Origin of the sequence: Providencia rustigianii DSM 4541, assembly GCF_000156395.1 — a bacterium.
GTDB classification, from domain to species: Bacteria; Pseudomonadota; Gammaproteobacteria; order Enterobacterales; family Enterobacteriaceae; genus Providencia; species Providencia rustigianii.
Map to the genome: position 1 here is coordinate 1,018 of NZ_GG703822.1, position 115,343 is coordinate 116,360.

At 42.2% G+C, this 115,343-nt stretch carries 109 protein-coding genes and 1 pseudogene (1 of these 110 running past the window's edge); 66 read left to right on the forward strand and 44 right to left on the reverse strand.

Annotation, left to right across the window (positions count from 1 at the left end; genetic code table 11):
* Positions 1-414: 414 nt before the first annotated feature.
* Together PROVRUST_RS16785 and mdtD are read left to right on the forward strand one after the other, a co-directional pair.
* On the forward strand, positions 415-1,116 hold the full coding sequence (locus PROVRUST_RS16785) for a FadR/GntR family transcriptional regulator (RefSeq protein ID WP_006816094.1): 702 nt from the start codon (positions 415-417) through the stop codon (positions 1,114-1,116).
* 45 nt (positions 1,117-1,161) lie between these two features.
* Positions 1,162-2,550 carry a multidrug transporter subunit MdtD gene (gene mdtD / locus PROVRUST_RS16790; protein WP_006816095.1) on the forward strand — a complete coding sequence of 463 codons (1,389 nt, stop codon included), beginning with the start codon at positions 1,162-1,164 and terminating at the stop codon, positions 2,548-2,550.
* A 3-nt stretch (positions 2,551-2,553) separates the two neighbouring features.
* Here mdtD and rbsR read toward each other — a convergent pair whose 3' ends face one another.
* The 6 genes from rbsR to rbsD all read right to left on the reverse strand — a co-directional run bounded on the left by rbsR (position 2,554) and on the right by rbsD (position 8,421).
* Positions 2,554-3,555 carry a ribose operon transcriptional repressor RbsR gene (rbsR, locus tag PROVRUST_RS16795; protein WP_169305268.1) on the reverse strand — a complete coding sequence of 334 codons (1,002 nt, stop codon included), beginning with the start codon at positions 3,553-3,555 and terminating at the stop codon, positions 2,554-2,556.
* 8 nt (positions 3,556-3,563) lie between these two features.
* Positions 3,564-4,487 carry a ribokinase gene (gene rbsK / locus PROVRUST_RS16800; RefSeq protein WP_006816097.1) on the reverse strand — a complete coding sequence of 308 codons (924 nt, stop codon included), beginning with the start codon at positions 4,485-4,487 and terminating at the stop codon, positions 3,564-3,566.
* Positions 4,488-4,590: 103 nt separating this feature from the next.
* Positions 4,591-5,481, reverse strand: a complete 891-nt coding sequence (gene rbsB, locus PROVRUST_RS16805; RefSeq protein ID WP_006816098.1) for a ribose ABC transporter substrate-binding protein RbsB — start codon at positions 5,479-5,481, stop codon at positions 4,591-4,593.
* Between the two features lie 39 nt (positions 5,482-5,520).
* Complete coding sequence (gene rbsC / locus PROVRUST_RS16810) at positions 5,521-6,483, reverse strand: ribose ABC transporter permease (protein WP_006816099.1); 963 nt, start codon at positions 6,481-6,483, stop codon at positions 5,521-5,523.
* Positions 6,480-7,994 carry a ribose ABC transporter ATP-binding protein RbsA gene (rbsA, locus tag PROVRUST_RS16815; RefSeq protein ID WP_006816100.1) on the reverse strand — a complete coding sequence of 505 codons (1,515 nt, stop codon included), beginning with the start codon at positions 7,992-7,994 and terminating at the stop codon, positions 6,480-6,482. The genes rbsC and rbsA overlap by 4 nt, the downstream gene beginning before the upstream one ends.
* 7 nt (positions 7,995-8,001) lie before the next feature.
* Positions 8,002-8,421 carry a D-ribose pyranase gene (gene rbsD, locus PROVRUST_RS16820; protein WP_006816101.1) on the reverse strand — a complete coding sequence of 140 codons (420 nt, stop codon included), beginning with the start codon at positions 8,419-8,421 and terminating at the stop codon, positions 8,002-8,004.
* Positions 8,422-8,801: 380 nt separating this feature from the next.
* On the opposite strand from rbsD, the gene ravA reads away from it, so the two are divergent.
* Together ravA and viaA are read left to right on the forward strand one after the other, a co-directional pair.
* Complete coding sequence (gene ravA / locus PROVRUST_RS16825) at positions 8,802-10,316, forward strand: ATPase RavA (protein ID WP_006816102.1); 1,515 nt, start codon at positions 8,802-8,804, stop codon at positions 10,314-10,316.
* 2 nt (positions 10,317-10,318) lie between these two features.
* Positions 10,319-11,776: an ATPase RavA stimulator ViaA gene (viaA, locus tag PROVRUST_RS16830; RefSeq protein WP_006816103.1), complete on the forward strand. Its 1,458-nt coding sequence runs from the start codon at positions 10,319-10,321 to the stop codon at positions 11,774-11,776.
* Here the strand turns inward: viaA and asnA are convergent, their stop codons facing one another.
* The gene (gene asnA / locus PROVRUST_RS16835; RefSeq protein WP_039855812.1) at positions 11,777-12,769 is read right to left on the reverse strand and encodes an aspartate--ammonia ligase; all 993 of its coding nucleotides are present in this window, start codon (positions 12,767-12,769) and stop codon (positions 11,777-11,779) included.
* 160 nt (positions 12,770-12,929) lie between these two features.
* Between asnA and asnC the strand changes: the two genes are divergently transcribed.
* From asnC to PROVRUST_RS16915, 16 genes are all read left to right on the forward strand, one after another.
* On the forward strand, positions 12,930-13,391 hold the full coding sequence (gene asnC, locus PROVRUST_RS16840) for a transcriptional regulator AsnC (protein ID WP_006816106.1): 462 nt from the start codon (positions 12,930-12,932) through the stop codon (positions 13,389-13,391).
* A 92-nt stretch (positions 13,392-13,483) separates the two neighbouring features.
* Positions 13,484-13,924 (forward strand): FMN-binding protein MioC, encoded by a 441-nt coding sequence (gene mioC, locus PROVRUST_RS16845; RefSeq protein ID WP_039855815.1) that lies wholly within the window; start codon positions 13,484-13,486, stop codon positions 13,922-13,924.
* A 375-nt stretch (positions 13,925-14,299) separates the two neighbouring features.
* A complete protein-coding gene (mnmG, locus tag PROVRUST_RS16850) occupies positions 14,300-16,189 on the forward strand; it encodes a tRNA uridine-5-carboxymethylaminomethyl(34) synthesis enzyme MnmG (protein WP_006816108.1) in 1,890 nt (629 codons plus the stop codon).
* A gap of 1 nt (position 16,190) precedes the next feature.
* Positions 16,191-16,814 (forward strand): 16S rRNA (guanine(527)-N(7))-methyltransferase RsmG, encoded by a 624-nt coding sequence (gene rsmG, locus PROVRUST_RS16855; protein WP_006816110.1) that lies wholly within the window; start codon positions 16,191-16,193, stop codon positions 16,812-16,814.
* A 590-nt stretch (positions 16,815-17,404) separates the two neighbouring features.
* Entirely contained in the window at positions 17,405-17,779 is a 375-nt protein-coding gene (gene atpI, locus PROVRUST_RS16860) for a F0F1 ATP synthase subunit I (RefSeq protein WP_006816111.1), read from the forward strand.
* Positions 17,780-17,812: 33 nt separating this feature from the next.
* Positions 17,813-18,631 (forward strand): F0F1 ATP synthase subunit A, encoded by an 819-nt coding sequence (gene atpB, locus PROVRUST_RS16865; RefSeq protein ID WP_006816112.1) that lies wholly within the window; start codon positions 17,813-17,815, stop codon positions 18,629-18,631.
* A 46-nt stretch (positions 18,632-18,677) separates the two neighbouring features.
* Positions 18,678-18,917, forward strand: coding sequence for a F0F1 ATP synthase subunit C (gene atpE / locus PROVRUST_RS16870; RefSeq protein WP_004393045.1), 240 nt, complete (start codon positions 18,678-18,680; stop codon positions 18,915-18,917).
* Between the two features lie 58 nt (positions 18,918-18,975).
* Entirely contained in the window at positions 18,976-19,446 is a 471-nt protein-coding gene (gene atpF, locus PROVRUST_RS16875; RefSeq protein ID WP_006660651.1) for a F0F1 ATP synthase subunit B, read from the forward strand.
* A gap of 12 nt (positions 19,447-19,458) precedes the next feature.
* Complete coding sequence (gene atpH / locus PROVRUST_RS16880) at positions 19,459-19,992, forward strand: F0F1 ATP synthase subunit delta (RefSeq protein WP_006816113.1); 534 nt, start codon at positions 19,459-19,461, stop codon at positions 19,990-19,992.
* A gap of 14 nt (positions 19,993-20,006) precedes the next feature.
* Positions 20,007-21,548: a F0F1 ATP synthase subunit alpha gene (gene atpA, locus PROVRUST_RS16885; protein WP_006816114.1), complete on the forward strand. Its 1,542-nt coding sequence runs from the start codon at positions 20,007-20,009 to the stop codon at positions 21,546-21,548.
* 55 nt (positions 21,549-21,603) lie between these two features.
* On the forward strand, positions 21,604-22,467 hold the full coding sequence (gene atpG / locus PROVRUST_RS16890) for a F0F1 ATP synthase subunit gamma (RefSeq protein ID WP_006816115.1): 864 nt from the start codon (positions 21,604-21,606) through the stop codon (positions 22,465-22,467).
* A 34-nt stretch (positions 22,468-22,501) separates the two neighbouring features.
* Complete coding sequence (gene atpD, locus PROVRUST_RS16895) at positions 22,502-23,884, forward strand: F0F1 ATP synthase subunit beta (RefSeq protein ID WP_006816116.1); 1,383 nt, start codon at positions 22,502-22,504, stop codon at positions 23,882-23,884.
* Positions 23,885-23,905: 21 nt separating this feature from the next.
* Positions 23,906-24,331: a F0F1 ATP synthase subunit epsilon gene (locus PROVRUST_RS16900; RefSeq protein ID WP_006816117.1), complete on the forward strand. Its 426-nt coding sequence runs from the start codon at positions 23,906-23,908 to the stop codon at positions 24,329-24,331.
* 123 nt (positions 24,332-24,454) lie between these two features.
* Entirely contained in the window at positions 24,455-25,825 is a 1,371-nt protein-coding gene (gene glmU / locus PROVRUST_RS16905; RefSeq protein ID WP_006816118.1) for a bifunctional UDP-N-acetylglucosamine diphosphorylase/glucosamine-1-phosphate N-acetyltransferase GlmU, read from the forward strand.
* Positions 25,826-26,069: 244 nt separating this feature from the next.
* Positions 26,070-27,902: a glutamine--fructose-6-phosphate transaminase (isomerizing) gene (glmS, locus tag PROVRUST_RS16910; RefSeq protein ID WP_006816119.1), complete on the forward strand. Its 1,833-nt coding sequence runs from the start codon at positions 26,070-26,072 to the stop codon at positions 27,900-27,902.
* Between the two features lie 253 nt (positions 27,903-28,155).
* Entirely contained in the window at positions 28,156-29,451 is a 1,296-nt protein-coding gene (locus PROVRUST_RS16915; RefSeq protein WP_006816120.1) for an SLC13 family permease, read from the forward strand.
* Positions 29,452-29,508: 57 nt separating this feature from the next.
* Here PROVRUST_RS16915 and PROVRUST_RS16920 read toward each other — a convergent pair whose 3' ends face one another.
* The 5 genes from PROVRUST_RS16920 to ulaR all read right to left on the reverse strand — a co-directional run bounded on the left by PROVRUST_RS16920 (position 29,509) and on the right by ulaR (position 33,537).
* Complete coding sequence (locus PROVRUST_RS16920; protein ID WP_039855839.1) at positions 29,509-30,231, reverse strand: hypothetical protein; 723 nt, start codon at positions 30,229-30,231, stop codon at positions 29,509-29,511.
* Entirely contained in the window at positions 30,216-30,740 is a 525-nt protein-coding gene (locus PROVRUST_RS16925; protein ID WP_039855840.1) for a sigma-70 family RNA polymerase sigma factor, read from the reverse strand. The genes PROVRUST_RS16920 and PROVRUST_RS16925 overlap by 16 nt, the downstream gene beginning before the upstream one ends.
* 15 nt (positions 30,741-30,755) lie before the next feature.
* Complete coding sequence (locus PROVRUST_RS16930) at positions 30,756-31,442, reverse strand: lipoprotein (RefSeq protein WP_006816123.1); 687 nt, start codon at positions 31,440-31,442, stop codon at positions 30,756-30,758.
* 161 nt (positions 31,443-31,603) lie between these two features.
* Positions 31,604-32,671 carry an L-ascorbate 6-phosphate lactonase gene (gene ulaG / locus PROVRUST_RS16935; RefSeq protein WP_006816124.1) on the reverse strand — a complete coding sequence of 356 codons (1,068 nt, stop codon included), beginning with the start codon at positions 32,669-32,671 and terminating at the stop codon, positions 31,604-31,606.
* Between the two features lie 116 nt (positions 32,672-32,787).
* On the reverse strand, positions 32,788-33,537 hold the full coding sequence (ulaR, locus tag PROVRUST_RS16940) for an HTH-type transcriptional regulator UlaR (protein ID WP_006816125.1): 750 nt from the start codon (positions 33,535-33,537) through the stop codon (positions 32,788-32,790).
* Positions 33,538-33,940: 403 nt separating this feature from the next.
* Here ulaR and PROVRUST_RS16945 point away from each other — a divergent pair, with 403 nt between their 5' ends.
* The 3 genes from PROVRUST_RS16945 to PROVRUST_RS16955 all read left to right on the forward strand — a co-directional run bounded on the left by PROVRUST_RS16945 (position 33,941) and on the right by PROVRUST_RS16955 (position 36,948).
* Positions 33,941-35,716: a PTS ascorbate-specific subunit IIBC gene (locus PROVRUST_RS16945; RefSeq protein WP_006816126.1), complete on the forward strand. Its 1,776-nt coding sequence runs from the start codon at positions 33,941-33,943 to the stop codon at positions 35,714-35,716.
* Positions 35,717-35,783: 67 nt separating this feature from the next.
* Positions 35,784-36,251, forward strand: coding sequence for a PTS sugar transporter subunit IIA (locus PROVRUST_RS16950; protein ID WP_006816127.1), 468 nt, complete (start codon positions 35,784-35,786; stop codon positions 36,249-36,251).
* Positions 36,252-36,300: 49 nt separating this feature from the next.
* Positions 36,301-36,948: a 3-keto-L-gulonate-6-phosphate decarboxylase UlaD gene (locus PROVRUST_RS16955; protein ID WP_006816128.1), complete on the forward strand. Its 648-nt coding sequence runs from the start codon at positions 36,301-36,303 to the stop codon at positions 36,946-36,948.
* A 52-nt stretch (positions 36,949-37,000) separates the two neighbouring features.
* Here PROVRUST_RS16955 and PROVRUST_RS16960 read toward each other — a convergent pair whose 3' ends face one another.
* Entirely contained in the window at positions 37,001-38,293 is a 1,293-nt protein-coding gene (locus PROVRUST_RS16960; protein WP_039855842.1) for an MFS transporter, read from the reverse strand.
* Between the two features lie 566 nt (positions 38,294-38,859).
* On the opposite strand from PROVRUST_RS16960, the gene PROVRUST_RS16965 reads away from it, so the two are divergent.
* A complete protein-coding gene (locus PROVRUST_RS16965; RefSeq protein WP_006816130.1) occupies positions 38,860-39,936 on the forward strand; it encodes a nitrilase-related carbon-nitrogen hydrolase in 1,077 nt (358 codons plus the stop codon).
* A gap of 83 nt (positions 39,937-40,019) precedes the next feature.
* On the opposite strand, the gene PROVRUST_RS16970 is transcribed toward PROVRUST_RS16965, so the two are convergent.
* The 3 genes from PROVRUST_RS16970 to PROVRUST_RS16980 are packed head-to-tail and all read right to left on the reverse strand — an operon-like array spanning position 40,020 to position 42,664.
* A complete protein-coding gene (locus PROVRUST_RS16970) occupies positions 40,020-40,994 on the reverse strand; it encodes a sugar phosphate isomerase/epimerase family protein (protein ID WP_006816131.1) in 975 nt (324 codons plus the stop codon).
* 23 nt (positions 40,995-41,017) lie between these two features.
* A complete protein-coding gene (locus PROVRUST_RS16975) occupies positions 41,018-42,271 on the reverse strand; it encodes an MFS transporter (RefSeq protein WP_006816132.1) in 1,254 nt (417 codons plus the stop codon).
* A 15-nt stretch (positions 42,272-42,286) separates the two neighbouring features.
* Positions 42,287-42,664: a RidA family protein gene (locus tag PROVRUST_RS16980; RefSeq protein ID WP_006816133.1), complete on the reverse strand. Its 378-nt coding sequence runs from the start codon at positions 42,662-42,664 to the stop codon at positions 42,287-42,289.
* A gap of 193 nt (positions 42,665-42,857) precedes the next feature.
* On the opposite strand from PROVRUST_RS16980, the gene PROVRUST_RS16985 reads away from it, so the two are divergent.
* Positions 42,858-43,511 carry a helix-turn-helix transcriptional regulator gene (locus tag PROVRUST_RS16985; protein ID WP_006816134.1) on the forward strand — a complete coding sequence of 218 codons (654 nt, stop codon included), beginning with the start codon at positions 42,858-42,860 and terminating at the stop codon, positions 43,509-43,511.
* A 52-nt stretch (positions 43,512-43,563) separates the two neighbouring features.
* Here PROVRUST_RS16985 and PROVRUST_RS16990 read toward each other — a convergent pair whose 3' ends face one another.
* Positions 43,564-44,103 (reverse strand): TetR/AcrR family transcriptional regulator, encoded by a 540-nt coding sequence (locus PROVRUST_RS16990; protein ID WP_006816135.1) that lies wholly within the window; start codon positions 44,101-44,103, stop codon positions 43,564-43,566.
* A 93-nt stretch (positions 44,104-44,196) separates the two neighbouring features.
* Here PROVRUST_RS16990 and PROVRUST_RS16995 point away from each other — a divergent pair, with 93 nt between their 5' ends.
* The gene (locus PROVRUST_RS16995; RefSeq protein WP_006816136.1) at positions 44,197-45,693 is read left to right on the forward strand and encodes an MFS transporter; all 1,497 of its coding nucleotides are present in this window, start codon (positions 44,197-44,199) and stop codon (positions 45,691-45,693) included.
* Positions 45,694-45,728: 35 nt separating this feature from the next.
* Here PROVRUST_RS16995 and PROVRUST_RS17000 read toward each other — a convergent pair whose 3' ends face one another.
* A complete protein-coding gene (locus PROVRUST_RS17000) occupies positions 45,729-47,138 on the reverse strand; it encodes an MFS transporter (RefSeq protein WP_006816137.1) in 1,410 nt (469 codons plus the stop codon).
* Positions 47,139-47,211: 73 nt separating this feature from the next.
* On the opposite strand from PROVRUST_RS17000, the gene PROVRUST_RS17005 reads away from it, so the two are divergent.
* Positions 47,212-47,883, forward strand: a complete 672-nt coding sequence (locus PROVRUST_RS17005; RefSeq protein ID WP_006816138.1) for a helix-turn-helix transcriptional regulator — start codon at positions 47,212-47,214, stop codon at positions 47,881-47,883.
* On the opposite strand, the gene PROVRUST_RS17010 is transcribed toward PROVRUST_RS17005, so the two are convergent.
* On the reverse strand, positions 47,870-48,433 hold the full coding sequence (locus PROVRUST_RS17010) for a rhomboid family intramembrane serine protease (RefSeq protein WP_006816139.1): 564 nt from the start codon (positions 48,431-48,433) through the stop codon (positions 47,870-47,872). The genes PROVRUST_RS17005 and PROVRUST_RS17010 overlap by 14 nt on opposite strands.
* Positions 48,434-48,448: 15 nt before the next feature.
* Positions 48,449-49,360: an N-acetylglucosamine kinase gene (gene nagK / locus PROVRUST_RS17015; RefSeq protein WP_006816140.1), complete on the reverse strand. Its 912-nt coding sequence runs from the start codon at positions 49,358-49,360 to the stop codon at positions 48,449-48,451.
* 172 nt (positions 49,361-49,532) lie between these two features.
* Between nagK and ykgO the strand changes: the two genes are divergently transcribed.
* On the forward strand, positions 49,533-49,658 hold the full coding sequence (ykgO, locus tag PROVRUST_RS17020; protein ID WP_006660624.1) for a type B 50S ribosomal protein L36: 126 nt from the start codon (positions 49,533-49,535) through the stop codon (positions 49,656-49,658).
* Positions 49,659-49,731: 73 nt separating this feature from the next.
* Here ykgO and yidZ read toward each other — a convergent pair whose 3' ends face one another.
* Together yidZ and PROVRUST_RS17030 are read right to left on the reverse strand one after the other, a co-directional pair.
* A complete protein-coding gene (gene yidZ / locus PROVRUST_RS17025; protein WP_006816141.1) occupies positions 49,732-50,697 on the reverse strand; it encodes an HTH-type transcriptional regulator YidZ in 966 nt (321 codons plus the stop codon).
* Entirely contained in the window at positions 50,690-51,874 is a 1,185-nt protein-coding gene (locus PROVRUST_RS17030) for an MdtL family multidrug efflux MFS transporter (RefSeq protein WP_006816142.1), read from the reverse strand. The genes yidZ and PROVRUST_RS17030 overlap by 8 nt, the downstream gene beginning before the upstream one ends.
* 324 nt (positions 51,875-52,198) lie before the next feature.
* Between PROVRUST_RS17030 and asd the strand changes: the two genes are divergently transcribed.
* The 3 genes from asd to PROVRUST_RS17045 all read left to right on the forward strand — a co-directional run bounded on the left by asd (position 52,199) and on the right by PROVRUST_RS17045 (position 54,032).
* The gene (gene asd, locus PROVRUST_RS17035; RefSeq protein WP_006816143.1) at positions 52,199-53,305 is read left to right on the forward strand and encodes an aspartate-semialdehyde dehydrogenase; all 1,107 of its coding nucleotides are present in this window, start codon (positions 52,199-52,201) and stop codon (positions 53,303-53,305) included.
* 195 nt (positions 53,306-53,500) lie between these two features.
* Positions 53,501-53,731, forward strand: a complete 231-nt coding sequence (locus tag PROVRUST_RS17040; protein ID WP_006816144.1) for a ParD-like family protein — start codon at positions 53,501-53,503, stop codon at positions 53,729-53,731.
* Positions 53,706-54,032, forward strand: a complete 327-nt coding sequence (locus PROVRUST_RS17045) for a type II toxin-antitoxin system RelE/ParE family toxin (RefSeq protein WP_006816145.1) — start codon at positions 53,706-53,708, stop codon at positions 54,030-54,032. Before PROVRUST_RS17040 ends, PROVRUST_RS17045 begins: the two co-directional genes overlap by 26 nt.
* 70 nt (positions 54,033-54,102) lie before the next feature.
* Here PROVRUST_RS17045 and PROVRUST_RS17050 read toward each other — a convergent pair whose 3' ends face one another.
* The 5 genes from PROVRUST_RS17050 to dnaA all read right to left on the reverse strand — a co-directional run bounded on the left by PROVRUST_RS17050 (position 54,103) and on the right by dnaA (position 63,383).
* Complete coding sequence (locus PROVRUST_RS17050; RefSeq protein WP_006816146.1) at positions 54,103-57,090, reverse strand: autotransporter domain-containing protein; 2,988 nt, start codon at positions 57,088-57,090, stop codon at positions 54,103-54,105.
* A 252-nt stretch (positions 57,091-57,342) separates the two neighbouring features.
* Complete coding sequence (gene gyrB / locus PROVRUST_RS17055) at positions 57,343-59,757, reverse strand: DNA topoisomerase (ATP-hydrolyzing) subunit B (RefSeq protein ID WP_006816147.1); 2,415 nt, start codon at positions 59,755-59,757, stop codon at positions 57,343-57,345.
* Between the two features lie 18 nt (positions 59,758-59,775).
* Entirely contained in the window at positions 59,776-60,870 is a 1,095-nt protein-coding gene (recF, locus tag PROVRUST_RS17060) for a DNA replication/repair protein RecF (RefSeq protein ID WP_006816148.1), read from the reverse strand.
* A gap of 9 nt (positions 60,871-60,879) precedes the next feature.
* Complete coding sequence (dnaN, locus tag PROVRUST_RS17065) at positions 60,880-61,980, reverse strand: DNA polymerase III subunit beta (protein WP_006816149.1); 1,101 nt, start codon at positions 61,978-61,980, stop codon at positions 60,880-60,882.
* Between the two features lie 5 nt (positions 61,981-61,985).
* Positions 61,986-63,383 (reverse strand): chromosomal replication initiator protein DnaA, encoded by a 1,398-nt coding sequence (gene dnaA, locus PROVRUST_RS17070; protein ID WP_006816150.1) that lies wholly within the window; start codon positions 63,381-63,383, stop codon positions 61,986-61,988.
* Positions 63,384-64,183: 800 nt separating this feature from the next.
* Here dnaA and rpmH point away from each other — a divergent pair.
* From rpmH to PROVRUST_RS17100, 7 genes are all read left to right on the forward strand, one after another.
* Complete coding sequence (gene rpmH / locus PROVRUST_RS17075) at positions 64,184-64,327, forward strand: 50S ribosomal protein L34 (protein ID WP_004906236.1); 144 nt, start codon at positions 64,184-64,186, stop codon at positions 64,325-64,327.
* A gap of 17 nt (positions 64,328-64,344) precedes the next feature.
* Complete coding sequence (rnpA, locus tag PROVRUST_RS19410; protein WP_006816151.1) at positions 64,345-64,704, forward strand: ribonuclease P protein component; 360 nt, start codon at positions 64,345-64,347, stop codon at positions 64,702-64,704.
* Positions 64,668-64,928, forward strand: coding sequence for a membrane protein insertion efficiency factor YidD (yidD, locus tag PROVRUST_RS17080; protein WP_036959180.1), 261 nt, complete (start codon positions 64,668-64,670; stop codon positions 64,926-64,928). The genes rnpA and yidD overlap by 37 nt, the downstream gene beginning before the upstream one ends.
* 2 nt (positions 64,929-64,930) lie before the next feature.
* Positions 64,931-66,583 (forward strand): membrane protein insertase YidC, encoded by a 1,653-nt coding sequence (yidC, locus tag PROVRUST_RS17085; RefSeq protein WP_006816153.1) that lies wholly within the window; start codon positions 64,931-64,933, stop codon positions 66,581-66,583.
* Between the two features lie 111 nt (positions 66,584-66,694).
* A complete protein-coding gene (gene mnmE, locus PROVRUST_RS17090) occupies positions 66,695-68,059 on the forward strand; it encodes a tRNA uridine-5-carboxymethylaminomethyl(34) synthesis GTPase MnmE (protein ID WP_006816154.1) in 1,365 nt (454 codons plus the stop codon).
* A gap of 160 nt (positions 68,060-68,219) precedes the next feature.
* Entirely contained in the window at positions 68,220-68,477 is a 258-nt protein-coding gene (locus PROVRUST_RS17095; protein ID WP_039855850.1) for a helix-turn-helix domain-containing protein, read from the forward strand.
* Entirely contained in the window at positions 68,477-69,796 is a 1,320-nt protein-coding gene (locus tag PROVRUST_RS17100) for a type II toxin-antitoxin system HipA family toxin (protein WP_039855851.1), read from the forward strand. The genes PROVRUST_RS17095 and PROVRUST_RS17100 overlap by 1 nt, the downstream gene beginning before the upstream one ends.
* Before the next feature lie 8 nt (positions 69,797-69,804).
* Here PROVRUST_RS17100 and fdhD read toward each other — a convergent pair whose 3' ends face one another.
* Positions 69,805-70,635 (reverse strand): formate dehydrogenase accessory sulfurtransferase FdhD, encoded by an 831-nt coding sequence (gene fdhD, locus PROVRUST_RS17105; RefSeq protein WP_006816157.1) that lies wholly within the window; start codon positions 70,633-70,635, stop codon positions 69,805-69,807.
* Positions 70,636-70,810: 175 nt separating this feature from the next.
* On the opposite strand from fdhD, the gene fdnG reads away from it, so the two are divergent.
* The 9 genes from fdnG (at position 70,811) to PROVRUST_RS17155 (ending at position 84,097) form a co-directional block, all read left to right on the forward strand.
* The gene (fdnG, locus tag PROVRUST_RS17115; RefSeq protein ID WP_112837516.1) at positions 70,811-73,858 is read left to right on the forward strand and encodes a formate dehydrogenase-N subunit alpha; all 3,048 of its coding nucleotides are present in this window, start codon (positions 70,811-70,813) and stop codon (positions 73,856-73,858) included.
* An 11-nt stretch (positions 73,859-73,869) separates the two neighbouring features.
* Positions 73,870-74,814, forward strand: coding sequence for a formate dehydrogenase subunit beta (fdxH, locus tag PROVRUST_RS17120; RefSeq protein ID WP_039855853.1), 945 nt, complete (start codon positions 73,870-73,872; stop codon positions 74,812-74,814).
* Positions 74,811-75,467, forward strand: coding sequence for a formate dehydrogenase cytochrome b556 subunit (fdoI, locus tag PROVRUST_RS17125; protein ID WP_006816161.1), 657 nt, complete (start codon positions 74,811-74,813; stop codon positions 75,465-75,467). Before fdxH ends, fdoI begins: the two co-directional genes overlap by 4 nt.
* Before the next feature lie 396 nt (positions 75,468-75,863).
* Entirely contained in the window at positions 75,864-76,799 is a 936-nt protein-coding gene (fdhE, locus tag PROVRUST_RS17130; RefSeq protein ID WP_039855856.1) for a formate dehydrogenase accessory protein FdhE, read from the forward strand.
* A 37-nt stretch (positions 76,800-76,836) separates the two neighbouring features.
* Complete coding sequence (gene selA, locus PROVRUST_RS17135; RefSeq protein WP_006816163.1) at positions 76,837-78,222, forward strand: L-seryl-tRNA(Sec) selenium transferase; 1,386 nt, start codon at positions 76,837-76,839, stop codon at positions 78,220-78,222.
* On the forward strand, positions 78,219-80,087 hold the full coding sequence (selB, locus tag PROVRUST_RS17140; protein ID WP_006816164.1) for a selenocysteine-specific translation elongation factor: 1,869 nt from the start codon (positions 78,219-78,221) through the stop codon (positions 80,085-80,087). Before selA ends, selB begins: the two co-directional genes overlap by 4 nt.
* Positions 80,088-80,180: 93 nt before the next feature.
* The gene (locus PROVRUST_RS17145; protein ID WP_006816165.1) at positions 80,181-81,839 is read left to right on the forward strand and encodes an LTA synthase family protein; all 1,659 of its coding nucleotides are present in this window, start codon (positions 80,181-80,183) and stop codon (positions 81,837-81,839) included.
* A gap of 65 nt (positions 81,840-81,904) precedes the next feature.
* Entirely contained in the window at positions 81,905-82,906 is a 1,002-nt protein-coding gene (locus PROVRUST_RS17150; protein WP_006816166.1) for an NAD-dependent epimerase, read from the forward strand.
* A gap of 24 nt (positions 82,907-82,930) precedes the next feature.
* Positions 82,931-84,097 carry a nucleotide sugar dehydrogenase gene (locus PROVRUST_RS17155; RefSeq protein ID WP_006816167.1) on the forward strand — a complete coding sequence of 389 codons (1,167 nt, stop codon included), beginning with the start codon at positions 82,931-82,933 and terminating at the stop codon, positions 84,095-84,097.
* A 50-nt stretch (positions 84,098-84,147) separates the two neighbouring features.
* On the opposite strand, the gene thiM is transcribed toward PROVRUST_RS17155, so the two are convergent.
* From thiM to PROVRUST_RS17170, 3 genes and pseudogenes are all read right to left on the reverse strand, one after another.
* Positions 84,148-84,921 (reverse strand): hydroxyethylthiazole kinase, encoded by a 774-nt coding sequence (gene thiM, locus PROVRUST_RS17160; protein WP_006816168.1) that lies wholly within the window; start codon positions 84,919-84,921, stop codon positions 84,148-84,150.
* Positions 84,922-84,978: 57 nt separating this feature from the next.
* A pseudogene (gene dinD, locus PROVRUST_RS17165) lies at positions 84,979-85,744 on the reverse strand (DNA damage-inducible protein D).
* Between the two features lie 256 nt (positions 85,745-86,000).
* Positions 86,001-86,864, reverse strand: a complete 864-nt coding sequence (locus PROVRUST_RS17170) for a YicC/YloC family endoribonuclease (protein ID WP_039855860.1) — start codon at positions 86,862-86,864, stop codon at positions 86,001-86,003.
* Positions 86,865-86,991: 127 nt separating this feature from the next.
* Here PROVRUST_RS17170 and rph point away from each other — a divergent pair, with 127 nt between their 5' ends.
* Both rph and pyrE read left to right on the forward strand, forming a co-directional pair.
* Positions 86,992-87,705 carry a ribonuclease PH gene (gene rph, locus PROVRUST_RS17175; protein ID WP_006816172.1) on the forward strand — a complete coding sequence of 238 codons (714 nt, stop codon included), beginning with the start codon at positions 86,992-86,994 and terminating at the stop codon, positions 87,703-87,705.
* A 125-nt stretch (positions 87,706-87,830) separates the two neighbouring features.
* Positions 87,831-88,472 carry an orotate phosphoribosyltransferase gene (gene pyrE, locus PROVRUST_RS17180; RefSeq protein ID WP_006816173.1) on the forward strand — a complete coding sequence of 214 codons (642 nt, stop codon included), beginning with the start codon at positions 87,831-87,833 and terminating at the stop codon, positions 88,470-88,472.
* 57 nt (positions 88,473-88,529) lie between these two features.
* Here the strand turns inward: pyrE and slmA are convergent, their stop codons facing one another.
* The 3 genes from slmA to coaBC form a co-directional block, all read right to left on the reverse strand.
* Positions 88,530-89,129, reverse strand: a complete 600-nt coding sequence (slmA, locus tag PROVRUST_RS17185; RefSeq protein ID WP_039855863.1) for a nucleoid occlusion factor SlmA — start codon at positions 89,127-89,129, stop codon at positions 88,530-88,532.
* 217 nt (positions 89,130-89,346) lie between these two features.
* On the reverse strand, positions 89,347-89,802 hold the full coding sequence (gene dut, locus PROVRUST_RS17190) for a dUTP diphosphatase (protein ID WP_006816175.1): 456 nt from the start codon (positions 89,800-89,802) through the stop codon (positions 89,347-89,349).
* Positions 89,774-91,012, reverse strand: coding sequence for a bifunctional phosphopantothenoylcysteine decarboxylase/phosphopantothenate--cysteine ligase CoaBC (gene coaBC, locus PROVRUST_RS17195; protein WP_039855889.1), 1,239 nt, complete (start codon positions 91,010-91,012; stop codon positions 89,774-89,776). Before coaBC ends, dut begins: the two co-directional genes overlap by 29 nt.
* A 179-nt stretch (positions 91,013-91,191) precedes the next feature.
* Here coaBC and radC point away from each other — a divergent pair, with 179 nt between their 5' ends.
* The 7 genes from radC to PROVRUST_RS17230 all read left to right on the forward strand — a co-directional run bounded on the left by radC (position 91,192) and on the right by PROVRUST_RS17230 (position 96,771).
* Positions 91,192-91,857, forward strand: coding sequence for a RadC family protein (radC, locus tag PROVRUST_RS17200; RefSeq protein WP_039855865.1), 666 nt, complete (start codon positions 91,192-91,194; stop codon positions 91,855-91,857).
* A 253-nt stretch (positions 91,858-92,110) separates the two neighbouring features.
* Positions 92,111-92,347: a 50S ribosomal protein L28 gene (rpmB, locus tag PROVRUST_RS17205; RefSeq protein WP_004265123.1), complete on the forward strand. Its 237-nt coding sequence runs from the start codon at positions 92,111-92,113 to the stop codon at positions 92,345-92,347.
* Positions 92,348-92,358: 11 nt separating this feature from the next.
* The gene (gene rpmG, locus PROVRUST_RS17210) at positions 92,359-92,526 is read left to right on the forward strand and encodes a 50S ribosomal protein L33 (protein WP_004265124.1); all 168 of its coding nucleotides are present in this window, start codon (positions 92,359-92,361) and stop codon (positions 92,524-92,526) included.
* A 218-nt stretch (positions 92,527-92,744) separates the two neighbouring features.
* Positions 92,745-93,809 (forward strand): lipopolysaccharide core heptosyltransferase RfaQ, encoded by a 1,065-nt coding sequence (rfaQ, locus tag PROVRUST_RS17215; RefSeq protein ID WP_006816178.1) that lies wholly within the window; start codon positions 92,745-92,747, stop codon positions 93,807-93,809.
* 2 nt (positions 93,810-93,811) lie between these two features.
* Positions 93,812-94,936 carry a glycosyltransferase family 4 protein gene (locus tag PROVRUST_RS17220; RefSeq protein ID WP_006816179.1) on the forward strand — a complete coding sequence of 375 codons (1,125 nt, stop codon included), beginning with the start codon at positions 93,812-93,814 and terminating at the stop codon, positions 94,934-94,936.
* On the forward strand, positions 94,929-95,726 hold the full coding sequence (gene rfaP, locus PROVRUST_RS17225; RefSeq protein ID WP_006816180.1) for a lipopolysaccharide core heptose(I) kinase RfaP: 798 nt from the start codon (positions 94,929-94,931) through the stop codon (positions 95,724-95,726). The genes PROVRUST_RS17220 and rfaP overlap by 8 nt, the downstream gene beginning before the upstream one ends.
* 70 nt (positions 95,727-95,796) lie before the next feature.
* Entirely contained in the window at positions 95,797-96,771 is a 975-nt protein-coding gene (locus PROVRUST_RS17230; protein WP_006816181.1) for a glycosyltransferase, read from the forward strand.
* 50 nt (positions 96,772-96,821) lie between these two features.
* Here the strand turns inward: PROVRUST_RS17230 and PROVRUST_RS17235 are convergent, their stop codons facing one another.
* From PROVRUST_RS17235 to PROVRUST_RS17245, 3 genes are all read right to left on the reverse strand, one after another.
* Positions 96,822-97,367 (reverse strand): O-antigen ligase family protein, encoded by a 546-nt coding sequence (locus PROVRUST_RS17235; protein WP_006816183.1) that lies wholly within the window; start codon positions 97,365-97,367, stop codon positions 96,822-96,824.
* Positions 97,346-98,056 carry a hypothetical protein gene (locus PROVRUST_RS17240; protein ID WP_006816184.1) on the reverse strand — a complete coding sequence of 237 codons (711 nt, stop codon included), beginning with the start codon at positions 98,054-98,056 and terminating at the stop codon, positions 97,346-97,348. Before PROVRUST_RS17240 ends, PROVRUST_RS17235 begins: the two co-directional genes overlap by 22 nt.
* A 61-nt stretch (positions 98,057-98,117) precedes the next feature.
* On the reverse strand, positions 98,118-99,071 hold the full coding sequence (locus PROVRUST_RS17245) for a glycosyltransferase family 2 protein (RefSeq protein WP_006816185.1): 954 nt from the start codon (positions 99,069-99,071) through the stop codon (positions 98,118-98,120).
* Positions 99,072-99,273: 202 nt separating this feature from the next.
* Between PROVRUST_RS17245 and mutM the strand changes: the two genes are divergently transcribed.
* A complete protein-coding gene (gene mutM / locus PROVRUST_RS17250) occupies positions 99,274-100,083 on the forward strand; it encodes a bifunctional DNA-formamidopyrimidine glycosylase/DNA-(apurinic or apyrimidinic site) lyase (protein ID WP_006816186.1) in 810 nt (269 codons plus the stop codon).
* A gap of 3 nt (positions 100,084-100,086) precedes the next feature.
* On the opposite strand, the gene coaD is transcribed toward mutM, so the two are convergent.
* Positions 100,087-100,572, reverse strand: a complete 486-nt coding sequence (gene coaD / locus PROVRUST_RS17255) for a pantetheine-phosphate adenylyltransferase (protein WP_006816187.1) — start codon at positions 100,570-100,572, stop codon at positions 100,087-100,089.
* A 214-nt stretch (positions 100,573-100,786) separates the two neighbouring features.
* On the opposite strand from coaD, the gene waaA reads away from it, so the two are divergent.
* Together waaA and PROVRUST_RS17265 are read left to right on the forward strand one after the other, a co-directional pair.
* On the forward strand, positions 100,787-102,064 hold the full coding sequence (waaA, locus tag PROVRUST_RS17260; RefSeq protein ID WP_039855892.1) for a lipid IV(A) 3-deoxy-D-manno-octulosonic acid transferase: 1,278 nt from the start codon (positions 100,787-100,789) through the stop codon (positions 102,062-102,064).
* A gap of 215 nt (positions 102,065-102,279) precedes the next feature.
* A complete protein-coding gene (locus PROVRUST_RS17265; protein ID WP_006816189.1) occupies positions 102,280-103,743 on the forward strand; it encodes an ArnT family glycosyltransferase in 1,464 nt (487 codons plus the stop codon).
* A gap of 67 nt (positions 103,744-103,810) precedes the next feature.
* On the opposite strand, the gene rfaC is transcribed toward PROVRUST_RS17265, so the two are convergent.
* The 3 genes from rfaC to rfaD are packed head-to-tail and all read right to left on the reverse strand — an operon-like array spanning position 103,811 to position 106,782.
* Positions 103,811-104,773 carry a lipopolysaccharide heptosyltransferase RfaC gene (gene rfaC / locus PROVRUST_RS17270; RefSeq protein WP_006816190.1) on the reverse strand — a complete coding sequence of 321 codons (963 nt, stop codon included), beginning with the start codon at positions 104,771-104,773 and terminating at the stop codon, positions 103,811-103,813.
* Entirely contained in the window at positions 104,773-105,819 is a 1,047-nt protein-coding gene (gene rfaF, locus PROVRUST_RS17275) for an ADP-heptose--LPS heptosyltransferase RfaF (protein ID WP_006816191.1), read from the reverse strand. The genes rfaC and rfaF overlap by 1 nt, the downstream gene beginning before the upstream one ends.
* A gap of 24 nt (positions 105,820-105,843) precedes the next feature.
* Positions 105,844-106,782, reverse strand: a complete 939-nt coding sequence (gene rfaD, locus PROVRUST_RS17280; protein WP_006816192.1) for an ADP-glyceromanno-heptose 6-epimerase — start codon at positions 106,780-106,782, stop codon at positions 105,844-105,846.
* 233 nt (positions 106,783-107,015) lie between these two features.
* On the opposite strand from rfaD, the gene PROVRUST_RS17285 reads away from it, so the two are divergent.
* Together PROVRUST_RS17285 and tdh are read left to right on the forward strand one after the other, a co-directional pair.
* Positions 107,016-108,209, forward strand: a complete 1,194-nt coding sequence (locus tag PROVRUST_RS17285) for a glycine C-acetyltransferase (RefSeq protein WP_006816193.1) — start codon at positions 107,016-107,018, stop codon at positions 108,207-108,209.
* Positions 108,210-108,230: 21 nt separating this feature from the next.
* The gene (gene tdh / locus PROVRUST_RS17290) at positions 108,231-109,256 is read left to right on the forward strand and encodes an L-threonine 3-dehydrogenase (RefSeq protein WP_006816194.1); all 1,026 of its coding nucleotides are present in this window, start codon (positions 108,231-108,233) and stop codon (positions 109,254-109,256) included.
* Positions 109,257-109,333: 77 nt separating this feature from the next.
* Here tdh and PROVRUST_RS17295 read toward each other — a convergent pair whose 3' ends face one another.
* Complete coding sequence (locus tag PROVRUST_RS17295; protein WP_039855873.1) at positions 109,334-110,377, reverse strand: divergent polysaccharide deacetylase family protein; 1,044 nt, start codon at positions 110,375-110,377, stop codon at positions 109,334-109,336.
* 35 nt (positions 110,378-110,412) lie between these two features.
* Entirely contained in the window at positions 110,413-111,705 is a 1,293-nt protein-coding gene (gene envC, locus PROVRUST_RS17300; RefSeq protein WP_006816196.1) for a murein hydrolase activator EnvC, read from the reverse strand.
* Between the two features lie 433 nt (positions 111,706-112,138).
* On the opposite strand from envC, the gene PROVRUST_RS17305 reads away from it, so the two are divergent.
* From PROVRUST_RS17305 to PROVRUST_RS17325, 5 genes are all read left to right on the forward strand, one after another.
* Positions 112,139-112,576 carry a rhodanese-like domain-containing protein gene (locus PROVRUST_RS17305; RefSeq protein WP_006816197.1) on the forward strand — a complete coding sequence of 146 codons (438 nt, stop codon included), beginning with the start codon at positions 112,139-112,141 and terminating at the stop codon, positions 112,574-112,576.
* 84 nt (positions 112,577-112,660) lie between these two features.
* Positions 112,661-113,128 carry a protein-export chaperone SecB gene (secB, locus tag PROVRUST_RS17310; RefSeq protein ID WP_006816198.1) on the forward strand — a complete coding sequence of 156 codons (468 nt, stop codon included), beginning with the start codon at positions 112,661-112,663 and terminating at the stop codon, positions 113,126-113,128.
* A gap of 9 nt (positions 113,129-113,137) precedes the next feature.
* Complete coding sequence (gene gpsA / locus PROVRUST_RS17315) at positions 113,138-114,166, forward strand: NAD(P)H-dependent glycerol-3-phosphate dehydrogenase (protein ID WP_006816199.1); 1,029 nt, start codon at positions 113,138-113,140, stop codon at positions 114,164-114,166.
* Positions 114,167-114,189: 23 nt separating this feature from the next.
* Positions 114,190-115,011: a serine O-acetyltransferase gene (gene cysE / locus PROVRUST_RS17320; RefSeq protein WP_006816200.1), complete on the forward strand. Its 822-nt coding sequence runs from the start codon at positions 114,190-114,192 to the stop codon at positions 115,009-115,011.
* Between the two features lie 13 nt (positions 115,012-115,024).
* Positions 115,025-115,219, forward strand: a complete 195-nt coding sequence (locus tag PROVRUST_RS17325) for a hypothetical protein (protein ID WP_006816201.1) — start codon at positions 115,025-115,027, stop codon at positions 115,217-115,219.
* A gap of 15 nt (positions 115,220-115,234) precedes the next feature.
* Here PROVRUST_RS17325 and trmL read toward each other — a convergent pair whose 3' ends face one another.
* Positions 115,235-115,343 carry the final stretch of a tRNA (uridine(34)/cytosine(34)/5-carboxymethylaminomethyluridine(34)-2'-O)-methyltransferase TrmL gene (trmL, locus tag PROVRUST_RS17330; RefSeq protein ID WP_039855894.1) on the reverse strand. The gene runs 395 nt beyond the window's last position, so only the last 109 of its 504 coding nucleotides appear in the window; the start codon falls outside the window, past its right edge — the gene reads right to left on this strand; it ends in the stop codon at positions 115,235-115,237.

Here is a 115,343-nt window from a genome sequence, read left to right on the forward strand (position 1 = left end):
TATTTTTTGTATAGTGTCTTGTGAGTGCCCACACAGATTGTCTGATAAATTGTTAAAGAGCGGTGCGACTTAATCTTTCGATTTTCGACGTCTAGGTCGTTGTCGCGAGGTGTTGTATACTACGTTTTTTATTTAGAAAGTCAAGTGATTATTTTCAACTATTTTCTTTCTCACCTCTGTTATCACGCGGGCTTCGAGGTTTTCTTCGAACCGGTTTATCGTGACAACGGATGCGCATTATAGGGAGCTGCCGAAATCTCGCAAGTGTTTTTTTGCATTTTTATTTTGTTCGCGTTTTTTTTAGCCAAATATGACTTATATCCCCAAATTACGACTGTTATTTGACTATTTCAGCAGCAATAATCCATTTACTCACGTAACATATTAACCATTAATATCGGTATGAGATGAATTATGGAATTGAGTAAACAGCAAAATGCATCACAAAAGAACCTTTCTTTTATCATTGCACAGAATCTTGGACAGCTAATATTAAAAGAAACCTATTTATCTGACTCAATTCTACCTAGTGAATTAGAACTATCTCAACAATTCAATGCTAGCCGTACAGCCATTAGGGAAGCCATTAAAATTTTAGCTGCAAAAGGAATGGTTCTAGCGCGCCCTAGAATTGGAACTCGCGTTATGCCTTCATCAAATTGGAATTTTCTCGATCAGGATTTACTACGTTGGTGGATTAATAGTGAAGAGCAGTCAGTAGTAATAAAACACTTTCAAGTCGTACGCCTTGCCATTGAGCCTCATGCTTGTTACCTAGCAGCACTAAACGCAACAAAAGAACAAAAACAATCGTTACAGTTATTGGCGAATGAAATGCTAGCGTTGTCCCAAGCATTTGATAAACAACAATGGGTAAAAGTCGATTATCGTTTTCATCTAACTATTTACCACGCTTGCTGTAATCCGTTTTTAGTTTCTTTTGCTAATTTGTTTAGGTCTGTGTATCAACTTTATTTTGATACGATCGCAGAGAATGGTGCAATAGAAGTTAATATTCATCAGCAACTCGCGGATGCTATTATCAACGGAGATAGTACCCAAGCACTCGATCTCTGCTATAAGTTATTAACAACGGTCAATAAAACACATCTATAGGACAGTCCTGCTCAATATACTTTTATCGATTAATATAGGTAACAGATGTTTAAAACAGCGAAAAACATGTCAGGCTTACCGTGGATTGCCGCAATGGCTTTTTTCATGCAAGCTCTCGATGCCACTATTTTAAATACGGCGCTGCCTGATATTGCCAAAAGCCTAAATCACTCTCCTTTAGCAATGCAGTCCGCCGTTGTTAGCTATACCTTAACCGTTGCTCTATTAATTCCCGTTAGCGGGTGGTTTGCAGACCGATTTGGTACTCGGCGCATTTTTATTATTGCTGTAACCTTATTTTCTCTCGGTTCTTTTTTGTGCGCGCTTTCACCATCATTAACTGTTTTGGTTATTTCACGCGTTATTCAAGGGATTGGCGGAGCCATGATGATGCCAGTTGCTCGTCTAGCATTAATACGAGCTTATCCACGCAGTGAACTATTGCCAATTTTAAATTTTGTCACTATTCCGGGATTGGTGGGTCCAATCTTAGGACCTTTACTCGGCGGGATTCTTGTTACCTATGCCACATGGCATTGGATATTTATTATTAATATTCCTATTGGTATTTTAGGTGTTTTTTATGCGTTGAAGCATATGCCTGATTTTAAAATGCCAAAACGTAAGTTTGATACCCTCGGGTTTATCCTATTTGGTTTAGGGCTAGTTATGTTATCGGTAAGCTTAGATTTATTTAGTGATAAATCGTTATCTAGCTATATACCTACCGCGATTGTCTTGGGCGGTTTTCTTTGTCTTCTTATATATATACTCCATGCAAGAAGAATTAAGCATGCCATTATTCCATTAAATCTATTTCGGACAAGAACCTTCTCGATAGGAATTACTGGTAATGTTGCTACTCGGCTAGGGACAGGAAGTATTCCATTTTTAATGCCATTAATGCTACAAGTTGGTTTTGGTTATGAAGCAGTGGTTGCAGGAATGATGATGGCACCTCTGGCAATTGGCTCTATTACTGCAAAATCAGCAGTCACAAAAATACTCTCTCGATTTGGGTATAGAAAAACGCTATTTACCGTCACTCTGATTATTGGATTAATGGTATCGCAGTTTTCTTTGCAATCACCAGATATGTCCATCTATCTGTTAGTAATTCCACTGTTTATCTTGGGTATGGTTATGTCGACCCAATTTACAGCGATGAATACCATTTGCTTAGCTGACTTAACAGATAACAACGCCAGTGCAGGAAATAGTATGTTGGCAGTAACTCAGCAGCTATCAATCAGCTTTGGGATTGCCGTGAGCGCAACCATTTTAAGTTTCTTTGATAACCAACCGGGAAGCAATGTCGTCGATAACTTCCATTACACATTTATCGCGATTGGTGCCATTACTCTAATTTCTGCATTTGTCTTTTTACTGCTCAGCAAAACTGATGGTGATAACTTAATTAAAGACAAAAAATAGTTATTAGCGTTTTTTTACGGATTGGCGCTCAATGAGTTTTGGTGTCAGGACTAAAACTGAAGGCTCTGCATCAGGGTTATCCATGCGGTGGATTAATTTATTCACCGCTTGTTGCCCCAATTCATCTTTAGGCTGATGCACGGTCGTTAATGGTGGGATCATATAAGAAGAGAGATCGATATCGTCATAGCCAATAATTGAGATATCTTCAGGGACTTTCATTCCTTTTTGGAAAATAGCTTGATAAGCGCCAACCGCCATCGCATCGTTACCAGCAAAAATAGCTTCCGGTGGATTCGGCAATTCCAGCAATTTATTCATGGATTCAAAGCCACCAGCAAACTCAAAATCACTAAAAATCACATATTCATCATGAACGTCTAGAGATGCGTGTTGCATAGCTTGAATGAAACCTTGATAACGTGCTCGTGCGGGGGATTTATCTTGAGGTCCCGCTATACAGGCAATACGAGAAAAACCTGCATCAATCAGATAACGGGTTGCAATTTCACCACCAAGGAATGAGTTATCTTGAATAACGTCCCCATCCAATTCAAAAGGTGACCAGTCCATCATCACCGTTGGCACAGAAGGATAACGGGAGAACACATTCTTTGATGGACCCTGCACTTCAGTACACATGATGAGTAACCCATCGACTCGTTTTTGCAATAAAGTTTCTAAGCTGTGATCCATACGCTGAAGATCACCTTCTGTATTACACAAAATCAAACTGTAACCCAATTCATAGCAACTACGTTCCACCCCACGCACAACTTCTGCAAAAAATGGGTTATTACTGGTTGTCAGTAACATGCCAATGGTATTGGTGCGATTCATTTTTAAACTTCGCGCTAATGCTGATGGCGCATAGTTGAGTTGCTCAATCGCACTTTTGACCCGTGAAGTTATACTCTCGCTAACATAGCGATTTTGATTGATAACGTGAGAAACGGTGGAGGTTGACACACCTGCAAGGCGTGCAACATCTTTCATTGTTGCCACAAATAATCCTATTGTTTTAGAAACTGTTCAATTTCATCACGCCATGGAACCGAAGGTTGCGCACCTGGACGAGTGACAGCAATCGCCGCAGCCGCATGAGCAAATACAATGGCATCTTCATCGGCCTTACCTTCAAGCAACGCGGTAACATAGGCGCCATTGAATGTATCACCTGCGGCAATCGTGTCCACCGCTTTCACTTTAAAGCAGGGAATTATTTTGCCTTGCTCGCCTTTTTGACTAAACCAAACCCCTCTAGCCCCCAATGTGATCATGACTTTGTGAATGCCTTTTTGATGTAACACCTGAGCAGCTTTCTGTGCGCCTTGCTCATCATTAACAGCAATCCCGGTTAAATACTCCGCTTCGGTTTCATTCGGGGTGATCACATCGACCAACGCGAGTAATGAATCAGGCAATGCTTGAGCGGGTGCAGGATTAAGGATCACTTGAGTCTGGTTTTTGCGTGCAATTTCTGCTGCCATCTGTACCGTTTCAATCGGTGATTCTAGCTGCATCAATAGTGCATCCGCATCGGTAATCTGTTGTTGATATGCAAATAATCTTTCCGTTGTGAGCTGACCATTTGCACCAGCATTGATGCCAATAATGTTTTCGCCTTGCTGATTAACATAAATCAGCGCTACACCGGTAGTTTCATTTTCGACAACATCGATACATTCAATATTGATCGCATCTTTTTGCAATTGTTTTTTGATGCTTGAACCAATGTCGTCATCACCCACACAGGCAATAAATGTTATGTCAGCGCCACTGCGTCCAGCCGCAACGGCTTGGTTTGCACCTTTACCGCCAAAAGCGACTTGATAATGGTCGCCCCTAACTGTTTCACCCGGTTGAGGAAACTGCTGCACATTCAAGATGTGGTCAACGTTGATACTACCTAGAACAACCAGTTTAGCTGCTGCCATCTCATTTATTTCCTTTTATATCCCAATAGAGAAAACCGCCGCTATCATTCACGGCGGTTTATCAATCTTCTTGTTTTATTACGGATTATTTTTTTATCACGGATTATTGTTTTACTACGAGTTCTAATTCAACAGGAACCGTTGCTTCCACTTTTTCGCCTTTTAATACTTTATCGGCGATCTGTACACCAACGATACCAATTTGGTCTGGACGTTGAGCAATTGTGGCGCCTAGTTTGCCACCTTGAACCGCTTTGATACCATCTGTAGTACCATCAAAACCGACAACCAGTACATCATCACGCCCTGAGGTTTGCAGCGCTCTTAACGCACCTAATGCCATTTCGTCATTTTGAGCAAATACCGCTTGAACTGCAGGATGTGCAGTTAATAGGTTTTGCATGACGTTTAAGCCTTTTGTTCTATCAAAATCTGCTGGCTGGCTCGCCAATATATTGAATTTATGTTCTTTTGCGCCAGTATTGAAACCTTCACCACGTTCACGTGCCGCTGAGGTTCCTGAAATCCCTTCAAGTTGAATTACTTTGGCATCATTGCCTGTTTTCTTAGCAATAAAGTCTGCTGCCATTTTTCCGCCCATACGGTTATCAGAAGCAACATGGCTAACAACATTACCTTTGTTAGCGGCACGGTCTAAAGTGATCACTGGGATATTGGCTTTATTTGCCATAATAATGGCATTCCCCACAGCATCAGAATCTGTTGGGTTGATTAACATGAGTTTAGTGCCACGCACAGTTAAATCTTGCACGTTTGCTAATTCTTTGGCCGGGTTATCTTGGGAATCTAAAACGATGAGTTCATAACCCAGTTTATCAGCTTCTTTCTGAGCGCTGTCCTTCATGGTCACAAAGAATGGGTTGTTCAGGGTAGAAATAACCAGAGCAATATTATCTTTCGCCATCGCATTAACACTAACGGTTGCACTCAGTGCAAATGCCGTAAACAGAGTCGCTAGTTTATTCAGTTTCATAAAATTATTCCTGTAATCATAGAGTCGGGGTAAGAGTTACTATTTTTTATTATCTACGAGCACTGCTAATAAAATCACCACTGCTTTCACAATCATTTGGTAGTTCGAAGAGATACCTAATAAGTTCAAACCATTATTTAAGAAACCCAAAATCAATGCACCAATCAAGGTTCCAACAATTCGCCCTTTACCACCAGCCAAGCTGGTACCACCAAGAACAACGGCAGCAATCGCGTCCAATTCATAACCATTACCTGCCATTGGTTGGGCAGATGATAGGCGAGCAACTTCAATCACACTGGCTAATGCCGCGAGTAATCCACACAGGGCATAAACCGCAATTTTAATACGGTCAACATTGATGCCGGATAAGCGAGTCGCTGATTCATTGCCACCTAGTGCATAAATATAACGACCTAAACGTGTGTGATGCAGTACATACCACGCTGCTGCAAACACAATAATCATTAACCAAACAGGGGTTGGGATACCAAATGGGCGACCAATACCAAACCAGCCAAATAGATCAGCGTTATCACTAAAGCCGGTATTGATTGGGCTTCCATCGGTATAAACACGAGTCACACCACGTAATAACAGCATCATCACTAATGTAGCGATAAACGCTTGCACCTTACCTTTTGCCACAATCACACCAGTACAAGCACCGATTGCTGCTCCCAGTGCTAATGCCCCAGCCACAGCAACCAAAGCATTCACATCAGCACTGACCATTGAGGCAGCAACAGCCCCCGTTAATGCCAGTAATGATCCCACTGATAAATCTATTCCTGAAGTCAGGATAACCAACGTCATCCCCACGGCCATAATGGCGTTAACCGAAGTTTGTTGAAGAATATTGAATAGGTTATTTACTGTGAAAAAATTGGGACTTAAGGTAGAAACAATCGCAATTAAGACTAATAGAGCGATAAGTGATTTTTGCTCCATTAACCATGCTTTGCTGAACCAGCGTTTTGATGATGCGGTTGTTGAACTCATGCTGTTAACTCCTGAACTGAGCCGTAATTTTTACCGACTGCGGCAGCCATTAAGGCTTCCTGCGTAGCTTCTTTGGCAGAGAATTCGCCGCTAATATGGCCTTCATGCATAACCAAAATGCGATCACTCATTCCAATAACTTCAGGCATTTCTGAAGAAACTAAAATGATACTCAGCCCTTCTTTTTTGAATTGATTGATTAATTGGTAGATTTCTTTTTTTGCCCCAACATCGACACCACGAGTGGGTTCATCGAGGATCAATACTTTTGGTCTAGTCATCAAACCACGTGCAATCGCTACTTTTTGTTGATTACCACCGGATAAGTGGCCAATGATTTGATCCATTGATGGGGTTTTAATATTAAATAGGCGGATAAAATCTCCAACGGTCATTTGCTCTTCGGCATGTTTTAAGCTTCCACCAAAACGACTAAAATAACGTAGTGCCGTTAATGACATATTCTCTTTGACTGACATTCCAAGCACTAATCCGTCCCGTTTACGGTCTTCAGAAATATAAACAATGCCATTATTCAAACCATCTTGTGGTGTTTTTAAGGTAATGGCTTTGCCTTCTAACAGAATGCTTCCCGATTTTTTTGGTGCTGCGCCGTAGATAATCTTCATTAGCTCAGTGCGCCCAGCGCCCATTAACCCAGAAATTCCTAATATTTCGCCACTTCGAAGCGCAAAGCTGGCATTACTCACACCGGGACCTGTAATATTTTCAATCTGTAAACGAACTTCACCGACAGGGACTTGAACGCGAGGATATTGATCTTCCAATTTACGCCCAACCATCATCTCAATCAGTTTTTCTTCTTCCAATTCATTAACCGGTTTTTCCCCAATGAATTGCCCATCTCGAAATACCGTCACATCATCACAAATCTCAAAGATCTCTTTTAAACGATGAGAGATATAAACGATCCCACAACCCTCGGATTTTAAATCTTCAATGACACGAAAGAGAGATGCAGTTTCGGTATCGGTTAATGCATCCGTTGGTTCATCCATGATGATAACTTGAGATTGGAAGCTGAGGACTTTTGCTATTTCCACCATTTGCTGCTCGCCAATAGACAATTCAGCAATAGTTTGGTGGCTGTCATAATCGAGATTCAGGCGTTTGAGCAATTTTTCCGACTCACTGAACATTTTTTTCCAGTCAATTTTGCCGAATTTATTCACAAACTCGCGCCCCAGAAAAATATTTTCAGCGATGGTTAATTCTGGAATCAGGTTGAGTTCCTGATGAATAATTCCAATACCAGCTTCTTGTGAGCTTTTAGGACCATTGAATGCCACCTCTTTACCGAGGTAGCGAATAGCGCCCGCATCTTTGCTGTAAATACCGGTTAGCACTTTCATCATGGTGGATTTACCTGCACCATTTTCGCCTACCAACGCCATCACTCTACCCGGGTAAACTTTTAATGCGGCACCAGAAAGCGCCTTTACACCAGGGAATGCTTTATCTATGCCGATAAGTTCTAATAAAGGTTGCATACTCACCTCAGAAGGTCACACCAGAACAAAGAATTACATTAGCGTATGGTGAACATTCCCCTGTTCTGATCACTGCTTTACTGCCATGCGTTATCTGTTTAAAATTTTCATGGCTGCAATAGACAACTTCGATGTGATTTCCTTGTACTACTTCTAATTCCTGAAGGTGAGCTAAAATTTCACGTTCCATTTGTGGGTTAATCTTACTAATTTCCTCAGCCAGAATGGCTTTTTCTACCTGCATCTCTTGGGTAGTGACTCGCAAAACAGACATAAAATCAGGTAAGCCATGTGTCACAGCGAGGTCAATACGCTCAGCACTAGCAGGAATAGGTAATCCGGCATCAGCAAGGGTGATGTGATCGGTATGCCCTAATTTAGCAATCACAGAGGCTATATTTGAGTTGAGCAGTATCCCTTTTTTCATTCATCACCACCGTTTTTTAATTCTGATGTTGTTTCGTTCCCTACGAGCGAAACGTTTCGCTCATAGAATAATAGTAAAGAATAGTCACAACTCAATATTCTTATCTCGGTTTTGTGATCATTATCGAAACGTTTCGTTGGCTTTATTTAAGTAAGAAAAAAGTAACTTATTGAATAAGTTATAGCTGAATCGTTTTTATTACTTTTCCGAGTAACTTATCAATGAGTAAAGATTTATTGTCTTTTATGCCAAATAACATCAAAGAAAAATAATAAAACTGATTGCACAATCAATAAAAGGACAGATAACCTAGCAATAGATTGGTTATTAACCATCACCCTCTAACCCCTTGATGCGTAATTTAGAGAAAAGGACTCCATATGCAATTAGCCGAACGAATAGCCCAATTAAGCAACTACCTTGAAGGTGGCTTATATGAACGACAGCAAGCTATTCGTTTATGTTTGCTCGCAACGCTCAGTGGAGAGAGTGTTTTTCTCTTGGGCCCCCCAGGTATTGCAAAAAGTTTAATTGCTAGACGAATGAAATTTGCCTTTCGCCGAGCAAATGCCTTTGAATACCTAATGACAAGATTTTCGACGCCAGAAGAGATTTTTGGCCCACTCTCCATTCAAGCCTTAAAAGATGAAGGCCGTTATGAGCGTTTGACCAAAGGTTATTTGCCCGATGCCGAAGTCGTCTTTCTTGATGAAATCTGGAAAGCGGGTCCAGCAATTTTAAATACACTATTGACCGCAATTAATGAGCGCAAATTTCGTAATGGAGATGAGGAAAAATCAATTCCCATGCGCCTATTGGTCACCGCATCCAATGAACTTCCAGATGCAGATAATAGCCTTGAAGCATTATTTGATAGAATGCTGCTGCGAATTTGGTTAGATAAAGTTCAAGAAAAGCAAAATTTTCGCGCATTACTCACAGGAAAATCACAGCAAGAAGATAATTTGGTACCCGATCACTTAAAAATCAGCGATGAAGAATACCAAGAGTGGCAAAAAGAAATCCCAAAAATATCGCTGCCCGATCACTGTTTTGAGCTAATTTACCAATTACGCCAGCAGATTGATGCGACCGAAAAAAATCTCTATGTCTCTGATCGGCGTTGGAAAAAAGCAGTATCCCTACTGCAAGCGAGCGCATTTTTTAACGGTCGCAGTGCTGTATCACCACTGGATATCGTGCTACTTAAAGATTGTTTATGGCATGACATGCAATCAATGAATTTGTTACCGCAATTAATTAAATCGTTGATACAAGAAGATGGTTGGCAGCAACGTAAATTTGCGAGAGAAATTGAGCAAGTTTACCAGCAATGGATGTCATCCACCCAAGATCAAAATAACCAAGATGCCTTTAAAGTAAATAAAAATAATGCAATGTTTGCTCGAAAAGCTTCTTATGTCCTACCTGAAAATATCAGCGAAGGACGCGTCACCTTATTTTTGCATCGTCCATTACAACTGCACAATATGAAAGTGACCTTTATTACTACCGATAAAAAATCACTGGTTAATTTCTTAAGTAAAGGTACAACATTGTCTGCACATCTCAACGGGATTGGTTTTGCTCAAGAACTAGCCGCTGAGGTGAATAATTTAAACCAAATCCAATTATTAGATGTCAGTCACCAAGTATCAACCCTTTATCTTCAAGATAAAAACACCCTGAGCCCCACGGTAAATAATAAAGAGTGGCTCGATAAATTAGACACTATCCATAGTGCTATCCAAGAAGCTAAATACCAATTTGAGAAACAGCAACCTAACTTATTTATCGAACCCCATTGGCTGGCGGACGTCGAACAGAGCTTTATCAAACTATCCGATAAATTAACTCAGTTACGTAATCAAATTATCGGAAAAACGGCGAATTAATTATGATGAGTTTAGCGACCCTAGAATTGTTGCTTTCCGTTAATGAAAGCCAATTAATAGAAGAAATTATCATTTCTCTTCTCGCGACTCCTCAGTTGGCCGTATTTTTTGAAAAACACCCTCGCTTAAAAAAAGCACTGTTAAAAGATTTATCGGGTTGGAAAAAAGATCTTAAACAGAAACTGCAAGATGCATTAGTTCCTCAACAACTCTCTGAAGAATTTGGTCTGTATCAAAAATCATTAGGGATATCTACTGACGCATTTTTTACCCAACTACCTTCGATTATAGAAAAGCTGGAACAATTAGATTCCCCTTTTTATCGAGAAGCAAACCAGCTGCAACAAGGCAAAATTGAAAACCGCAGTGCACGGCAATCTTTAATTGTACAGCGCTGGCGAGTTAGTCTAATTTTACAAGTGACCACCTTACATAAAGAGTTACTAGAACAAGAAAAAGAGCAATTACTTGCTGAACTACAAAGGCGCTTAGCTCTCAGTGGTAATTTGGAAGATATCCTAGGGGAAAATGAACGCTCATCGGGACGCTTATGGGACTTAAGCAAAGGATTGAATAATCCAGCCTCTTATAATGAGCCACTGATTTCTCGTTATAGTGAATTTTTACGTCAGCAACCTGAATTAGAAAAAATTGCCCAGTTGCTAGGACGTAGTCAATCCGCAAAATCTATTCTGGATGACAATGTAATTCTCGAGCCCATGACTATCATGGAAAAAGTCCCAGAAACAGTGCCAGAGCAAGTCGATGGCTTAAATCAAAGCGATGATATTCTGAGGCTTTTGCCCGCCGAATTGGCTATGTTGGGTATTGAGGATATTGAGTTTGAGTTTTATCGTAAACTTCTTGAAAAACAGTTACTCACTTATCGCCTGCAAGGTGAAAGCTGGCAAGAGAGAAAAGTTTTACGTCCAGTCACTCATCATCAACATGAAGAGCAACCTAGAGGACCATTCGTGGTCTGTATTGATACATCCGGTTCGATGGGTGGACTAAATGAACGCTGTGCAAAAGCATTTTGCCTCGCGTTAATGAAAATTGCACTTGCAGATAACCGCTCTTGCCATGTGATGCTGTTTTCTACCGAAATTGTCCACTACGATTTATTATCTGCGGATGGTCTTGAACAATGTATGCGTTTTTTACATCAAACTTTTCGCGGGGGAACAGATTTAGCGTCTTGTTTACGGGAAACAACTGTAAAGTTAGAATCAAAACAATGGAGTGACGCCGATGCGGTGGTGATTTCAGATTTTGTCGCCCAGCGTTTGCCAGATGAATTAGTTCAGAAGATAAAATCCCTTCAGAAAGTTGGTAAATACCGCTTCCATGCGGTATCTGTATCAAACTATGGGAAACCCGGGATCATGAAGATATTCGACCATATCTGGCGTTTTGATACCGGGTTAAAGAGCCGACTATTACGGCGCTTCAGTCGCTAATTACAGCATATCTTCGACAGATTCAGCCATTTCAGGTGACCATACGCCACACTGTACTTGACCAATATGCTGACGTTGTAGCAGCAACATCACTAAACGAGACTGACCAATACCACCACCGATGGATTGTGGCATTTCGCCTGCTACGAGGGCTTTGTGCCATTCAAGCTCCATACGTTTCTCATCACCCGTTAACCCAAGCTGGCGAGTTAAACACTCAGGGCTAACTCGGATACCCATTGAAGAGATTTCAAATGCATCTTGTAAAATAGGGTTCCAAACAATGATGTCACCGTTTAAGCCTTTGAGGCCATCTTCGTTGACAGTAGTCCAGTCATCATAATCTGGAGCACGTACATCATGAGATTCACCGCTAGATAATTTGCCACCGATACCAATTAAGAATACTGCACCAAATTCTTTAGCAATTGCGCGCTCGCGACCTTTTGCATCGAGACCAGGGTAACGCTGAAGTAACTCTTCACTGTGGATAAAGTGAATTTGATCTGGCAGGAACGGTGCCAGACCAAATTCTTTACTTACGGCAGCTTCTGTTTCTTTTATTGCCTTGTAGATTTTACCCACTGTCTGTTTCAGATAAGGAAGGTTACGCTCCTCATCTGCCATCACTTTTTCCCAATCCCACTGATCAACATAAACAGAATGGATTGGGGTTAAGCGATCCTCGTCCGGACGTAACGCTTTCATATGAGTGTACAAACCTTGACCTTTACTAAAACCAAAACGACCTAACGTTTTACGTTTCCATTTAGCCAAAGAGTGAACGACTTCAAACGTTGCATCTGGGATTGATTTCACTTTTACCTGAACAGCTTTTTCGCAGCCTGATAAGTTATCTTGAGTACCGTCACCTAAGCGACTTAGGATCGGACCTTGAACTTCAATTAAGCCAAGCTCTTTTTCAAGTAAACGTGAGAAATAAGATTTAACAAAACTAATTTGTTGCTGATGTTCGATGAATGACTTGTCCATAAATATACCCATAGTTTGTTTGCTGTATTAGCCGATGTATAGATTAAGCAACAAAACGAGGTATAAATTCAATATGCACTACAAAAAAAAGCCTTTATTGTTTATTTTAATTAAAAATAGGGTTATAAAAATGAATATTCATCAAAATGGAGACTAATTTATGCCTGAAAATTATCAAATCGATAATCTCGATCGTGACATACTTCACGAATTAATGGCCAATGCGCGTATTCCTTACGCTGAACTTGCTAAAAAATTCTCCGTTAGTCCCGGCACAATTCATGTACGGGTTGAAAAAATGAAGCAGGCGGGGATCATTAATGGTACCCGAATTGATATCAGTGCTAAGCGTTTAGGTTTTGATGTGTGCTGCTTTATTGGCATCATTTTAAAAAGTGCGAAAGATTATCATACCGCACTAAAAAAATTAGATGCTTTAGAGGAAGTCGTTGAAGTCTATTATACAACGGGGCAATACAGCATCTTTATTAAGGTCATGTGTCGATCGATTGATTCACTACAAGATGTACTTATCAACAAAATACAGACCATCGATGAAATACAATCCACAGAAACGCTGATCTCCTTGCAAAACCCGATCATGCGAACGATTAAGCCTTAGAAAAAAAAGTTATATAACCACATTATCCACAGGTAGATCCCAGCTCATTCACAGCGTACAATAGCGCCCAATGTATGCGAAAGAGAATCACCATGACAAAAATAACCTTAATTAGTGGCAGTACAATGGGCAGTGCCGAATATGTTGCAGAGCATATGGCAGAGATTTTAGAAGAACTCGGCTATGAAACAGATGTACAACACGGCCCTGAACTTGATGATCTACCTCTTGAAGGGTTATGGCTGGTGGTCAGCTCAACGCATGGAGCTGGTGATCTCCCTGAAAATATCCAACCTCTCGCTGAAGCTATCCAAGCGAAATCACCTGATCTTAGTAAGATCAAATATGGTGCAGTAGGAATTGGCAGCTCTGAATATGATACTTTCTGTGGCGCGATCCACACTCTAGATACTTTATTGCAAGATAAAGGCGCTAAAAGGATCGGCAATTGTTTTGAAATTGATGTTCAGCAACACGAAATTCCTGAAGATCCCGCTGGTGTTTGGGTTAAAATTTGGGCAAACGAACTCTGATTTGTGCAAAATACAAGCAGTCAGCTGTGGATAACTACGGTAAGATCATGGTATTAACCGGTAGTTATCCAGAATATAAGTTTTAGGGCGATCTTGCCCTGTGCATAAGTACCCATTTTGATCCCAGCTTATACGCAATAGGATCACGGATCATTCACAGTATATGATCCTTTACACTTTAATGATCTTTAACGTGAAAAATCACTTATCCACAGAAACAGTCGATCCTAATAGTAGATCTAATAAAGAGATCTTTAAAAAAAAAGATCTTTATATTATAAGGGTGGGAAGCCAAGGGTTGGTCTCTCCTGCAAACTTGAGTAGAATTCATTTCCCAAATGCACAGTTAGCATTTTCTAACGTTAAGGTTCACACATGTTTTATCCAGAGCAATTTGACGTCATCGTAATTGGTGGTGGTCATGCCGGTACTGAGGCAGCAATGGCAGCTGCACGTATGGGGCGTCAAACCCTATTACTGACTCACAATATTGATACATTGGGCCAGATGTCTTGCAACCCAGCCATCGGTGGGATCGGTAAGGGACATCTGGTAAGAGAAATTGATGCCCTCGGTGGCTTAATGGCTACTGCAACAGACAAAGCCGGTATCCAATTTAGAACACTCAATGCAAGCAAAGGGCCTGCAGTTCGTGCAACTCGCGCACAAGCAGACCGAGTGCTATACCGACAAGCCGTTAGAACAGCATTAGAAAATCAACCTAACCTCATGATCTTCCAACAACCTGTTGAAGATCTGATAGTTGAAAATAATCGAGTAACCGGTGCTGTTACTCGCATGGGATTGAAATTTAAAGCTAAATCTGTGGTATTAACCGTAGGTACTTTCCTTGATGGAAAAATTCATATCGGTTTAGAAAACTACAGCGGCGGTCGTGCTGGTGATCCACCCGCTATTTCTCTTTCTCAGCGTTTAAGAGAATTACCATTACGTGTAAATCGTTTAAAAACAGGGACGCCACCGAGAATCGATGCAAGAACTATCGATTTTAGCCAACTAGCTCAACAGCTAGGTGATGACCCAATGCCTGTGTTTTCATTTTTAGGTTCACAAGAGCAGCATCCACAACAAGTGCCTTGCTATATCACCTATACCAATGAACAAACACATGAAGTGATCCGCAACAATTTAGATCGTAGCCCAATGTATGCAGGGATCATCGAAGGGATCGGTCCTCGTTACTGCCCTTCAATTGAAGACAAAGTTATGCGGTTTGCAGATAAAAACGCTCACCAGATCTTCTTAGAACCTGAAGGCCTAACAAGCAATGAGATCTATCCAAACGGGATCTCCACCAGCTTACCATTTGATGTTCAAATGAAAATTGTTCATTCCATGAAGGGAATGGAAAATGCGAGGATCGTCCGTCCTGGTTATGCCATAGAATATGATTTCTTTGACCCAAGGGATCTGAAACAAACACTCGAAAGTAAATTTATTGAAGGCCTGTTCTTTGCGGGACAAATTAACGGGACTACTGGTTATGAGGAAGCTGCTGCTCAAGGCTTACTTGCTGGTCTGAATGCGGCACAACATGCATTTGATTTAGAAGGTTGGTTCCCACGTCGTGACCAAGCCTATGTTGGTGTTCTTGTAGATGACCTTTGTACATTAGGTACCAAAGAACCGTACCGCATGTTTACCTCTCGTGCTGAATATCGCCTGATGCTACGTGAAGATAACGCTGATTTACGTCTGACTGAAAAAGGCCGTGAACTTGGATTAGTGGATGATGTTCGTTGGGAGCACTTCAATCGTAAAGTTGAAATGATTGAAAAAGAGCGTCAACGCTTAAAAGATATTTGGGTTCACCCAAAATCAGACAACCACGAAGAAATTGACCAAATACTCAGCGTGCCGTTATCCAAAGAAGCGAACGGTGAAGATTTACTGCGTCGCCCAGAAATGACGTATCAAATGCTGACCTCACTCAACTTATTTGCACCTGGTGTCGAAGATCCACAAGCGGCTGATCAAGTAGAGATCCAAGTCAAATACGAAGGTTATATTGCCCGTCAGCAAGAAGAGATCGAACGCCAGCTGCGTAATGAAAATACGCTACTACCTGTAGATTTGGATTACAAACAAGTAAAAGGATTATCTAACGAGGTGATGGCTAAATTAAATGACCATAAACCGACCTCAATTGGCCAAGCATCTCGTATATCAGGTATTACACCAGCGGCAATCTCCATCTTGTTAGTCTGGTTGAAAAAACAAGGCATGTTACGTCGGAGCGCATAATATGGATTTAATTGCAAAACTGACCAAGCTATTAGCTAAAACAGATATCATACTGACTGAAAAGCAAAAACAGCAGTTAGTAGATTATGTTGGTTTACTGAATAAGTGGAACAAAGCGTACAATTTAACGTCGGTACGTGACCCAGAATTAATGCTCGTTCGTCACATCATGGATAGCATCGTCGTGAACGATCATCTTAAGGGTTATAAATTTATCGACGTAGGAACCGGTCCAGGGCTCCCTGGCGTTCCGTTAGCCATTGTGCGACCAGATTCCCACTTTGTGTTGTTGGACAGCTTAGGGAAGCGTATACGCTTCTTAAAACAGGTTCAGCATGAACTCGGTTTAAATAATATTGAACCTGTTCAGGCTCGAGTTGAGGAATATCCCGTTAAAGACGGATTTGATGGTGTCATTAGTCGAGCCTTTGCTTCATTAAATGACATGTTGAGTTGGTGTCACCATCTCCCGGCAGAAGAAGGGCGTTTTTATGCTTTGAAAGGGGTTGTTCGTGATGAAGAACTGGCTGGTTTACCTGATGGCTTTGAAATTGAATCGATCATTGAACTAAAAGTTCCTGAACTAAATGAGCAGCGTCACTTAGTTAAGTTATTAAAAAAATAACGTATTCTCGACAAAGTTATTTTATCTTTTAGAGCGATAGCCGTACATTTACAATGTTACGGCTATTTTTATATTAGCGTTAATATTAATTGATTTAAATTTACTTAATATTTACATCTTGATAACTAATAACGATCAAATATAAAAATAAAAGACTCTTAAACTAATATTATAACTAAATCGTTTTAGCTAATTTAAATAGTTAATAATGAAATGTTTGATTTATTGCACGATTTCTTAGTTTAAAAAATAACTAATTTAATTATTTGATTTACTGCTGAAAAATAGAATTCTAACCTGATAAACAGTGAGGTTATTAATCAATAGATTAATATTTGTTGTGATCTTAATCACATAAAGTTATTTTTAAGCAACCAATCGTTAATAAATTATTAGTTTCATCTGTGTTAATTCTGCGCTATCTCGAAAAAATTAAATATTTATTCACCTTTTCGCTACTTACTGATTGAATTCATTTCGCCTGCCCGTATAATTTGCTCGTTTTTGTCTCTTGACACATTTAAGCAAAGGCAGTTTTATACAACACTTAGCGTTTCTTAGGCTGAGAAGAGCTGGGAGTACACAAAGTTATGTCTGTTTCTCTTTATGGCGGTAATGCGATTAAGCAACTGTCTATTCAGTTAATAACTTTTGTAATCCTCAGTGGGGCTTTCTGTGCAAATAGTATAGAATGGGGAGCCTCTGCTCTTGCTGGCGGGTTAGCATGCTGGTTACCCAATGTCGTATTTATGCTACTAACACGCTTTCAAAAAGCAAAAGAAGAGGATGAACCTGTCCGCATTGCCTGGTTCTTTGCATTAGGAGCAGGGTTAAAGGTTGTTACAACTATAACTGTCTTAGTTGTTGCTTTTGGTGTGTTTAAAGCGTCACTAACACCACTGGGTTTGACCTATTTAGCGGTGCTGATTGTTCAGATTGTTGCACCAGCCGTTGTAAAACGGTAAGCATTTTTAAACTACAAAAGGGTAAGAGGCATCATGTCTGCATCAGGAGAAGTGATGACTACAAATGAGTATATAAGTCACCATCTGAGGAATCTTCAGTTGGACTTACGTACCTTTGAGTTGGTCGATCCCCACGCTAGTCCAACGTTTTGGACGTTAAACATTGACTCGCTTTTTTTCTCTGTAGTTCTCGGGGCTCTGTTCCTGTGGCTATTTAGAAGAGTTGCGGCCAATGCGACTAGTGGCGTACCCGGTAAGTTACAGACTGCAATAGAACTGATCATTGGTTTCGTTGATAACTCAGTCCGTGATATGTATCACGGGAAGAGCAAAGTTATTGCCCCTCTGGCATTAACGGTGTTCGTCTGGGTATTTTTAATGAACCTGATGGATTTACTCCCAATCGATTTCCTTCCTTACATAAGTGAACATTATTTAGGGTTACCTGCTCTGCGTGCAGTACCGACAGCAGACGTGAGTGTGACTTTATCTATGGCGGTTGGTGTGTTTATCCTAATAATCTTTTACAGCATCAAGATGAAAGGAATTGGCGGATTCACGAAAGAGCTCACAATGCAGCCTTTCAATCATCCGATCTTTATCCCTGTAAACTTGATTCTTGAAGGGGTTAGCCTGCTGTCAAAACCTGTATCACTCGGTCTGCGACTGTTTGGTAACATGTATGCAGGTGAATTGATCTTTATTCTTATCGCGGCTCTGCTTCCGTGGTGGTCACAGTGGTTGTTAAGCCTGCCTTGGGCTATCTTCCACATACTGATTATTACGCTACAAGCCTTTATTTTTATGGTTCTGACTGTTGTCTATCTGTCGATGGCTTCTGAAGAGCACTAATTTAACTATCAATAATTGTATTAACTGAAACAAACTGGAGACTGTCATGGAAAACCTGAATATGGATCTGCTGTACATGGCTGCCGCTATTATGATGGGTTTAGCGGCGATCGGTGCTGCGATCGGTATCGGCATCCTAGGTGGTAAATTTTTAGAAGGCGCTGCTCGTCAGCCAGATTTAATCCCTCTGCTGCGTACACAGTTCTTTATCGTAATGGGTCTGGTAGATGCTATTCCGATGATTGCTGTAGGTCTGGGCTTGTATGTAATGTTCGCTGTTGCCTAATTAGCGTTACGGAACACATTAAGAACATTAACTCACTAATAAATAAGAGGTATTGTCTGTGAATCTGAATGCAACAATCCTCGGCCAGGCTATCGCGTTTGTCCTGTTTGTTTTGTTCTGTATGAAGTATGTATGGCCACCAATTATGGCGGCCATTGAAAAACGTCAGAAAGAAATTGCTGACGGTTTATCTTCCGCAGAACGTGCTAAAAAGAACCTGGAACTGGCGCAAACCGACGCAACCGACCGACTGAAAAAAGCGAAAGCTGAAGCACAAGTCATCATCGAGCAAGCGAATAAACAACGCACTCAAATGATTGATGAAGCTAAAGCAGAAGCTGAAGCAGAACGTGCAAAAATCGTAGCACAAGCGCAAGCTGAAATTGATGCTGAGCGTAAACGTGCACGTGAAGAGTTACGTAAACAGGTTGCGATGCTTGCTATCGCAGGTGCCGAGAAGATCATCGAACGTTCCGTGGATGAAGCTGCTAACAGCGACATCGTTGATAAACTAGTCGCTGAACTGTAAGGAGGGAGGGGCATGTCTGAAATTGCTACTGTAGCTCGCCCCTACGCCAAAGCAGCTTTTGACTTTGCTGTGGAAAACCAAGCTGTTGCGAGCTGGCAGAATATGCTGGCCTTCACCGCTGAGGTGACGCGCAATGAACAGGTTGGTGAGCTGCTTTCTGGTTCTATTGCACCAGAAACATTAGCTAAAACGTTTATCTCTGTTTGTGGGGATGAAATTGACGAGCATGTTCAAAATCTGATTCGTGTCATGGCTGAAAATGGTCGTTTGACGACTTTACCAGAAGTATTAGCTCAATTTATTCAATTGCGCGATGCACTGGAATCAACTGTTGAAGTTGATGTTCTTTCTGCTAACGAACTGAGTGAACAGCAGTCAGCTAAAATTTCTGCCGCGATGGAAAAACGTCTGTCACGCAAAGTTAAGCTGAATTGCAAAATTGACAAGTCTGTTATTGCTGGAGTGATCATTCGTGCTGGAGACCTCGTCATTGATGGGAGTATCCGCGGTCGCTTAGAGCGTTTAACTGACGTCTTGCAGTCTTAAGGGGACTGGAGCATATGCAACTGAATTCCACCGAAATCAGCGAACTGATCAAACAGCGTATTGCTCAGTTCGATGTTGTGAGTGAAGCTCACAATGAAGGTACGATTGTATCCGTTAACGACGGTATCATTCGTATTCACGGTTTAGCCGAAGTCATGCAGGGTGAGATGATCGCACTGCCTGGCAACCGTTACGCAATTGCACTGAACTTAGAGCGTGACTCTGTTGGTGCGGTTGTAATGGGTCCTTATGCTGACTTAGCAGAAGGCATGAAAGTTAAATGTACAGGTCGTATTCTTGAAGTTCCAGTAGGCCGTGGTCTGCTAGGACGTGTAGTGAATACTCTGGGTCAACCAATTGATGGTAAAGGTCCTGTTGAGCACGATGGCTTCTCTCCTGTAGAAGTTATTGCTCCGGGCGTTATCGAACGTCAATCAGTTGATCAACCAGTACAGACTGGTTATAAATCAGTCGATGCGATGATTCCAATCGGCCGTGGTCAGCGTGAGCTTATCATCGGTGACCGTCAAACTGGTAAAACAGCTCTGGCGATCGATGCAATCATCAACCAGCGTGATTCTGGCATCAAATGTGTTTACGTTGCTATCGGTCAGAAAGCATCTACGATTTCTAACGTAGTACGTAAACTCGAAGAACACGGCGCTCTGGAAAATACCATTGTTGTTGTTGCTACTGCATCTGAATCAGCTGCATTGCAATACTTAGCACCATACTCTGGTTGTGCGATGGGTGAATATTTCCGTGACCGTGGTGAAGATGCTCTGATTGTTTATGATGACCTGTCTAAACAGGCTGTTGCATACCGTCAGATTTCACTGTTGCTGCGTCGTCCACCAGGACGTGAAGCATACCCAGGTGATGTTTTCTATCTGCATTCACGTTTACTTGAGCGTGCTGCTCGTGTTAACGCTGACTACGTAGAAGCATTCACTAAAGGTGAAGTGAAAGGTCAAACCGGTTCATTGACTGCTCTGCCAATCATTGAAACCCAAGCGGGTGACGTTTCTGCATTCGTACCAACAAACGTAATTTCGATTACTGATGGTCAGATCTTCCTGGAATCTAACCTGTTTAACTCTGGTATTCGTCCAGCGGTTAACCCGGGTATTTCAGTATCTCGTGTTGGTGGTGCTGCTCAGACTAAAATCATTAAGAAACTGTCTGGTGGTATCCGTACCGCACTGGCTCAATACCGTGAACTGGCAGCTTTTGCTCAGTTTGCTTCCGACCTCGATGACGCAACTCGTAAACAGTTGAGCCATGGTCAGAAAGTAACTGAATTGCTGAAACAGAAACAGTATGCACCAATGTCAGTAGCAGAGCAGGCACTGTCTCTGTTTGCTGCAGAACGTGGATATCTGGACGATGTTGAGTTGGCTAAAATTTGTGCATTTGAAGAAGCGTTAGTTTCATTTGCACAGCGCGAGCATGCTGACCTTATGAACGAAATTGGCCTGGCTGGTAAATACAATGATGATATCGAAGCTAAGTTGAATAAACTGCTCGAATCATTCAAAGCCACCCAGTCCTGGTAATACTATTCGGCCCGTGAATTTTTATGGGCCGTCTGGTTAATAAGGAGAAGCAGAAATGGCCGGCGCAAAAGAGATACGTTCTAAGATTGGAAGTGTGCAAAACACACAGAAAATCACTAAAGCGATGGAAATGGTCGCGGCGTCCAAAATGCGTAAAACGCAGGAACGCATGGCGTCCAGCCGTCCTTATGCAGAAACCATGCGCAGTGTGATTGGTCACCTTGCGTTAGGTAATCTGGAATATAAACACCCATATCTCGAAGAGCGTGAAGTGAAACGCGTCGGGTATTTGGTTGTTTCAACAGACCGTGGTTTGTGTGGTGGTTTGAACATTAACTTGTTCAAAAAACTGCTTGCAGACATGAAAGTATGGTCTGAAAAAAACGTTCAGGTTGATTTGGCTTTAATCGGCTCTAAAGCGGTAGCATTCTTCGGAACTGTGGGCGGCAATGTCGTTTCACAAGTAACCGGAATGGGGGATAACCCAACCCTTTCAGACTTGATTGGTCCAGTTAACTCTATGCTACAAGCCTATGATGAAGGGCGTTTAGATAAACTGTATGCGGTGAACAATAAGTTCGTCAATACAATGTCTCAAGAGCCAACTATTCTTCAGTTACTGCCATTGCCAGCGAGCGATGACGAAACACTGAAGAAGAAATCTTGGGATTATTTATATGAACCCGATCCTAAGGCGTTGCTGGATACCCTACTGCGTCGTTATATCGAGTCGCAGGTTTATCAGGGCGTCGTTGAAAACCTAGCTAGTGAGCAGGCCGCTCGAATGGTAGCGATGAAAGCCGCTACAGATAACGGCGGAGAACTGATCAAAGAGTTGCAGTTGGTTTACAACAAAGCTCGTCAGGCCAGCATTACTCAGGAACTGACTGAAATTGTTTCTGGTGCAGCCGCGGTTTAACAGCTAGGTTTACGAATTACGTAGAGGATTCAAGATGGCTACTGGAAAGATTATCCAGGTAATCGGCGCCGTTGTGGACGTCGAGTTCCCTCAAGATAGCGTACCAAAAGTGTACGATGCTCTTGAGGTTATTAACGGTAAAGAAAAACTGGTGTTGGAAGTTCAGCAGCAGTTAGGCGGTGGTGTTGTCCGTTGTATCGCAATGGGTACATCAGATGGTCTGAGCCGTGGTTTAGAAGTTGTAAACTTAGAACACCCAATTGAAGTACCAGTAGGTAAAGCAACTCTGGGACGTATCATGAACGTTCTGGGTGACCCTATTGATATGAAAGGTGATATCGGCGAAGAAGAGCGCTGGTCTATTCACCGTTCAGCGCCAAGCTATGAAGAATTAGCTAACTCAACAGAACTGCTAGAAACCGGTATCAAAGTAATGGACTTAATCTGTCCATTCGCGAAAGGTGGTAAAGTTGGTCTGTTCGGTGGTGCGGGTGTTGGTAAAACAGTAAACATGATGGAACTGATCCGTAACATCGCGATTGAGCACTCAGGTTACTCAGTATTCGCTGGTGTTGGTGAGCGTACCCGTGAAGGTAACGACTTCTATCATGAAATGACTGATTCTAACGTTCTGGATAAAGTATCACTGGTTTATGGCCAGATGAACGAGCCACCAGGAAACCGTCTGCGTGTTGCGCTGACTGGTCTGACTATGGCTGAAAAATTCCGTGACGAAGGTCGTGACGTACTGCTGTTCGTTGACAACATTTATCGTTATACACTGGCAGGTACTGAAGTATCAGCACTGTTAGGTCGTATGCCTTCAGCGGTAGGTTATCAGCCAACATTGGCAGAAGAGATGGGTGTTCTACAAGAACGTATCACTTCTACCAAAACCGGTTCTATCACGTCTGTTCAAGCGGTTTACGTTCCTGCGGATGACTTAACTGACCCATCACCAGCAACAACATTTGCTCACTTAGACGCAACCGTAGTTCTGAGCCGTCAAATCGCATCTCTGGGTATCTACCCTGCGGTTGACCCTCTGGATTCCACCAGCCGTCAATTAGACCCACTCGTCGTTGGTCAAGAGCACTATGATGTCGCTCGTGGCGTTCAGTCAATTCTGCAACGTTACCAAGAACTGAAAGATATCATTGCAATCCTGGGTATGGATGAATTGTCTGAAGAAGACAAACTGGTTGTTGCTCGTGCTCGTAAGATCCAGCGCTTCCTGTCTCAACCATTCTTCGTTGCTGAAGTCTTTACTGGTTCACCAGGTAAGTTCGTTTCTCTGAAAGACACCATTCGTGGCTTCAGCGGTATCCTGAACGGTGACTACGACCACCTGCCAGAACAAGCGTTCTATATGGTTGGTACCATTGACGAAGCTGTGGAAAAAGCGAAAACGCTTTAATCCATCTGACGAGGGGTTGATATGGTATCTGCAATGACATTCCACCTGACCGTTGTCAGTGCTGAAAAACAGATGTTTGACGGCCGAGTACAGAAAGTTCAGGTGACAGGTAGTGAAGGTGAGCTGGGGATTTATCCACAGCATACCCCTCTGCTGACTGCCATAAAACCAGGCATGGTACGCATTACCAAGCAGTTTGGTGAAGAAGAACTAATTTACCTCTCAGGCGGTATCTTAGAAGTTCAACCAACTGGTGTTATCGTACTTGCTGATACAGCGATCCGTGGTAAAGATTTAGACGAAGCTCGTGCAGTGGAAGCTAAACGCAAAGCGGAAGAACATATCCGCAAAGCACACGGCGATGTTGATTATGCTCAGGCATCAGCAGAACTTGCAAAAGCAATAGCGAAACTTCGAGTTATCGAGTTAACTAAAAAGCTAATGTAATGATAGCAATATAAGAAAAGCCAGTTAGTTTGACTAACTGGCTTTTTTATTTGTGCGAAATATGTAGTAATTTATGCAGGAAATAGGTTTACTTTCACCCCAAAGTTGGAGTTTCAGGAAAATATGACTGTGCAAAGAAAAAGTGTCGTGATTTTAGCTGCCGGTAAAGGCACTAGGATGTATTCAGACTTACCGAAAGTTCTGCATTTACTGGCAGGTAAACCAATGGTTCAGCATGTGATTGATACTGCGAAATCAATCGGTGCATCGGATATTCATCTGGTATACGGACATGGCGGTGATTTACTGAAAGAAAAACTGGGCGAACAAAACTTAAACTGGGTTCTGCAAGCTGAGCAATTAGGTACTGGCCATGCAATGCAGCAAGCTGCACCTCACTTCCAAGATGATGAAGACATCATCATGCTGTATGGCGACGTTCCTTTAATATCCAAAGATACTTTGCAGCGTCTTATTGCAGTCAAACCTGAAGGCGGTATTGGATTACTGACGGTTATTTTAGATAACCCAACGGGTTATGGTCGTATTATCCGCGAAAATGGTGAAGTTGTTGGGATCATCGAACAAAAGGATGCGTCTGAAGAACAACGTAAAATCCAAGAAATCAATACTGGTATTATGGTCGCGAGCGGAAAAGATTTTAACCGCTGGTTAGCCCAATTGAACAATAACAATGCGCAAGGCGAATACTATATTACCGATATTATTGCTCTTGCACATAAAGAAGGTAACAAGATTGCCACTGTTCACCCAAGCCATCTCAGTGAAATGGAAGGTGTTAATAACCGCCTGCAACTTGCTGCGTTAGAGCGTATCTATCAAAAAGAACAGGCTGAGAAGTTACTGCTGGCGGGAGTGATGCTCATTGATCCTGCACGTTTTGATATTCGTGGAACCTTAACTCATGGTCGTGATGTGGTGATTGACACTAACGTTATCATCGAAGGTAACGTGACATTGGGTAACAATGTCCACATCCAAACAGGCTGCGTGTTGAAAGACTGTGTGATTGGCGATAACTCAGTTATCAGCCCATATACCGTCATTGAAAATTCTGAATTATCGACAGAATGTACGGTTGGTCCTTTCACTCGTTTACGTCCAGGTGCTAAATTGGCGGCAAAATCCCACGTAGGTAACTTTGTGGAAATGAAAAATGCCTCATTAGGTTTAGGATCGAAAGCCGGTCATTTAAGTTATTTGGGTGATGCTCAAATCGGTGACAATGTAAATATTGGCGCTGGAACCATTACATGTAACTACGATGGCGCGAATAAGTTTAAAACCGTTATTGGTAATGATGTGTTTGTAGGATCCGATACGCAGTTAGTCGCTCCAGTATGTGTGGCGAATGGTGCGACCATCGGGGCTGGTACCACGGTAACTCGAGATGTTCACGAGGGCGAGTTGGTAGTAAGCCGCGTAAAACAAACACACATTAAAAACTGGCAGCGTCCGGTAAAGAAAAAATAAGTAAAGATTGAGGAGAGATATGATTATCTCTCCTATGATAAGCAGTATAAGTATTTAGCAATGTGAGTCTGTCGTTTTTAATATAAAAAGAAAGATATTGATATAAAGTAGCAACAAAGCTACATATCAAAATAGAACAATAAAATATCCCCGTTTCTACAAGGCTGGGGAACAGTGAAAGCTGTATAACAATCAGGTTGCGACACAAAGAGGGGAAATCCCCTTTATTTAGGAATAACTTAATATGTGTGGAATTGTTGGTGCAGTCGCACAACGTGATATCGCGGAAATTCTATTAGAAGGTCTTCGCCGTTTAGAATACCGTGGTTATGACTCTGCGGGTATGGCGGTTGTTGACCATGAAGGTCATCTTCAACGCTTACGTGAAGTCGGTAAAGTACAAATGCTGGCGGAAGAAGCTGAAAAAAACCCAGTATCTGGCGGAACAGGGATTGCACATACTCGTTGGGCGACTCACGGTGTTCCGAGTGAGCGTAATGCTCACCCTCATACCTCTGGCTATATTGCCGTTGTCCATAACGGGATTATCGAAAACTATTTAGAGCTGAAAGAAGAGCTAAAACAGCTTGGCTATATTTTCAGTTCAGACACTGACACTGAAGTGATTGCTCACCTTGTTCATCATGAACAACAAAAAGGTGGTGAATTACTGGATGTTGTTCAACGTGTTATTCCTCAATTACGCGGCGCCTACGGCACCGTTATTATGGATAGCCGTAATCCTGAATTATTAGTCGCAGCACGTTCTGGTAGCCCATTAGTTATCGGGTTAGGTGTTGGTGAAAATTTCTTAGCTTCCGACCAACTGGCTCTATTGCCAGTGACTCGCCGCTTTATCTACCTTGAAGAAGGGGATATTGCTGAAGTCACTCGTCGCACTGTGCGTATTTTTGATAAGCAGGGTAATGCGGTTGAGCGCGAGCAAATTGAATCGAGTGTTCAGTACGATGCGGGTGATAAAGGCGCTTACCGCCATTACATGCAAAAAGAGATCTATGAACAACCGATGGCAATTAAAAACACGCTTGAAGGGCGTTTTAGCCAAGATAACGGTATCGACCTCAGTGAGTTAGGTCCTAAAGCCAGTGAAATTTTGTCTCAAGTTGACCATATCCAAATTGTCGCTTGTGGGACATCCTTTAACGCGGGCATGGTTGCGCGTTACTGGTTTGAATCTTTAGCAGGTATCCCTTGCGACGTGGAAATTGCGTCTGAATATCGCTATCGTAAACCGGCTCACCGTAAAGGTAGTTTGATGATCACCATTTCCCAATCAGGGGAAACGGCAGATACTTTAGCGGCTTTACGCCTGTCTAAAGAGTTAGGTTACTTAACATCGTTGGCAATTTGTAACGTGGGCGGCTCTTCATTAGTTCGCGAATCTGAATTTGCACTGATGACCAAAGCGGGTGCTGAAATTGGCGTTGCTTCGACGAAAGCGTTTACCACTCAATTAACCGTTCTATTAATGCTGGTGGCATACATGGGACGTTTAAAAGGCGCTAAACCTGAACTGGAAGAAAGTATTGCTCATGCCCTGCATGCTCTACCTGCTCGCATTGAAAGCATGCTGTCACAGGATAAAGTGATCGAAGCTTTAGCAGAGGATTTCTCTGATAAAAACCACGCACTATTCTTAGGTCGCGGGGAACAATTCCCGATCGCGGTCGAAGGTGCGTTAAAACTGAAAGAGATCTCTTATATCCATGCGGAAGCTTATGCGGCAGGTGAGTTAAAACACGGCCCATTAGCACTGATTGATGCGGATATGCCAGTAATTATCATCGCACCGAACAACGAACTGTTAGAAAAATTAAAATCTAACATTGAAGAAGTTCGTGCTCGTGGCGGTTTGCTGTATGTGTTCGCTGACCAAGATGCTGGCTTTGTAGCAAGTGAAAATATGAAGATTATTTCTCTGCCACATGTGGAAGAGTTAATCGCGCCAATTTTCTATACGGTGCCACTGCAATTACTGTCTTACCATGTTGCTTTAATCAAAGGTACAGACGTCGATCAGCCACGTAACTTGGCAAAATCGGTGACGGTAGAGTAATCGCACGCTGATATAAAAAGTTAAATATATAGCCGATATAACCTAATCAGTTATATCGGTTTTTTATTGCTTTTCCCACCTAAAATAGGGCTAATAAGCCACAAAAAATATCAGGTTAATTGATAAAAATCTGACGATATTTAATTAATTACGTATTTATATATTCCCTACCAATTTTTAGTGCTCCTTAAATTGTTTGGTGTAGTATTAAGCAATAAATTTGACCGCTAAAAATTATAATAGGGCGAAGTAGATGGCAGAATTTGAATGGCTCAGTGCAGTTGTCATCGCAATCACAATAGGGTTTTGGGCGACAGGCAAATTGCCTGAGTATTTAGTCGCATTGCTGTTTTTTGCAGCTGCTGCATGTTTACATCTGGCACCTACCAACATTCTGTTTTCGGGATTCACCTCAGAAGCCTTTTGGCTTGTTCTTAGTGGGTTTATTCTGGGATTTGCCATCAATAAAGTGGGGTTGGCAGAGCGTATTGCCCAACATATCTCAGGGCGTTTCACCAGTTCATGGTTAAAATTGATTATTGGCGTGGTCATTCTGGCGTATGGATTAGCCTTTATTATGCCGTCAAATATGGGGCGAATTGCGCTACTAATGCCGATCGTGATGGCGATTGCGGACAAAGTGGGGTTAGTCAGTGGTAGCCGAGGGCGAATTGGTTTAGCGTTGGCGGTGGGGTTTGGCACTTTCCAACTTTCTGCCACGGTTTTACCAGCAAACGTTCCCAATTTAGTGATGGCTGGCGCCATAGAAACCACTTACGGCATCAAATTATCCTATCTAAATTACTTATTTCTCCATATGCCGATTTTGGGGCTGCTAAAAGGGGCGCTGGTGGTTTTGTGCATCTACTTCCTTTTTCCAGCAAAATTACAGCCTATTGGTGAGCAGAAAAGCTTACCGCCAATGACCCGTAATGAGAAAAAACTCGGTATTGTATTGGCGATAACCTTACTTTTTTGGATTACAGATACCACGCATGGAATATCGCCCGCTTGGGTTGGGCTGGTGGCTGCGTGTTTCTGTTTATTGCCGAAAGTGGGCTTCGTCACAAACGATGAATTTGTAAAAGCGGTCAATATCCGCACCTGTATTTATGTGGCGGGGATCTTAAGCCTTGCTACGTTGGTTAGTTACTCAAATGTAGGCATGGTGGTAGGCACTTACTTGCAGAAAATGTTGCCATTAGACCCGAATAGCCCATTTATGGATTTCGGTAGCCTAGTTGGGTTAACCAGCGGATTAAACTTTGTGGTCACAGCTAACGGCGTTCCTGCATTGTATACACCATTAGCCGAATCGCTTTCTACGGCGACGGGCTTACCGTTAATTGCCGTTTTAATGATCCAAGTGATTGGCTACTCAACACCGCTGCTGCCTTATCAAGCTTCACCGATTATCGTCGCGATGGGAATGGGAAGAGTGCCGCTAATGGATGGGATCCGCCTATGCCTCATTCTGTTTATTTTGACCTTTGTTTTACTTGTTCCCCTCGATTATTTTTGGTTTAAATTACTGGGTGTGATCCCTTAGTGAAAAAAGGTCGGCATTGTAAAAAATGCTGACCTTTTTCAATGAAGCATGGCGGTATTAAGTGGAACTTAGTAACTCAATACATGCTCCTTTAAATAAGAGCGTGCTGTTTGGTTCACTATTTTCGGTGATCAAAAGCTCGCTACTATTTTTGATCATTTTCCATTCAGTTGGGGTGAGTAAGCGAGTGGACTGCAATTCATCAAAACGTCCCAGTAGTGAAATTTCTCCTGTTACCTTATTCTTAGCCCAAATCATCGCATTTCCCATATGACCTTCCGGTAACGGATATTGGCTGTTCCATTCCAACTGAAGGCGTGATTTTCCGGGTTTATCCCCTTTGTATGCCATCAGTACAAAATGGTCATTTCTCTCTTGAGATGACATGGTGGCGATATAGCTCGGCGTAGCAACTTGAGGGGTTGGTTGCAGTAACATCACGCTGGAAAAAACGAACAAAAAGAGAGAACACACCCATGGGATGAGTGACCATTTGTATCGCCAAACACGGTGATAAAACGGTATTTTTTCTTTTTTACTGATCACCGATTTGATATCTTTCCATACCCATGCTGGTGGCTTATCTACTGCCATTGGTTCTAGCCTATAAAGGTATGCATGCCACTGTGTGACTAATTCAGTCCAAGAGGTATCGCTAGCCATCAAGGATTCTAAGCGCTTTCTGGCGTTGGTTGATAATGTGCCGAGCACATACTGGCTCACCAAATGTTCGCGTATGGCTGGGTTGCTATAACGAAGCGGTGTTAGGCGCTTATGCATTGTTTTAGCTCCTTTAAGCCTCGTCGTATCCATGATTTGATAGTGCCAAGAGGATGAGCAAGGCGCTTCACGATTTCTTCATGAGAATAACCATGAATATAAGCAAGCTTTATGGCTTGCTGTTTTTCGGTTGTGAGCGCGAGAAAACAGCGGTCAAGCTGCTGTGAAGCTTCAGTAACAGGATCATCAATAGCAATTTCTAAAGAGAGATCTATATCTTCAAACTTCGGCATTCGCCCCTGTTTTCTAACATGATCTATCGCTAAATTACGCATTAACTGACAGCACCATGCCCAAGGCGATATCACATAATGGCTCGATGCAGAGAACCAGATCTTGAGATATCCTTCATGCAGGAGATCCGCCGCGATGTCTCGATCGGCGACGATATTGACCAACAGCCCATATAACTTACGATTTGTTAGGCTATAAAATCGCTCAAAAGCGTGCTGATCTCCCAGTTTTATCTGCGAAAATAATGTTTCTAGCTCATTGCTTTCTGCGCTCACGTTCACCTCATAACGTTATGGCAAAACAACCAAGTTCCAAGCATTTGCCACTTTATCGCCTGTGATATCGCCCGGTTTCTTATCGTTTATCCATGTATACAATGGCTTGCCTTGGTAAGCCCATTGATAGGTACCATCTTGGCGAGAGACAACGCTAAATGGAGCACTGGCTACATCACCTTGTTGTGCCGCTAATGGTGGCCACTTAATCGCGCAATCACCATTACATGATGATAGTCCATCACTGTCTTTAGTGAAGGTGTAGAGAGACATCTTCGCTTTATTGGTTAAAACCTTACCGTTATTGGTGCTATATACATTGACGGGTATGCTGTCTGCTCGAGAAATTGACCAAATATTTTTAACGCCTGCACCGGTAATATCACCGGGTTTTTTATCTTTACTCCACAAATAGAGAGGTTGGTGGTTCATTGCCCACTGCATTTTTCCATCTTTACGTTGGATTTTATTTAAACCGGGCAGGGATGACGTTTCATCGTTTACTAATAATGGTGGCCAGAGTTTGGCGCAATCATCATAGCAAACGGATTGATCAGGTTTATCATTATCAAAGTAATAGAGCGTCATACCTTGGTTATTGGTATAAACCTGACCTAGTGTGGTTTGCTGAGTTGAAATATCGGAGGCTGTTGCTGAAAAGGCAAACAGGCTTAACAGAGTGGCTGCGATGCGAATGTTCATTATTATTTCCTTGTTGTATGGGTATCAATAAGAGAGACGACAAGGAAATGAATTTGGATGCAGGGAATTGAAAATATTTTTTAGGGCATTTTTTGATAGAAAAAGACCTGATAATGTTGATTATCAGGTCGAAAAAGCGCAATGAAACGATGCAAAAAATCTTACAAGAAGGCTTTATACGGTAGTTCTGGTTCATTTTTAAAGATATCTTGGAAGCCTCTGAAATGCTGATAATGCATGCGTCCTTTATCGGTTGGGTAAGTATATTTGCCGCCAACTTGCCAGAAGAATGGGGCAAATTTATATTGTAAGCGCTCTTTTTTCATGTTCCACAAGACTTCAATTTCACGAGGATCATTTTGGAAGTTAGCCCAAATGTCATGATGGAATGGAATGACGGTGGTGCAGTCTAAAGATTCTGCGGCGCGTAAGATATCGGAAGAGGTCATTTTATCGGTGACTCCGCGAGGATTTTCACCGAATGACAATAATGCCACATCGATATTATAGCGATTGCCATGTGCGGCATAATAGTTTGAATAGTGGGAATCTCCAGAGTGATAAACTGAACCGCCTGTGGTTTCAATCAAGTAGTTCACCGCGCGCTCATCCATACCATCTAAAATCTCTTTATCATAAGACGAAACGCCTTTTGGTAGCGTCACGAGTGCAGTTCGGTCAAAAGAATCCAGAACACGGATTTTCATATCGCCCACTTCAATGACATCACCCACTTTGGCCACAATGCAGCGATCTTCCGGCACGCCCCAACCAGTCCATAGGTTTACACAGGCTTGTGGACCAATAAATTTCACATGGTCACCACAGTTTTGTAGAACAGCAGCTGCCACGTTAACATCAATGTGATCAGCATGGTCATGGGAGGCTAAAATCGCATCGACATTCTTGATAGCAAAGGGATCCAATGGGAAAATTGAGGTGCGCAAATTAGGCTGTAATGCTTCAACTCCCCCCATTCTCATCATTTGGTGTTGCTGATTCATTAATGGATTTTTCTGGGTTTTTTTACCTGTACCACACCAAAAATCGATAGAAATATTAGTGTTACCTTCGCTTTTCAACCAAATACCAGTACATCCGAGCCACCACATTGAGAATGTGTTTGGTTCTACAACGGTTTTTTCGATCTCTTCATTGAGCCAAGTTCCCCATTCTGGAAACGTGCTTAAAATCCAAGATTCACGGGTAATTTCATTTACTTTACTCATAGCAACACCTTTCCTATCCAGAATTTCAAATGTAAGGGATTAGCGCCTTATTTATAGAAATAAGGCGAAATACAGAATAAATTTGTTAATTCATTGAATTAGATAATTAAATCTAATTATACGAGAATGACGTGAGTGCCTTGTGCTTCGATGGCTTGGATAATTTTAGGGTCGGCGTTTTTACCTGTGATCAGATAGTCAATTTTATTGGTGGGGCAAAATAACATACCTGTTCGGTTTCCCACTTTAGAGCTATCCACGACGACAACTAATTTATCTATGCGATCTAACATTTGTTGTTCAGCGACCGCAGTCAGCATATCTGTTTTGTATAGCCCAGTTTCCGTGAGCCCTTTTCCTGACGTAAACATCCAGTTTCCGGCATACCCCATTAATGTACTAAGCGCTGGGTTCAAGAAAATACCTTGTGTGCGATTATATTGCCCACCAATGAGCACCACATCTTCATGTTCTTCTTCAATTAAATAACTGGCTAGCGGGAAATAGTTCGTCACTATTTGTACACCTTTGCCACACAGTTGTTGCCCAAGAAGAAAGGCGGTTGAACCACAGTTGACGACAACGCTATCTCCCGGCTGACAAAGCTCAGCTGCTTTGACGGCAATCTGTGATTTTTCTTCATAATGGTCAGTGCTATTCAATGGTGACCATTTATTTCTTTTTTCTTCAATGCGCTCTGCGCCATTACGTATTTTTTTTAGTTTTCCTTGCTCATCGAGTTTTGCGATATCTCGACGTGCTGTTGCTGGGGAAATATTAAAATGGTCAGTAATAAAAGATACGTTAATGATTTGATTTTTTTTCAGTAAAGACAAAATTTCATAATGTCTTTGTGTCTCATTCATGTCTAGCGCCTTATTTCTGTATAATCATTTTCAGTATTTAGCGATGACAAGTTATGATTCAAAATGATTGAATTTGATTCTATATGATCATTGTGAAAATTGTCAACTAGCTAAATTTAAAAATTACCATGCTAAATAAAATAAATAACTTATTGTAAAATATCATTTTTACTATATTTGTTGTGATCAGCACAACAAAAGTATGGTTTTTTACTGGTCAAAAAGTAGCAATTAAAATAATCATAAGTGAGCATTTGGTGATTGCTTGTGATTCCTGTGTGCATTTTAGTGATTAAATTGATGAGCAGTTTGATTATAGCGTGAGAATGCTTGTATGGGATCAGGGTAATGTATTTTTAAATTAGATAATAATTCAAACTAAATTTGGTTTAGGGGTAAAAATATGGATTTTCTGTACAACTCATTCTATATTTTTTACAGCCAAGTGATGACGAAAGCCCCTTTATTACTGGGATTGGTGACATTAATTGGCTACTGGCTTCTAAAAAGAGATGGAACAACCATCCTGAAAGGAACGATCAAAACAATTGTCGGCTTTATGTTAGTGCAGGTTGGAGCCGATACTCTCGTTTCCAGCTTTAAACCAGTCATTGCAAAAATGTCTGAATATCATCATCTTACCGGTTCAGTTATTGACCCCTATACCTCAATGATGGCCACCATGGAAACCATGGGGGATAATTATTCGTGGGTGGGTTACACCGTTCTTATCGCCCTGGCGATCAATATATTATTGGTTCTCTTTCGACGTATTACGGGGATCCGAACCATCATGTTGACTGGGCATATTATGTTCCAGCAAGCGGGGTTAATCGCCGTATTCTATTTCGTGCTGGGTACCAGCATGTGGGAAACCATTATCTATTCCGCGGTATTGATGGCGTTATATTGGGGAATTTCATCCAATATTATGTTTAAACCTACAGAGGCGGTTACTGGTGGAGCTGGATTTTCTATCGGTCACCAGCAGCAATTTGCTTCATGGGTTGCTACCAAAGTAGCGCATAAACTCGGTGATAAAAATGACAGTGTTGATAACTTAAAATTACCGAAGTGGCTACACATTTTTCATGACAGTATAGCTGCCACTGCCATCGTAATGACCGTATTTTTCGGTATTATTTTGCTCTCTTTTGGTCTGACTAATTTGCAAGAAATGGCAGGTAAGACGCATTGGAGTATCTACATTCTGGAAACAGGTTTGAAATTCGCCGTGGCAATTCAAATCATTGTGACGGGGGTGCGGATGTTTGTGGCTGAGTTATCTGAAGCATTTAAAGGGATTTCTGAACGGGTTATTCCTAATGCTGTTTTAGCCATTGACTGTGCCGCTATCTACGCCTTTTCGCCAAACGCCATGGTATTCGGCTTTATGTGGGGGGCATTAGGGCAATTTGCTGCGGTGCTAACCATGTTGGCATTTAGCTCCCCGATCATGATTATTCCTGGCTTTATTCCTATGTTCTTCTCCAACGCCACTATTGGCGTGTTTGCCAACCATTTTGGTGGTTGGAAAGCGGTCATGAAAATCTGTTTTGTCATGGGAATTATTGAGGTGTTTGGGTCTGCATGGGCAATTTCATTGTTTAGTCGACAAGGAACGGATTTTAGTGGTTGGATGGGAATGGCTGATTGGGCATTAGTTTTCCCGCCTGTGATGCAAGGACTCTCATTCTCCAAATACTTCTTCTTTGTCATAATTGGTTTATCTTTTGTCTATATGTATTTCGCATCAAAAAGATTACGTGCCGAAGAAGATGCGCAAGCTGCCATGGAAGTTATATCTTCAACGCAATCTGACGCTACCGTCGACACCGCCTCTGTTACTCAAGATACTCCACAAGTAAACACTATCAGACCCGTCAGTATTCTTGCCGTATGTGGCAATGGGCAAGGCTCATCGATGATGATGAAGATGAAAATTGCTAAATATCTTGAAGGTAAAGGGATCCCGCATGTTATGGATTCATGTGCTGTTTCTGATTACAAATCAAAACTCGCTAATACAGACATTATAGTGTCATCAAAACACCTTTCTTCTGAAATGGATGCGGGAGAAGGTAAATTCGTACTGGGTGTACAGAACATGCTAAATCCCCATTCATTCGGTGATGAGTTACTGGCAATTATTCATAATAACTTTAGCGGTTCTAAATAAAATTAATAACTAAATTAGTCATAGATATCATTCAGTTTGATATCTATGAACCAAGGAGAACAATGCCATGGGTTTTAAACAATCACTGATAGATAATAATTCTATACAGCTACAAGCTTCAGCGGATAACTGGCAGGATGCGATTAAAATTGGTACGGATATGTTGATTGCGTCTGGAGCGATTTTATCAGATTACCATGATGAAATTATTCGTAGTGTGAAAGAGTTGGGTCCTTATATTTGTATTGCCCCTAATTTAGCGTTACCTCATGCTCGCCCTGAAAATGGGGTATTAAAAACGGCATTTGCCCTTGTCACACTGAAAAATCCTATTTTCTTTGATGGGGAGGATGAGCCCGTCGATGTGTTGATTACGTTAGCGGGAAGCTCGTCAGATGAACATATGGAAGGGCTAATGGAAGTCACTCAAGTTCTTGATGATGAAGAGAGTGAAACCGGTATCGATCTCGATAAAATTCGTCGCTGCATGAGTGCTGAAGATGTTTATCAGGTTATTGATGCTGCATTAGCGTAAGTGCCCATTCGGTATCGCCATTTTATAAATAAAAAATTAGGATAATCAGATGACTCAGCCTCTTATTCAAATCGCGTTAGACCAAACTAATCTTAGTGATGCAATTCATGTTGCTAATAATGTGGAATCTTTTGTCGATATCATCGAAATTGGTACTATTTTAGCGTTTGCAGAAGGAATGAAAGCCGTCTCAACACTGCGTAAGAATCATCCATCGCATATCATTGTCTGCGATATGAAAACCACGGATGGCGGCGCAATTTTATCGCGTATGGCATTTGAGGCTGGAGCTGATTGGATTACAGTTTCTGCCGCTGCACACATTGCGACCATTGAAGCATGCAAAAAAATTGCCGACGAATTTGATAGAGAAATTCAAATTGAACTGTATGGTAATTGGACGCTAGATGATGCTAAAAAATGGGTAGATTTAGGGATAAAACAAGCTATTTATCACCGCTCTAGAGATGCAGAACTGGCTGGTATTGGCTGGGCTTCTGATGATTTGACTAAAATGCGCCAGCTTTCAGATTTAGGACTCGAACTGTCTATCACCGGGGGCATCGTTCCAGAAGATATTCATTTATTTGAAGGCATTAAAGCGAAGGCATTTATCGCGGGACGGGCATTGGTTGGTGAGAAAGGTAAATCAACGGCGGAGGCATTGCGTACTCAAATAGCACGTTTCTGGAAATAAGAATCATCGAGAAATCCCCTCTGTTATCGAGAGGGGATCATCGGTTTACTCTCTAAAGCCGTTTACTTGGTAATAGCATCACGGCAATGCCGCCAATAATCGTAACCGCAGAAAATGCCGCAAAGTTCCAGCTGCTGGCAACACCTAAACTCGCAATATAAGCACCAAACATCGGCCCTGACATAGCACCAATACGAGAAATACTCATCGTCCAACCCGTCGCTGATGCCCTAACACTTGATGGATAGAAATGAGCGACATAGCCCGTCAAAATTAGCGGCGCGGAGATACATCCGATGCCAGCAATGCCCACCAGCAGATAGTTCATATAGATACTTTGCTTGAAGACCATCAAACCGATGCCAAGTGCACCGAGCATGAAGAAAAAGGCAACCGTACCTCTGGCTCCACATCTATCAGCAACTTTTCCGAGGAATAATCCGCCTAATGCCGACGATAAACTAAATACCACTAAGAAGGTTAAACTCGAGCCGAGATCGTAGCCTTCTTTGCGCATGATTGACGGCAACCACGTATTTAAACCATAAACAATGAATCCACCACAAAATAGTGCAACCCAAAAGCAGCAGGTTGCACGGAGATAGTCTTTTGAAAAAATGATGGCGACGACTTCTTTTAAACTCCGTGATGATTGCTTTTCATTTTTTATGGGTTCGTGATAAGCCACTTCGAGTTTTTCAGCGAGCTTTTTCGCTTTATCGTGTTGTCCTCGGTTATTGAGATATTCAATGGATTCAGGAAGTAATCGAGCCATTGGCCAGATAAGTAATAAAGGCAATGACCCCACAATCATCACGCCCCGCCAACCAAATTGGCTTAGTATGGCAATGGCGACTAATGCTGCACATAGAATACCGAGTGAGTAACCTGAGTACATAATGGCATAGTTAAATGAACGTTTTTCAGTTGGTGAATATTCGATGGTTAGTGCGGCGGCAACGGGAATGACACCGCCTAGCCCAATCCCTCCAATAAAACGCATCAGACCAAAAAACCAAGGTGTTGGCGCTAAAGCGGTTGCTAGCATGGTGGTCGAAAATAGCGTGACACAAATTAACAACATGCGTCGTCGACCGTATAACTCACTTAATGTACCGATAATAAATGCGCCAAAAAACATACCGACTAAGGTATAGCTACTGAGTGCGCCTAATTCTATTGGTGTTAAATTCCACTCTTTATATTCAGATAGCGTTGGTAAAACTGCCCCCATGACACCGACGTCATAACCTTCAAATAGGATGCTTAACCAGCAAACTAACATCACTTTAAAGGTAGTACGCTTGGAGGATACAGATGTAATTTCAGATGTTTGTATTGTCATAAATCACTCTCTAATCGTAATTCGACTGATATTTTTAATGGCAAGTACTTATATTTTTTTAAATCTGAAAATCTATTTTTTAAAATCTGGGAAGCCGCAAATACACTTTACTTTTTTAGGTTAAATCACAATAGAAATGTTAATGAAATGTACAATAAATGCATTTAATGGATATTCTTTGCAGCTTTTGTTTCGGGTTATTTCATTAATTAAATTTAAGAGTTGATGTCTTATTAATTTAATTTATAAAATAGAAATAATTTCCTTAATTAATTTAGATTAGTAATTAAAATATGGATAAAATAATCAATGCATTGATAATATTGATTTATTTTTAACTGTAACGTAAGGTGATATTTATTAAAAATAAAGCAGTTGGTATTTTGTTAATATATCAATAATTATTTTAATAGTGCGAATTAATCAGGTGAATATCATGATTTATCATTCGATATGGTTAATTTAATATTTGTTTGACATAAAATTAACATATACATAATATTCGATGAGTTTAGTTTTTGAATGATGCAATGCAGACCATGCGAAAATAAAATCGGAGAATAATTATGATCAAGCCATACGGTGTTGTGGGTTTAGTTCCGACCACTTGGGGAATAAAAACGCGTAGCGATATTATGAAAAATATCGACCATCTTGAGGAACTATCCCATGGCGCGTTATGGTTATCGTCGTTGGATCTTCCTGTTCGATTATTAGTTCTCCCTGAAGGGGCTTTACAAGGTTTTAATGATGAAGCGCTCGATTTACCCATTGCAGAATTCTTAAATGATGGCGCTATTGATATTCCGGGGCCTGAAACTGACCGATTAGGGGAGCTGGCCAAATCACAGAATGTGTTCATCATGGCTCAGGCAAAAACCCGTGACCCAGACTGGCCGGGTATTATGTTTAACGTTGGTTTCGTTATTGATCCAAAGGGAAACATCATTCTTAAGCATCACAAAATGTCATCGTTATTACCTTGTGAACGCTCCGCTTCTCCCCATGATCTCTACGATGAATGGATAAAAAAATATGGGCGCTCATTACAATCTTTTTGGCCTGTCGTTGACACTGAAATTGGTCGTTTAGGGATCATGATGGCGATGGAAGGCAACTTCCCCGAAAATGGGCGCGGTCTAGCATTGAATGGAGCGGAAGTTGTCTATCGAGCTTCTCTACCGACACCCTTCACTGAAAATGATCTATTTGAAATTTCTAACCGTGCCCGAGCATTGGAGAATAACTTATACGTGGTCGCACCTAACATCGGTTCAATGTACATGTTCCCAACCACGCAAGCGCCAATTGATTGCGGTGGTGGGCGTTCATTGATTGTGGATTACAAGGGTAAAATTGTTGGTAAACAAGAAGATACCAACGGCTCAACCTATGTGTATGGGGTGATTGATATTGAAGCCATGCGTTATCACCGCTCTAATGCCTCGGTGAGTAACTGGTTGAAAGATATTCGTACCGAATGTGCTCAGCTAATTTATGAAAACCCAATCTACCCGAAAAATACCTATTTACATGAGCCGCAAGGAAATCATAAACACTATCGCGAAACCATTTTGAATAAACAAATCGAGAAAATGATCGAAAGAAACGTATTTGTACCGAGTGTTTACGATAAAAAATAGCTGACAAATTCTATCTATTTTCACATAAAAAAATCCGATAACGTTTATCACGAAATCGGATTTTTTATTGAGTGGAAATATCGCTATTTATTGAGAACGGCGATCGCTTCTTGTTTTAATTCTTCAGCAATATTTCGCACAAAAGCGAGTTGGTTTATGGCGTCATTCATCTCTTTTTCTAGTCGGGCATCAAGCCCTTCAGTTGGCATTGGGGTTTCACTTGCACCGCGGTATGGGATCCACGGGTTATCGCCTTCATCATCAAAACGAAATGCAGGAGCGTAATAATCCACTTCTTCCTCTAACCCAAAAGAGACCACTTGCGGCTTTTCGTCACCTAAACAAATCAGTTTTTTCAACAATGTTTTGAATGGGACTTCACCTTCACCAGACAGGCTGGCTTTATGACCAAAACCTTTGCCTTCAGGAACACGAACCGCATCTTTCATATGAACCTGAGTAATATTATCTTTCATTTTATCGAAAGCATCTAATGGCAGTTCATTAGCGTTGAACATGTTGCCAAAATCAAACAGTAGGGAAAAGTTAGGGAAATCCGCTTCTTCAACTAACTGATTTAATTCATGACTTTTCAAGTCTTCATGCTGTTCGATGACAAATTTTAAACCGGTATGTTCGTGAGTATCTTTGATGTATTGGATATCCGCTTTGACCTTTTGAAGTACGTCTTGCAGGTTGCCTTCATAGCGAGGGTAAAAGCGAATAGAACTTGCCCCGGTTTTCAACGCAATATGTACCGCTTCATCAATAGCGCTAGCTGCGGATGAGCTAGTTTCAATTTTAAGGTCGAGATTATACTCTTTGGCTTTTTGTCCAAATGCCTCTAATTGCTCGTCACTCATGGTTTTCAGTGCTTGAGTTTCGCCATCTTCAACATGGATTTTAGCGCCCGTTAAATAAAGCTTTTTCGCTATCTCTAATAAATCATCGGGTAAAATTCGCTCTTTTCTCATGTTTAAATGGAATGCATAAGCATGAAGATACAGCGGCATTGAATCAATTCGTTCAATAATTTTTTGGGCTTCAATATTAGTCATTTTTTTCACCTGTGATTTCAAGTCTATTCATTTGCTGTGGCAGTGTCAGCTTCGCGTTGTTTGATGCGTTTAGTTAAGATTTTAGCTGTCACAAAACCGAGTAAACTGAACATGATCATCATGCTAAAAACAAAGTTATAACCGGTAATTCCTGGGTAGTTATCTAAGAAAGAACCATAGATAGCGTAGGCGAACATGGCCGGCATATAGCCAAGAATACAAGCGAATGCCATTGCCGATCCGGCATATTCACGTTTAGTTCCAATTTCTTCCATTGGTGCGAAGAAGATAGCGCGTTGGCAGAAAATAATCGCCCCGAATCCTAAGGTTGCCGCCATGCCTAAATAGACGTTCATTGTTTCATGGGGCAGTAGCATAAACAGACCCATTGCAACCGCGGATAATAAACAGGTGAACTGTAAGAATTTAGTCGGTGATTTAAAAACTTTATCGGATAAGAATCCACCAATTGGACCACCAACCATCTTCAGGGCATATTGGTTAATAATTCCGTAAGCCCCAATCAACGCAATTGGTAGCGCATAGATATCTTTCAAGAATGGAATGAAGTAAGTCAATCCACAGTATGATGCATAGATAAAGAAGATAGTCATCGAGGCTAACCACAAGTTAGGACATTTGATGACACTTTTTATCCCTTCAATAACTTGTTTGTTAGCTTCTGAGGCGTTTTCAACCACTTTTTTATCATCATCGGTTACGATGAAATAGGTGATGACACCGATAAGTACCGTCACGATGGTGTAGAACATTAATCCCGCTTGCATGCCGGCTTTACCTTCACCAAACAGGACGAAAACATAGAGTGCACCGGAAGCAATAATGACGTCGACAACGCCACGACCCGCCTCTAGGAAACCAAACAGACGCCCTTGCTCTTTTTTATCACCCAGCAAACGGACGGCTTTAAGTAGTACAGGCCAGTAAATTACATCGGCAAATAATGCCATGATGGCAAACGCAATCAGATAACCTGTAAATGGAGGAAGAGTGGATAAGTATGCCCCACAGAGTCCAACACCAATTAAGCCCACGGGTAGAAGGATTTTTTTCGAAAATCTATCCGCAATATATAACGATGAAAATAGACCAATGGTTTGGACAATGGTGTAAACAGTAAAACCAAAACCAATTTGGGCATTAGTTAGTCCCCAATCTTGCTGCATAGGAACATAGAAAACATCTTTCATGCTGGATAACTTGAAAATGGTTCCAGCACCAAGAATGAGAAAACTAAGTCTTATCCACTTATTCATACATCCGCCTTGTTATTATTGTTTTACAACGACAGCCTCAACTTCAATCAACACATCTTTTGGTAGACGAGAAACTTCCACACATGAACGAGCTGGGTAGATGCCTTCAGAGAAATAAGACTGGTAGATCCCATTAAATGTCACAAAGTTATTCATATCACTGATAAAGCAGGTGGTTTTCACAATGTCATTCATTGTCAATCCAGCGGCTTCAACGATAGCCTGCAAATTTTTCATCACTTGATGTGTTTGCTCAGTAATATCCGTTCCAACAATCGAGCCATCTTCATGGTGAAAAGGGCAGCAGCCAGAAATATAGACCGTGTTGCCAACTTGTCTTGCTTGAGAATAAGGGCCGATAGCTTTTGGGGCATTGGTTGTTGAGATGATCATTTTTCACTCCTTTAATGACACGACTTGATGATCAGCATTTAACCACATGGAAAAATCCAACACCGTGATAGGCGTCTAATATTTGATTAAGTAAAAAAATAGTTTACTCAGTGAGGTGTTTTGGTTTTTAGGATTGAAATAGTTGACTTAATTATCTAAGATTAATAAAACTTTTGGCAGCAGGCTAACAAATATGGAAACGAGTATAAATCATGTATTTACGGAGCAAGATCGTAAACTTTTACAGTCTTATGTTCCGATGATTGAGTGCCTTGGTGAGTTTTTGGGGCCATATTGCGAAGTTGTTCTACATAGTTTTGAAGATTTACACAGCTCAGTCATTCACATAGCGAATGGACATTTAACCGGAAGAACCCTAGGGGCACCGGTAACAAACATTGCATTGGAAAAATTGGCAGGCTTTAAAAAAAATCATTCGTCGTGGGATGTCTATTTTAATACTAAAAGTATTCGACCTTTCCGTTCCTCCTCAACATTGATTGTTAACTTAGAAAATCAACCCATTGGTATGGTGTGCATGAACTGGGCCTTGGATATGCCAATGAATGCGATGGTTGATTTAATGAGCAGTAGCCAGAATTCAAAGAATGAAAATTTTTCTCAGGATATTAACAAATTAATTATGGACCACCTTGAACCGATCAAAAATACGGTTTATTCCAATAAAAATATCCCAAGCAAAAATAAGAACTATGAAATCATTAAGGAGCTGCATGACTGTGGAATGTTTGAATTCCCTGCGGCACATAAAATAGTTTCTGTTGAGTTAGGCATCAGTTCGGCGACGATCTATAAACATATCCGCAAGATAAACGCTCAAGAGTAGAGATGATGAATAAGAGGCATATGAGCGTATATGCCTCTCTAAGCGAAAAAAGTTACTTTTTAAATACGGTCATCATATCGATAAAGATTGACTGCCATTCTTCGTCATTAATTTCCATTAATCCAAAATAACGCAGTATAAAAGCGCCTTCAGCGGCTAAAAACATCATTCGGGCTCGCTTACCGCTTTCTGTGGATAAATCTAAATTCTCAATCCGTTCACGATACCACTTTCGGGTACTTTCTAAATATTCGGGGGTTTGTAGCAAAGATGCCATTAATGCCGCACCTTTGGCAATACTGGTTTTATCATGATCGGCAGTGGCTTTTACATGAGCAATAACCAGACCTTCTGGAGAATTATCCTGCTCAACGGCTCGGTTAAAAATCTCATCATAAGACTGGCTCCAACGCTCAAACATTGCATCGATCAGTGCCTCTTTATTGCCAAAGCAGTATTGGACTCCACCTTTAGAAATTCCCATCGCTTTGGCGACGGCATCGATAGTCAGTGCAGTGGCACCTTGATGGATAACGATCTCTTCGGCGGCTTCTAGCACTTTATCACGATCGATTTTTCGTTGACGTCCCATTTAGAAAAACCTCTTTTCAATACGCACGTATGGAATTATATTGTAGCACGATCATCTATCACGGTGATCGACTAAACAGATTGAGAAGATTTTATGATAGCAGATTATAAACGTTGGATTATCTTACTATTAGTGTCGAGTGTTCTATTTCTTATCGTCATCGACGTCACAGTGCTATACACCGCACTACCTAAGCTAACCCATGACTTGGGTGCAAGTTCGTCTGAAAAACTCTGGATTATGAATGCGTATCCGCTGGTTGTTGCTGGGTTATTACCTGCGGCGGGAATGTTGAGTGATAAAGTGGGTCATAAGCGCATGTTCTTACTGGGATTGCCGTTGTTTGCACTGGCGTCTCTGTGTGCGGCATTCTCCCCAACCGCATTCAGCTTAATTCTATCTCGAGGATTCTTGGCCGTTGGGGCGGCAATCAGCATGCCTGCAACTTTGGCAATCGTTCGCCAAGTTTTCTTAGATCCTAAAGAGCGGGCATTAGCCATTGGTATTTGGTCTGCCGTCGCATCTGGTGGTGCAGCGATAGGCCCACTGGTTGGCGGCATATTACTCAACCATTTCTGGTGGGGATCGGTATTCCTCATCAATGTTCCGGTCGTTTTACTGGTGATCCCATTTGCGCTGCGTTTAATTCCTAAAATTGCAGGGCAATCCCATCAACCAATTGATTTTATTGGTTCAATAATGGTTTTAGTGGGATTAGTAGGTGTCATTTACTCACTGAAAGAGCTGGGAAAACTGAATATCGATTGGATGGCTATGGTGATATCGGGAGCTGTGGGTGTGGTCTCTCTGATTATATTTGTCCGCCGTCAGCTTACCGCTGAGATGCCAATGATGGATTTACGCTTGATGGCTAATCCGCGATTTTGTGCGGGAATTATCATGGCGATTTTATCCGTAGTGGTGATTGTGGGCGTGGAGCTGTTATTAAGCCAGCGTTTGCAATTAGTGTTGGGATATACCCCGTTTGAAGCCGCGTTGTACATCATTCCGATCCCACTCGCTTCCGTATTAGCTGCACCACTCGCGGGGATGTATTTGCATAAAATTGGCGATAGATCGATGATGATTTTCGGTTTTGCTTGTACGCTAATTGGTGTGGTTGGTCTGACTTGGGTGTTTGAAACTTCCACCGGAGCCGTATTACTGTCATTCTTATTTTTTATAGGTTTTGGACTCGGGGCGATTTTTACCACCGCATCAACCACTATCATGTTGAATGCGCCTGATGATAAAGCCGGAATGGCGGCCTCAATTGAGGAAGTGGCTTATGAATTAGGCAGTGTTCTCGGCGTAACCTTTATGGGCGGATTAATGACGGCGATGTATACCATTAAACTCGCATTACCTGAAGGATTCTCAGTGGCTGATAAAGCCTATGATAGCCTCGATGAGGCATTGATTGTCGCAGAGAAATTACCATCAGATAGCGCAAATATTCTGATCGGTCAGGCTAATATCGCGTTCGACCATGCATTTTTATCGGTGATGGTGACAACGACAGTGGTTTTAGCATTAAGCTTAATCATCCTGCCATTTTTCTTTCGTAATAAGAAAATAGCCGCAAGCTAAATAAATATTGGGAGCCAAATGGCTCCCTTTTTCGTTTACTTCACTTTGCGGATTAATATAGCGGCAAGTAATGGGCTGATAGCAAATAGGGCAAATAACCAGACTGAAGCCTGTTGCGCTCCAACTAATCCTCCCGGACTCATTAAACCACTGTTATTGACGACCACGCCGACAAGTGCAGCAGACAGTGCCGTTGCATATAGTTGAATGGTAATAATTGAGGATGAAGCTAAGTTCTCTTCCCCTTCTGGCGCAGCATTGAATACCCGTAGAACCAAATGTGGCCAACAAACACCAATTCCTAAGCCGACTCCTGTCATGGCCAATAAGTAGAGAACAAATAAAGGTATTGAGTTCACTAATGCTAAGTTTGGTGTGAGTATCGCTAAAATAACCAATGAGATAAATATGATGACCGGACCAATTTTGAGAATACGGAGGACTATGGAGCCTGTTTTATTGGCACTCAGTAGCGCCCCTATCGTCCAGCCAGCAGCCATAACCGCCGTCAGATAGCCTGCAATTAATGGAGAAAACTGGTGAATGGTCTGTAAAAAGTAAGGCACATAAATTTCGGTGGTCATTCCGCCGACTAACAAACACATGGTCAGGAAGATGACCCCGAGCTGTGTTTTTAACGAATAAGCCCCCGTGGGTAATAGGCGTTTACCGCGTTTTCCATCGATCATGGCAATGGTAATTAACAGTGCAATGCCGACCAGTAATCCCCCTAGATTAGTCAGTAAACTGTCTGACAAACTACCAATGGAGATAACGAGGACTGAAATAACCAACAATGAAATGGCTAGGAATGGAATTTTAGCTGTTTGTGGTTGCTGGGCTTTTTTCCCGGGTAACTGATTGATAACAATGAGAGCCAGAATGATCGCGACAGGCAGTAGCGCCCAGAACGACCAGCGCCAATGACCCCCTTGTGCAAAAATTCCGCCAATTGCGGGGCCGCAAAGAGTCGCAATACCCCACATTCCTGAAACGACACCCATGGCACGAGACCATAAATTAGGCGTGAATACGATACGGATTAGGGCATAACTCAATGCGAATAAAATACCGCCACCGAATCCTTGCAGTGCTCGTCCTCCCAGTAATATCAGCATGGAGGGCGAAGAGGCACACCAAATTGATCCAAGTGAGAAAAGCGTTAATGCACTGAGGTAAGCTAATTTGGGACCGAAGCTGTCTAATATTTTGCTTGATAATGCAGAGCCAATAATGGATGTAGCAACGAATAATGTGGTATTCCATGCGTAATATTCGAGCCCGCCAATATCATTAACCACACTGGGTAAAATGGTTGTGACGATATAAATATTGATAGCATGTAATGCAACGCCACCGGTCAGGGCTATAGTAAGTAATGCATTGGTGCCACTGAGTAAGTCGGCCCATGTGCCTTGGGGTAATGTTGAGGGTTGTTCGCTCATATATAGGCCTGCTAGACGAAAGAGAGGTAAAAAGGTATTATCCAAGTATTGTCTTGGATAATAAAATCACACTATGAATAAAGCAAGTAATTACTTTGATAATTTAAATCTTACTCAGGCAGTGGATAAAGTCCTGTTTTGTATTAAAACTAAAGGACCAATCTCCACCTCTGTGATTGCAAATGACCTGAATTTAACCGGAGAAGCGGCTCGTCAACATGTACAGAAGCTGACTTCGTTGGGGCTGGTGGAAGGGGTACAGTGCGCCGCTCAATCAGGAGCTGGCCGCCCACGGCAAAATTGGGTGCTCACCGAATTAGGGCATCAGCGCTTTCCAGATACCCATGCTCAGCTGGCATTACAGTTGATTGATTCAGTCAGAACTATTTTTGGTGATGACGGGCTTGAGAAACTGATCGAGCAGCGTGAAGCAGAAAGCCGAACTAAATATTTAGCGCGCTGTAAAAACTTACCGTTAGCACAACGTTTGGCGGAGTTAGCCGAAGTTCGCAGTGAAGAAGGCTATATGGCCAAAGTTGAACAAGATGGCGATAGCTGGTTATTTATCGAAAACCATTGCCCAATTTGTGCTGCTGCAACCGCGTGCCAAAACTTTTGTCGTTCTGAGCTAGCGCTATTTCGTGATGTCGTGGGTGAGGAAGCACAGGTTGATCGGGAACAGTATCTTTTGGATGGTGCTGGGCGCTGTGTTTATCGAGTGACTTTAGCGGCTAAGAGGCTTTAATTCTAAATTTTTTATGGATTAACCATGCGTACAGAATGCCAGAAAATGCACCTGCAATATGGGATTCAGTCGATATTCGTTGATGGACGGGTAATAAACCACTCGCCATCGCGCCGAAATAGAACAAAACTAGCAGAGCAATAATAATATCGAGCAGTTTACGGCGAAGAAAACCTTGGGCGATTAATAAACCCCAAAGCCCAAAAATCCAGCCGCTCGCACCAATGTGAACGGCATTTCTTCCGATGATCCATACCATTAATCCCCCAACCAGAATAATAAATGCAGAGGCTCGGGCGTAAGCCTTGATAGAGTCGTGGAGTAGTAATGCGCTGAGGATTAGAAGCGGAGGGAGATTACTAAGTAAATGTTCCCAATCTCCGTGGATAAATGGAGCAAAAATAATGCCTACTAACCCATTTAGGGTTCTTGGAATAATACCAAAACCTACCAGTGCATTACCGCTGAGGCTATTGGCTACTTGAATGATGACCAGTAAGCCCACTAATGCTATCAGTAATTTAATCCGTGGGCTTAGCCAAGTTTGCATTATTGATGTCCGATGTTAATCGACTAAATTGAGGAAAGCTGCACCTCGTGCGCCACCCGAATTCCCATAACGAGCTTTTTCGATAGCGGGTAATTTGGCGATCCCATACAGGTATTGCGGTAGAATTTCAGGTAATAAGCGATAGATATCATCAAATTGTGATAAACCGCCACCAAATACCACTAAATCAGGATCAAATACCGTGATCACTTGTCCCATAAACATTGCCAGCACCGCCATATAGCGCTCAACATGTTGTTTAGCGTGTAAATCACCCTGCTGATAGCGTTGGATAATTTCAATGGCAGGGCATTTTTCACCCGTAAAAGCGGTATAAATACGCTCAAATCCGGGGCCGGATAGATATGTCTCAAAGCAAGCCGTTTGCCCACAGCCACAAAGAACTTCAGGAACGGTATCTCCCAAGAGTTTTGCTGCTCTGACACTCATATTCATGTGCCCAATTTCGCCTGCAATACCGTTTTTACCGGACAGCACTTTGCCATTGATGACGAAACCACCGCCGACACCAGTACCTAAAATAATACCAAGCACACTTGGATAGCGCTTAAAATCAGGATCCCATGCTTCCGATAAGGCAAAACAGTTAGCATCATTTTCTACTTTGACGGGGCGCTTTAAGGTTTTAGCCAGATCGTGGACGAGGGGCTTATATTTTGCGGCGGGCACATTGGTAGTAAACACAATTCCGTCAGCGTGGTTCACAATTCCGGGAACACCAACGCCCACTTTGCCTTGGCAACTGAATTTGGCATCCGCTTCGGCTGTTAACTCATTAAATACATTCAATAATGCCTGATAGTCATCTTTGGGGGTTGGAACTCGTTTTTGCCAAACAGGATTCAAATCGTGGTCGAATACCGCCAACTCAATTTTGGTGCCGCCCATGTCAAAGCCGTAATACATTAGATCTTCCTCTTATAGGTCTAAGACTCGAATAGATACCTATCTATTTGAGAAATAATGACTGAGAGTGTGCAATGTTCTAATTATACAAAAAGTTTCCCATAAAAGGATTGCGAGACGAATTTAATTAGTTTATTGTTATATTATAACATTACATTTAAAGGAAGTTACAATGAAAGTACTCAGTTCATTAAAAACCGCCAAACAGCGTCACCCTGATTGCCAAGTGGTACGTCGTCGCGGTCGAATTTATGTGATTTGCAAAACCAACCCCCGCTTTAAAGCTGTTCAAGGGTAGTCCTCCGTTATTTTTGTATCTCAGTGTTCCTTGCTTTTGCCATGGTAATTCATACTCCTTGCCATGGCATTTTTTATGTATTCACAAACTCAAGAATACTGCTCTTGATTTGCTCTCTTAACCAGAGGGTTTTGGAATTATAGGAGTTGCGCTTATGCCACAGCATTAAAAATGGAATTTCAAGTTGTTGATATAAAATCTCATCTACAGGTAGTGGACGGCAGACTAAATCAAGATTGAAATCATTAACATAGTGTTGGCAATAACCCGGAGAGCTGGTGATAAGGTTGTGTTCAGGGCGAGAAGCCATTAACAGTGATTGCTCAAAGGTCGAGAAGGATAAATGAATTTGGCGATGAAGCCCCATGGTTTCGAGTAAATCATCCAATGCCCATGGAATGCGGTTACCAAATTCAGTACTAATATGGGGATATTTTAAATAATTTGCCAATGTCCATTCCTCTTGCAAAATGGGATGGTCACTGCGAATAAACGCGAGGGGTCTATCGGTAAATAATACTTCGAAATTAAGAATATCCGGTAAATGGTTAATCGACTCTTTTGACAAATGAAAGCTTTCACGCCCCACTAATCCGATGTCTGCATCCCCCGCAATCAGCGCCGCCAACGAGTTATAGTCCCAATCCCGTACAATGACTTCCGACTCTGGATATTGGTTGAGAATATTGAGGGATAAATCATGGAGCATAATGAGGTTTAATGGTGCTTCCATCATGAGCCGAAACGTCATGCCTCGTGGTTTTTCGGTATCGCGGATCTCGGCAATATAGTGGGATAAATTTAAAAACTCAGGTAATGATTTTTCAATGCGGTGCATCAATGGGGTAGGGAGTAGCCCTTGCGGGCTACGAATAAATAATGGGTCATCAAACCATTGGCGTAGTTTTGCCAACGATTTACTCACTGAGGATGGGGTAATCGCAAGGCGCTTAGCGGCAAGACTCACACTGCGTTCTTCCATCAAATATTGCAGAATAACCAGTAAGTTCAAATCTAAGCGATGCAATTGTTTATTCACATGTAACGACCTTCTGGCTGGCTTGCGCCGTTGGCATTCTCAGTAACGCCATGCCAATCACCCCAGCGGCAAGCAAGATTATCAATAACATACTGATTGATGGGGTGCCTATCGCTCCCATCACCCAAATATATACAGAGGCAAAGCTGAGTTGAGAAATGGCGAGAATGGAGCTAGCAATGCCGGCTTTTCTGGCAAATGGGGATAATGCTTGGCTCATGATAATCCCGAACTGCATCGAGAAACCCATTCCACAGAAAGCGAATACAATAAAGAGTAGCACCAAATTTGGGTAAGCAAACAGGTATACGGACAATATCACAGCATTGAACAGGAATAAGCCGAGCGCGGTATTTAACAGGGATTGGCTATTAAATTGTGAGATTAATTTCGGCATTAGGAACGAGGTTCCCATGCTCACCATCGCCAATGCGGTCATTGCGGTAGAATACTGCCCCGTCGTGAAGCCAAGATTGCCCATCAAAATAATCGGGGCGACGTTCACATAAGTCAGGATCACTGCCATCCCAAAGCACGAAACAATTAAACGAGTGACAAAGAAATGATTGAAGATTTTTTCAGGCGTTTCTGGTTGAGATGTGGATTCATCGGTTTCTTGTCGAGCTACAGGTTTGGTTTCTTTTATCAACACTAAGCAGACAATAATACTGATGACCGCATAGGCTGCCATAAAGTAAAACATCATTGACCAATGGTAGGCGAGCAAAATCGCAAATCCAATCACAGGAGCGAGTACCGGTGCAATACAGGTCACGCCATTCATTGCCGCCAATACTTTTGTTCGTCTTTGTGGACTAAGAACATCACGTAAAATCGCGAAAGTCACCACATAACAGAAGCCAGCACCGATGCCTTGTAGGAATCGCGCCATCAGGAAAACATCAATCGATGTGGAATTTCCCGCCATGATGGAGGAAATAGCAAATACCGTTGCGCCTACTAATACGACAGGTTTACGGCCGATATGGTCAGCACACCATCCTGCAACCAGCATTGTGGATGCCATTCCAGCGAGATAAATAGAAAAGGCTACATGAAGCTGGCTTTCGGTTGCGTTCAGATCCGCAGCAATATAAGGAATACCAGTTAAATGGAGATCGACGCCGAGAGGATAGATTAGCACTATCCAGAAACTAAAAAGGACATATTTGGTCATGAGATAAGCTGCTTTATGAGAATTAACACCCTAATTTTAATCGGGATAAATGAGATAGCGTATGGATTAATTGGAAAATAGCATTTTCCAATATGGAAATCACTAAATCATATATTTATTCGTATTATTAGCGTCATTACTAATCTTCTTACTATTAGTGATGAAATTCACTTGCACACTGGTTCATATTTTGTCACGTTTAATACTCACAAAAAATTTCCAGTTTCGACTTCTTTGATGGTGATGATGCAATAGAAACTTCACTCATGGAGTCGAATGTGGAAATTTTTGGGGTAAAGAACGCAAACAGACAGGGTGAAAAGAATGAAAAATGTAGGGTTTATCGGCTGGCGTGGAATGGTTGGCTCAGTATTGATGCAAAGAATGGTGGAAGAAGGGGATTTTAACGTTATTCATCCTGTTTTTTTTACTACCTCCCAGCAAGGTGAAGAAGCACCTGTTTTCGGTGGCCACCGCAGCACATTGCAAGATGCGTTTGATATCGATGCATTGAGCGCATTAGATATTATTATCAGTTGCCAAGGTGGTGATTACACCAATGAAGTCTATCCAAAATTACGTGGAGCAGGCTGGAAAGGCTTCTGGATTGATGCGGCTTCTGCGTTACGTATGAAAGACGATGCGATTATCATTCTTGACCCTGTAAACCACCAGCATATCCAAGACGGCTTAAATAAAGGCATTAAGACCTTTGTCGGCGGTAACTGTACGGTGAGTTTAATGCTGATGTCTCTTGGTGGTTTATTCGCAAATGATTTGGTTGAGTGGGCGTCTGTCGCAACTTACCAAGCGGCATCAGGGGCGGGTGCAAGAAATATGCGCGAGCTACTGTCACAAATGGGATCTCTGCATGCTCAAGTTGCGAAAGAGCTACAAAACCCAGCCTCCGCGATTTTAGAGATTGAAAAGAAAGTCACTGATTTTACACGCAGTGGTTCAATGCCAACAGATGCGTTTGGTGTTCCTTTAGCAGGCAGTTTGATCCCATGGATTGATAAAGCCCTTGAAAATGGTCAAAGTCGCGAAGAGTGGAAAGGCCAGGCAGAAACCAACAAAATTCTCGCAACAGGAAGCAATATTATTCCTGTTGATGGCTTATGTGTTCGTGTGGGAGCATTGCGTTGCCATAGCCAAGCATTCACATTGAAACTGAAAAAAGATATCCCACTGAATGACGTCGAGCAATTACTGGCATCCCATAATGAGTGGGTGAAAGTGGTACCCAATGACCGTGAAATTACGATGCGTGAGCTAACACCTGCGGCAGTGACGGGCACTCTGAATACGCCAGTGGGTCGTCTACGTAAACTGAATATGGGACCGGAGTATCTGTCAGCGTTTACTGTGGGTGACCAGTTACTGTGGGGGGCTGCGGAGCCTCTGCGCCGTATGTTGAGAATTCTGCTGTAGTTTAAATAGCGTCATTATTTTTGAGCCTGTACATTTTTTGATGTGCAGGTTTTTTTGTTTTTATGTTGCGTTATGCGATCAATTGTCGCATTGTGTGTGAATGATGAATTTATATCCAATGTAATGTTGCAGTATTCAAAACTAGAAGAGTGAAAAGTTAACATCGCTTAACTTAATTAATAATGAGAGGAAAATATGGCTATTTCAGTCAGACTTGATGATGAATTTGTAGCGGATGCGAGGATCCATGCTGAAGCGAAAAGTCGTAGTGTTCCGAAGCAAATTGAGCATTGGGCTAAAATAGGTCGTATTGCTGAAGATAACCCTGATTTGCCGTATAGCTTCATTGAGGAAATGTTATTGGCGCAGGCGGAAATCGAAAATAATAAGGTTTCTCGATATGTCCGTAAAACAAAACGTAGTTGAGGTTTTCCAAACAAACCGCTTTAGAAAATCATGTGATAAATTGTCAGAAAATGAGTTGTGTATAGTAGAAAATGAGATTGATAAAATTATTGAAAATCCGTTAATTGGCGAGCTCAAAAAAAGGGATCTTTCTCACCTTCGCGTTCATAAATTTAAACTAAATACACAGCTAGTATTATTAGGCTATTCATGGGTTGCAGGGAAATTAGAACTTTATTTACTAGGAATCAGTTCTCATGAGAATTTCTATAGTAATCAAAAGAAGCAATCTAAATCAGATTTGAAATTCATTATGTTATAAACACGTTATATTTTCAGATAAACGGCGTCTTAGTGAAGAAGCTAAGACGCCGTTGTTTTAATCAAATAGATTAAAACGACACTAACAGCTTGGCATCAAGATTATTTTCTAAATACCCCTTGGCAGTAAATTGGCTGTAATCCATGGACAGTTTGGTATTGTCTGTCAGCTGAAGGCTGGACCCCAGTTTGATTGCCATGCCATCCCGTGGTGCGTTAACGCCGTAATAGTTAAGCGGTGGTGCAAGCAGGTTGCGGTGGGTGAATCGAAATGCCATTTCACGCTCCCGCTTGTCATATTGATGCTGCCAGCCGAGTTCCCCGTGTACATCGATTGAGGATGTATTGCCCACTTCCCATTGGTTATCTAAACGTAATCCCAGAGTTGTGGTCGTGGCATCAAGGGATTGGCGACCGGTCACTAGTGAGGCTTTTTCCCCATTTTCACGGAATCCGTGACTTTCAGCGTTAGTAAAAGCGAAGTTAACAAACGGTTCGGCATTGATGATGGAAGATTTCCACGGGTAAGCGGCTTCCATAAACAGGTGGTTGGTTTTGCCTTTATAATCAGCGGTATTGTGATCGGAATAAATGGATGAAGTGACCGTTCTCTCTGTTTTGATGGTGTGCCATGTGTGCCCCAGCCCTGCACGGAGGGTTATTGGCGCTAATCGCAGTGAGCCATAAGCCGCTAAATAATAATTGTTGCTATGGCTATGACCGACACCGCCTGATACGGAGTTTTTGGTAAAACCGGAGCTTATTCCAAAGATAAAGTCATCATTAAAGAAATGCTTATCAGCCCCTAAGAACACGCCATAATTGCTGTTTGTAAAGCCGGAAGCGTTTCCATCACTTTGGGTTCTATCCCAATGGTAGGGAATATTTACCCACATATTGCTGCGGTTATCTCCACGCTCTTTGACGATATTTTCCGATATACGAGTTTGTTGCAGTAGCGCGCCGTGATATTGGCGATGGTTATTCAACTGGCTAGCCAGGGTATCGATATGAATTTGTGGAGATAGGGTACGAAGAAGGTCGTTAACCCCTACGGTGGTTTTGCTGAGAACTAAGCGTTCATACAGGGTGTTGCTAAGAGAGAGATTTTCAAGGGCGTGTGCAACGGCAGTTTGGTTTGGCGTTTTTGCAAATGTATCGAATGCAAGGTCGCTACGTCCGACGTTGAGTGTAACCAGTTTCGTTGTGGGCGAGCGAGGATCTTCACCGTAATCTAATGTTGTACCGATGAACAGGTAGTTTGGTTCTACACCATCAAATTTCCCTTGGATTTTTTTAGCACTAATAATTGTATATTCGGTGCGAAATCGATTCTGAATTTCATCTTCATTCGGTATACGTTCATTGAATGGCGGTGATTTTTCAGCGAAGAACACTTTGACCTTACCGCCGTTGATGACCACCGTATCACTAGACTGTAGGGCATCAAATTCTTGTGTGTCTGTTGTTTGAAGATCCACATGGAATTCACTACCGGGTTGGAAGGTGGCCGTATTATTCACTGTTATACGCCGTGTTGGGTCTTTAGTATTATCTCCAGGGGTTAAGATAGCGCCACTGTTAACCACTAAGTCATCAACCGAGCCAGAAGCAATAAATCGGGCTCCTTGGTTTAATGTCACCGTATTTCTGATGCTGTGACTGAGCTGTAATGTACCATTAGTAACGTCGACTGGCACATGCAGAATATGTTTGACGTTAAGCTCTCCACCATTGATGTTGATGGGGCCTGTTAAGTGGTTTTCTTGCGTTAAAATCACACGACCTTGCTGTATATCCAGCCCTGCAAAACGGTTAGTACCTGTTAAGGTTAAGGTCCCTTCCCCTTGTTTAATTAAGCGCCCTTTGCCCTCAATATTATTGCTCCAAGTATCGGCTATGCCGATGTTAGCAACATCGTCTTGAGTTACCCGCTGATTGACGACCCAATCTTCAGCAAGATGTGTGGGACCTTTGTAGGCTTTGGGTAAGTTAATCAGCCCCCAGTGGCTTTCTGGTTGATTTTGTTTAACTCCCCAGCCCGCTAAAGAGTTTGTGGGATAGGCAGTGCCTGCAATAATTTGCTGCCACTGGGATTTGTTAAGATAGGCAAAGCGGGAGCGTAGCAAATACGCGGCGTCAGCAGGAACTTGATCAACTTGAAGTGCCGGAGATGGCTGCTCACTTTGCTTAGCGTAATAACCTAGGTTTTCATTAAAAGAGGGGAGAGAGCCTACCGGTGGTTTGCATTTTTTATTACTGATGGTGCATTGGTTTTGTAGATCTTGGCGCACTTCTTTGGCCAAGTTAATCATGGCATTGGCTGTTTTATCTTCTTTCAGTAAATGAGCGAGAAGATAATAATTGGCGGCGCGAGAGGTTATGGTATCGGTTGGGAAATGCGCACCGACAATCACGCGGCTTTCTCCATAGCCTATGGCTCTATCAAAGAATTGAGTGCCTTTTTCTGGATAAATCGTGGCAAATATAGCGGCTTGTTTAAATCCATTCCAAGTATGTCCACTTGGGTAAGAAGAGCCTGTAATACCGATATAGTTTGGGAGATATTCGCCTTTATGATCGAGTACTTGATTTGGGCGACCACGTAAATAATAGTCTTTGAGAATAAAATCTATTGAGCGAATTCGATTTTGAATTGGGTCATTTGCAAAGGTAGCTAAATGGAATAAATGTTCTAAACGGTTATAGGCTTTAATTTCTTTAAAGTCATTATAATTAAATCCTTTTTGATTAAATACGTATTCCCGGTAAATATTAAAAATATATTCTGGCGTGCTTTTTTTATCTTTTTCCGCACTCTTTTTGCGTTTTCCTGTTAATTGCATTACCTGCTGGCTAACGTCTTTATCCCATTGTGCAGCTTGGGACTGTGGGGTTGGATACGGCGGGATTACCTGATTTCTTAGTTCGTCAAATCGCTGATTTCGCTGATCAATGATAGATTTACTGGCATCAATATAATCTGAGTTTGCCAAGGTAATTTGGGCGTTAAATAAAGCAAATAGACTGAGCGATACAGCGGGAGTTATTCTGTTCATTATAGACCTATAGATTTATAGAGAGGATAAAACCTATTTCATCTTAATGCAGTAATTTTAATTTTCTATAAATCAAAAGTAAAATAAGACAAACTTTATTTTCATTCTTTATTCTGTTAATTAAGTTTAGTTAGTCATTTTATTTAATTGAAATTTTAATTGTAATTAATAATAAATAGATACTTAAAATTAAACAAAAAAATAACCCTATATCGAAATATAGGGTTATTTTATATCTAAAAATCAGATTGATTAGATATCGATATTTGCTGCTTTCAGTGCGTTCTCTTCAATGAAGGCACGACGAGGTTCTACCGCATCCCCCATCAGAGTTGTGAATAACTGGTCAGTTGCAATCGCATCTTTAACGGTCACGCGCATCATACGGCGAGTATCTGGGTTCATAGTGGTTTCCCAAAGTTGTTCTGGGTTCATTTCACCAAGACCTTTATAACGCTGCACTGCTAAACCACGACGAGATTCACGACTTAACCAATCTAACGCTTGTTCAAAGTTGTCGATATTTTGGCGACGTTCACCGCGTTGAATATAGGCGCCTTCTTCAATTAACCCACCGATGATGTCACCTAACTCGGTGATACGGCGATATTCGCTACCATGTACAAAGTCGAAATCGAGGTTATAGTCGCTATCTACACCATGGGTACGAATACGAATGGTTGGTTCAAACAGCTGACGTTCACGATTTTCGTGAATGATATAGCTGTAAGAGCTGCCCGCTTGTTCATTCTCTTCTAAGCGTTTAACCAGAGTACTTGCCCATTCTTCAACTTGTGCTTTATCTTTCAGAGCATCTTCAGTTAATGTCGATTGATACACTAAGCTATTAAGAAGCGCTGGTGGGTAGATACGCTCAAGACGGCGAATAATACGGTGTGCTGCATTATATTCAATAACCAGCTTCTCTAGCTGTTCACCTTTCATCGCTGGTGCGTCGGCACTTAAATGCAGCTCCGCGCCATCTAATGCGATAGAGATCAGATAATCATCCATCGCTTCATCGTCTTTAATATATTGTTCTTGTTTTCCGCGCTTCACTTTATACAGTGGTGGCTGAGCAATATAGATATGACCACGTTCAACGATTTCAGGCATTTGGCGATAGAAGAACGTCAACAGTAACGTACGGATGTGCGAACCATCGACGTCAGCATCCGTCATAATGATAATGCTGTGATAGCGCAGTTTGTCTGGGTTATATTCATCGCGACCGATACCACAACCTAAAGCGGTGATCAGCGTTGCCACTTCTTGTGAAGAGAGCATTTTATCGAAGCGCGCTTTTTCCACGTTCAGGATTTTACCTTTCAGTGGCAAAATGGCTTGGTTCTTACGGTTACGACCTTGTTTTGCCGAGCCGCCCGCAGAGTCCCCTTCCACTAAGTACAGTTCAGATAATGCTGGGTCACGCTCTTGGCAATCAGCTAATTTACCTGGTAGACCAGCTAAATCTAATGCACCTTTACGGCGAGTCATTTCACGTGCTTTACGCGCCGCTTCACGGGCACGTGCTGCATCAATAATTTTACCCACGACGATTTTTGCGTCGCTTGGATTTTCCAATAAATACTCAACTAATTTCTCATTCATCAGTGTTTCTACCGCAGTTTTCACTTCGGAAGAAACCAGTTTTTCTTTGGTCTGGGATGAGAATTTAGGATCTGGAACTTTCACAGAAATAACCGCAATCAAGCCTTCACGGGCATCGTCACCGGTAGCACTGACTTTAGTTTTCTTCTGATAGCCTTCTTTTTCCATGTAGTTGTTTAGGGTACGGGTCATAGCTGCACGGAAACCAGCAAGGTGAGTACCGCCATCACGCTGAGGAATGTTGTTGGTAAAGCAGTAAACATTCTCTTGGAAACCATCGTTCCATTGCATGGCAACTTCTACGCCGATACCGTCTTTCTCTGTCGAGAAATAGAATACCGATGGATGAATTGGGGTTTTGTTACGGCTCAGGTATTCAACGAATGCCTTGATACCACCGTCATAATGGAAGTGATCTTCTTTGCCATCACGCTTATCAATTAAGCGGATAGAAACACCAGAGTTCAGGAATGAAAGTTCACGTAGGCGTTTCGCTAGAATTTCGTATTCGAATTCAGTGATACCTTTGAAGGTATCCATGCTTGGCCAGAAACGGACGCGAGTTCCGGTTTGGTCTGTTTCGCCAACGACAGTCAGAGGACCTTGCGGCTCGCCGTGTTTGTAGATTTGCTCGTGAACTTTGCCATCACGGCGGATCACTAATTCAAGTTTTTCAGATAAGGCGTTAACCACAGAAACACCTACACCGTGCAAACCGCCGGAAACTTTGTAGGAGTTGTCGTCAAATTTACCGCCAGCGTGCAGAACTGTCATGATAACTTCTGCCGCGGAGACACCTTCTTCTTCGTGGATACCGGTTGGAATACCACGTCCATCATCCTGTACGGAGACGGAGTTATCGGCATGGATAGTGATGACGATGTCGTCACAGAAACCGGCTAAGGCTTCGTCGATAGCGTTGTCCACAACCTCGAAGACCATGTGATGAAGACCGGTTCCATCGTCGGTATCACCGATATACATGCCCGGGCGCTTGCGCACCGCATCCAGTCCTTTTAATACCTTGATACTTGAGGAGTCATATGTATTCGACATCAACGTTTCCTGCTCTTTCTATTCCTGAGGTTGAACTTCTATTTTGCCTTGCTCTACACTAAACATCTTACTGTTGGCGTCAATCATATCATTGACTTGCGCCGGTGTAATAGCACTTACAAACACTTGTGCTTGCGTAGCCTTGAGACGAGTCGCTAAAAGCTGCCGGCGACCAGAATCAAGTTCTGAAGCAAAATCATCCAGTAGATACAGGCATCGTTGCCCGCTCTGTTGGGTGAGATACTCACCCTGCGCTAATCGTAATGCGCACATTAACAATTTCAGCTGACCGCGTGAAAGCATATCTTCGACGGGGATACCATCAGCTCGAATACGCAAATCAGCTTTATGTGGTCCAGAGGACGTATAGGTTAGCGCTCTATCGCGCTCAAATTGCCGCTCTAACTGTTCTGAATAATCAATTTCTTTATCCCAACCACGCTGGAAAGATACCGAAAGTGAAAATTCGGGTAAAAACTGTTGGCAGGTTTGCTCAATGTTTTCAGCTATACCTGCAATATATTCGCCACGCCACTGGCTTATTTGTTCTGAGATCGGTGCGAGTTGCTGATCCCAATGGCGGATTTGCTCATAACGAGTCACTTGTCGTAAAGCCGCATTTCGCTGCTTTAACAAACGTTTTAAGTCCGACCAAGTAGAAAAGAACAAGGCTTCATTATGAAAGCAGCCCCAATCAATAAATGCTCGTCGGTATTTTGGACCACCATTTAGCAGTGTGAACCCTTCTGGGGTTATCAACTGCATGGGTAATAATTTTGCAAGTTCCGCAATTTTATGCCCATCGGTACCATCGATTCTGACTTTGCTATCACCTTCGCGGTTTTTACTCAAACCAAGTGATAGCGCTTTGCGATCGCTATCTAAGTGTCCCAGTTTACCATGCAGAATAAATTGTTCTTGGTCATGGCGGATAACTCTATTCGCTTGAATACTGCGAAATGCTCGCCCATGACCCAGAGTGTATATAGCTTCCAGTATACTGGTTTTGCCACTCCCATTAGGACCAATAAGAAAATTGAACCCCGTTGCAAGGGAGAGATCGGCGTCTTCAATATTACGAAAATCGCGGATCAATAAACGCGAAAGAATCATACTGACTAATTACAAACGCATTGGCATAACAACATACACCGCAGATCGACTCGCCGAGTCTTCAATTTGGACACTGGAAACTGCATCGGTTAAAAAGAGCGTTACATTTTCACTTTTCAGCGTATTGAGGACGTCGAGGATATAGCTGACGTTAAAGCCAATTTCCATCTCGCCACCTTGGTAGCTGACATCAACAATTTCTTCCGCTTCTTCTTGCTCAGGGTTATTTGCCGTAATGCGTAATTGATTTTCACTAAAGAATAAACGGACGCCACGGAATTTTTCATTGGATAAAATCGCCGCGCGAGAAAAAGCCTGTTTCAATAAATCACAACGGGCTTCTAATGTTTTGTCCGGATTTTTAGGCAATACTCGGCGGTAGTCAGGGAAGCGACCATCCACTAATTTTGACGTAAAGATAAAATCGCCAACATGCGCACGAATATTGTTACTCCCAATTTGCAGCTGTAATGGCGCATCGCCACCATCTAACAGGCGCATTAATTCGATGACGCCCTTACGCGGGACGATCACTGAATGGGAGGGTAATTCCTGACCAATATCCATAGAACACACTGCAAGGCGGTGACCATCCGTAGAAACGGTTCTTAGTAATTGACCTTCAGTTTCAAACAGCATGCCGTTGAGGTAGTAACGGACATCTTGGTGCGCCATTGAAAACTGAGTTGCTTCAATTAGACGTTTTAAGATGGATTGCGGAAGTGAAAATTCTACTTCACTTTGCCAATCGTCTAAGTTTGGGAAGTCGGCTGCGGGTAATGTGGATAATGAGAAACGGCTGCGACCGGAACGGACCAGCAGTCTGTCATCATTCAATTCGACTTGAATTTCAGAACCTTCAGGTAAGCCACGCCAAATATCAAAAAACTTGCGTGCAGGCACCGTCGTTGCACCAACTTCATGCTCTCGGGTGAGAGGAACATTGGCCATCATTTCCATTTCTAGGTCGGTTCCTGTCAGTTGCAGGGCTCCCTCTTTTACTTGAAGTAAAAGATTACCTAAAATGGGTAGCGTTGGACGTCCACCTAAAGGGCCACTAACCTGTTGTAACGGTTTTAATAACTGCTCGCGTTCTATAATAAATTTCATAGCAATTAAGATGATAATGTTCTGATTAAGTTAGAAAAATCTTCTTTGATGTCATGGCTTTCTTCTCGTAACTGTTCAATTTTACGACAAGCGTGCAACACCGTAGTGTGGTCACGACCGCCAAAAGCATCCCCGATTTCCGGTAAACTATGGTTTGTCAGCTCTTTCGCCAGCGCCATTGCCATCTGACGCGGACGAGCGACAGAGCGGGAACGACGCTTAGAAAGTAAATCAGCGACTTTAATCTTATAGTACTCAGCAACAGTTTTCTGAATATTATCAATAGTTACCAGTTTTTCTTGCAGTGCTAGCAAGTCACGCAACGCCTCTCGAACAAAATCGATCGTAATTGCACGACCCGTAAAATTCGCATTAGCGATAACACGGTTTAATGCACCTTCTAACTCACGCACATTGGAACGTAAGCGTTTTGCGATAAAAAACGCGACTTCACCCGGAAGTTGAATCTCGTTTTCATCTGCTTTTTTCATCAAAATGGCAACACGGGTTTCCAATTCAGGTGGTTCTATCGCGACCGTTAAACCCCAGCCGAAACGCGATTTCAAGCGATCTTCTACCCCGTTTATCTCTTTTGGATAGCGGTCAGAAGTCAAAATAATTTGTTGATTGCCTTCCAGCAGTGCGTTGAATGTATGAAAAAACTCTTCTTGTGAACGCTCTTTGTTAGCAAAAAACTGAATATCATCGATAAGTAAAGCATCAACAGAACGGTAGTAACGTTTAAACTCTTCAATTGCATTATTCTGCAATGCTTTGACCATATCTTGAACAAATCGTTCAGAATGCATATACACCACACGAGCGTTAGCTTTGTGCTGCATGATGCTATTACCCACCGCATGCAATAAGTGAGTTTTACCTAAACCAGTCCCGCCATAAAGGAACAGGGGATTATAAGCCCCGCCTGGGTTTTCGGCGACTTGCCTCGCGGCTGCACGGGCTAGCTGGTTTGATTTACCCTCAACAAAGTTATCAAATGTGTGCTTAGGGTTAACATTTGAACGATAAGCCACATCGGGTTGTACTTTGTTTGAGTTATCCCAACTTGGCTTTACGGGGGCTGATGGCATCGTGAACGACGGCATTGCATTATTATTGCTAACGCGTGTTTGAGTACTCACTGGCGCAACCGTTAACGGTTTATTCCCTACTTCAAAGTGTAGAGCAGGGGCATCTGAACCGCAAAAGTCATTCAATAATTCGTTGATATTATTGATGTACTTATCTCTTACCCAGTCAAGGACGAAACGATTCGGGGCATAAAGTGCCAGTGTATTGTCGTTTAATTCAGCTTGAAGAGGTCGTATCCACATACTGAATTCTGTGGCAGGTAGTTCATCCTGCAATCGGGCAAGACATTGCTGCCAAAGCGAAAGTGACACGTTGGACTCCCCTAAACAAGGTCAATGAAACAAGAATTACGGATTTTGCTAAGAATTTTTACTGATGACGACTATCTCAGTCACTTTATGAAAGTCACTAAGGTATATAAAGCATCAGAGAAGTATTTAGATTAACTCACCCTATATATCCACAACATATCACCGATCGACTGATCAGTAATATGACAGGAGATCATACCGTAAAAATCACTCAAGATCTCCATTCTTTTACACAGTTTTTATGCTTTTTATCCACAGGCAAATGTGGTAAGGCAACTCTGGTAGGGGAGAATTTCGCTGGAGGATCGCAGGCAACATCAAATTTTCCACATGTCTGGGGATAACTTTAGCCTATATATAGAAATTGTCTCTAAGATCAAAAAATATTTTTGGATCTTATTAAGATCCTTGCGCTTTAGGGCGGAGTCCGTATAATCTTCCTCCCTGTGTACTGCATGAATGTGACTTTTTACGACTCACTATAATGGTGTCGTTTTGTGGTCTGCCTCAAAAAACTCTTGGGTTATTTGAGGGTTAAACTGTAAAACGTATTGTAGAAAAGGCGAAAAATGCGCTCATTTATTGATTGTCACAGCATATATCGGCAAACCGGTCAGCCAGGTTTTAAATAAAAAGTGGTTTGATTGCGTCATTTCATTGACGTGACCCCCTATGTTTTATTACAATCCTGCCTCTTTCCATATTGTTGCGACAGAGGCACAGGTGTAAATCAGTTTCCACTGGTTGCCAAACGCGTTTACTGAATCAGTAATAAATTTTAAAGTTAGGTAGAAATCGTTATGAAACGCACTTTTCAACCGTCCGTACTGAAGCGCAACCGTTCACACGGTTTTCGTGCTCGTATGGCTACAAAAAATGGTCGTCAGGTTCTGGCTCGCCGTCGTGCTAAAGGCCGCGCTCGTCTGACCGTTTCATCTAAGTAATAAAGCTAGCCCTCTCAGTGGTTACGCTCGCTTTTACCCGGGAGTTACGTTTGTTAACTCCCAGGCATTTCGACAATGTCTTCAAACAGCCGCAGAGGGCGAGTTCCCCAGAGATAACAATCCTTGGTCGCCTTAACGAGCTGGGGCATCCCCGCATCGGTCTTACCATCGCCAAAAAAAATGTTAAACGAGCTCATGAGCGCAATCGTATTAAACGATTAGCCCGTGAATACTTTCGTTTGCATCAACATGAGTTGCCTCCTATGGACTTTGTGGTATTGGTAAGAAAAGGGGTCGCTAATCTCGACAATCAACAGATCACGGAATCCTTGGATAAGTTATGGCGTCGTCACCGTCGCTTGGCTCAAAAATCCTGATCATGCTGATCAGAGGCTACCAACTGGCTATTAGCCCGTTGTTAGGGCCTCGCTGTCGTTTTAATCCTACGTGCTCTAATTACGGAATTGAGGCATTGCGCAGGTTTGGTATGCTAAAAGGTAGTTGGTTAACTGCTAAACGCGTATTAAAATGCCACCCTTTACACGCTGGTGGAGATGATCCTGTCCCACCCAGAAAAACTGATGATAATAGAGAATTATAACGATGGATTCGCAACGCAATCTTCTACTCATCGCTTTGTTGTTCGTGACGTTTTTGGTTTGGCAGGCTTGGGAGAGCGATAAAGTTGCTCAGGAAACCAAAACTGTTCAAACTTCGCAACAAAAAACGGACATGCCAAACAGTGATGGTCAAGCGGTCACAAATAGTGAGCAAGGTAAGCTTATTGCCGTTAAAACTGACGTACTTGATGTTCGCATCAATACTCGCGGTGGTGATATTGATGAGGCTGATCTGTTAGCCTATCCAGCAACCTTGAACTCACCAGACCCGTTCCGTTTATTAGAAACCACACCAGGTTTTGTTTATCAGGCTCAAAGTGGTCTGATTGGTCCTCATGGTCCAGACAACCCAGCGAACAATAACGGTCAACGTCCTCTTTATACCGCAGACTCGGCAAGCTTTGAGCTACAAGCGGGTCAAGATGAATTACGTGTTCCGATGTCTTTCACCGATAACAACGGTGTTGTCTATCAGAAAACGTATATTCTGAAGCGCGGTAAATATACTGTTGAAGTTGAATACAGTATTCAAAACCCAACAGCACAGCCTCTGAGCCTTGCTTTCTTCGGTCAGTTAAAACAGACCATTGCACTGCCAGAACAGCGTGATACAGGAAGCAATAACTTTGCTCTGCATACATACCGTGGTGCGGCTTATTCTTCTGATGAAAACAACTATAAAAAATATAGTTTCAGTGACATCGAAGATAAAAACTTAAGCCTGACTACGAAAGGCGGCTGGGTCGCAATGTTGCAACAATATTTTGCAACGGCGTGGGTTCCAGAAGCGACAGAACAAAGCACTTTCTACACCATTGATCTCGATAAAAAATCGGCCATCGTTGGTTATAAGAGCGAGCCAGTCACTATCGCGGCGAATGGTGCAGGTACTTATTCATCGACACTGTGGATTGGTCCTGAAATTCAGTCAGAAATGGCAGAAGTTGCTCCTCACTTAGATTTAACCGTAGATTACGGTTGGTTATGGTTTATTTCTCAGCCACTGTTCAAACTGTTGAAATTCATTCACGGTTTTGTCGGTAACTGGGGTATTGCCATCATCGTTATTACCTTTATCGTCCGTGGTATCATGTACCCGCTGACCAAAGCGCAGTACACCTCAATGGCGAAAATGCGTTTATTGCAACCAAAATTGGCTGCAATGCGTGAGCGTATTGGTGATGACAAACAACGTATGAGCCAAGAAATGATGGCGATGTACAAAGCAGAAAAAGTAAACCCACTGGGTGGTTGTTTACCTCTGCTGATTCAAATGCCAATCTTCCTTGCACTTTACTACATGTTGATGGGTTCTGTTGAACTGCGTCACGCACCATTCTTTGGTTGGATCCAAGACTTGTCTGCACAAGACCCGTACTACATCCTGCCAGTTCTGATGGGTGTGACGATGTTTGTTATCCAGAAAATGTCACCAACAGCTGTGACTGACCCAATGCAGCAGAAGATCATGACATACATGCCAGTCGTGTTTACCGTGTTCTTCCTGTGGTTCCCATCAGGTCTGGTTCTGTACTATATCGTGAGTAACTTAGTCACCATTATCCAGCAGCAGATTATTTATCGTGGTCTGGAAAAACGTGGTCTACATAGTCGCGATAAGAAAGAGAAAAAGTAATCTAGATTCTTAACGAGTTTAGAAGGCTTCACAAAGCCAGATTCTATAGTAACATTGAGGCGTTCCAGTTCGGAGCGCCTCAATTTTTTTACGCAGAGACAGAGAAACATCATGCAAATCAACGATACTATCGTCGCACAGGCAACACCTCCCGGTCGTGGTGGAGTGGGAATTTTACGTGTATCCGGTCCAAAGGCAGCCTTAGTGGCTGAAACGGTACTTGGAAAGTTACCAAAGCCGCGTTATGCCGAGTATTTGCCATTTCGTGATGTGGATGGCTCTGTTCTTGACCAAGGGATTGCAATTTATTTCCCAGGACCGAATTCTTTCACGGGTGAAGATGTTCTTGAATTACAAGGGCACGGTGGTCCGGTTATCCTCGATTTACTACTCAGAAGAATTTTGACGATTGGCGCAATTCGTATTGCGAATCCGGGCGAGTTTTCTGAGCGCGCATTTTTAAATGACAAACTGGATTTGGCACAGGCCGAAGCTATCGCCGATTTGATTGATGCCAGCTCTGAACAAGCAGCTCGTTCTGCAATGAACTCTTTGCAAGGGGCTTTTTCATCCCATATCCACCAATTAGTGGAAGCACTCACTCACTTGCGTATCTATGTCGAGGCTGCCATTGATTTTCCTGATGAGGAAATTGATTTCCTGTCTGACGGCAAAATTGAAGCCAAACTGAATGAAGTGGTTGATGATTTGGAGCAGGTTCGCTCTCAAGCTCGACAAGGCAGTTTACTGCGTGAAGGAATGAAAGTGGTGATCGCCGGTCGTCCAAATGCGGGTAAATCCAGCTTGTTGAATGCATTGGCGGGACGTGAAGCGGCTATTGTCACCGATATTGCAGGAACCACTCGTGATGTACTGCGTGAGCATATTCATATCGACGGTATGCCACTGCATATTATTGATACTGCGGGCTTACGCGAAGCCAGTGATGAAGTTGAGCGCATCGGTATAGAACGCGCTTGGAAAGAGATTGAACAAGCTGACCGTGTATTATTTATGGTGGATAGCACGACGACAGACGCCACCGAGCCGCAAGAAATTTGGCCTGAATTTATGGCGCGCCTACCAGAAACGTTGCCAGTTACTGTCATTCGTAATAAAGCGGATAAAACCGGAGAGTCGATTGAGTTTGTCGCAGATGTGCGTTACCCATTAATCCGGTTATCTGCTCGCGAAGAGAAAGGCATCGATTTGCTGCGCGATCATCTCAAAGAAACCATGGGTTTTAGTGGCAATACGGAGGGGGGCTTCTTAGCACGCCGCCGTCACTTACAAGCACTGAATAATGCCGCAACCCACCTCGCACAAGGTTATGACCAGTTAGTGAATGCTCGCTCCGGTGAGTTATTGGCTGAAGAGTTACGCTTAGCTCAGCTCGAACTCAGCGAGATCACGGGCGAATTTACGTCCGATGATTTGTTAGGGCGTATTTTCTCGAGTTTCTGTATTGGGAAGTAATCATTTTGCATGATGGTTATCACTCTACACGCTAGACCGTGTAGAGTGATATTTACCTGCTATAGCGTGTAATGTTGATTTTACCTGCTGCAGCGTGTAATCTAATATTTACCGGTTATAGAGTGTAATGTTATTGGCCTCAAGCAAGGTAGGTATCCCAATGAAAGTCACCAATACTCGACAACTTAGTGCTTACATGAAAGATGTCAGAGAAACCAACAAATTATCTCAAAGCAAAGTCGCGAGTAAAGTGGGTATTCGGCAAGATACCGTCTCCAGTTTTGAACTCTCTCCAGACTCTACAAAATTAGAAACCTTTTTTAAGATTCTATCCGCGTTAAATCTTGAACTCGATATTAAACCCAGAAATGAAAGTGGCTCATCAAATACAGACTCCGGATGGAAGGAGGAGTGGTAATGGCGACTTTGTATGTGTACATGAATGGTTATCTTGTTGGGGAATTTATTCGTTCGAGTACTGGAGCACACCAATTTAAATATGATAGTCACTGGCTAGAAACGCCGGGAGCGCGTCCAATTTCTTTATCAATGCCTCTTCAACATCAAGAATACAAAGGGGATGAAGTTTATAATTTTTTTGATAACCTTCTCCCTGATAATATTGAAATACGAAATCGAGTTGTTAGCCGTCATCAGGCGGATTCAAATCAACCTTTCGATTTATTATCTAAAATTGGGCAGGATAGTGTGGGAGCTTTACAACTGGTTCCTGCTGAGCAAACAGTCAGTAATGTAAAACAAATCGAATATAAACGTTTATCCACTAAAAAATTAGAAAAAATCTTAACTGGATATAGAGCGAATATTCCATTAGGTATGATTGACGAAGTGGATGATTTTAGGATCTCGATTGCTGGAGCTCAGGAAAAAACGGCACTACTCAATTTAGATGGACATTGGTATTTGCCACTGAATGCTACGCCAACAACCCATATTATTAAGCTCCCTATTGGTAAAATAGAAAGTCATTCATACTCGATTGATTTGTCTGAAAGTGTAGAAAATGAGTATTTATGTTTACTGATAGCAAAAGAGTTTGGTCTCGATGTACCCCATAGTTTTATTTTAAATATCGGAGAGATAAAGGCGTTAGTGGTTGAACGTTTTGACCGTAAATATTCCTCTGACGATACGTGGATTATGCGCTTACCACAGGAAGATTTTTGTCAAACCCTGAATGTTTCACCGGCAAGAAAATATCAAAGTCATGGTGGACCAGGTATTCAGGAAATTATGGATTACTTACTGGGTTCAATCAATGTTGAGAAAGATAGATATCAATTTATGAAGAGCCAAGTCTTGTTTTGGTTACTCGCTGCGACCGATGGACATGCTAAAAATTTTTCATTGTTTATTGAATCGGAGGGGCGTTACCGATTGACGCCCTTCTACGATATTTTATCGATGTATCCCAGTTATGGTGGTAGAGGAATCCATCCTAGAGATGCAAAACTTGCAATGGGATTGAAAGGAAAAAAAGGGATTAAATACGAAATAGAACAAATTTTCCCAAGACACTTTTTTGCAACAGCAAAAGCAGTTGGATTTGCTCGAGCTGAGATGGAAAAAATCTTAATTGAGTTTGATGAAAAAATGGACAGTGTCATTAAGAAAGTTAGGGAGCAACTTCCACTTGATTTTCCTGAACACATTGCAAACTCAATTTTATCGGGGTTACATCACAAAGCTGAGCGATTAAAAAAAGGCTGGGATTAAATTCGTTATCAATCCCTCACCCGACTCGGATGAGTAAACACCGTCGCTTTACCTTGGCGGCAGAATCCGACCAGCGTCAAATTGGCTTTTTCGGCGACCTCAATGGCAAGAGCTGTTGCAGCAGAGACCGCAAATAAAATCTCCGCACCACAGCTAGCCGCTTTTTGAACCATTTCATAACTGGCACGGCTAGAAACTAAAATTGCCCCTTGCTGCCAATCTGAGCGGCTTTTCATGCCTAATAGTTTATCAAGCGCCACATGGCGACCCACATCTTCACAACCACCGACTAATAAACCTTCAGGGGAAATCCACGCGGCAGCATGGGTACAACCTGTTAACGCCCCAATTTCTTGGACTTTTTTTAGTTCATTAAGCGCATTATCGAGGTATGATAGAGAGAAGGTTTGAGTGAATGGCAGCGGTGTGAGAGGTTTGAAAATCTCGTCGAGCTGTTCTGTGCCACAAATACCACAGCCAGTACGGCCCGTTAGGTTACGTCTGCGCTCTTTGAGTTCCATAAAACGGCGGTTGGATAATTCAATCTGTACTTCAATGCCTCGATGGCAGCCCTGTACAATATCAATTCCACGGATTTCATCTCGGGATTGTATAATTCCTTCGGATAATGAAAATCCGACAGCAAAATCACTCAAATCTTTTGGCGTTGCCATCATTACGACGTGAGATATTCCGTTGTATACAAGTGCAACAGGAATTTCTTCTGCAACATAATCATTAACCAATAATCCTAGGTTGTTTTTTTGTTGCACGGTTGTGTGATTAACGCCGATCATTTTAGATAATTTGGGGTTATTTGTAGTATTTGTTTCATACATTAGATGAATTCCTATCACTAATGATACATAATATTCGATATGGGTAAAAAGAATTTACACCATTAATCAGGCAATGAACCTGAATACGTAAGGATGACGTTGAATAAGAACAGTTTACCTCAATTTATGTAACGAAGTTAGGTAAACATGAGCAATGTATATGAGGAGATCCCCCATGCAAGTCAGCAGAAGGCAGTTCTTTAAGATCTGCGCTGGCGGTATGGCAGGTACAACGGCAGCGGCACTGGGTTTTATTCCAGCCACCGCACTAGCATCGACTCGCCAGTATAAATTACTGCGAGCGAAAGAGACCCGAAATACCTGTACCTACTGTTCTGTCGGCTGTGGGCTGTTAATGTACAGCCTCGGTGATGGCGCGAAAAATGCAAAAGAAAGTATTTTTCATATTGAAGGGGACCCGGATCATCCGGTAAACCGTGGCGCACTTTGTCCTAAAGGTGCAGGATTAATCGACTTCATTCACAGTGAAAGTCGCCTGAAATATCCAGAAGTTCGCGAACCAGGCACTAACGAGTGGAAACGCATTTCTTGGAACGAAGCCTTTGACCGCATCGCCAAGTTAATGAAAGAAGATCGTGATGCTAACTTCATTAAACAGAATAAAGATGGTGTAACTGTCAACCGTTGGTTAACCACCGGTATGCTGTGTGCATCAGCGGCAAGTAATGAAACAGGTTTTGTAACCCAAAAATTTAGTCGCGCCCTCGGCATGCTTGCCGTGGATAACCAAGCGCGTGTCTGACACGGACCAACGGTAGCAAGTCTTGCTCCAACATTTGGTCGCGGTGCGATGACCAACCACTGGGTTGACATTAAAAACGCAAACCTGGTTGTTGTTATGGGTGGTAATGCCGCAGAAGCGCATCCAGTTGGTTTCCGCTGGGCGATGGAAGCAAAAATCCATAATAAAGCCAAACTTATTGTTATCGATCCTCGCTTTACCCGTACTGCGGCTGTGGCGGATTTTTACACGCCTATCCGTTCTGGTACTGATATTGCGTTCCTGTCGGGTGTGATCAAATACTTACTAGATAACGAGAAAATTCAACGTGAATACGTTGAGGCGTACACTAACGCCAGCTTAGTTATCCGTGAAGATTACGGTTTTGATGACGGTCTGTTCACAGGTTACGATGCTGAAAAACGCCAATATGATAAGACCACGTGGAACTACGAGATGGATGAGAACGGCTTAGCGCTGCGCGATCCGACTCTGAAACACCCGCGTTGTGTCCTTAACTTATTGAAAGAACACGTCAGCCGTTATACCCCAGAAGTGGTTAACAACATTTGCGGTACGCCAATCAAAGACTTCCTGCAAGTCTGTGAGTACCTTGCAGAAACGAGTGCAAAAGACAAAACAGCGTCATTCTTGTATGCACTGGGTTGGACCCAACACACCGTTGGTGCGCAAAATATTCGTACTATGGCGATGATCCAGTTACTGCTGGGTAACATGGGGATGTTAGGCGGTGGCGTTAACGCACTGCGTGGTCACTCCAATATCCAAGGCCTGACTGACCTAGGTTTGTTATCTCAAAGTTTGCCAGGTTATCTGACTTTGCCGTCAGAGAAACAAACTACGCTAGAAAGTTACTTAGCGGCCAATACGCCAAAAGCGACGGTAGCGGGACAAGTTAACTACTGGAGTAACTACCCGAAATTCTTTGTCAGCATGATGAAGACTTTCTATGGTGACAAAGCGCAGAAAGAAAATAACTGGGGCTTTGACCTGTTACCTAAATGGGATCAGGGTTACGACGTACTGCGTTATTTCGAAATGATGGATAAGGGCGAAGTTAATGGCTATATCTGCCAAGGCTTTAACCCATTAGCCTCATTCCCGAACAAGAACAAAGTCTCGAAGTCACTTTCTAAACTGAAATTCTTAATTACTATCGACCCGCTGAACACAGAAACTGCAAACTTCTGGCAAAACCATGGCGAAATGAATGATGTGAAACCGGAAGAGATCCAAACTACCGTGTTCCGTCTGCCATCTTGCTGCTTTGCTGAAGAAAATGGTTCAATTGTTAACTCAGCGCGTTGGTTACAGTGGCACTGGAAAGGTGCGGATGCCCCGGGCGAAGCTATCAGTGATGGTGAAATCCTGTCAGGTATCTATCATCGCCTGCGTCAACTGTATGAAACCGAAGGCGGCGCAGCTCCTGAACAGGTGCTGAGCATGACTTGGAATTACTTCGATCGTGATAATCCAACACCGGAAGAAGTGGCTCAAGAAAGCAACGGTTATGCATTAGAAGACTTAAAAGATGCTGATGGCAATATCATCGTGAAAAAAGGCGAACTGCTTAGCTCGTTTGCTCAATTACGCGATGATGGTACAACGGCGAGTGGTTGCTGGATTTTCGCCGGTAGCTGGACACCGAAAGGTAACCAAATGGCTAACCGTGATAACTCTGACCCAACGGGTCTGGGTAACACATTAGGTTGGGCATGGGCATGGCCATTGAACCGCCGAGTTATTTATAACCGTGCATCTGCTGACCCAATGGGTAAACCATGGGATCCGAAGCGCCAAATTCTTGAATGGAATGGTAGCAAGTGGGTGGGAATGGATATTCCTGACTACAGCAATGCGGCGCCGGGTAGTGGTGTAGGTCCATTTATCATGCAGCCTGAAGGTATGGGTCGTTTGTTTGCTCTGGATAAAATGGCGGAAGGTCCATTCCCTGAGCATTACGAACCAATCGAAACGCCGCTGGATACTAACCCTCTGCATCCAAGCGTGGTGTCAAACCCTGCGGCTCGTGTGTTTAAAGATGACTGGGCGCAAATGGGTAAAGCGACAGAGTTCCCATACGTGGGTACTACTTATCGTTTGACCGAGCATTTCCACTACTGGACCAAGCATGCACTGTTAAATGCCATTATTCAGCCGCAGCAGTTCATCGAAATCGGTGAGCGTTTAGCGAAAGAGAAAGGCATCGAGCAGGGCGACACGGTTAAAGTGAGCTCTAAACGGGGTTACATCAAAGCGAAAGCCGTTGTCACGAAACGTATTCAGACGCTGAAGGTGCATGGTAAAGATATCGATACTATCGGTATTCCAATTCACTGGGGCTTTGAAGGTTTAGCAGTTAAAGGCTTTCTTACCAATACGCTAACGCCATACGTGGGTGATGCGAATACTCAGACGCCGGAATTTAAATCATTCCTTGTCAATGTGGAAAAGGTGTAAGGAGATAAATTATGTCAATGCAATCACAGGACATTATTCGTCGCTCTGCCACCAATTCCCTGACTCCCGCACCTCAGGTGCGGGATTATAAGGAAGAAGTTGCAAAGCTAATCGACGTCACAACCTGTATTGGCTGTAAAGCTTGTCAGGTTGCGTGTTCCGAATGGAACGATATTCGCGACAAAATCGGTACTAACGTTGGGGTGTATGATAACCCGACGGATTTAACCGCCAAGTCATGGACAGTTATGCGTTTCTCTGAAGTTGAAGAGAACGATAGATTTGAATGGCTGATTCGTAAAGATGGCTGTATGCACTGTGCTGATCCTGGCTGCCTGAAAGCATGTCCAGCAGAAGGCGCAATCGTTCAGTACAAAAATGGTATCGTTGATTTCCAATCAGAACACTGTATTGGTTGTGGTTACTGTATCGCGGGTTGCCCGTTCGACGTACCACGTATCAACAAGGACGATAACCGTGCATACAAATGTACGCTGTGTGTTGACCGTGTTGAAGTGGGTCAAGAACCTGCGTGTGTGAAAACATGCCCAACAGGTGCGATTCACTTTGGTAGCAAAGAAGACATGATAAACATGGCAGGTGACCGTGTTGAAGAGCTGAAAACTCGCGGTTACGCAAACGCAGGTTTATACGATCCTGAAGGTGTGGGCGGTACGCACGTTATGTACGTTTTACACCATGCGGATAAACCTCAGCTGTATCATGGGCTACCAGAAAATCCGACCATCAGCCCAACAGTCACCTTCTGGAAAGGTATCTGGAAGCCGATGGCAGCGGTTGGTTTTGCTGCAACATTTGCGGCGGCCATCTTCCACTATGTGGGTATTGGTCCGAACCGCGTCTCCAAAAAAGATGAAGAAGAAGCTTTAGAAGATTTGCATAACGCAACGTCATCTGACTCTTCAAAATCAAAAGAAGGGGAGGATCAGAAATGATGCCAGATGATAATGACAAAATTATTCGTCATAAGCCGATTGAAAGGATCAATCATTGGGCGGTTGTGATTTGCTTCTTGTTCACTGCTATCAGCGGATTGGGCTTTTTCTTCCCATCCTTGAACTGGTTCATGAACATTTTAGGCACACCACAATTGTCTCGAATTTTGCATCCCTTCGTGGGCACGGCGATGTTCTTGCTATTCGTCTTCATGTTCTTCCGTTATTTCCACCATAACTTCATCAATAAAGATGATATTAAGTGGGCAAAAAATATCGGTAAAGTACTGAAAAACGAAGAAGCTGGCGACGTTGGTCAATATAACCTCGGTCAAAAAGGGGTGTATTGGGTTGTCACTATCTGCTTATTGGCTTTGGTCGTGAGCGGCGTGATTATGTGGCGTCCATTCTTTGCTGATTATTTCCCAATTCCAGTGTACCGTGCAGCGATTATCATTCACTCACTGTCGGCGATTGGTTTGATTCTGATGATTATCGTACATGCCTATGCGGCAATCTGGGTGAAAGGCTCAGTTCGTGCGATGGTGGAAGGATGGGTAACCCGTGGTTGGGCGAGAAAGCACCACCCACGTTGGTACCGTGAAATTGTTGCCAAAGAGAAACAGCAGCAAGAGCAGCAAGATAAAAACTAAGCGTTTTTGTTTTGACGAATCAAGCCCACAACATTGTTTGTGGGCTTTTTACATTTTTGGCTAGAGGATATTTGCATTTTGTGCACAAAATCCTAACAAGCCAATGATAGATTGATTTCCTTCGGGTTACTGATGTTAAATGTTTAGTATTCTCATGCGCTAAAATGGAGTGATGAGAATAGATTTTAGATCAAATAGAACAGCCACAAAGCGGCTTTGTTATCACAATATCTACCCGTAAGCACCCTACCTCGAATAATCGAGTCCAGCGGTAGCCTATCAGGCGCTTTTGTTTTATTCTGACCGCTGATTATGTCTATTCTTTACCACTTTCGGGAAAATGTGACACGTCGGTTTCTCGAACTAGGTTATAAAAAATATAAAAGAGAGAGAGCAATGGGTATTCGTATCGTCCCTAAAGAAGAATTAGGTCAAGAAAGATTGAAAGAAAAAGGAATTGGGTTTATTCCACCTGTTCTGTTCCCGAATTTAAAAAACCTTTATCAACGTCGCGCGGAACGATTAAAAGAACTTGGCGTGGGTGAACATCCTTTTGCAGATTATCTGAATTTTGCTGCGGAAGTGGCAACGGCACAAAATAATGCGCAGCATGACAACCCATTAGAAATGGACATGGCTGAAGTACTGGCGCGTTCAACCGTAACGAATACGCCACCGTTAGATGCAAAAACATTTCCTCGTACGAATCATTGGCACAAATTATTAAGCTCGATCATCGCAGAGTTAATGCCAATCGTCCCTGACTCAGTGCGTACAGCATTAGAAAATCTAGAAAAAGCCTCTGAATCTGAATTGGAAGAGATGGCAACGGCGTTGCTAAATGAACATTTTGAAAAAGTCCCAGCAGACAAATCAATGTTTATTTGGGCGGCATTATCGGTTTATTGGGCACAAATGGCAGCAAACATTCCGGGTAAAGCCCGTGCTGAACATGGTGACCATCGTCATTTTTGCCCAGTATGTAACAGCATGCCGGTCTCTAGTATTGTTCAAATTGGTTCTAGCCAAGGCTTACGTTATTTACACTGCACCTTGTGTGAAACCGAGTGGCATATGGTACGTGTGAAATGCAGTAACTGCGAGCAAACTCGTGACCTCAATTATTGGTCATTAGATGATGAAAATGCAGCAGTAAAAGCAGAAAGTTGTGGCGATTGTGGCAGCTATCTTAAAGTGCTATACCAAGAAAAAGAGTCTAAAGTTGAACCGGTCGCCGATGATTTAGCGTCGATTATTTTAGATGCACGTATGGAAGAAGAAGGTTTTGCTCGTAGCAGCATTAACCCATTTTTGTTTCCCGGCGAAAAATAATCGACCGGTAACAGAGTAAGCAAAGAGAGTAGAGACTATGGCTGAACCGACTTTGTATCGCCAACTTCCCGCTATCGATAAGTTACTGCAATTCGATGAAGCCCAAATTTTGGTCGAGCAGTCGAGTCTGCACTGGGTAACGGAATGTTTGCGTGAAATGCAGGCACAAGCTCGAACTTGTATTGCGGATGAAGGGCGATTACCGGATTGGCATAATGACTGGTTAGCCGAATTATCCAGACGACATCATGCATTCGGACAAAGCGCATTAAAAAATGTATTCAATTTAACGGGTACAGTTTTGCATACCAATCTGGGGCGTTCTGTCATGTCCAAATCGGCGATTACTGCCGTGGCGCAGGTCATGAGTTCCCCCGTGACGTTAGAATACTCTCTGGATGGCGCAATGCGCGGACATCGTGACCGTGCGATTGCTGACTTACTCTGTCAACTGACGGGAGCGGAAGATGCGTGTATTGTGAATAACAATGCTGCCGCTGTTCTACTCTTACTCGCGACCGTCGCACCAAATCAGCAAGTGATTGTCTCCCGCGGTGAGTTAGTCGAAATTGGTGGGGCTTTTCGTGTGCCGGATGTGATGGAGCAAGCGGGATGCCAGTTAGTCGAAGTTGGTACCACTAACCGTACTCATTTGCGGGATTATGAAAAAGCCATTAATGAGGATACGGCCTTATTAATGAAGGTTCATACCAGTAACTACAGCATTGAAGGCTTTACCGCCGAAGTGGATGGTGAAGCGCTGGCGGAGCTGGGTAAAAAGTACCAATTACCGACAGCCATTGATTTAGGCAGCGGCTCGATGATCGACATGACCGCTTACGGTCTGCCTGCGGAGCCTATGCCGCAAACTTACTTATCACAAGGTATTGATTTAGTTTCCATTTCTGGAGATAAGCTTCTCGGAGGTCCCCAAGCAGGGATTATTTTAGGGAAGAAAAAATGGATTGATGCCATTCAAAAACACCCTCTAAAGCGCGCTTTACGTGTAGATAAAATGATCCTAGCTGCGCTGGAAGCGACGCTAAAACTCTATTTAACGCCTGAAAAATTAACCACAGAATTACCGACCTTGCGTTGGTTAACGCGATCTCCAGAAGAGATCAGGCGCAGTGCCGAAAACATTTTAGTCAAAATGCAGGCTTACTACGGTGATCATTTCATTGTTGAAGTCGAATCTTGCTTATCTCAAATTGGAAGCGGTTCATTACCTATTGACCGATTACCAAGCTATGCCATTACGTTCGCACCTTTAGACGGTAAAGGGGGGGGATTGGAACGCCTAGCGGCACGCTGGCGCCAGTTACCTCAGCCTGTGATTGGCCGTTTGAAAGAAGGCAAACTGTGGCTAGACCTACGTTGTCTCGATGATGAACATGGATTAGTACAGGCTTTATTGTCATGATTTTCGCAACTGCTGGCCATGTTGACCATGGCAAAACCTCCCTTATTCAGGCCATTACGGGTGTGAATACCGCACACCTTCCTGAAGAAAAAAAACGTGGAATGACGATTGACCTCGGCTATGCGTATTGGCCGCAGTCAGATGGTAGCTCCATCGGTTTTATTGATGTTCCTGGGCACGAAAAATTCCTCGCGAATATGTTGGCGGGTATCGGTGGGATCAATCATGCTTTGCTGGTGGTGGCTTGTGATGATGGCGTAATGGCACAAACCCTTGAGCATCTTGCAATTTTAAGACTTGCAGGTTGCCAAAATATCAGTGTGATCTTCACCAAAGCAGATAGGGTGGATACGGCACGGATAGACGAGGTGACTCAACAAATTCAGTCCGAATTACGTCGCCAAGGTTGGACAGAGTCGGCGTTATTTATTACGTCTGCCAATAGTGGGCTGGGTATTGCTGCTTTGCGCCACTATCTTCAACAACTTCACCAGCAACAAGACAATCAGGTTAATCTCCAACATCGTTTCCGTTTAGCCATTGACCGTATTTTCCATGTTAAAGGTGCAGGGGTTGTGGTGACCGGAACGGCGTTAGCGGGTCGGGTTAATATCGGTGAATCATTGTGGGTGACTGGCGCTGAGACTCCCGTCAGAGTCAGAGGAATTCATCGCCAAAATCAAGTGGCAGAGTTTGCTCAGGCTGGTGACCGAGTTGCACTAAATTTAACGGGTAATATTGATAAAGAATCGATCACGCGGGGAGATTGGCTGCTTGCCGAACAACCTGCGTTTGTTGCAACTCGTGTGATTGTGGAATTGGAATGTGACTTACCGATAAAACATTGGCAACCTGTGCATTTATACCATGGCGCAAGCCATATCACAGGGCGAGTTTCGTTATTGACAGAGTCTGGTGAAACCCCTGTCCTTGCCGAGTTAATCTTAGATACACCGCTCTGGCTGGTGGATAATGACCGATTAATTATTCGTGATATTAGCGCTCGACAAACGTTAGCGGGAGCAAGAGTGATCCGCTTAGTTTCTCCACGAAGAGGAAAGAGACAGCCTGAATTCCTCGATTGGTTGGCGCATTTGTGTTCAGCGAATGATGAACTTACTCAGCTTAATCTGCAATTACCCAGCGGTGAGCTAGACTTAAACAGTTATCGTTGGGCGCGTCAGTTAACATCGGCGGCACTTGAAAGTTTATTGGCTCAGGTCAATGTAGTTCGAGTGGGCGATGTTGTCTTATCGGAATTCAAAGCGCAGATTGCAAAAGACAAGCTAACTCAATCTCTTGAAAGTTTTAATGAAGTTCATAGTGACCAAATCGGTGTCGGTAAGGCTCGCTTAAAACGTATGGCTTTACCAACGATGAGTGAGCCTTTGGTTTTCAAACTGATTAATGATTTGATTACTGATGGAACCATCAAGCAAACCCGTGGTTGGCTGCATATGCCACAACATGGATTAGTATTTGATGCCCAGCAGCAGCAAATTTGGCAGCAAATTGAAGGGCTGTTTACGACGCCAGAAGCCTGGTGGGTTCGCGATATCGCAATAGAAATCGGTCAGGATGAAGATACTACGCGTCGAACATTGAAAAAAGCGGCTCAGATGGGACTGATTGTTGCGATTGTACGTGACCGCTATTATAGCAGCGAACAAATTCGCCAATTTGCTGCATTAATTCTGCGCTATTGTGCCGAACATGATGCTATTTTTGCAGCAGATTTCCGTAATGAATTAGGGATCGGCCGTAAATTAGCGATTCAAATTCTAGAGTTTTTTGATAAAAGTGGATTTACTCGACGTAAAGAGGATGGTCATTATTTACGAGACAAAGGCATTTTTGTTGAGTAAATTGTGTGGTTTCCCCCAGTATAATACCGCCAGTTTTTATCAACCCTAACGTTATCCAACTTAGTACATCACATTGGAATTTTGGTAAGTCGAATGAATAAAAAGATCATTGCGAGTATTTATCTGGCGCTCATTTTTATAGGCTCCCTTTTTCTTGTTTTTGAAAAAAGTAGCGTAATATATCCAGCGCTGATTTCCGTCAGTGTCTTCGCCATCATCTTTGGTGTCTTATTCACCCTGACAGCTCGCTGGCTATTCTCCGTGATTGTAACCAGTACACTATTTATCATTATCAAAATATTTAATCAGTTAAAAGTTCATTATTACAAAGAGCAGCTTTTTTTCACTGATATTAATTTGATGACCGATACCTCCAACTTGGGCACTTTAGGTCACTATTGGTTAGCGGGTTTGGCGGTAATCGGGTTATTTATCGTTTTAATTATTAACGGAATCATTAGTTGGCGTTTATCCACACCGTGCAAACGATGGATTTCTCGGGTAGTGAGTATACTCATGGTGGTTGCGGGTTATTTTGGCGCCGATTGGGCCAGTGCTCATTATTACGATCGATGGTCTCAAACGTTGCCAAAAGGGCGTGGTACGGTCACTAACTTAGTGATGTCGGCAAATAATGCCAAATATAAATCCCCTCATTTTGTCGGTGACTCAAGCTATTTTGAGAAAAAAGCGGCGGATGTGGTTCTTAACAATCAAGGCGAATCAGAAAAGCCAGATATCGTTCTGTTACTGCAAGAATCCTCTGTTGATCCCAAAGTCTATGATTTACCTGAAGGCGTTAAATTGCCGGAATTATTTATGTTCCAGCAAGATGCAAACGTTGTTGCACATAGCCCAATGCGTGTTCAAACCTTTGGTGGGGGAACGTGGTTATCTGAGTTTTCTGCATTAACGGGTTTAAACAGTGATGACTTTGGCTCACAAAAAAGCGGTGTTTTCTATTTTGTTGTCGACCATTTAAACCACGGTTTGTTTAAAGAGATGAAAGCCAACGGTTATTATACCGTGGTACTGACACCCTTTAATAAAGGGGCATATCACTCTGGACATGCTTATGAAACCCTCGGTGTAGACCGCATTATCCAACCTCAAGAGTTGGGGTATCCGGGTAAATTACAAGATAATTTATGGACGATCAGCACAGAAGATATGCTGAAGTACGTGAAAGAAATTTTGGAGAAAGAAACAGATAAGCCCGTGTTTATTTTCTCGTTAACCATGTATGAGCACGGCCCTTATAAAGAGGGGCACAGTGATGATTATGGCATCAAAGATAAATTAGACAATAAAGAGGCTGCGGGTGAATTTAGCCATTATATGGAGAAAATCGTTCACTCAGATGCCTCTATCCGTGATTTTGTCTCCTTCATGGAAAAACGCCAGCGTCCGCTGATGTTCTTATATTTTGGGGATCACCAACCGGGAATTAGCTTAAACCAGTATAAATCGACATTCCCGACGCCAGCTTATCTTACGCAGTTTACTCTCAGGGATAATCTTAAAGCTGCCACACCAATTAACGTGGGTGAGTTAACCGATATCTCTTTCCTTGGTGGCATTTTATTAGAGCGGGCAAACCTGAAAATTTCGCCATTTTATGAAGCGAACATTAAAATGCGTCACTTATGTGATGGTAAACTGAATGACTGTGAAGATAAGCAGTTATTGGATGGTTATCGCCATTATATTTACAACGTATTAAATGTTGCCAACAAAGATGCGGCAAAGTAGTCATGCATAAATAATGCTAGAATGCGGATAAGCCACAACTTGATTAACGCAAGAAGATAACGAATATGAAATATTTGGTCACGGGAAGTGCCGGTTTTATTGGATTTAGATTGTGCCAACGACTGCTAGAAAGTGGGCATGAAGTTATCGGTATCGATAATATGAATGCCTATTATGATCAGGGATTAAAACAGTCTCGATTGCATATTCTTGAGCAATATCCACAGTTCCGTTTTATTCCTCTTGATATTACAGACCGCGAAAAAGTGTTGGTGCTGTGTACCCAAGAAAATTTTGACCGTGTTATCCATCTTGCTGCGCAAGCTGGAGTGCGTTATTCATTACAAAATCCTTTTGCCTATGCAGACAGCAATCTCAATGGGCATTTGGCTATTTTAGAAGGCTGCCGCCAAGCAAAAGTGAAGCACTTGGTATATGCCTCATCGAGCTCAGTGTATGGTGTGACCGATAAAATGCCATTCACCACCGATATGCCAACGGACCATCCTATTTCATTGTATGCGGCAACCAAAAAAGCCAATGAATTGATGGCTCACTCCTATTCACATCTCTATCAGCTGCCGACGACGGGACTGCGTTTTTTCACCGTTTATGGTCCATGGGGTCGCCCGGACATGGCGCTGTTTAAGTTCACTAAGGCTATCTTAGCGGGTGAACCCATCGATGTTTATAATAACGGCGATCTGAGCCGTGATTTCACTTTCATTGATGATATTGTCGAAGGGGTGATCCGTATTTCAGATATCATTCCACAAGCAGACCCGCAAAACCGTTCGGATTCTCCCGCTGAAAGCAGTGCGCCTTACCGTATTTATAATATTGGTAATGGTCAGCCGGTTAAATTAATTGAATTTATTTCAGCGCTGGAAAAAGCATTAGGCAAAGAAGCCATCAAAAACTTTTTACCGATGCAAGCCGGGGATGTTTACACGACATGGGCTGATACCGAAGACCTCTTTAAGGCAACGGGCTACCGCCCTCACGTTACCATAGAACAAGGTGTACAGGCGTTTGTCGACTGGTATAAGTCATACTACAAAATTTAATAATTTATTGATTAGAGGTTTACTGTGAAAATAGCAATCGCAGGTACCGGCTATGTCGGTCTGTCTAACGCCATGTTACTGTCCCAACACCATGAAGTGGTGGCGGTCGATATCATCCCTGAAAAAGTGGCCATGCTGAATAACAAGCAATCGCCGATTATCGATACTGAAATCGAGCAGTTTTTAACCGAAAAAACGCTAAATTTCCGAGCAACACAAGACAAGGTTGAAGCCTATACGGGTGCACAATATGTGATTGTGGCAACGCCGACAGATTACGACCCAAAAACCAACTACTTCAACACCAATTCAGTGGAATCCGTCATTCACGATGTGAACACACTGAATCCAGATGCGACCATTATCGTGAAATCCACCATTCCCGTGGGCTTTACCGCGCGTCTGCGTGATGAGTTTGGTTACACCAATGTGATTTTCTCCCCGGAATTTTTACGTGAAGGTCGTGCGCTGTGGGATAACTTATATCCTTCCCGTATTGTGGTGGGCGAGCGCTCTGAACGTGCACAAATTTTTGCTAACCTGTTACTCGAAGGTGCGATTAAAAAAGACGTTCCAGTGTTGTTTACTGATGGCACTGAAGCCGAAGCTATCAAGCTGTTCGCAAACACCTATTTAGCGATGCGCGTCGCCTATTTCAATGAATTAGATACTTATGCTGAAAGCCGTGGTTTGAATGCTCGCCAAATTATCGAGGGTGTTTCTTTAGACCCACGTATTGGTAGCCATTACAATAACCCATCCTTTGGTTATGGCGGTTATTGCTTACCGAAAGACACCAAGCAGCTACTGGCAAACTACGATGATGTGCCAAATACCCTGATTAATGCCATCGTAGAGTCAAACCGTACCCGCAAAGACTTTATCTCGGATGCGATTATTGCTAAAGCGCCACGTAAAGTGGGCGTGTATCGCTTAGTCATGAAAGCGGGCTCCGATAATTTCCGCTCTTCTGCAGTGCAAGGAGTGATGAAACGCATCAAAGCCAAAGGCATTGAAGTTATCGTCTACGAACCCGTTTTAAAAGAAGATGAATTCTTCCGTTCTAAAGTTATTCGTGACTTAGATGCCTTTAAAGCGGAAAGCGACATTATTCTGACTAACCGCATGGTACCTGAGTTGGAAGATGTAGTGGATAAAGTGTATACCCGCGACCTGTTTGGTAATGATTAATTATTAACAGTTTCGATTGATTGCCCCACTGAGTTGGGGCAATTTGCTTTTTAGGGACGAGATAACGCATCTAGAAATTCTGGAATAAAGCTTCCCGTTCCACGGCAGCGTTGAGAGGCAGCTTCACCAGCTCGCTTCATGATGGCACATGCACTGGCGACATTGGTGAGCTTATCTCCGGGAAGCGCACAACATGCAGCAACCACCGCAGATAACGCACAGCCTGTTCCTACCACTCGAGTCATCAATGGGTTTCCACCCTGTACGGAGATAATGCGTTCCCCATCAGTGATGTAATCTACTTCCCCGCTAATCGCAACAATCGTATTAACCTGTTTGGCTAACAATTTAGCAGCAGGGAGCGCATCATCCGTCGAATTCAATGAATCTACGCCTTTTCCCCCTTGGCTAGCACCAACGAGCGCCATGATTTCAGATGCATTTCCACGAATTGCACTGGGTTGTAAGAAGAGTAATTTGTGGCAAAACTGAGTTCTAAATTTTAATGCACCGACGGCGACGGGGTCGAGTACCCACGGCTTTTGAGCCACATTGGCACTTTTCACTGCTAAGTACATCGCATTTTGTCGTTCTGTGGTTAAGGTGCCAACATTAATCAGTAAGCTGCTGGCAATGGCAGCAAATTGCTCCGCTTCTTCTGCTTCAATGACCATAGCGGGTGAGCAGCCCAATGCTAATAAGACATTTGCGGTAAAGGTTTGCACGACATCATTAGTCATGCAGTGGATCAAGGGCGAGTTTTGTTGGAGTTGCTGTAAAACTAAAGTTTGGGTAGTCGGATCAAATTGTTCTACTGTAGACATATTGCCTTCTTTTTATCAGTTGTTTTTTAACTGGAGCGTTTCTGTCATGATTTAAGGCTATTGATTCAGTTTTTTCTTTTCTGCAGTTTCTAACTGCTTAATACTTTTTCTGGTGACGGCAAATCTTCTGGCATGGTTCCACCAAGTTCACGAATCGTATCTCGTACCTTGCTTCCTACATCAAAGTGCGTTTGATTTGCATGCGTTTTACTTTGTACATTGTCTCGTCTGAGTTTTTCTTCTGCTTGTGTGGATCTAAATAAGTTAGCAGCGAGTTCTGTCGACCCCATATGGTCTAAAATTTTTTGTGATTTTTTTAAGCCTTTATGTTGATGGATGCCTTTTTGGTCTAATCCACCGTATAAACCTTTGTATCCATGGTTTTGGAATATCGCAAAATCAATATTTGTCTCAACGCCGGCTTGTTGAGCGGTTTCAACTAACTGTTTATTATGTTCTTTCAATTCGTTATGAAGAAATAGACGTTTTTCATCTTCACGTAATTTTTTTGAATGCGTCATCATCAGCTAATTCTTGTCGTCTTGTTTGAATGGCAAAATAGATTTGTCCTGCTGCAATAACGGGTTTGCTTGGGTCGCCATTTTGAACAACAAGGTAGCAAGCGTAACGGGATAGTGTGACATCCTTAAGTTTGCGTTGAGCACCTGACCCAATATTAACCATATCGAGGATGTCCTCGAAATGGTCAGTGGCGATATTCTGAATATGCTAAGAGTTTAGAAAGCTCTCTTGCAGACCAATATTCAACTCCTAACTCATCCACTTTTTTTATTTTTTCGAAAGGTTGGCTCTGATGTTCCATATATAACTCCTTTTTATTAAGCGTTAAAAGACTTTATATTTGTAGGGTAGATTAGTGTTAACCAACAGTTGGTTAGATATCCATCACTCTGAGACTGTGTGATTATCGCACCGAGTGAAATCTTACCGTTGAATGGTTGTTTTTAAGTCTATCCTAATCATGTTCTATTGAGAGCCACTCAATAATCTACAGATAATAAAAAACCAGCAAATACAAGGTATAAGCTGGTTTGGAGTTGTTCTGAAAAATAGAAAACTTATTCAATATTCTGAATTTGCTCGCGCATTTGCTCAATTAATACTTTGAGCTCGACGGCGGAGTTAGTGACTTCACTATTAATGGATTTCGACGCGAGAGTATTCGACTCGCGGTTAAATTCTTGCATCATAAAATCAAGGCGGCGACCACTGGCTTCTTTTTTCTTCAGAATATTACGGGTCTCTTTAACGTGAGCTTCAAGTCTATCTAACTCTTCTGCCACATCAATACGCTGGGTCAACATAATCAGCTCTTGCTCTAAACGGTTATTATCCACCTGAATTTGAGCTTCTTCGAGTTTGCTTTGTAGACGATCACGCTGCCACTGTAAAATTTCTGGCATATGTTGGCGCACTTTAGCGACTTCAACAAGAACACCGTCTAAACGCTGCTCGATAAGGCTATGTAGAGCAGCTCCTTCGGCTTCACGGCTTTGAATAAAGGCATCAATTGTTTCATCTAAGCCGGCCATCAGCTGTTCACTAATGGCATCGAGATCTTGTTCGCCCGCAGACATCACACCCGGCCAACGCAAAATTTCTAGCGGATTAATCTCGCCTTCATGGCTGTAGTTTTTGACCCAATTTGCCGCGCTGATGAGCTGACGAGCCAGACCTTCATTTAAGATCAGTTCTCCACGCTGCGCGCTATCTAACTCTATGCGTAAGTTACACTCTACCTTTCCGCGGGTGAGACGAGAACGTAGACGTTCACGGATAACGGGCTCTAAGCTGCGAAATTGCTCAGGTAAACGGATATAAGTTTCTAAATAACGTTGGTTTACGGAACGCAGCTCCCAAGCCGCATTCCCCCATTCACCCTTGATATCACGGCGAGCAAAAGCGGTCATACTACGGATCATAATTCGTTCCTACCTTATTATTTGTAAATTAATGGGATTATAGCGCTATGACGGATGACAGGATAGGCATTATCTGATTAACAACGTATAATACGTGCCAATTTGAGTGAATAACGGAGATAACACCATGCGCCCAGCAGGTAGATTAGCAGACCAAATGCGCCCTATAAAGATCACGCGTAATTATACAAAGCACGCAGAAGGCTCTGTTCTTATTGAGTTTGGCGACACTAAAGTGTTATGTACCGCGACCGTTGAGGACGGCGTTCCTCGTTTTCTCAAAGGACAAGGTCAAGGTTGGGTAACGGCGGAATACGGTATGTTACCTCGTGCGACAAATTCTCGTAATCAGCGTGAAGCTGCGAAAGGGAAACAAACCGGTCGTACTATGGAAATTCAACGACTGATTGCACGTTCATTACGCGCAGCGGTTGACCTGAAAAAACTCGGTGAATATACCATTACATTAGACTGCGATGTTATCCAAGCCGATGGCGGTACGCGTACAGCATCTATTTCTGGGGCATGTGTTGCACTGGTAGATGCGCTGAATAATATGATCGCTCAGGGGAAAATCACAAAAAGCCCACTGAAGGCAATGGTCGCAGCGGTTTCTGTTGGTATCGTTAAGCAAGAAGCATTGTGTGACCTAGAGTATGTCGAAGATTCTGCTGCAGAAACGGATATGAACGTCGTCATGATGGACGATGGCCGCATGATCGAAGTACAAGGTACCGCAGAAGGTGAACCATTTAGCCATGAAGAACTTTTAGAACTTCTTGCATTGGCGAAAACGGGGTTAGACACCATTTTCGAAGCTCAGCGAGAAGCGCTGAAATAGATTAATAATTAAATAGGCGGCTGAGAAGTCGCCTTTTTTATGTCTGCGGTTTACTGCTTTAGATAAACCACAGAAGTAATACCCAATAAAAATAGATGAATATTAACTAGTGAGGAGAATGACCAATGAAAGCCTATCAGCGCGATTTTATTGAACTTGCCATGAAAAAACAGGTACTGAAATTTGGTGAGTTTACGCTGAAATCAGGTCGTAAAAGCCCCTATTTTTTTAATGCGGGGTTATTTAATACAGGGCGTGACTTGGCTCTCGTGGGTCGTTTCTATGCGCAGGCATTACAAGAAAGCGCAATTGAATGTGATGTAATTTTTGGACCTGCTTATAAAGGGATTCCGATTGCGACAACTACCGCAGTGGCGTTAGCAGAGCATCATGATATCGATATGCCGTATTGCTTTAACCGTAAAGAAGCAAAAGACCATGGGGAAGGCGGCACGTTAGTGGGTAGCCCATTACAGGGGCGTGTCGTTGTGGTTGATGATGTCATTACTGCAGGGACGGCGATCCGTGAATCAATGGAAATTATTAAACAGCAGAATGCGATTTTAAATGGTGTATTGCTATGTTTAGACCGCCAAGAAAAAGGGAAAGGTGAAATTTCTGCGGTTCAAGAAATTGAGCGTGACTATGGATGCAAAGTCCATTCGATCATCACAATGAGCGATTTAATTGCTTACTTAGCGGATAAAGCGGATATGCAAGAGCACCTTGCAGCAATGAAAGCCTATCGTGAGCAGTACGGAATCTAATGATGTAAAAAAAGCCCTCGCCCAATAACGGGCGGGGTGAGTAGTATAAATAAGTGCTTATTGTAACTGAGCCAAAATTAAAGGCCAGCGAGCTTCGAATTCGACGGTAGGTCGGTAACGAAACTCTGAACGTACAAAGCGCGACAACATACCTTCACAGAAGGCTAATAGCTGAGAAGCCAGTAATGATTCATCGTGAACAAAACCATGGCCATTACGGATCTTTTTCTCTTTAAGGACTTGTCGTAGCTGTGATTCTATACGTTCAAATAGTTGGTTAATACGCCCTTGCAGCCGGTCCTGCTCAAACATAAGCGCATGCCCTGTCATTATACGCGTTAAGCCAGGGTTTTTTTCTGAAAAGCCCAAAATCAACGCTAAAATCAACTTAATTCTAATGGTGGTATCTTTTTCGTCCGCTAAAATTTGGTTGATGCGTGAAACCAGTGAATCTTCAATAAACTCAATCAGGCTATCAAACATCTTCATTTTGCTTGGAAAATGACGATATAACGCAGCTTCTGAGACACCAACTTTAGCGGCAAGTTTTGCCGTGGTAATTCGTTGACTGCCATCGCTACTTTCTAACATTAACGCGAGAGACTGCAAAATCTCATCTTGTCTGTTACGTTTTTGTGTTGTTGTATTCTCTGCCATGTCTGATAAGACCCCTGCTAAAACAGCAAGACAAACTATCCAAAATTTCGCTCTGAGTAAAGTCACACTCAGTACAAAAGCGATTTAAAATATGTAGAGATTATAACCAAATCTGCACAATTTACGTGAGAGGTAGGCACTGTAATGACTATCTTTATTCATTAATATAGGCGCTTTCTTAACGCCTATATTGTGCTTAAAGGTTACCGAGCTAAATTTACTGGCGACCAGAATGACCGAAACCGCCTTCTCCGCGCTCTGTTGCATCAAAATTATCAACAATATTAAATTCAGCTTGAACGACTGGGACAAAGACCATTTGTGCCATACGTTCACCTGGCTCAATAGTGAAAACTTTATCTCCACGGTTCCATACAGATACCATTAATGGACCTTGGTAATCTGAATCAATCAGACCCACTAGGTTACCTAAGACTACACCGTGTTTGTGGCCTAATCCTGAACGAGGCAAGATCACCGCGGCGAGTTGTTCATCAGCGATATGGATAGCTAAACCCGTCGGGACTAATTCTGTTTGACCCGGCGCCAAATCGATAGGTGCATCAATACATGCACGTAAATCTAAACCCGCGGAGCCAGTCGTTGCATAAGTTGGCAGTGGAAACTCAGTCCCAATACGGGCATCAAGAATTTTTAGATCGATTTTTTTCATAACGTTGAAGTATCTCGTCAAGTAAATGGTGGCTTAATTCAATTTTACTGCAATGTGGTAAACGAACATCGCCATCAGCATCAAACAGGTGTAGTGCATTGTTATCACTATTAAAACCGTTATCTGCGAGGGAAACATCATTAGCACAAATTAAATCTAATTGCTTTTGTAGGCGTTTTTGTTGGGCATACTCTTCTACATTTTGAGTTTCTGCCGCAAATCCAACAACATAAGGTCGATTTTGTTTTAATTGACCGACACTCGCGACGATATCTGGATTTTTCACGAGTGTAATAGAAATTTCGTCGCCTTGCTTTTTGATTTTATTCTCAGCAACGGTTTTTGCTCGATAATCTGCAACAGCTGCACAACCAATAAAAATATCTTGCTGGGCAATGGACTGATGGACGTGCTCATACATATCGAGAGCACTGGTCACATTAATGCGTTCGACACCTTCAGGTGTTGCGAGACTGACTGGACCCGCAATTAAGGTCACTTTGGCTCCACGGGCCCTGGCTGCCTGTGCGATAGCAAATCCCATTTTCCCAGAACTATGATTACTAATAAAACGCACAGGGTCTAAATCTTCTCGTGTTGGGCCTGCGGTAATCATCATTGAGATACCTTGCAAGTCTGTACATCCACGAAAGTAATTACTTACTAAGCGTACAATCTCTAAGGGGGCAATCATGCGACCTGGACCAATATCACCGCAAGCTTGGCTACCTTCATCAGGTCCCCAAATCATAAACTGGCGTTGTTGCAGTCTGATTAAATTCTCTTGTGTGACGGAGGCTCGATACATTTGTTGATTCATTGCGGGCACAACTGCAATGGGTGCAGCGGATGCAAGACAAACCGTTGTGAGCAAATCATTTGCCATACCTGAACTCAAGCGAGCTATTAAATCAGCGGTTGCCGGCGCGAGAATAATTATATCGGCCCATTTAGCCAATTCAATGTGACCCATTGCAGCCTCGGCCGCCGGATCTAATAAATCATCGGAAACTGGGTGCCCAGAAACCGCTTGCAAGGTTAATGGGGTGATAAATGCTTTTGCGGCTGAGGTCATTACAACACGTACAGATGCCCCTTCATCACGTAACCGGCGAGTGAGCTCTGGTATTTTATACGCGGCGATCCCACCACTGATACCGAGAACAATTCTCTTACCTGATAATGGGTTATCTGAAAGTTGTTGATTCATGGCTTTATCCGGTTTAGTCAACATGAAGGGCATCTTACCATATCAATAGAGTAGTTGAGATACTCGATTTTGCATCTCCATACTATTTTTGCGAAGCGCTACGCAAAGGATTACTGAAGTTGTTGTTGGTCTTTTTTTCTTTGGTTAAAAAGGGCGCCTATGGGGAGAAAGGTACAATTATGGATGAATTTATTGCGCTGCAACCACGGGAAAAAATGTTGGCATATGGTGCAGCTTCGTTATCTGATGCTGAGTTACTGGCAATATTTCTACGAACAGGCAGTCGTGGAGAGCCTGTTTTACAGTTCTCTGAACGATTATTAAGGGAATTTGGTTCATTGTATCTCTTAATTCAAGCCGATCATGCAAAGCTCACGAAGTGTAAAGGAATGGGAGACTGTAAGTTTACTCAGTTACAGGCGGCCAGTGAGCTGGCAAGGCGCTGTTTTTCAGCCCAATTTCTCTATGAAGACAACATGACTAGCCCTGAAATGCTTAAAAATAGATTAATGGAGCTATTTGCAGGGCAAGAAAGAGAAGTTTTTATGGTGATATTTCTGAATAATCAGAATCAAATCATCTGCCACGAAGAGATGTTTAAAGGAACGGTGAACCGAGTTGAAGTACATCCGAGAGAAATTTTGCGGTTTGCCATGAAAATGAATGCTAGCAGCATTATTTTGGCGCATAATCACCCATCAGGTAACCCAGAACCGAGTATTGCAGATAAGCAAGTGACTGAACGTATTCATAGCGCATGCTCGATTATGGGGATTAAATTACTTGACCATTTTGTCGTCGGACACAAACATTGTGTCTCGTTTGTGGAGCGCGGATGGCTATAAAATTATTTTTTTGGCTAAAAAATGACAACTTTTGCTCTGTTGGGCTTGAGTGAAAACGATTGAAAGCGTATACTACGCCACCTTTAAGGATCTCGGGTTTGACGAGAAGAGCCTATCTCAGTAAATTTTTTTGCTAAGATAAATATATTTTGTTGATCACTTAAAAGTTTGCTGAGATGGGCTCCAAAGCCTGACGAGGCAGTCAAGCCCAGAACAAAAAAGCTCGAGCTGATTAGATTTTTGGAGAATAGACATGTCACGAGTCTGCCAAGTTACCGGCAAGCGTCCAATGAGCGGTAACAACCGTTCACACGCATTAAACGCGACCAAACGTCGTTTTTTGCCAAACCTGCACTCTCACCGTTTCTGGGTTGAGTCTGAGAAACGTTTCGTAACACTGCGTGTATCTGCTAAAGGTATGCGTGTTATCGATAAAAAGGGTATTGATGCTGTTCTAGCTGAACTGCGTACCCGTGGTGAGAAGTACTAAGGAGCTAAAAAATGGCTAAAGGTATTCGCGAGAAAATCAAGCTGGTTTCTTCTGAAGGTACAGGTCACTTCTATACCACTACGAAGAACAAGCGCACAATGCCGGAAAAACTGGAACTGAAAAAATTCGATCCAGTTGTTCGTAAGCATGTGATCTACAAAGAAGCAAAAATCAAGTAGTTTTGCTTTCTGCGTACGAAGAACCCAGCTTAGGCTGGGTTTTTTTATGTCTAAAATTGCCAAAATCACAGAAAAAATAGCGTTCCAAAAGGGATATTGATTAAAAACTATAACCATTATTCTGAACGTAGTAACATATTCAGTATTCATTGAATTAATAACGTTATTTATTGTCAAATCCATATCAATTTACATATAGACCTGATTAAGAGCGCCTGGTGAAAAAACAGTTTAAAAAAATTCTTGTAATCAAGATGCGGTTTCATGGTGACATGTTACTGACAACGCCTGTTATCAGCTCATTGAAGCAAAATTATCCTGATGCCCAAATTGATGTTTTACTTTATCAGGACACCATTCCTATTTTGTCTGAAAATACCGATATTCATGCTTTATATGGCATGAAAGGAAAGAAAAGTGGTGGTTTAAGTAAAGCCTGTAATTTCTTAAGCTTGTTGTTTAAATTGCGTAGCAATAAGTATGATTTGGTCGTTAACCTCGCAGACCAGTGGATGGTTTCTCTATTGGTAAGAGCCATTCCCGCAGAAATGAAAATTTCCCATCAATTCGAACACCGAGATTCCCAATATTGGCGTAACAGTTTTACCCATCTCACCCCTCCACAAGGGGAGCATGTGGTATTAAATAACTTATCGGTTCTTAAACCTTTAGAACTTAAAGAGTTAAATACTGATCTGACGATGTCGTATGCTGAACAAGATTGGAAAAATATTGATCAAAAACTATTGGACCTTGGTGTTCACAGTAGCTACGTCGTGATCCAACCGACAGCTCGCCAAATTTTTAAATGCTGGGATGACGAAAAATTCTCGGCAGTGATTGATGCACTGCAATCTCGTGGGTATCAGGTAGTTCTAACATCAGGTCCAAGCAAAGACGATTTAGACTGTGTGAATCACATTGCGGATGGCTGTAAAACAAGGCCTATTACTGAATTAGCAGGTAAAACCTCATTCCCTGAATTAGGTGCGCTAATTGCCCATGCCGCATTATTTATTGGTGTAGATTCGGCTCCGATGCACATTGCTGCCGCAGTCAAAACTCCAATTGTGTGTCTGTTTGGTGCAACCAACCATATTTTCTGGCGTCCATGGAGTGATAACGTGGTGAAATTCTGGGCTGGAGATTATGAAAACATGCCTCTGCGTGATGATCTGGACAGAAATAAAAAGTATCTTTCTGTGATCCCTGCTTCGGATGTGATTAAAGCTACTGAACAGATGTTACCCATGAATATGCGCTCAATGATGGGAAGGTATTAATTATGGTTTTGGCATTCTGTCTGTATAAATATTTCCCATTTGGTGGGTTACAGCGAGATTTTCTTCGCATTGCAACAGCTTGCCAAGCTCGTGGCCATCATATTCGAGTTTATACTCAGTCATGGGAAGGCGAACGTCCGGAACATTTTGAAATTATCATTGTTCCGGTCACCTCTAATACCAATCATGGGCGTAATTCACAATATTGTGAGTGGGTTATAAACCACTTAAAGCAACATCCTGCGGATCGCGTTGTTGGTTTTAATAAAATGCCGGGATTAGATGTCTATTTTGCCGCGGATGTTTGCTATGCGCAAAAGGTGGCGGAAGAAAAAGGCTTTTTCTATAAATTAACCCCACGTTATAAGCACTATGCGGCATTTGAAAAAGCTGTTTTTCAAATGGGAAAACCGACTCAATTAATGATGTTAACGCCTCATCAGATTGCCCATTTTAAAACGCATTATTCAACGGAGCCCGAACGTTTTCATATGTTACCGCCAGGTATTGCTCTGGATAGAAAATATGATCAGCAGATAGCCGACGCGAAACGTATCTATCGAGAGAAAAATCAAATCCCAGACTCTGCATTTTTGTTACTCCAAGTGGGCTCTGATTTTAAACGCAAAGGCGTGGATAGAACACTGAAGGCGATGGCGGCACTACCTGAATCGATCAGGAGCAAGACACGATTAATGGTAGTTGGACAGGATAAACCGGCTAAATATCAGCGCTTAGCGCAGCAACTAGGTATAGAGCCGCAAGTATCATTTTTTAGTGGACGTAATGATGTTGCTGAGCTGATGGCGGCCGCAGATATACTGATGCACCCGGCTTATCAAGAGGCTGCCGGTATCGTGCTTCTTGAGGCAATTGTTGCGGGTTTACCCATCATTGTGACTGAAGTTTGTGGCTATGCACCTTTTATCAACCAAGCCCAATGTGGCATGGTGATTCAAGAGCCGTTTGACCAAGAAATATTGAATAACGTGCTATCAGAGAGTTTGCAAAATACTCAGCAACGTGAGCAATGGGCAAACAATGCTAAATACTTTGCTGATACAGAAGATCTGTATAGTTTACCGGAAAAAGCCGCAGACATTATTTTAGGATGCTCGAATGGTTGAGTTAAAAGCTCCTTTTAATGAGCTATGGAAAGATAAAGACCCATTTGTTGAGACTGATAAGTTGCAGGGTGAGGTGTTTCGTGCCTTAGAAACCCGTAAGACACTACGTTTTCAGCTCGATGACAAAAGTTATTTTATTAAAATCCACTATGGCACAACGCTAAAAGAAGTACTGAAAAATTTAATATCGTTCCGTTTACCTGTCTTAGGGGCGGATAGGGAATGGAATGCCATTCATACACTGACTCAGGTCGGTGTTGACACCATGAATGGTCGAGCATTTGGTCAGAAAGGTTTCAATCCTTTACGTCGCCACTCTTTTATTATTACTGAAGATTTGACACCGACGGTGAGCTTAGAAGATTTTTGCGCAAACTGGGCGAAAGAACCTCCGAAATTTAAAACCAAACAGATGATTATTCAGCGTGTGGCTGAAATGGTTCGCAAGATGCACGGTGCAGGCATTAACCACCGAGACTGTTATATTTGCCATTTTTTACTGCATTTACCTTTCACAGAAGATCAGCAAGATTTAAAAATTTCAGTGATTGATTTACATCGCGCGCAATTAAGAAAATCGGTACCGATGCGTTGGCGAAACAAAGATTTGATTGGGCTATACTTTTCTTCATCTGAAATTGGTTTAACCCAACGCGATATTTATCGGTTTATGAAGACTTACTTTGAATTGCCGTTAAAGGATATTTTAAGGCAAGAGCAAAGATTACTGGATATTGCTCAGAAAAGATCAGAAAAAATACGTCAGAGAAGTTTAAAATATAGCTTATAGGCTATGATCGGTATTCAGTACCACATACAGTTATTCAGATTTTATATTTGAATGGATAAAAGGTAATTACATGATAAACAATGATATGATCAAATCATTGATAAAAATAAACGATAATGAAAGACACGAGAATAGCTATTTTCATATCGGTTATGGCGTCGATGAGAAATTTCTGTATGGAGTTGGTACATCTATTGCCTCAGTGATGCTGAATAATAAAGATACGGATTTTCACTTTCATATCTTTGTTGATAATCTACCCGATGAAAATTTATTCCGTGAAGCCGTTCAAGGTACTTCACATAAAATAACAATTTATTTTATTGATAACGAAAAGTTTAAATTGCTTCCTTTGCCTTCTAAGGCTTGGAGCCATGCTATTTATTTTAGATTACTTATTATTTCTTACTTATCGAGTTCAATTGATAGTCTATTGTATTTAGATGCAGATATTATCTGTAAAGGTGACCTATCAGAGCTAAAAGCATTAACATTTGACGAGAAAACGTTCGTCTATGCGGTTAAAGATAAGTTCTGTAGTGAAAAACAAAATTTACCAATTGATATGAGTAAGTATTTTAATTCTGGATTTTTATATATGTCTCTTAAGCATCTAGCTCAAGAAAATATACCTAATAGGGTTATTGAGCTAGTTGAAAAGAATGATTTTAGTCATCCAGATCAAGATGCGCTCAATGTATTATTGAATGATAAATTAATTAATATTAGTGAAAATTATAACTATATGTTTTCATTGGATTGGTACATTACAAGTAAAGGACATTTAGCTAAAATCCCTGACTCTGTTGTTTTCATTCATTTTGTAGGTTTAACGAAGCCATTTCATGAATGGGCTAGTTTTTATGAGGAGTATAAGTATCTGGAGAGTGCGCGAAAGAATTCTCCATGGAAAAATATTCCATTACTAAAACCTGAAGGCTATAAGCAACTATCTCGTAAAAAATCACACTTACGTAAAAATGGGAAGTATGTTGAATTTATTTTTACAACTATTCAATATTTAATGAAAAAAACATTCCATTAAAATTAATTTTCTATAAAAAAGCCATCATTAACACGATGGCTTTTTTTATTCTATTTTTTAGTAAGTACCCTATTAATAAAAATAGCGGTAAGTATATTGTATAAAATAAAGATATCTAAAAAGATAAATTCGAATAGACAATATACTAAAAAATAGCCAATAGATGAAGCAAGCAAACCAACATTGAGTATATTTTTTTCTATTCTAATGTTTTTAATTAAATCTTTTATATTAATAAAGAATGTAATACAAAATAAAATTAAACCAATAATCCCAACATTATAAAAAACATTGAGAAAAAATGGGTCATCGTTATGAAAAACATAAGCATTTTTCTTTTCAGAAAAAGCACCAACTACTTTCTTTGTATTATTATCGTGTAAATATCTATCATAAGCAACAGAACCATAACCAACACCGAATATTAAATTTTTCCCTTCTTTAGTAAAAGCAGGTAATCTAGATTTAATAAGAACATCTCTATTAGATGTGACATTATTAGAGTATAAGGATTGGTCTATTTTATACTTAACTTGAGGTATACTAATATAAGATATTATTATAATAGATAATGCTAATGAACCAAAAAAATACAATTGGCAATTAATTTTTTATAGCCTGAGGATAAGATCACTAGTAATATTATGGATTCAATAAATACAGAGAGAACCCCACCTCGACTACCAGTGTAAAGTAAAAATAAAAATGCCATGATAGAAAGAAATAACATTAATACTTTTAATCGTACTTTTTCAAAAATAAAAAAAGCACTGAATGTAAACGGAAATAGTAATGTCATATAGTGTGCAAAGCCATATCTAAGCTGAAGATACATTGCCATATCACTACCTTTTATCAGTTTCAAAATAGGCATAATGAAAATAATAAAAGCAAGAGTTGCAATTAATGCATAGATAATCACATTTTTTGATTTAATCTCATCATGCTGAAATGTAAGCAAAAATAAAGTTAAAACAATAATATAACGCCAATCTTCAAATATGGCCTTTAATGCCTCTTGGGTAAATCCTGAATAGGTAAAAAACATGGCACATAATAAGCACCAACTCATGAATAAAAATAAGGTTTTTCGTCCTTTAATGAGCTTGATTAGGCCATCAATTATATTTATTTTTTTTGTAATTATCGTATATATAGAGTACGAAAAAAGTAATACAGTAGATATGTTTAAGATACCTTGAGTGTCATTTGTAAACATACCTACAATTATCAAAAACAGTAATATAAATGGAATTTGAATGGCTATCTTATTGATTGATTTCACAAAAATACCTATATGGTCATTAAGTTTTACAAAATGGTTAAAATTATTAAGTAAAGAGTATTTATCTAGTTTTATTTTTGAACCATAAATATGGCTTAAGGAAGATTAGTTGTAACCTTTCTTTCAACGAAAGATATCGCTTAAATAACGTCATAGACTGATGTATTTGCTTTATCTCTATATCACTTAATGGTTCTTTGGTATTTTTAGATACAGATTTTTTGAGTAGATGAAAAGCTTCAGATTGTGATTTTATTAGCATTTTCGTTACGTAAGGACCGTAAATAAGAGCAATAAATGACAGTGTAGCCATAACATAAATTAGGCTATTGATATCATTTCGTCTGAAAGTTTGAGTAATGCTAGTTTCGTTTACACGATAATGAATCAAAGGTTTATTAATGCTATAAACAGACTGAGCTTTTAAGTATAGCTTTGGTGTTGTAGCCATATCCTCATATAAAATTCCATCAGGATAATGTATTCCAGTATGTTTAAATAAGTTACTTTTGTAGACCCTAGACCAAGCAAACCATTTTTTATTATTGAACACAGGTAACAAATCGTTAGGTTCGTTGATTGAAATCGCTGCAGAATAGTTACTTGTTTTAATTACTTGAGTTATTTCTCGATTTGAATCTTCAAATTTTAATGTATCAAACTCAATAATGTCATAATTTGATGATAATATAGATTCTATTTCATAAAAAAATTGTGAGTCTAAGAAATCATCCGCATCTAGAAAAGCAATATACTCGCCAGAGCTGACAGATATCCCATGGTTTCTCGCTTTAGAAAGGCCACCATTTTCTCTTTTCAAATAATGAATATTTAAGTCAGAATACGTTTCCTTTTTTGCTAAGATAATTTTCTCACTATCATCCGTTGAACCATCATTTATAATGATGACCTCTATGTTAGGATTCATAAAAACTAATACGGATGATAAACATTCATCGATGTATTTTTCACTATTAAAGCATGGAATAATTATTGATAATTTAATGTTTTTCATCGAGAAAATACCAAGTGTCTTTATTTGATATAAAAAGTTATCTTCATTATAGGTGATGTATTTCTAGTTAATTAAGAAATAAAAGCCTGTTTTTGTATACAAAGAACATTTTCACCTACCTATTTTTGGGTCATGATATAACAATCGCTAAACCTGTTATATAGCAGGCATCAATAATTTATAAATAGAATGAGAATTTATCATGCCAGAACTTCCCGAAGTTGAAACCAGTCGCCGAGGCATCGAGCCTCACTTGGTCGGCAACACGATTGCTTATACGATCGTACGCAATAGCCGCCTACGTTGGCCAGTAAGTGAACAAATTAAAAGCTTAGCCGATGAAAAAGTGCTGAGCGTGCAGCGACGGGCAAAATACCTGCTGATTGAGCTGAATAAGGGATGGATCATTGTTCACTTGGGAATGTCTGGTAGCGTACGAATTTTAACGGAAGAGTTACCCGAAGAGAAACATGACCATGTTGATTTGATTCTTGGTGATGGCAAAGTGCTACGTTATACCGATCCTCGCCGTTTTGGGGCATGGCTATGGTGTGAAGATCTCGACACCAGCTCTGTACTGGCGCATTTAGGTCCAGAACCTCTCTCTGATGAATTTAATCCTCAATACCTATTTGATTTAGCAAAGAAAAGAAAAGTGGCGGTGAAACCTTGGTTGATGGATAACAAAGTTGTCGTTGGTGTTGGAAATATCTATGCAAACGAAGCCTTATTTGCATCAAAAATTTCGCCAGAAAAAATGGTCAACCAACTGACTTTGGCAGACATCACTGAGTTAGTGAAACAGATCAAAAAGGTTTTACAACGTTCGATTGAGCAGGGCGGAACGACCTTGAAGGATTTTTTACAATCAGATGGAAAACCGGGATATTTTGCACAAGAGTTATTTGTTTACGGTAAGAAGGGTGAGCCTTGTTCGATGTGCGGCACGCACATTGAAAGCATCAAACAAGGGCAGAGGACAACATTTTATTGCCCTCAATGCCAAAAATAAGACTTAGGCTTTATTGAGCTTTTTTAGCATCGCTTCAGCCACAATCGGTGGTAAAAACGATGAAATGTCACCATCATGGAGCGCAACGTCTTTGATTAAAGAGGACGATACAAAAGAAAGGCTCTGTGATGGGAGCAAAAAGACGGTTTCTAGATCCGGAACAAAGTGGCGATTCATATTAGCTAATTGCCATTCGTACTCGAAATCAGCGACAGAACGCACGCCACGAATCAAAATATTTGCTCCGTGTTTTTGGGCAAAGCTTGCCATCAACTCAGAAAAACCAACGACTTCGACATTATCTAAGTGAGAGGTAACCTGTCTTGCTAACTCTACACGTTCTTCAAGATTGAACATCGGGCTTTTACGCTGGCTATTGGCAATCGCCAATAATACATGGTCAAACATCGCCGCCGCACGGGTGACAATATCAACGTGCCCAGAAGTGATGGGGTCAAAAGTTCCGGGATAAATAGCTTTATGTATCATGATGATGCTATCTCATTGTTTGTAATTACTTATTCTAAAACAGCATGATGAATAAGCGACGGTTAAATCCACATTAGCGGCAATTGGATGCCCTTGCAACATAGATTGATAGGGATGAGTCCATTTTAAGTTTAATTTTAGGCACAGATTCTACACACTTTCAGTAATGGTTTATGGTAAGATAGCGCCAATTTTGGTAAGTGAATCAGATCGAATGTTATTGCGTTTATATCAGGTACTTCTTTATCTTATCCAACCATTAATCTGGATACGCTTATTACTGCGTAGCCGTAAAGCGCCTGCGTATCGTAAACGGTGGGGAGAGCGCTATGGCTTTTGTGCGGGTAAAGTTGTCCCACAAGGTATCTTATTGCATTCTGTTTCTGTCGGCGAAACCCTTGCCGCCGTACCCCTAGTTCGCGCATTGCGCCATCACTATCCATCACTACCGATTACTGTCACCACGATGACACCAACAGGTTCCGAGCGTGTCTTGTCAGCCTTTGGTGATGATGTTAATCATGTTTACCTACCTTATGACTTACCAGGCTCAATGAGCCGTTTCCTTAATCATGTTGATCCTAAATTAGTGATTATTATGGAAACGGAGTTATGGCCAAATATGATCAATCAACTGCATAAACGCAATATCCCCTTGGTGATTGCGAATGCGCGTTTGTCAGAACGCTCAGCGGCGGGTTATCAAAAACTCGGTAATTTTGTGAAACGCATGCTGCAAAACGTCACAATGGTAGCTGCGCAGCACCAAGAAGATGGTGAGCGTTTTGTTCAATTAGGGTTAAGACGTAAGCAGTTGGAAGTGACAGGAAGTTTGAAGTTTGATATTTCAGTTACCCCAGAGCTTGCGGTAAAAGCGATTACATTACGCCGGCAATGGGCTGCTCATCGACCTGTATGGATTGCGACAAGCACCCATGAAGGTGAAGAATCCATTGTTTTGGATGCCCATCGGCAATTGCTCAATAAATTTCCTAACCTATTATTAATCTTAGTACCTCGCCATCCTGAACGCTTTACGAAAGCCGAAGAGTTAACTCAAAAAGCTGGGCTAAGTTATATTCGCCGTAGTAGTGGTACGATCCCCACAGCCGAAACCCAAGTGGTTATTGGCGATACCATGGGCGAGTTAATGCTGCTATACGGAATTGCAGATATTGCCTTTGTTGGCGGAAGCCTCGTTGAAACCGGTGGGCATAATCCATTGGAAGCTGCCGCTCATGCATTACCGGTTTTAATGGGGCCGCACACATTTAACTTTAAAGATATTTGTGCAAAATTAACTCAAGCAGATGGTTTAATTACGGTCACTGATTGCGAATCACTGGTTCAGGAAGTGACCAGCTTACTTTCTGATGAAGATTACCGTTTATACTATGGCCGGCATGCGGCTGAAGTTCTGCACGAAAATCAAGGCGCGTTACAGCGCTTATTAAAATTGCTACAGCCTTATTTACCTCCTCGAGAACAATAATCTAATTAATTACTCATCAAAAAATGATTGAACTTGAATATTACTGTAATGAGTAATGACAATTTCTCTCATCTTTGTTTTTTTTGTATAAACTGTAGTAGACTCCACAGTCAATTCTTTGCCCATTCCCTGAATGTATGGTTATTTGTTACCTATATTGGTTGGAGTAATGGGCTATTCCCTTTAATTTTTTAAATAAATTTTGCCAAAATAGAATGCCAATAACTAACCAATCAATTTCAAATAAGTACTTGTATCTTTGGATCATTGGCTACGCCATTGCATGGATACTTGCGAGCTTCTTTTTTGACCCAACGGTTCCTTACGACACTGTCGAAGCTGTCAATTGGGGAATGAATGGCGAGTGGGGATCCCCTAAAAATCCATGGTTTGTCGGGACATTAATGTGGCCGGCGATACACCTTGGAATTTCCTACAGCTTTTATTGGTATTTTATCCATTTTGTCGGTATTGCTTTTGGTTTATTGGGTGTTTGGAAATTAGCCTATCGACTGACGGACCGTCGCGATCTTGCATGGTTTGCGATGTTGATGATGAATTTATCCGGAGTGATTAATTTCGATATCATTCCTTACAATGATAACTATATTCTTGTTACGCTCTGGCCATGGGTGATCTATTTATATCTACGTGCGGTGGAAGATAATCCATTATGGTGGATGCCTTTTGCTCTGTTTGCTGGGCTGGCAACCATGGGGAAATATTCAACGCTTGCCTTGGTTGGCTCCGTTTTCTTGCTAACGTTGTTTGTTAAACAAGCACGTCAAAGCTATCGATATCCCGTTTTTTACCTTGCCATTGCCTTGTGGTTTGCTCTCGTTTTGCCTAACTTTTTCTGGTTGATGGCGAGTGATTTTTCTGCATTTAAGTGGGTGGGTTCACAGATTGACCCTGGTTTCAATTTGCATACGACAGAAGCGGCGTTAAGCGTCTTTTATCCGCTGATTATTGCTACAATTATTCTGTATTGCTGTGGTGGAAAAATTGGTTGGCCAAAATCGTTATCTAACCGTATGGCAAACTTTATTATTCTATTTCCATTAGCGGTTATTTATGGTTGGTTCTCTTTCCATGATGGTGGACGAATTACCGAGTGGTTACAGCCTTTTATGATGGTTTGTGCACCATTATTTGTTGGTTCTATTACGGTAATGCCGAAAAAATCACTGAAAAAACCATTAATAGGGTTAGCCATTTTTGGTGTTTTGGTTGTGCTAGGTTATTTGGTTGTTCAAGCCGGTAATATTCGAGGCGCAGGGCAAAAATTTATTGGTGTGAAAACCTTAATTGCTGAAGGTGAACAACGCTGGTACCAACGCTACGGAACACCAGTAAAATATGTTGGCGGTGAAGATAATTTGCATCAGTGGTTTATTATCTATGCGCAAGACCGACCTCATGTGATCCAGCCATGGACATTGGAAAATCATATGCCGCCAAATGTGTATAACCGTGAAATTACTGAAGCAGAAATTCGTCAGCATGGTGCGATTTTATTAGGTCGGAAATATGATGACTGCGCCCATGAAGATTTTGCGAAAGTACGCAAATACTGGCCGCAATTCACGATTGAGAAAGAAGATGTGGTTTATCGTTCTGAGCCAGATGCTGAACCAAAAACCATGTGCTTTGGCTTTATTGCACCAGAGAAAAAATAAAATATAGTTTTCGGTGTGAGAAATAATTAAGCGGTCAAATGACCGCTTAATTTTTGGAAGCAATACATTATAAGCAGGCTTTTAATCGCTGAAAAACGTCCTTGGCATCAATATCATCCATACGTTTTTCTGCTCCTTTAATCACATGCTGACCTTGTCCATAGCCGCCAATTAAACCCGGATCTGTAGGGCCAAACAGCGTGAAATTAGGCTTATCTAATGCAGCGGTTAAATGGCTTAATCCGGTATCCACAGAAACCACGGCTTTTGCAGCGGCGATTTGTTGAGCAACATCTGCTAATGAAAGTTTAGGTAAAACCTCCACAAAATCAAATCCTTCAGCTAATCGCTGTGCGCGTTGATGCTCATGATCCGCACCCCATGGTAATTTTACGCGAATGCCAGTTTCTGCCATCAACGTAAGTAACTCACGCCAATGAGCTTCAGACCAGTGTTTATCATCACGGGTTGTTGAATGCAGAAATACCACATAAGGGGCAGCTTGGTTGCTAGCTGATTGCGAAAAATGCTGAGCAATAGCGTAGTTTCCTTGTGTTTCAGGGCAATCGTATCCCAAACTTTTAGCAAATAGCTGACGGATACGTTCTACCGCATGTTGCTGCTTACTAATGGAATAACGATGATCGTAGAAAAAACTCGCAACAGGTTCGCGAATACTATGGCGATCATAGCCATGTTTTGGACCATAGGCTAATCGAGTCACTAACAGTGCGCTTTTAAGTAACCCTTGAGCATCAATGACAGCATCATAGTGGGTAGCTTGTAGTTGGCGACGAAACTCAGCACGTTCGGCACGGATCGGGGCTGAAAACCAATTTTTTCGCCAGCGACGAATGGCGACGGGAATAACGTTATTGACGGCACTATGCCAAGTTGGAATTTGTGCAAATCCCTCTTCAACCACCCAATCAAATTGAATATTGGGTATTGCCATCTGAGCATCGGTTAAGGCAGGTAGAGAATGCAAAACATCTCCCATCGATGATGTTTTTACTAATAACACGCGCATTATTCAATACCTATGTTCAAACGGGTTAGGGCATCGAGCACCCTCTGAGGCTGAATATCAATCAAACTTTGATGATAGCCACTTTCGCCATCACCTTTACGTACTTTATGGTAGCCAGTAATCAGTCGAATCACTTCGGCCTTATCGGATAATGGTGGCGTAAAATCTGGGCTACTAGGCCCATATAATGCGACGAGGGGCTTATCTAGTGCTGCGGCAACGTGCATTAGCCCTGAGTCATTACTGACAATTGCTTGGCAGGAGTCAATAAGATTAACCGCTTGTTCTAGCGAGGTTTTACCCGCAAAATTTAGGCAATATTGTCTGGCTTCATCCGTTAAACTTTGACGAATTTCCTCGCCCGCTTCATGATCTTTTTGAGATCCAAAGAGTAAAACTTGATAGCCTTTCTCACTGATTAAGCGTTGGGCTAATGCGGCATAGTGATAGTGCGGCCAACGTTTTGCGGGACCGAATTCCGCGCCGGGGCAAAAGCCAATAATTGGGCGATAAAGATCAATATTAAATTGACTAACAGTATCGTTAACTTGTTGTTTATCAGTGACTAATTTAGGCCATAGAATAGGTTCGGGGATATCTTTGGCAGATTTAATGGTGTGCTTATCGTATGCCAGTGCAACATAGCGCTGCACCATCAGTGGAAATGCTTGTTTATCTAATGGGCGTAAATCATTGAGTAGCCCATAACGCATTTCCCCGCGCCATCCGGTTCGTTTACCAATATTGGCAAAGAAAGGAATCAACGCAGACTTCATTGAATTAGGCAATACAATTGCTTGGTCGTAGCCACTTTTCCGCAAATCGATACCTAGTTGGCGACGTTCGCAAATAGCCAGCTTCCCATGACCTAGTGGCATTGAAATCGCTTGGGATACTTCTGGCATCTTTGCTAATAAAGGACGGCACCAATCGGGCGCCATCACATCAATTTGAGCATGAGGATGCTGAGCCTTAATCGTACGATACAGGCTCTGTGACATCATCATATCCCCTACCCATGAGGGGCCAATCACTAATATTTTCATAACCAATATTTTCACAAATGACGATTACGCGTCTTTATTCAGCCATTGCATATACTCGGTTACACCTTCAGCGACGGTTTTAAACGGTGCGGTATAGCCAGCAGCGCGTAATTTTGTTAGATCCGCTTGGGTGAAACTTTGGTAACGACCTTTCAATTTTTCAGGGAATTCAATGTATTCGATAGCCACATTTTTATCTTTATGGAATGCGGTGACGGCATCGGCAACGGCTTGGAACGATTCCGCGCGACCGGTTCCGCAGTTAAAAATCCCAGAAACATTGTGTTCCCAGAACCATAAATTGACTGCGGCAACATCCCCCACATAGATAAAGTCACGACGGAAAGTCTCGCTACCTTCAAATAATTTTGGACTTTGGCCTTCATTAATTTGTTTATTCAGGTGATAAGCAACGCTCGCCATGCTGCCTTTATGATTCTCATTTGGTCCATAAACGTTGAAATAACGGAAGCCACAGACTTGAGATTGCGCTTCTGGCAGGATGCTGCGTACATACTGGTCGAATTGGAACTTTGAATAGCCATAAACATTCAGCGGTTTTTCAAACTCGCGCTCTTCGATAAAGTTATCACTGCGCCCACCGTAAGTGGCGGCAGAAGAGGCATACAAGAATGGAATCTCACGCTCAAGGCAGTAATGGAGCAATTCCTTAGAGAACTGATAGTTATTTTCCATCATATATTTGCCATCCCACTCGGTAGTGGATGAGCAAGCGCCTTCATGGAAAACAGCATCGATATCGCCAAAATCATCACCGGCAATTACGCTAACGATAAAGTCTTCTTTATCCATATAATCAGCAATATCAACATCGACGAGATTGGCAAATTTAGTACCATCTTTCAGGTTATCCACCACTAAAATATCAGTGCGACCCATATCATTTAGGGCTTTAACAATATTGCTGCCAATAAAACCAGCTCCGCCAGTGACTACGATCATCGGGAATACCTCAAGTGGGTTAAGAATAAATGGGATAAGACATTGGCGCCTATAATAACACCTCTTGGTGTAGACAACAGTATATCCACTAGATAATTGTCCTAGTCATCCTACCTCTACTGAGGCAATTATCGTGATCTTGCCTACAAACTTAACTTATTTACCCGGCAGATGTCGCTAGTTCTAGAGACTATTATTAAACTCTGAAAACGAATTCTATACAGGAACAAATCATGTCAGATCAATTTTACCAGCAGATAAAACAACAATTGGTGCAAATAGAGGCTGATGGCTTGTTTAAAAATGAACGAATAATCACGACTTCGCAAGATGCGGATATTGAAATTCAAGGTGGTCAGCGGGTTATTAATTTCTGTGCTAATAACTATTTAGGGCTAGCGAACCATCCGGCACTGATTGAAGCCGCCAAGCAGGGAATGGATAGCCACGGTTTTGGGATGGCGTCGGTGCGTTTTATTTGTGGAACCCAAGACAGTCACAAAGTACTCGAAAAGAAATTGGCTGATTTTCTAGGAATGGAAGACGCGATCCTCTATTCCTCCTGTTTTGATGCTAACGGTGGTTTATTTGAAACGCTACTGGGGCCTGAAGATGCCATTATTTCCGATGCCTTAAATCACGCCTCAATTATTGACGGGGTACGTTTGTGTAAGGCTCAGCGTTACCGCTATAGCAACAATAATATGGTAGAGCTAAAACAGCGGCTTGAAGAAGCAAAATCCGCAGGCGCTCGGCATATTATGATTGCGACCGATGGTGTTTTTTCAATGGACGGTGTGATTGCTGATTTGAAAACCGTGTGTGATTTAGCGGATGAGTATCAGGCTTTAGTGATGGTGGATGATTCCCACGCAGTGGGTTTTGTCGGTGAAAATGGCCGTGGCAGCCATGAATATTGCAACGTGATGGGACGCGTCGACATCATTACAGGCACGCTTGGAAAGGCGCTCGGTGGTGCATCGGGTGGGTATACCGCAGCGAAAAAAGAGGTTGTCGAATGGTTACGCCAACGTTCTCGCCCTTATTTATTCTCTAATTCCCTTGCTCCCGCGATTGTGGCGGCGTCTATCAAAGTTATCGATATGATGACCGAAGGAAAAGCGCGCCGAGAAAAATTATGGCGTAACGCGGTGCTATTTAGAGAAAAAATGTCTGCGGCAGGGTTTACCCTCGCAGGAGCAGACCATGCCATCATCCCTGTGATGTTAGGGGATGCTAAGGTAGCACAACAATTTGCTTCTGAATTATTGAAAGAAGGTATTTATGTCACCGGATTTTTCTATCCGGTTGTTCCGCAAGGGCAGGCGCGAATTCGCACGCAAATGTCTGCGGCTCACAGTGAAGAGGATATTTTACGCGCTGTTGATGCATTCACCCGTATTGGCAAAAAGCTTCAATTAATCTAGCCACTAAATAAAAGGTCGCCTATGAAAGCACTGTCCAAATTAAAAGCAGAACCAGGTATATGGATGACAGACGTTCCGAAACCGGAATTGGGGCACAATGATGTGATGATCAAAATCCGTAAAACCGCTATTTGTGGGACGGATGTTCATATCTACAACTGGGATGAATGGTCGCAGAAAACTATCCCAGTTCCTATGGTGGTAGGTCATGAATATATAGGGGAAATTGTTGAAATTGGGCAGGAAGTTAAGGGTTTCAAAATTGGTGATAGAGTCTCTGGCGAAGGGCATATCACTTGCGGTCATTGTCGAAATTGCCGCGGCGGTCGAACCCATTTGTGCCGAAATACCATCGGAGTAGGAGTCAATCGTCCCGGGTGTTTTGCTGAGTATCTCGTGATCCCTGCATTTAATGCGTTCAAAATTCCCGACAATATTCCTGATGAAATCGCGGCTATTTTTGATCCCTTTGGTAATGCGGTTCATACCGCGCTCTCTTTTGATTTAGTGGGCGAGGACGTGTTGGTTTCGGGGGCGGGACCGATTGGGATCATGGCGGCAGCCGTTTGTCGCCATGTTGGCGCGCGTCATGTGGTCATCACCGATGTAAATGATTATCGCCTTGAGTTAGCGAAAAAAATGGGCGTGACCCGAGCGGTCAATGTGAGCCGTGAAAATCTGAAAGATGTGATGAAAGAGCTGGGAATGAAAGAAGGTTTTGATGTTGCTTTAGAAGTTTCCGGCGCTCCACCGGCATTCCAAACCATGTTGGATACCATGAACCACGGTGGAAGAATTGCGCTATTGGGTATCCCACCGTCATCGATGGCAACAGATTGGAGCCAAGTTATTTTCAAAGGTTTGTTTATCAAGGGTATTTATGGACGAGAAATGTTTGAAACTTGGTACAAAATGGCAACGTTAATACAGTCTGGACTCGATTTATCGCCGATTATCACCCATCAGTTTTCTATCGATGATTTCCAAAAAGGTTTTGATGTGATGCGTTCCGGTCAATCAGGAAAAGTGATTCTGAACTGGGATTAATAAACAAACAGTTACGCATAATAGGGTTCATGACCATATGGTTGATGAACCCTTTTTATTGGGTATTTTAGTTGCTTCTAAGATGATTTTTTCTCAGAGAGCAAGGGTTGCAGAGTCTTGTCTTGGTAAATGGCCTCGACGACTGACATCAAAAACTCAATTCCTTGTAAGCGAGTTTGAGGGACTTCAATATCACAAACACCTATTTCAACTGGCTGCTCTGGCTGGTTAATTCCCGATTCAGGAGCCGTTGGTTCGCTGATCGCTGGCTCAGTTGGCTTGATAGGTTCAACAGGCTTAGTGTCTAATTGAACAGGCGTTTGGGATTCCGGCTTAGCGGGTTTCATCCCTTCTGGTTGCATTCTTAGAGGTTTACGTGGCTCAGTGGTTGTTGGTTGGTTATTGACTAAAGTACTGACAGGCACTAACTCAACATCCGCAGGGATAAGCGGAATAAATTTTTGTAATGCTCGCACCGTGGATGGGTGCGGGTGGCCAATAGCAACGGCACTTCCATGCTTGCGAGCATAGGAAATCGCTTTATTAAGCTGAGCGCGAGTTTCTTCTTCAGATTGGTGGTTATCAATGAAGATATTGCGTTTTGTGGATGGTACTCCAAATTCTTTAGCGGCATTTTGTGCTTGTGTATTACCGATGGTCACACTATCCAAGAAAAATAAATTAGATTGAGACAACGAGCGCATCACATTGCGCATACCCGATAGGCTGGAGGTCATCTCACTTCCCATATGATTATTCATGCCTTTGGCATGGGGGACGCGGCTGATCGCATTTTTAATGATTCGGTCAACGTCTTCTGCACTCATGGAGGGAGTGAGTGTGTCTTTTTCGAGAGGTTGTTTACTCAAGGGTTTCATTGGCATATGGATTAAAATATCCCGCCCTTGCTGATAGGCTTGTGTTGCAACCTCTATGCCATGGGGCGAGTTAGGAAGAATGGCAATGCTGATAGCTGCTGGCATGGCGAGTATTTGGTTATCTTCTTTTGCGCGGTAACCAAAGTCATCAATCACAATCGCCAGCTTTGCTGCACTCGCCTGCGAGCAAATGACTATCAGCAGTAAACTAGTCAAAAATTTTATTGGCGAGCACTTCAACATAATTATTTTCCTAACATTTTGGTGCCTTGGTTCAGCTATTTGCCTAACCAAGGTCGAGGGTTAACAGTTTTACCTTGCCTACGAATTTCAAAGTAGAGGGATGGGCGCTCTTGTCCGCCACTGCTACCCACTAAAGCAATCGGCTGCCCTGCTCGGACTTCTTGCCCGACGTTCACTAATGCGCTCTGGTTATAACCGTAAAGGCTCATATCCCCTTTACCGTGTTCCACGACGACCACTAATCCATAGCCTTGTAACCAATCGGCAAGTAACACTCGACCGTCAGCAATGGCTTTAACTTGGGTACCTTCGTTGGCCGCGATCACCATGCCTTTCCAGCGTAACTCACTGGAGATAACATCCCCATAATTATGCAGTGTTGAACCGCGCACTGGCCAGATTGCTTGCCCTGCTGGACGACCTAAACCTCCAGTTCTGGACATCAATGATTGCTCACTGTCTGATGGCTTATAAGTGGAACCTTTTTGTTTCGCTTGGCGTTCTTTTTCTGCCACTTGAGCACGAATCTTAGCAGCTTCCCGAGCTTCTCGTTCCGCTCTAGCTTTTGCTTCACGTTCAGCTCTGGCAATTTTATCGCGTAATCTTGATTCGTTTTGTCTCAGTACAGCCAGATTTTTTTGATCTTCTTTTAGCGCACTGTCTAACGCGGTGAGTGTTTTTTGTCGAGAAGCTTTGGCATTATCCAGTTTTTGTTTTTCTTGTTGCAGTCGTGCAAGCGCCGCTTTTTGTTCAGCTTGTTTTTGTTGCTCTAACTGTTTTTGTTGGTGTAACTCTTGGGTGGTTTCTTCCAGACCAATAATCGTTTTTTCACGGGCTTGGTTCAGATAACCGTAATACGCAAGAATTCGCTCTTCACGCTGACCTTCTTCACCCTTTAAGAGTAGTGATAAACCTTGATGTTTTCCAAGGCGAAAAGCGGCATCAAGTTGTTCAGCGAGTAATTTTTCTTGCTCAATTTTTTTCTTTTGTAATTGGCTGATATTGCCAGATAGGGATGAAATCTCTTTTTCTAGTTGTTTTAATTGATTTTGAGTTTGGTGTAACCCACGGCTAGCCGTTGAAATACTTTGTTCTTGCTGCTTGAGTTGTTCGAGAAGATTATTTTTTTGGGCTTGTTGTTCTCTAACACTTTTCTCTTTTTCAGCAATACTTTTTAGAAGGTCGTTTAACTGACCTTTATTTTCAGTGATCTGATTTGCTTGTGCCGTTGGGTAGGGCACAAAAGCAAATAATCCCAAACCAAGCAGGGCGGGAATCATAGCCTGACGAACAAAAAGAGTTTTTATTCGATTGGATGTATGGGCCATTGTGATAGATCACCTCAATTAAATACAATAACTGATTATTTCATCTGCTAGTCATGCTTTCCAGTACTCTCTTAAAAATAGTACTAAAAGCCTTAAAAATTAAGAGAGTTACTATTATACCGTATGCAACTAAGTTAAATTTCAGGGGGTATTATTACTGATTTTTGGCGTATAGCTAGTTTTGATGTGCTTTTTCTGATTTCGCCAGTAATTAATTTACCGTCAAAGCTTTGTCTGAGCGTGTTTATGATAAAATGTTTGCGTACAGCTTCGAGAAAAGAATCCTTTTTTCAGTAAAAAGGTGTTAACTCTGCGAGTCTTTTCGCAAAAAAGACATTCTAGTTTGCGCTAATTGGCTGTAATTAGCTCAACACAAAGGTATACTCTGAACCCTTTGATATTCGTTTTTAACTAACGGGAGTAATTGCCCCCCATGATCCAAGAAATCATGCAATTTGTCAGTCGTAACACCTTTGTTAGTCTGACCTGGGTAGTGTTATTTGTTGCTGTAATCGTTATGACCTTCAGAGGCCTATTGTCTAAAACTAAAGTCATTGTGCGTTCTCAAGCGATTACGATGATTAATAAAGAAGACGCGGTAGTTGTGGACCTACGTTCACGAGAAGAATTCCGTAAAGGGCACATCATTGATTCAATTAACTTAACACCATCTGAAATTAAAGATAATAATTTAGGTGAGCTGGAAAAACATAAACAGAAACCTGTTATTGTCGTTTCTGCAAGTGGAATGGAATCTGGGAAACCAGCTGAACATCTTGCACAACACGGTTTTGAAAAAGTCTTTGTCCTGAAAGAAGGGATCGCTGGTTGGGCAGGTGAAAACCTACCACTGGCTCGCGGTAAGAAGTAATTATTCGACATTACATCAGTCACTGAATATATGTCGGCAATTGAATATATCTCGAAACTCTAATATGGAAGTAAGGTAATTATTATGTCAGAACAAAACAACTCAGAAATGGTATTTCAAATTCAACGCATTTATGCAAAAGACGTTTCATTTGAAGCACCTAATGCACCACAAATCTTTCAGAAAGAGTGGCAACCAGAGATCAAACTGGATTTAGATACGTCTTCAACTCAATTAGGTGAAGGGGTTTATGAAGTTGTTCTGCGTGTAACCACTACCGCGACTCTTGGTGAAGAAACTGCATTCCTGTGTGAAGTTCAGCAAGCGGGTGTGTTCTCAATTGAAGGCATCGAAGGGACTCAAATGGCGCATTGTTTAGGTGCATACTGCCCGAACATCCTGTTCCCATATGCGCGTGAAGCCATTACTAACATGGTGGGACGTGGTACTTTCCCACAATTGAACTTAGCTCCAGTTAACTTTGATGCGCTGTTCATGAACTATTTACAGCAGCAACAAGGTGAACAAGAGCAGACCCCTGAAGTTCAATAAGGTCTCTTAATGAAAACTGCTTCAATGACAGTTATCGGTGCCGGCTCGTACGGCACCGCTTTAGCCATTACTTTAGCGCGTAATGGCCATGAGGTGGTGTTGTGGGGGCATGATCCTGCACATATCCAGAAATTAAACCAAGAACGTAGCAATCAGGCGTTTTTGCCTGGCGTTTCTTTCCCTGATAGTTTATTTCTCGAGACAGACTTAAAAAAAGCCGTCGAAGCGAGTCTGAATATCTTGATAGTCGTACCGAGCCATGTATTTGGTGATGTACTCAAGCAAATCCAACCTTATCTGCAGGCGGGTTCCCGTATTATTTGGGCAACCAAAGGCTTGGAAAGAGATACGGGGCGCTTGTTGCAAGATGTAGCGCGTGAGGTATTAGGTAACGAAATTCCTCTGGCGGTACTATCGGGACCGACATTTGCGAAAGAGCTAGCCGCAGGCTTGCCTACCGCCATTTCTGTAGCGGCATCTGATAGCCAATTTGGTGATGACTTACAGAAGCTATTCCATTGTGGTAAAAGTTTCCGTGTGTATAAAAACCCAGACATGATTGGTGTTCAGCTTGGTGGTGCCGTGAAAAACGTGATTGCGATTGGTGCGGGTATCTCCGATGGCATGGGGTTTGGTGCGAATGCACGTACAGCATTAATCACCCGCGGGCTGGCTGAAATGAGCCGCCTAGGGGTATCACTCGGGGCAGACCCTTCCACATTTATGGGTATGGCTGGTCTAGGGGATTTAGTGTTAACCTGCACAGATAACCAATCTCGTAACCGTCGATTCGGCATGATGCTCGGTAATGGCGTTAGTGTTGAAGATGCGGAAAAAGACATTGGGCAAGTAGTTGAAGGTTATCGCAATACCAAAGAAGTGAAAGCGCTCGCAGAGCGTGCAGGTGTTGAGATGCCAATTACTGAGCAAATTTATCAAATTCTCTATTGCCATAAAGATGTGTTAGAGGCCGCACAAGCACTGCTTGGGCGTGCAACAAAAGATGAAATTGCGGATATGCCTAAGTTATCGAGCTAAATAAAAAATAGAAGAGAGCCATTATGTCGCGTGAAGAACTGGATAGAATTTGGGGATATATAAAGGAAGAAGCCAAAGCGCTTGCTGACTGCGAACCGTTACTTGCCAGTTTTTTTAATGCGACACTGCTGAAACATGAAAACCTCGGCAGCGCTCTCAGCTATATGTTAGCCAATAAACTCAGTTCACCGATTATGCCTGCCATGGAAGTGCGTGAAATTGTTGAGGAAGCTTATCGCAATGATGAGCAGATGATTTTCTCCGCTGCGATGGATCTTTCCGCTGTTCGCCTGCGTGACCCCGCCGTTGATAAATATTCCACTCCACTGCTGTATTTAAAAGGTTTTCATGCCTTGCAAGCTTATCGGATCGGTCATTGGCTATGGGGCGAAGGGCGTAAGGCGTTAGCTGTATACCTGCAAAATCAAATTTCGGTTTCTTTTGGTGTTGATATTCATCCCGCAGCCCAAATTGGTTGTGGCATTATGCTCGACCATGCAACGGGTATTGTGATTGGTGAAACGGCGATTGTTGAGAATGATGTTTCGATTTTACAGTCGGTTACTCTCGGCGGTACCGGTAAAACTTGCGGCGATCGTCATCCTAAAGTACGTGAAGGGGTCATGATTGGTGCAGGTGCAAAGATTTTAGGCAATATCGAAATCGGCCGTGGTGCAAAAATTGGTGCTGGCTCTGTGGTGTTACATCCAGTTCCACCTCATACAACTGTTGCTGGAGTCCCAGCTCGCATTGTAGGTAAACCAACCAGCGATAAGCCATCTCTGGAAATGGATCAAAACTTTAATGGGAACATTGATGGTTTTGAAGATGGGGATGGGATTTAGGTAAGGAGATAGAGTGGTAGAGAAAGTATGTATTATTGAGTCTTTGCAGCAATGTGATGTTGCTATAAATCACAAGAGAGTATCGTGTATAACTGAAGCGTCCTTACTTGAAAAACTCAATGAATATAATAGCCATTCAGATATTTTCATCCAAGCTAGCCCTATAGAGATTGACCATTCAGAAGATAAATTAAAGGAGCTTAATTAGCTCCTTTATTATTTTCTAATCTTTCAGCAATGCGCCCGGATATCCCAACTGACGCCATGCCTCAAAAACCACCACCGCAACAGAGTTCGACAAATTCATACTGCGGCTTTCTGCCAGCATTGGA

What these genes read in the sequence shown, in the direction of transcription:
- secB (WP_006816198.1), top strand. Translation starts at nt 112,661, where the DNA reads ATGTCAGAACAAAACAACTCAGAAATGGTATTTCAAATTCAACGCATT.
- atpE (WP_004393045.1), top strand. Translation starts at nt 18,678, where the DNA reads ATGGAAAACCTGAATATGGATCTGCTGTACATGGCTGCCGCTATTATG.
- glmS (WP_006816119.1), top strand. Translation starts at nt 26,070, where the DNA reads ATGTGTGGAATTGTTGGTGCAGTCGCACAACGTGATATCGCGGAAATT.
- rph (WP_006816172.1), top strand. Translation starts at nt 86,992, where the DNA reads ATGCGCCCAGCAGGTAGATTAGCAGACCAAATGCGCCCTATAAAGATC.
- gpsA (WP_006816199.1), top strand. Translation starts at nt 113,138, where the DNA reads ATGAAAACTGCTTCAATGACAGTTATCGGTGCCGGCTCGTACGGCACC.
- rbsC (WP_006816099.1), bottom strand. Translation starts at nt 6,483, where the DNA reads ATGAGTTCAACAACCGCATCATCAAAACGCTGGTTCAGCAAAGCATGG.
- PROVRUST_RS16970 (WP_006816131.1), bottom strand. Translation starts at nt 40,994, where the DNA reads ATGACTAATATTGAAGCCCAAAAAATTATTGAACGAATTGATTCAATG.
- rfaD (WP_006816192.1), bottom strand. Translation starts at nt 106,782, where the DNA reads ATGATCGTAGTCACTGGCGGAGCTGGTTTTATTGGCAGCAATATTGTT.
- fdxH (WP_039855853.1), top strand. Translation starts at nt 73,870, where the DNA reads ATGTCAATGCAATCACAGGACATTATTCGTCGCTCTGCCACCAATTCC.
- coaBC (WP_039855889.1), bottom strand. Translation starts at nt 91,012, where the DNA reads ATGAATCAACAACTTTCAGATAACCCATTATCAGGTAAGAGAATTGTT.
- fdoI (WP_006816161.1), top strand. Translation starts at nt 74,811, where the DNA reads ATGATGCCAGATGATAATGACAAAATTATTCGTCATAAGCCGATTGAA.
- PROVRUST_RS16920 (WP_039855839.1), bottom strand. Translation starts at nt 30,231, where the DNA reads ATGCATAAGCGCCTAACACCGCTTCGTTATAGCAACCCAGCCATACGC.
- coaD (WP_006816187.1), bottom strand. Translation starts at nt 100,572, where the DNA reads ATGATACATAAAGCTATTTATCCCGGAACTTTTGACCCCATCACTTCT.
- PROVRUST_RS16975 (WP_006816132.1), bottom strand. Translation starts at nt 42,271, where the DNA reads ATGAATAAGTGGATAAGACTTAGTTTTCTCATTCTTGGTGCTGGAACC.
- glmU (WP_006816118.1), top strand. Translation starts at nt 24,455, where the DNA reads ATGACTGTGCAAAGAAAAAGTGTCGTGATTTTAGCTGCCGGTAAAGGC.
- mutM (WP_006816186.1), top strand. Translation starts at nt 99,274, where the DNA reads ATGCCAGAACTTCCCGAAGTTGAAACCAGTCGCCGAGGCATCGAGCCT.
- ulaR (WP_006816125.1), bottom strand. Translation starts at nt 33,537, where the DNA reads ATGAATGAGACACAAAGACATTATGAAATTTTGTCTTTACTGAAAAAA.
- PROVRUST_RS17030 (WP_006816142.1), bottom strand. Translation starts at nt 51,874, where the DNA reads ATGACCAAATATGTCCTTTTTAGTTTCTGGATAGTGCTAATCTATCCT.
- PROVRUST_RS17145 (WP_006816165.1), top strand. Translation starts at nt 80,181, where the DNA reads ATGAATAAAAAGATCATTGCGAGTATTTATCTGGCGCTCATTTTTATA.
- slmA (WP_039855863.1), bottom strand. Translation starts at nt 89,129, where the DNA reads ATGGCAGAGAATACAACAACACAAAAACGTAACAGACAAGATGAGATT.
- gyrB (WP_006816147.1), bottom strand. Translation starts at nt 59,757, where the DNA reads ATGTCGAATACATATGACTCCTCAAGTATCAAGGTATTAAAAGGACTG.
- pyrE (WP_006816173.1), top strand. Translation starts at nt 87,831, where the DNA reads ATGAAAGCCTATCAGCGCGATTTTATTGAACTTGCCATGAAAAAACAG.
- nagK (WP_006816140.1), bottom strand. Translation starts at nt 49,360, where the DNA reads ATGTATTACGGCTTTGACATGGGCGGCACCAAAATTGAGTTGGCGGTA.
- PROVRUST_RS17000 (WP_006816137.1), bottom strand. Translation starts at nt 47,138, where the DNA reads ATGAGCGAACAACCCTCAACATTACCCCAAGGCACATGGGCCGACTTA.
- rsmG (WP_006816110.1), top strand. Translation starts at nt 16,191, where the DNA reads ATGGATTTAATTGCAAAACTGACCAAGCTATTAGCTAAAACAGATATC.
- PROVRUST_RS17265 (WP_006816189.1), top strand. Translation starts at nt 102,280, where the DNA reads ATGCCAATAACTAACCAATCAATTTCAAATAAGTACTTGTATCTTTGG.
- PROVRUST_RS16945 (WP_006816126.1), top strand. Translation starts at nt 33,941, where the DNA reads ATGGATTTTCTGTACAACTCATTCTATATTTTTTACAGCCAAGTGATG.
- rfaF (WP_006816191.1), bottom strand. Translation starts at nt 105,819, where the DNA reads ATGAAAATATTAGTGATTGGCCCCTCATGGGTAGGGGATATGATGATG.
- PROVRUST_RS16930 (WP_006816123.1), bottom strand. Translation starts at nt 31,442, where the DNA reads ATGAACATTCGCATCGCAGCCACTCTGTTAAGCCTGTTTGCCTTTTCA.
- PROVRUST_RS16950 (WP_006816127.1), top strand. Translation starts at nt 35,784, where the DNA reads ATGGGTTTTAAACAATCACTGATAGATAATAATTCTATACAGCTACAA.
- yidD (WP_036959180.1), top strand. Translation starts at nt 64,668, where the DNA reads ATGGCGTCGTCACCGTCGCTTGGCTCAAAAATCCTGATCATGCTGATC.
- atpH (WP_006816113.1), top strand. Translation starts at nt 19,459, where the DNA reads ATGTCTGAAATTGCTACTGTAGCTCGCCCCTACGCCAAAGCAGCTTTT.
- mioC (WP_039855815.1), top strand. Translation starts at nt 13,484, where the DNA reads ATGACAAAAATAACCTTAATTAGTGGCAGTACAATGGGCAGTGCCGAA.
- PROVRUST_RS17285 (WP_006816193.1), top strand. Translation starts at nt 107,016, where the DNA reads ATGTCAGATCAATTTTACCAGCAGATAAAACAACAATTGGTGCAAATA.
- ravA (WP_006816102.1), top strand. Translation starts at nt 8,802, where the DNA reads ATGCAATTAGCCGAACGAATAGCCCAATTAAGCAACTACCTTGAAGGT.
- PROVRUST_RS17150 (WP_006816166.1), top strand. Translation starts at nt 81,905, where the DNA reads ATGAAATATTTGGTCACGGGAAGTGCCGGTTTTATTGGATTTAGATTG.
- asnC (WP_006816106.1), top strand. Translation starts at nt 12,930, where the DNA reads ATGCCTGAAAATTATCAAATCGATAATCTCGATCGTGACATACTTCAC.
- PROVRUST_RS17305 (WP_006816197.1), top strand. Translation starts at nt 112,139, where the DNA reads ATGATCCAAGAAATCATGCAATTTGTCAGTCGTAACACCTTTGTTAGT.
- mdtD (WP_006816095.1), top strand. Translation starts at nt 1,162, where the DNA reads ATGTTTAAAACAGCGAAAAACATGTCAGGCTTACCGTGGATTGCCGCA.
- PROVRUST_RS17095 (WP_039855850.1), top strand. Translation starts at nt 68,220, where the DNA reads ATGAAAGTCACCAATACTCGACAACTTAGTGCTTACATGAAAGATGTC.
- PROVRUST_RS17040 (WP_006816144.1), top strand. Translation starts at nt 53,501, where the DNA reads ATGGCTATTTCAGTCAGACTTGATGATGAATTTGTAGCGGATGCGAGG.
- fdhE (WP_039855856.1), top strand. Translation starts at nt 75,864, where the DNA reads ATGGGTATTCGTATCGTCCCTAAAGAAGAATTAGGTCAAGAAAGATTG.
- dnaN (WP_006816149.1), bottom strand. Translation starts at nt 61,980, where the DNA reads ATGAAATTTATTATAGAACGCGAGCAGTTATTAAAACCGTTACAACAG.
- rbsA (WP_006816100.1), bottom strand. Translation starts at nt 7,994, where the DNA reads ATGCAACCTTTATTAGAACTTATCGGCATAGATAAAGCATTCCCTGGT.
- radC (WP_039855865.1), top strand. Translation starts at nt 91,192, where the DNA reads ATGGATGAATTTATTGCGCTGCAACCACGGGAAAAAATGTTGGCATAT.
- PROVRUST_RS16915 (WP_006816120.1), top strand. Translation starts at nt 28,156, where the DNA reads ATGGCAGAATTTGAATGGCTCAGTGCAGTTGTCATCGCAATCACAATA.
- asd (WP_006816143.1), top strand. Translation starts at nt 52,199, where the DNA reads ATGAAAAATGTAGGGTTTATCGGCTGGCGTGGAATGGTTGGCTCAGTA.
- atpA (WP_006816114.1), top strand. Translation starts at nt 20,007, where the DNA reads ATGCAACTGAATTCCACCGAAATCAGCGAACTGATCAAACAGCGTATT.
- ulaG (WP_006816124.1), bottom strand. Translation starts at nt 32,671, where the DNA reads ATGAGTAAAGTAAATGAAATTACCCGTGAATCTTGGATTTTAAGCACG.
- PROVRUST_RS17220 (WP_006816179.1), top strand. Translation starts at nt 93,812, where the DNA reads ATGGTTTTGGCATTCTGTCTGTATAAATATTTCCCATTTGGTGGGTTA.
- viaA (WP_006816103.1), top strand. Translation starts at nt 10,319, where the DNA reads ATGATGAGTTTAGCGACCCTAGAATTGTTGCTTTCCGTTAATGAAAGC.
- PROVRUST_RS16955 (WP_006816128.1), top strand. Translation starts at nt 36,301, where the DNA reads ATGACTCAGCCTCTTATTCAAATCGCGTTAGACCAAACTAATCTTAGT.
- rfaP (WP_006816180.1), top strand. Translation starts at nt 94,929, where the DNA reads ATGGTTGAGTTAAAAGCTCCTTTTAATGAGCTATGGAAAGATAAAGAC.
- atpD (WP_006816116.1), top strand. Translation starts at nt 22,502, where the DNA reads ATGGCTACTGGAAAGATTATCCAGGTAATCGGCGCCGTTGTGGACGTC.
- yidC (WP_006816153.1), top strand. Translation starts at nt 64,931, where the DNA reads ATGGATTCGCAACGCAATCTTCTACTCATCGCTTTGTTGTTCGTGACG.
- PROVRUST_RS16785 (WP_006816094.1), top strand. Translation starts at nt 415, where the DNA reads ATGGAATTGAGTAAACAGCAAAATGCATCACAAAAGAACCTTTCTTTT.
- dut (WP_006816175.1), bottom strand. Translation starts at nt 89,802, where the DNA reads ATGAAAAAAATCGATCTAAAAATTCTTGATGCCCGTATTGGGACTGAG.
- ykgO (WP_006660624.1), top strand. Translation starts at nt 49,533, where the DNA reads ATGAAAGTACTCAGTTCATTAAAAACCGCCAAACAGCGTCACCCTGAT.
- PROVRUST_RS17295 (WP_039855873.1), bottom strand. Translation starts at nt 110,377, where the DNA reads ATGTTGAAGTGCTCGCCAATAAAATTTTTGACTAGTTTACTGCTGATA.
- mnmG (WP_006816108.1), top strand. Translation starts at nt 14,300, where the DNA reads ATGTTTTATCCAGAGCAATTTGACGTCATCGTAATTGGTGGTGGTCAT.
- PROVRUST_RS17100 (WP_039855851.1), top strand. Translation starts at nt 68,477, where the DNA reads ATGGCGACTTTGTATGTGTACATGAATGGTTATCTTGTTGGGGAATTT.
- PROVRUST_RS17005 (WP_006816138.1), top strand. Translation starts at nt 47,212, where the DNA reads ATGAATAAAGCAAGTAATTACTTTGATAATTTAAATCTTACTCAGGCA.
- thiM (WP_006816168.1), bottom strand. Translation starts at nt 84,921, where the DNA reads ATGTCTACAGTAGAACAATTTGATCCGACTACCCAAACTTTAGTTTTA.
- PROVRUST_RS16985 (WP_006816134.1), top strand. Translation starts at nt 42,858, where the DNA reads ATGGAAACGAGTATAAATCATGTATTTACGGAGCAAGATCGTAAACTT.
- cysE (WP_006816200.1), top strand. Translation starts at nt 114,190, where the DNA reads ATGTCGCGTGAAGAACTGGATAGAATTTGGGGATATATAAAGGAAGAA.
- PROVRUST_RS16995 (WP_006816136.1), top strand. Translation starts at nt 44,197, where the DNA reads ATGATAGCAGATTATAAACGTTGGATTATCTTACTATTAGTGTCGAGT.
- PROVRUST_RS16980 (WP_006816133.1), bottom strand. Translation starts at nt 42,664, where the DNA reads ATGATCATCTCAACAACCAATGCCCCAAAAGCTATCGGCCCTTATTCT.
- PROVRUST_RS17010 (WP_006816139.1), bottom strand. Translation starts at nt 48,433, where the DNA reads ATGCAAACTTGGCTAAGCCCACGGATTAAATTACTGATAGCATTAGTG.
- selB (WP_006816164.1), top strand. Translation starts at nt 78,219, where the DNA reads ATGATTTTCGCAACTGCTGGCCATGTTGACCATGGCAAAACCTCCCTT.
- rpmG (WP_004265124.1), top strand. Translation starts at nt 92,359, where the DNA reads ATGGCTAAAGGTATTCGCGAGAAAATCAAGCTGGTTTCTTCTGAAGGT.
- tdh (WP_006816194.1), top strand. Translation starts at nt 108,231, where the DNA reads ATGAAAGCACTGTCCAAATTAAAAGCAGAACCAGGTATATGGATGACA.
- PROVRUST_RS16965 (WP_006816130.1), top strand. Translation starts at nt 38,860, where the DNA reads ATGATCAAGCCATACGGTGTTGTGGGTTTAGTTCCGACCACTTGGGGA.
- PROVRUST_RS17050 (WP_006816146.1), bottom strand. Translation starts at nt 57,090, where the DNA reads ATGAACAGAATAACTCCCGCTGTATCGCTCAGTCTATTTGCTTTATTT.
- PROVRUST_RS17045 (WP_006816145.1), top strand. Translation starts at nt 53,706, where the DNA reads ATGTCCGTAAAACAAAACGTAGTTGAGGTTTTCCAAACAAACCGCTTT.
- rfaC (WP_006816190.1), bottom strand. Translation starts at nt 104,773, where the DNA reads ATGCGCGTGTTATTAGTAAAAACATCATCGATGGGAGATGTTTTGCAT.
- asnA (WP_039855812.1), bottom strand. Translation starts at nt 12,769, where the DNA reads ATGGACAAGTCATTCATCGAACATCAGCAACAAATTAGTTTTGTTAAA.
- atpB (WP_006816112.1), top strand. Translation starts at nt 17,813, where the DNA reads ATGTCTGCATCAGGAGAAGTGATGACTACAAATGAGTATATAAGTCAC.
- rbsB (WP_006816098.1), bottom strand. Translation starts at nt 5,481, where the DNA reads ATGAAACTGAATAAACTAGCGACTCTGTTTACGGCATTTGCACTGAGT.
- PROVRUST_RS17230 (WP_006816181.1), top strand. Translation starts at nt 95,797, where the DNA reads ATGATAAACAATGATATGATCAAATCATTGATAAAAATAAACGATAAT.
- atpI (WP_006816111.1), top strand. Translation starts at nt 17,405, where the DNA reads ATGTCTGTTTCTCTTTATGGCGGTAATGCGATTAAGCAACTGTCTATT.
- PROVRUST_RS17170 (WP_039855860.1), bottom strand. Translation starts at nt 86,864, where the DNA reads ATGATCCGTAGTATGACCGCTTTTGCTCGCCGTGATATCAAGGGTGAA.
- recF (WP_006816148.1), bottom strand. Translation starts at nt 60,870, where the DNA reads ATGATTCTTTCGCGTTTATTGATCCGCGATTTTCGTAATATTGAAGAC.
- rbsD (WP_006816101.1), bottom strand. Translation starts at nt 8,421, where the DNA reads ATGAAAAAAGGGATACTGCTCAACTCAAATATAGCCTCTGTGATTGCT.
- PROVRUST_RS16960 (WP_039855842.1), bottom strand. Translation starts at nt 38,293, where the DNA reads ATGACAATACAAACATCTGAAATTACATCTGTATCCTCCAAGCGTACT.
- PROVRUST_RS16900 (WP_006816117.1), top strand. Translation starts at nt 23,906, where the DNA reads ATGGTATCTGCAATGACATTCCACCTGACCGTTGTCAGTGCTGAAAAA.
- PROVRUST_RS16990 (WP_006816135.1), bottom strand. Translation starts at nt 44,103, where the DNA reads ATGGGACGTCAACGAAAAATCGATCGTGATAAAGTGCTAGAAGCCGCC.
- mnmE (WP_006816154.1), top strand. Translation starts at nt 66,695, where the DNA reads ATGCAAATCAACGATACTATCGTCGCACAGGCAACACCTCCCGGTCGT.
- PROVRUST_RS17245 (WP_006816185.1), bottom strand. Translation starts at nt 99,071, where the DNA reads ATGAAAAACATTAAATTATCAATAATTATTCCATGCTTTAATAGTGAA.
- rbsK (WP_006816097.1), bottom strand. Translation starts at nt 4,487, where the DNA reads ATGGCAGCAGCTAAACTGGTTGTTCTAGGTAGTATCAACGTTGACCAC.
- envC (WP_006816196.1), bottom strand. Translation starts at nt 111,705, where the DNA reads ATGGCCCATACATCCAATCGAATAAAAACTCTTTTTGTTCGTCAGGCT.
- rpmB (WP_004265123.1), top strand. Translation starts at nt 92,111, where the DNA reads ATGTCACGAGTCTGCCAAGTTACCGGCAAGCGTCCAATGAGCGGTAAC.
- atpG (WP_006816115.1), top strand. Translation starts at nt 21,604, where the DNA reads ATGGCCGGCGCAAAAGAGATACGTTCTAAGATTGGAAGTGTGCAAAAC.
- waaA (WP_039855892.1), top strand. Translation starts at nt 100,787, where the DNA reads ATGTTATTGCGTTTATATCAGGTACTTCTTTATCTTATCCAACCATTA.
- fdhD (WP_006816157.1), bottom strand. Translation starts at nt 70,635, where the DNA reads ATGTATGAAACAAATACTACAAATAACCCCAAATTATCTAAAATGATC.
- rpmH (WP_004906236.1), top strand. Translation starts at nt 64,184, where the DNA reads ATGAAACGCACTTTTCAACCGTCCGTACTGAAGCGCAACCGTTCACAC.
- selA (WP_006816163.1), top strand. Translation starts at nt 76,837, where the DNA reads ATGGCTGAACCGACTTTGTATCGCCAACTTCCCGCTATCGATAAGTTA.